This window comes from Nocardiopsis sp. NPDC055551, assembly GCF_053619415.1.
In genome coordinates this window covers 115344-226636 of record NZ_JBSHJJ010000009.1, presented here as the reverse complement: position 1 = coordinate 226636, position 111293 = coordinate 115344, and the positions used below count along the sequence as shown (strand labels likewise).

The window sequence follows — 111293 nt, the reverse complement described above, 5'->3', positions numbered from 1 at the left end:
CCGGCTCGGGTCGCCCTGCCACTTGTTCGGGGTTCGGGGGCATCAACGGGGTTCACCCCTTCTGGAGGAGGATGGAGGTCCACGCGCCGACGTAGATCCGGTCGCTGTCGTTCAGGGGGACCTCCACGTTGCGCGCTATGGGGTTGGCGGTCCCGTTGATCGTGGTCCCGTTGGTCGAGCCCGGGTCCACCAACGACCAGGTGTCGCCGGGGCGGGCCAACAGAACCGCGTGGATGTGGGAGATGGCGGGGTCTCCCCCGGGCCCGCCCAGGTCGATCTCGGGGAAGAACTCGCGCGAGCGACTCCCCCGACCGATGTGCACGCGATCGCCCTTGAGGGTCACCCGACGTTGCCTTTGGCCGGTGGGGAAGTCGATCCGGTCGGGATCGAGCATCCCCTGGTCGACCATGTACTGGTAGTAGGCCGGATCGGCGGCGACGATCGCCCGCCAGCGCACTCCCCTCGACGCGCTCCCAGGATCCGACATCCGGCGTTGGTGGCTGCCGGACTGTGACGCGAAGTCGTAGCCGCACTCCTCGCAGAAACGACCGGCCCGGGACGTGCCGCACTCCGGGCAGGGGCCACCGCGTTGCGCCGGTACGGGTCTGGGCGGTGGTGGAGGTGGCGGGTCGGGGGCGGGGGTGGGGGGTCGGGGCGGTTCCGGACGACGCCGTCCGGAGGCGACCCGTGTGGCGGACCACGCTTGGAGTCGCAGCCCGCAGATGTCGCAGAAGTCGTCGGCCGTGGAGTGGTGCCCTGAAGGGCAACTCGGCATGGGTCCCTCCTACCCGGGTCCGGGGGCACCGCCGGTTCCCGGCCCGTGCTGGCGGGGGCGGGTCCGTACGGTCCGGGTCGAGTTGGTGTCGAGGGTCATCTCGTCGATCTTGTCGACGCCGGGCTTGAGTCGGACGGTTCCGGTGACCGGGTCGATCACGTCGACGACCCGGTCGAGCAGCCTCGCCGTCTCCTCATCGCCCGACTCGTGTGCGAGCGCGACGGCCCGACCCAATCGTGTGGTGGCGGTGGCCTCGTCGCCCCCTCGACGGGCCGTGAGCCCGTCCTGGATCGCCCGGGCCAGTTCCACCTGACCCGTGTAGTGGGCCACCCGGGGGTTGATCTCGGTGGCCCTGGCCTCGTCCGGTGTCCACTCGGCGAGGATGTTCCCCGAGGCCAGGACCTCGTCCCGGTCCGGGGTCCGGCCGGGCATCACCACGCGCACCCATCCGGCGCGCAGTTGTCGTCCGGGGTCGCCCGCGGGCACCTCGACGCACACGTGGTAGTCGCGGCCCTCGGTGCCCCAGGACCCGGTCGGGTAGTCGTTGGCCTGCGGTACCCGTTGGACGGCGCGGTCGGTGAGGTCCTGGACCGTGGGCGCGACCTGTTTGACGAAACGCACCACGGAGTTCTGCGGGGCCCACAGGCGCAACGCCACGTCGGCCACGGTCTTGCCCATGGACGCCTGGGCCATGGCCCGGAAGTCGGCGGTCATGTCGGCGGGGTCGGCGATGATGCCGGGGCCGCCGCCCAGGAGCGCCGCGTCGACGCGGCGCAGTTCCTCGACCTTCCAGTCGGTGCCGACCCCGCGACAGTCGCAGACGAACCTGCCCGCGATCCGTCGGAGCACCTCCTCGAAGACATCGGACATCTCGTTGTTCTGACCGTCGGTGAGAAGGATGGCGTGCTTGATGCCCTCGCCACCGGATTCGAACAACTCCGCGGCCTTGAGCAGCCAGGCACCCATCCGGGTGCCGCCGTCGGCGCGCAACCGGCCCACGGCTTCCAGGGCCTGCGCGCGGGTCCGGTCGTCCACCTCGGCCAACCGATCGGCGGCGGGGTAGATCATCTCGGCCTCGCGGTGTCCGGCGACGATCGCGAAGCGCACACCCTCGCGCAGGGTCTCGATCGCCGCGCGGGCCGCCTGCTTGGCCGCGTTGATCTTCTCGCCGTACATGGACCCGGAGGTGTCGATGATGATCACCTCGGAGGCGCGTACCGAGGTCCCCACCAGGACGGGGCTGTGGGAGGTCACGCTCACCACGGCGTGCACCTCCGTACCGCCCAGCGGCAGGTAGGGGTTCTGGTCCACCTGGATCCGGAACTCGGGCCCCCCGGCCCGGTCAGACGTGTTCGGCACGGCGACCCCCTGTGGGTACGGGTATGACGACGACGGTGATGTTGTCCTTACCGCCGGCTCTCAGCGCCAGCCCGACGTAGGTTCTGGCCGCTTCCAAGGGCGCGGTGCCGGTGCCCGGTACGGCGTCGGCCAGGGCCTCGGCCTCCGGGTAGTAGTTCCACAGGCCGTCGCTGCACAGCACGACGGCGCCGGGTCCGGTGGGGGTCACGGTGGAGATGTGCGCGTCGATCTCGCCGGAGTCCGCGCCCATCCAGGCGATGAGCGCGTGGGCGTTGGCCGAGCGCATGGCCTCCTCCCGGGTCAGCGCGCCCATCTGCACCATCGCCTCGCTCCAGGAGTCGTCCCTGGTGAGCAGGGTGGAGGTACTGGAGGTGGGCCCACCGGAGAGCCAGTAGGCACGGCTGTCGCCGACCCACCCGACGGTCACCGCCCCCGTCTTCGGGCAGGTCACGGCCGACACGAAGGTGCAGGCGGGCGCGAATTCGGGTGATTCGGCGATGGCCGCGACGGCCCGGGCGGCCTGGGTCATCGCCTCCCCGGTGGCCTCACGGGGGTCTGCGCCCTGGCGCAGACGTTCGGCGAGCACGGTCGCGCCCGTCTCCGCGGTGACCCTGGAGGCCTCGTCCGAGCGGGGCGAGCTGGACACTCCGTCGCAGACCACCGCGACGACGGCGCCCGCCGCGTGCGGGGCGTCGTCCTCGATCACCCGGATGGCCATGGCGTCCTCGTTGCGCTTGTGGCGCAGCCCGCGATCGCTGACCCCGAAGACCGTCCCGGCGCGTACCTCGACGTGGTCGCGGCCGGTGGGCTGGAGGAATCCGCACTTCTCGCAGTAGCCGTCCACCACCCGCCCGGGGCACCACACGCACTGGCCGGGGTCGGCGGCCACGACCGGTTCACCGCCGGGGGTGGGAGGGCGCCACTCGGGGGCCACCTTCGGCGAGACCGGTGCCGGACCGGTCCGCGGGATCACCGCGTCGCGGCGGATGGGTTGCGTGGCCTGCGCGTCGACCTCGTCCACGTCGGTGCCCGGGGAGACCCCGGCCATGCTCTCCTGGGGCGCGGTCGGTACCGAGTCGGGTGCCGTGGCCTCCGGGTTCGGCACGGGGGTGTGCGCCTCCACGGGCAGGTTCCGGCCGCAACCCTCACAGAAGGCGTCGCTCGTCGACACCGTTTCGGCGCAGGTGGGGCAGGTCCGGACCATCGTCATCGCCGTTCCTTCTATCCTCACAGCAGGGTCACGGGACGTAGGGAGTTCGCCTTGTCGATGAGCTCGTAACGCTCCATGACGTGACCGGTCCGTTGGGCCAGGGACCGGTAGCGGCGTTCCAGGTTGGCGCGCACCCCGTCCTCGGTGAGCTCGTCTTCGAGAAGTAGGCTCCCCCGTGGTGGGGCCCCGCCGCCCCGGAGCCATTCCAGGGCGGACTCCAGGACCCGTACGGCCAGTCGGTCGACGGACTCGCTGTCCAGACCGATCCGGCCGAGCCTCTCCCCCGCCCTGACCAGGCCCATGCCGTCGCCGGTGCCCCCGGCCAGCACGGAGATCAGCGCGGTCTGGGCGTGGACGTACATGCTGGACAGTTCGGGGACGGTGTCCAGCACCTCGATGGCGCCGGTCCGGTCGTCCTGGGCGAGCCGGATCCTGGCCAGGCCGAACGCGGCGCTCACGTAGGAGTGGTCGGTGGTCCACACCGTGGCGTACCGGCGGGCGGCGACGTCGTGTTCACCGGTGCGCTCGCAGGCCAGGGCGAGCCCGAGCTTGGGCGCGGCCTCCCCGGGCAGGTGGGCGTACAGCTCGGCGAAGTGGTCTCGGGCCTCGTGGAACCGGCCGGTGCTCAGCTCGGCGACCGCGAGGTACCACATGGTGCGCCAGTCACCGGGGACCGCGAGGCTGAACCGTTCCAGTACGTCCAGCGACTCCTTGTAGCGGCCGACCGTCATCAGCGACCGGGACAGCATGAGCAGGGTCTCCGGCGAGGGTGCCCTGGCCGACCGCAGGATCGGGATGAGTTCGTTCGGGGCCATGCCCACGTGGTTGCGCAGGTGTTGGGCCGCGGGGTCGAGCTGGTCGATGAGCGGTGAGGGCAACAGCGCCGCGGCCTCGATGGGGCCGGGCGGGGACAGCATCCGGTCGGCGTCGTGTGCGCCGGACTCGGGCAGCCCGGTGAAGGTCTCTCCGCCGAAGAGCGCGGAGGCCGCCGGGTGGGGCGTCCCCTCGATCTCCGCGAGCACCTCGCGCAACACACCGGTGAGCTGGTCGGCCATGTCACCGGCGTCGTGGAAGCGCGCCTCCGGGTCGTGGTGGGTCGCCCTGCGCAGTAAGCGGTCGTAGGACTCGAACCTCCGCAGCAACGGCACCTCGTGCCGGGGCGGAAGGTCGTGCGGGTGTTTGCGGATGAAGCCGAAGTGGAAGCTGAGCACCGCCAGGGCCCGCCCCACCGAGTACAGGTCGGCGCTGACACTGGGGCCGGGGCCGCGCAGCTCTTCCTCGGGAACCCGGTACCCGGGTGTGGTGTAGACGGGGCTGAGTCCGTCGTCCATGCGTCGGACGCCGCCCAGGTCGATGAGCTTGATCTGCTCCTCGCTCTGGATGACGTTGTCCGGTTTGAAGTCGCAGTACAGCAGCCCCTTGGAGTGCAGGTAGCCGAGGGCCCTCAGGCACTCCAGCCCGTAGGCGATGACCTGTTCCAGGGGCAGGACGTCCTCGCTCGTCCCCTGCTCCCGGCGCTCGATGAGCAGCTCCCGCAGCGACTTGCCGCCCACGTACTCCATGACGATGTGGCCGCCGGGGATCCCGGTGCGCGGGTCGGGATGCTGAGAGAAGTTGATGATCTTGACGATGTTGGGGTGCTCGACCTCGGAGAGGAAGGCGCGTTCGGCCGCGGCCGCCTTGTGCGCCTCGGCGTCACCCGCGTTGAGCAGGCCCTTCAGCACCACCCAGCGGTTGTTGACGTTGCGGTCCCTGGCCAGGTAGATCCAGCCCAGCCCGCCGTGGGCCAGACAGCCGAGCACCTCGTACTGGTCGCCGACCACCTCGCGTTCGACCAGTTTGGGGGTGAAGGAGAACTGGGTGCCGCACTGGCGGCAGAAACCCTCGGTGCGGCCCGGTTGGTCGCCTCTGGTCCGACCGACCCTCTCCGAGCAGTTGCCGCAGAAGCGGTTCTTCTCCGACACGACCGGGGCGGTCATGATCGCCTCGGAGGGGTCCTTCGCCGGCACCAGCGGCACCTGGACCATGCCCAACCCGAGCATGCCGCGTCGGGAGCCGGCGCTGGAGGTGCGTCCGCTGCGCGAACCACCGCTGGAACCCGAGATGCTGCCCGGGCCGGAGCGCCCCGAGATGCGGACGTTGCCGGAGCTGATCGGGTGTGAGTGGACGGCCCCCTCGATGTCCGCGGGGCTCCCGCCCGAGGGGCCGTTCCACGGGGGAACGGAGGGCCCCGGTCCCGGGGTGCGGGTGGTCGGCGCGTCCATGGGCGCCAGACCGCACACACCGCAGAAGCCGTCCTCGATCAGCCCCGAGCAGCCGGGGGAGGCGCACTCGTTCATCTGTTCACACCGCCGTCCTGGGTTCCGACCGAGGGGGTCTCGGTCCCCACGAGTTCCTGAAGCGCCCTCTGGTAGGCGGACAGCGCCACCGTGGCGGCCCGCAGGTCGCAGGGGGCCTTCCACAACTCCCAGTGCGCACGCCCATGGGGTTCGACAAGTCGTTCGTGTTCGGCCAGGCCCAGGCGCACCGCCCGGGCGCGGAAGGCGTCCAGGCGCCCTCTCAGTTCGGCCCTGCGTTGGAGGAGGCCGCCGAGGTTGCGTTCCCGGTCGCGCGCGTCGTCCCCGGACTCGTGCACGGAGCGCTGTAGTTCCCCCAGGCGCGCGCCCAGGGCCCGCCACCGTCGCCGGGACCGCAGTTCGTCCATCTCGGCGATGGCCGCGCGCAGCTCCGGGACCGGGTCGGGGACGTCGATGGCCGCCGGGGAGGAGATCTTCGCGACCACACGGACACGCAGGTCACGGGAGCGCAGCACCACCTTCTCGACGTCGTCGATGGCCGAATCGAGCCGGCTCACGCTCTCGTCGTAGGCGTCGCGCATGCGCAGGGCGTCCCGGAGTTCACCCCGGGTCCGGTCCAGGATCGAACGCATACGGTCCAGGTCGAGGGTGTCCACGCCACCGTCGGCGACCAGCGACAACGGGTCGCGGCGCACGGTGTTCCCGACCCGTTCCAGTTCGGCGCGCAGGTCCTCGTACTCGTCGTCGGGAACCTCGACCATGTCCGCGAGCGTGCCGACCTCCCGCCACATCGCGTCGAGTTCGTCGAGCCGCGGGTGGAGGGCGTCCCAGGCGGTCTCCACCGCGGAGACGACCTCCGTGATCGCCTCGTAGTCGGCGGTCATCCGGGCGATGGCCTCGGCCAGGGTGATGTTCTCGGTGCCCGGGTCGAGCAGGCCGCGTTCGCGCAGGGGGACCTCGGCCAGGGGCAGGGTCACGGACTCGCCCATGAGCAGTCGGGTGAGCTCGGCCTGGGAGTCGGCGACTCCGGACTCGCGCAGGCGCGCGGCGTGTTCGACCACCGATTCGAAGGCGGCGTGGGTCGGCCACAACCGGTGGGCGTGTACGTCCGCGGCCTCCCAGCGACCGCGGGTCCCACCGTTCAGTTCGGCGCCACGGAGCAGGCGGTACACCGTGTGCCGGTCGAGATCGGCCAGGTTGAGGGAGATCCGATCGACCTCACCACGGACACGATTGAGCGCGTGGTCGATCCCTTCCCAGCTCATCGGCGGCATGCCGAACCCCGACGCGTGCGCCACCTGCCGAATCACCCCCACCCTGTGTATAGAAAGAGTGTGGCGGCGACCACCCCGATCCACAAGGGACTTCGCGTTATACGGCCACGTACGGCCACAACCACGGCACGGACGTCCTCACGAGCATCACAGCGGCCGACTCGCCGCGTCCGTTTCGAGGGTCTCCAGGACGAAACGGGCACGATCGACGACCGACGCGCGGGGCAACAGAACCGTCTCGTACCCGCACGAGGGGTAACCCTCCCGCATCGCGGCGAAGGTGCGTTCGGCCTCCTCCGGCGACTGGTGTCGTTCGGTGTCCCCGGCGTAGATCTCCGGCCAGGGCGGGGCGAGGAAGACGCGGTGGTGGTAGCGGAACAGTCGGGCCGCCTCACGCACGTGTTCGGGGACGCGCCGACCCCGTTGGAGGAAGTAGCCGACCATGTCGGGCACTCCCCGGTCACAGAAGACCAGGCCCTCCCGGCCGGCCGCCTCCCGGTGCGAACGCATGTCCCACGAGAGCATCAGCTCGACGAACAGGTCCTCGTCACGCCAGGACAGGCCTGGACCACCGATCGCCCGCTGGTCGCGGATGATCGCCCGCCCGGCCTCCACGGTGCGTCCGTGGCCGAGCCCGGCGAGGTGGTCGATCAGCGTCGTCTTGCCCGAACCCGGTCCTCCTGTGACGACGACGAGGTGGTCCATGGGCACTGCCCCTTTCGATGGGTACGGACACGGCCGGTGCGCCGCCCGCGAGGACGGCGCACCGGTCGGTGTGGGGTCGGGTCCGATCAGGTCGGACCTAAGGAATCGCGGCTTCGATGAGGTCGGCCGCGTAGGGGCTACCGCTGCGCTGGAGTCGGCCGCTGATGTCGGCCAGTCGGCGCGCGACCTCGGGATCGCGGGTGAGGTCGAGCAGCGCGTCGCGCAGTACCTCGGCGGTGGCCGCCTCGGTGTCGATCCGGCGGGCCACCCCCAGTTCCTGGAGGCGGTCGGCGTTGTCGAACTGGTCCACCGCCTGCGGCACCGCGATCATCGGGGTACCGGTGTGGAGACCCTCACTAGAGCCTCCCATACCCGCGTGGGTGACGAAGGCGTCCGCCTGCCGCAGGATGTCCAGTTGCGGAACCCATCGGCGGACCTCGACGGTGTCGGGGACCTCCCCCAACACGGACGGGTCGACGTACTCACCGATCTGGAGGACGGTGCGCCACCCGGGCAGGTCGCCGAAGGCCCGCACGCATTCGCGGTAGAAGTCCGGTCGTTCCGTGTAGGCCGAACCCAGCGACACCAGGACGACCTTCTCCGCGTCGGCCGGTCGGGTCCAGGTTCCCTGGTCCGCACGCTCGCCCAGGCAGGGCCCGACGAAGGTGACCGTGTCGGCCACCGTGTCGGCGAAGGGCTGCATCTCGCGTGGGATCATCGCCAACGCCCGATCGGGTTCGCCCGCGAAGCCGGCGTGGTCCAGCCCCTCCACCCCGTTCTCGACCAGCCAGGCGTCGAACTTGGCGAAGTGTTCCTCGGCCCCCGGTTGTTCGCGCAGCCAGACCATGACGGTGTCGGCGTGGTCGGCCCAGCCGACGTAGGTCGGAGACAGCTGGATGGTGGGGATCCCCCACTCGATCCCCATGACGCGGGCGGTGTACCCACCGATGTCGTAGAGGAACAGGTCGGGACGGTCCTCCTCATAGGCCTTCCGAAGCACGGGCAGGCTGTTGATGGCGTCGTCGAGGAAGATGTCCATCCCCTCGATCGGATCGTCGCTCCACTCCTCGTCCCCCGTGGGCAGGGTGGTGGTGAAGGGGACGAGCTCGGCGCCGGTGGACTCGATGAGCTCACCGATCCGACCGACGGGGTCGTTGGCGTAGGTGACGCGGTGGCCCCTACGGACCAGTTCGCGGATGATCTCCAGGCTTGGCAGGACGTGGCTCACCGCGGGGACGCCGACCATGGCGATATGGGCACGACGGGTCATGGTTCTCTCCTGAGACTGTCTACGGGTAGGACTATGAGGCGCCGGTCCTCGGAAGGGGCGGCGCGGAGGCGTCGAGGACGCGGGGTCCTACTGGTAGAACAGCTGCTGGAAGGCCATGGCCCCACTGTAGGGGACTCCCCTCCGTCCCGTCCTCCCGTTTTTCCGGGCCCGCGTGGAACTGGTCGGCGGCGCGAAGGGGCCGAGTCGGTCGTCCCCGAGAATCAGGTCGGCCGACTCGGCCCTCTCCCGGCCGGCGCGGACCGACCTGGGATCCTTCACGTTACGGAGTACCGGTGTCCTCCGGCGGGTCCTTGGGCGCGCGGTGTTTGCCCACTCGCGGGGCGGCGGTCTCGTCCTCGTACACGGAGGCCTCGGTGGCGCCGGCCGGATCACCCCGGTAACCGTCGCGGTAGCCGTCCGTGTAACCGTCGTCGAAGGCGCTGACATCGTGCTCGTCCCCCTCTGCGGTGGGGCCGTCGGCGAGCAGGTCACCGCCCTCGGGCTCCCCGGCGTGCCGCGGCCCGGACTCGTAGGTGGTGTCCCCCTCGGCGAACGCCTCATCCTCCTCCGACGAAGCGGTCGCGGTGCCCGCGCCCCTGAGCCGCAGGCCCGCGATCACCAGGGCGATCCCGAACACGATCGCGTAGACGCCGACCACGGCGACCATCGCCAACGCGCCCAGCCCGGGCCAGAGCCACAGCAGCAGACCGAAGATCACCGACAGCGCCCCGGCGAAGATCAGCAGCCACTCAGAGGTCATCTGCGCGCGCAGTCGTATCGCGGTGATGATCTCGGCGATACCGGTGACGATCGCCCATGCCCCGATGACGAAGACCAGGGCGACCACCGCGACGGTCGGCCAGATCAGGGCGGCCACACCCAGCAGGATGCCGAGCACCGACTGGATCACCAACGGAAGACGGGTGCCGGAGGCCGCCCGGAAGGCTGCGAACCCCAGAACGACCCCGTCCACCAGCGCGAAGGCACCGAAGACGAAGGCCAGGGCCACCGTGGTGACCCCGGGCCAGATGAGCGCCACCAAGCCGAAGATCACGGCGGCGGCACCGCGAACGACCACGACCCACCAGCTTCGGCTCAGCTCACCGAGCATGTCACCGGCCGACTCGTACCGGACCATAGCCGGGCCCCCTCCCTCGCGCGGCCCGCGCCGTCCGGGGCCGCTTCGTTGCCACTTCTCTCAACGTCGCATACCGATGACAGAAGGTACGCAAAGCGCAAGGAAAGGGAGGTTCTACACCGTTCCTTCTTCGTGGCGCGCACATGGGAACGCCCGCCCTCGTCGGTGACGTGGGCGGGCGGTCGAGGTGCTCTCGGGCGGGTGTCAGCCCTGGCCGGGGTATCGGCGCTCGTTCGAGCCGATGTAGTGCTGGCGCGGGCGCGCGATCCGGAAGGCCGGGTCGTGCAGCTGCTCGCGGTAGTGGGCGATCCAGCCGGGCAGGCGGCCGAGGGCGAACAACACGGTGAACATGTTGGTCGGGAAGCCCATGGTGCGGTAGATGACGCCGGTGTAGAAGTCGACGTTCGGGTACAGCTTGCGCTCGGTGAAGTACGGGTCCTGCAGCGCGGCGGCCTCAAGCTTGAGGGCGAGTGCGAAGAGCTCGTCCGGGCTGTCGTGCCGGTCCAGGATCTGGCTCGCCAGAACCTTGATCTCCTTGCTGCGCGGGTCGAAGTTCTTGTAGACCCGGTGCCCGAAGCCCATGAGACGCATCTCGCGGGCCTTGACCTTCTCCAGGAAGTCCTCGATGGAGATGCCCGAGTCGCGGATCTCCTCCAGCATCTCCAGCACGGCCTGGTTGGCACCGCCGTGGGACGGGCCGGACAGGGCGTTGATGCCGGAGGCGACGCTGGCGAAGATGTCGGCCTTGGCGGAACCGACCACGCGCACGGTGGCGGTGGAGCAGTTCAGCTCGTGGTCGGCGTGCAGCACCAGCAGCATGCCGACGGCCTTGTTGAACAGGTCGCCCAGCTCACCGGTGGGGGCCTTGTCACCGAAGGTCATCCGGATGAAGTTGTCGACGTAGTCGAGCGAGTCGTCCGGGGCGATCGGGGTCTCACCGATCGAGTTGCGGTAGATGCGGGCCGCGATCGTCGGCAGCTTGGCCAACAGCCGGATCGTGGCGAGCTCTACCTGGTTCTCGTCCTCAGGGTCCGCGCTGTCCTCGTAGTACGCGGCCAGAGTGTTCACGGCGCCGGCGATCAGTGCCATGGGGTGGCCGTTGCGGGGCATCGCGTCGATGAGCGTGCCCATGTCGGCCGGGATGTCGGCGTTGTCGCGCAGCTTGTCCGAGAACTCCTTGAGCTGTCCGGGCTCCGGAAGCTCCCCGTAGATCACGAGGTAGGCGGTCTCAAGGAAGGTGCTGTGGACGGCGAGGTCCTCGATCGGGTATCCGCGGTAACGCAGGATCCCGGCGGCCCCGTCGATGTAGGTGATCTTCGAGCTACACGAAGCGGTGTTGCCGAACCCCGGGTCCAGGGTCGTCATACCGGTCGACCCCAGCAGGGTCTTCAGCTCGATGGTGCTCTCACCCTCGGTACCGGTGAAAACCGGCAGCTTCAGCACGCCGCCCTCGTAGTGGAGCTCCACCGTGCGCTCTTTGTCATCGCTCATGCCCGAGGTCAACCTTTCCAGGCGGGGGATACGTGAGGTACGTCGAACGCAGGGCGATCCGCCGCCGCGTTCTTGATTCACTCGTTATTGTTCTGTTTTGTTAAACGCCAGTTAAGCAAAATCATATAAGTTTCACCGATTCACGAACAGGTGACATGCAACACATACCCAGACGTGCACAGAATTATCAGAGAGTGAAGATTTACAGACTTTGCCGAATGTCGTTAACAGCGTGATCGCCCTGAGACCTCTACGGGAGACGGCGGGGTTCTCCCATCCGTCTTCCGTCGGCCTCCTGGACAGGTCCCCTGGGCACTCCGAAACCCACCCGAACCGGTCCAACGGGGGTGCCCTTCACAGATCCGGACAGACCCGAACAGAACTCGGTGCGGCCAGGTGTTCGAACGCGCCCTAGTGGCCTGAGATCAGGGTACCTTCGCCCTGATCACAGGGGTTGACGCGGGGTGCCTCCGACTCGGTGATCTTGGCCTCTGTCACCGACTCCGGCGGCACCGACCACCCTCCAGGGTCTGTGTCCCTACCCCTGAAGGGGTCGGAGTATGTGCCCCGGGAACGAGACTTCACAGACAGTCCGCGGCGCCCGCTCCCGACCGGGACGAACGCCCCTCGGAGAAGCCCGCCGAGGGCCCGATACGGAAAGCCGATGGAGCCGGAACACGGGACCGAAGTCAACAAAGGGTGACCAAGATTAACCCGGGGTAAACGAAACAAACGCTCTTTGTGGGAAAAGCGGCCTCCTGTTGGAAACCGGTACTCCGGCGATCGACGGTGGTCCTAACCTTCGTCGACGCCGCCGGCCAGCAAAGGCTCCATGAACAGCGACGGGTGGTCGCGCTCGATGACCTTCAATCGCCACTTGTTGTGCACCAGCACCAACAGCTCACCATCGGAGCGGCGACGCAGCACCTCGGCCCCGGAGAGCCCGTGCAGGGTCGGCCCGGACACGGCGTCGGTGCGTCGAGCCACGGAGTACTCCAGCGGCGAGGCCTCGATGGGGCTGCGGAACTCCTGCTCCATGCGGTGCTTGACCACGTCGAACTGCAGTGGTCCGACCGCCGCCAGCACCGGGGCCTGCTCACCGCGCACGTCCGAGGTGAGCACCTGCACCACGCCCTCGGCGTCGAGCTGGGCGATCCCCCGCTGGAACTGCTTGTACTTGCTCGCGTCCAAGGCCCGCGCCACCACGAAGTGCTCCGGCGCGAAGCTGGGGATCGGCGGGTAGGACACCTTGGGACCGTCGTAGAGGGTGTCCCCCACCGCCAACGCCTGGGCGTTGACCAGGGCGATCACGTCGCCCGGGTAGGCCGTGTCGATGGTGGAGCGATCCGAACCGAAGACCGCCTGGGTGTACTTGGTGGCGAAGGGACGGCCGGTGGAAGCGTGGGTGAGCACCATGCCGCGCTCGAACCGACCCGAGCTGACCCGGACGAACGCCATCCGGTCGCGGTGGTTCTTGTCCATGTTGGCCTGCATCTTGAAGACCTGGCCGGAGAAGGGACGCTCCACCTGGCGGGGCCGATCCTGGTCGTCGACCTTGGCCGACGGCGCCGGGGCCAGGCCCACGACCGCCTCCAGCAACTGACCGACACCGAAGTTGGACAGCGCCGCGCCGAACAGCACCGGGGAGGACTCGCCCGCCATGAAGGACTCGTGGTCGAAGTCGGCGCCCAGCGCCTCCAACAACTCGATCTCCTCCTTGGCCTGGACCCAGGCGTCCTGTTCGACCTCGGCGGCCCGGTCGTCGTCCATGACCTCCTCGATGGCCTTCTGAGCACCACCGGGGGTCCGGGTCAACTTGGTGTAGGTACCCGAGGCGCGGTCGATCAGGCCACGGAAGTCACCGGCGATGCCGACCGGCCAGTTCAGCGGGGTGGGGCGCAGTCCGATGCGCTGCTCGATCTCGTCGAGGAGTTCGAGGGGTTCGCGCCCGGGCCGGTCCCACTTGTTGACGAACGTGAGGACCGGCATCTTGCGGGCCCGGCACACGTCGAAGAGCTTGAGGGTCTGCGGCTCCAGGCCCTTGGCCGAGTCCAGCAGCATGATGGCGCAGTCGACGGCGGAGAGCACCCGGTAGGTGTCCTCGGAGAAGTCTGCGTGGCCGGGGGTGTCCAACAGGTTGAGGACGTGGTCCCGGTAGTCGATGCGCAGGGCGGCCGAGGTGATGGAGATCCCGCGGTCCTGCTCCATCGACATCCAGTCGGAGGTGACGCCCTTGCGGTCGCCCTTGCCGTGCACGGCTCCGGCGGACGAGATGGCCGCGGCGTGCAGCGCCAGGGCCTCGGTGGTCGTCGACTTACCGGCGTCGGGGTGGGAGATGACCGCGAAGGTCCGCCGACGTTCCGCCTCGTGTGCGACCTCGGACCCCTGTTTGTCCGTGCCCGCCGTGTCCACGCTCATTCCCGTCGTCGCCTCGCCTCGTCTGATCTCCCGTTTTTCGGCCCCATACAGCCTATGCCCGCATGGGCGTGCCGAGGACAGCGGTCGAGGTGCCCCGGGTTCCTACCCGCGCTCTCGGACCGCCTCCGTCACCCGGCGCGCCAGTTCGGCGGGATCGGTGCCCCCCGGGTAGACGGCCACCACGATCCGGTCCCGATCGGAGGTGACCTCGCCCGGCTCCTCGAAGAGGGGGGCTGCCAGGGCGCGGACCCGTTCCATGGCCTCGTCGAACCGCCGCCACGCACCCTCGTCGTCCGGATCGCGAAGCCAGCCGCGCAGGACGTGGTTGTGCGCCGCGATGACGGCGGAGGCCACCACCTCCACCTCCAACGAGGGGCGTCCGCCGCCGGTGGCCTCGGCCAGGTGACGGCTGAAGGCCGCCTGGTAGCGGGCCGTCATGGCCACCTCCCGGTCGCGCAGCCGCGGGTGGGCGCGCACCAGTCGGTAGCGGGGCACGGTGATCTCGGGGTCGCGCACGTACCCCTGGAAGACCAGGCGCGCGGCGGCCAGCACGGAGTCCGTCGGCGACTCCGGGGAGGCCTCCATGTAGCGCACCACCGTCTCGAACAGTTCGTCGTGTTCGGCGAAGAGGACGTCCTCCTTGGAGCCGAAGCGGCGGAAGAGGCTACGTCGGCTCACCCCGGTCGCCTCGGCTATCCCCGCCATCGTGGTGGCGTCGTATCCGGCTTCGGTGAACAGGCGTACCGCCGCCAGCACCACGGCCCGGGTACCGCCACCATTGCGTTCGACCATCATCCGTCTCCTCTTCGCCGAGGACGACCCCCTTCCGGAGGATCACCGCCACCGGTCGGTGTACTTCATCGCCTCTACCCCCTACTCTGGCACTGAATGCCAGACATCGGCACCTAGTGCCGCGTCGGCCAAGGTTCACCCCGTCACGGCGTTCAGCACGGCACCTCGCCGCGTTGGCGAAAAGCCCACATAGGAACCACTATGAGGGCTTCCCGCCGCCTTGCGATGCACCATCCTGAACGCCGCTCCGTAACGGGCGAACCCCGACCGACGCGGCACTGGTGCCAGACACCGGGGAAGATCATGAGCGACTTCGACCTTTTCAAGACCAGCGAGGAGCACGAGGAGCTGCGTGAGGCGGTGCGCTCCGTCGCGGAGGACAAGATCGCTCCGCACGCCGCCGAGGTGGACGAGAAGTCGGCCTTCCCGCAGGACGCCCTCGACGCCCTCACCGCGACGGACTTCCACGCCGCGCACATCTCCGAGGACTACGAGGGCATGGGCGCCGACGCGCTGGCGACCTGCGTCATCATCGAGGAGGTCGCCCGTGTGTGCGCCTCCTCCTCGCTGATCCCCGCGGTGAACAAGCTCGGCACCATGCCGCTGATCCTGGGTGCCTCCGAGGACGTCAAGCGTCGCTACCTGACCCCCGTGGCCCGTGGCGAGGCGATGTTCTCCTACGGCCTGTCCGAGCGCGAGGCCGGTTCCGACACCGCCTCCATGCGCACCCAGGCCACCCCCAAGGGCGACGACTGGATCCTCAACGGCCAGAAGTCGTGGATCACCAACGCCGGGGTGAGCGAGTACTACACGGTGCTCGCCGTCACCGACCCCGAGGGCAAGCGCGGCAGCAACATCTCCGCGTTCGTCGTCCACGCCGACGACGCCGGCTTCACCCTGGGCGAGCCCGAGCGCAAGCTCGGCATCAAGGGCTCCCCCACCCGCGAGCTGTTCTTCGACGACGTGCACATCCCCGGTGACCGCATCGTCGGCGCGCCGGGCGAGGGCCTCAAGATCGCGCTGCGCACCCTGGACCACACCCGCGTCACCATCGGCGCACAGGCCGTCGGCATCGCCCAGGGCGCTCTGGACCACGCCGTGGCCTACGTCAAGGAGCGCAAGCAGTTCGGCAAGTCCATCGCCGACTTCCAGGGCATCCAGTTCATGCTGGCCGACATGGCCATGAAGCTGGAGACCGCCCGCCAGATGGTCTACGTGGCCGCCGCCAAGTCCGAGCGGGGCGACGAGGACCTGCCGTTCTACGGCGCGGCCGCCAAGTGCTACGCCTCCGACGCCGCCATGGAGATCACCACCGACGCCGTGCAGCTGCTGGGCGGCGCCGGCTACGTGAAGGACTTCCCGCTGGAGCGCATGATGCGCGACGCCAAGATCACCCAGATCTACGAGGGCACCAACCAGATCCAGCGCATGGTCATGGCCCGCCAGCTCCTGAAGTAGGCAGGACCCGAACCCTCGGAGCCCCGGACGGCCGACCGTCCGGGGCTCCGGTGTCAGTTGACCGCCTCGCGGACGAACTTGGCCATGGGGACGGCGTCGCGGCCCAGGGCCCGACGGACGTCCTCGGTCACCTTGGCGGCCCGGCCGTCGGCGATGGCGCGGAAGCGCTCGTTGAGGGTGTCCACGTACCGCTCCGACCAGCCCATGTCCGTCGCGCGGAAGTAGAAGCCGGCCTCGTCGACCTTCTTGTACCGCCACACCGGGCTCTCGGTTCCCTTCGTCCCCTTCACCACCTCGCGGAAGGTGACCGGGACGGGACCGGTGAGCGTGTACTCGCGCTCGTGGTGCGCGTCGTCGGTGAGGGCGGCCACGACGGTGTCGGCGACGTCCCGGGCGTCCACGAAGCTGACGGCGGCGCGCTTGGACACCGGCAGTTCCAGCCGGCCGTTACGGGAGCGTGCCAGACGGGCGAACACGCCCTCGGTGAAGTCCTGGTCCAGCCAGTTGGGACGCACGATGGTCCATCGACCGAACAGTTCGCGGACCTTGGACTCCAGGCGACGCTGCTCGGAGTCGGGCGGACCGTCCTCCACGCCCATGGCGGTGACCAGGACGGCGGTGCCCACCCCCGACTCGGACGCCTGCTGAAGGAAGGCCTCCGCCCGCTCGGTCAACCCACTGGCCATGGGCACGGACACGAACAGGCTCTCCACGTCCTCCAGTGCCGGTTTCCAGCTACCGGTGTCCGTCCAGTCCAGACGGACCTCCCCGTCCCTGGAGGCTCCCACGGCGGGCAGGCCGCGTCTGCGAAGCTCGGTCAGGACACGTCGGCCCACCTGTCCGGTGGCTCCGGTGACCAAAGTGCTCATCGGGTGTTCTCCCAGCTTCACGCGCGGGTGCTCCGCCTGTTGACGCTACCTAGTCGCGCGCGTGAAACGAGCGTGAAACCACGTGATCGATGGGATTCACGTGGCTCTTCGGGGCCGGGAGAGCGCTTCGGTCACCACGATGAGCAGGATCCCGACGGCGGACAGCCCCAGGTTGGCCAGGATCGCGTTCTCTTGGAACCCGGGAACCTGTTCCACGACGAACCGGTTGAACGCGTTGAGCACGATGCCCAGGATCGGTTGGGTCCAGAGGTGGTCGATCACCCCGCTGATCCCCATGACGGTGAGCAGGAGGCCGACGCCCTGCAGTGACTTGCGCATGGTCCGAATCTAGGCGCGGTGTCCCCGCCGGAGGATCGGGCACGGGCATGGAACCGGGGAACCAAGGTCTTGGCCGTGGCCCGAGGCGTTCGACCAAAGTATCGCTCGGCCGATCTTCGGTACCGAGTCCGCTCGGCGACGCCCGACCCGCGCTCGCGCGCTCGTAGACTCCGGAGGCGATGAACGACACGACCCCGTCCCGGCAGCGGCACCGGCGCAGCGCGCGCGACTGGATCGTGGACTCCCTGATGTTCCTGATCGCCCTGGGCTTCGGGCTGCTCGGCGCGGTGACCCTCCCCGAGGACCCGACACCGCCTTCGGTCCCGGAGCCGTTCCGGGTGGCCGACCAACTCATCGCCCTGGCGTCCTGTACGGCCCTGTGGTGGCGACGCCGGTGGCCGATCCGGCTCGCGGTGGTCCTCGTGGTGCTGTCGGCCATCTTCCCCCTGGTGGGCGGGGCCATGCTCGCGGCCCTGTTCTCCCTGTGCGTGCATCGGCCGCCCAAGGTGGGCCTGTGCGTGCTGGGCCTGAGCTTCGTGGCCTCCTTCGTCAACGTGTCCCTGCACCCCGAGCCCCACGCCCCGTTCCTGTTGATGTTCCTGCTCAGCGCGGTCTTCCAGGGAGCCGTCGCCGGGTGGGGGCTCTCCGTGCAACACCGACGTCAACTCTTCGAATCGCTGCGGGAGCGAGCCGTGCACGCCGAGGCGGAGGCGGAGCTTCGGGCCGAACACGCCCAGCACCGGGTCCGTGAGTCCATGGCCCGCGAGATCCACGACGTGCTCGGGCACCGACTGTCCCTGCTGAGCGTGCACGCCGGCGCCCTGGAGTACCGGCCGGACGCCCCCGCCGAGGAGGTCGCTCGTTCGGCCAAGGTCATCCGAGAGAGCGCCCACCAGGCCCTCCAGGACCTGCGCGAGGTGATCGGGGTGCTGCGCGCACCGGTGGGCGAGCTGCCCCAGCCCACCCTGGCGGACCTGGCGCAGCTGGTGGAGGAGGCCCGCGACGCCGGGGTCGTGGTGGAGTTCGTCGACGAGCACACCGGCCAGGTACCGGAGCGCACCGGGCGCACGGCCTACCGGATCGTCCAGGAGGCGCTCACCAACGCCCGCAAGCACGCTCCGGGGGCCGACACCTCCGTGCGGATCTCCGGGGCACCGGGAGAAGGCCTGAGCGTGTCGGTGACCAATGGACCATCCGCCCCGGCCTCCGAGGACGGAGCGTCCACCGCGGCGGGCTCCGGCCAGGGGTTGATCGGTCTGTCCGAACGGGTCTCGTTGGCGTTGGGAGACCTGGAGTACGGAACCACCGAGAACGGCGGTTGGAACCTCACCGCCTGGCTACCGTGGACGGTATGAGCGAACGGGACGAACAGCGACGGATCGGCGTGGTGATCGTCGACGACGACGCCCTGGTGCGGGTCGGACTGGTGATGATGATGGGCGGCGCCCCCGACGTGCGGGTGCTGGCCGAGGCCGAGGACGGCGGTCAGGTGGAGGAGCTGGTCCGCGAGCACTCTCCCGACGTGGTGCTCATGGACATCCGGATGCCCACCGTGGACGGGCTCACCGCCACCGAACGGCTCCGGGCCGTGCCGGACGCGCCGGAGGTGCTGGTGCTCACCACCTTCGACGCCGACGAACACGTGCTGCGGGCCCTGCGCGCGGGTGCTGCCGGGTTCCTGCTCAAGGACACCCCACCGGAGGAGATCGTGGAGTCGGTCCGTCGGGTGGCCCGTGGTATTCCGGTGCTCTCCCCCGCCGTGACGCGACGGCTCATACACCGGGTGGCGCACGGCGACCACAGCGAACGGGCGGACCGGGCCCGACGCCGCCTGGCCCTGCTGAACGCCCGCGAGACCGACGTGGCGGTGGCGGTCGGCGAGGGCCGCTCCAACGCCGACATCGCCGCGCGCCTGTTCCTGAGCGTGCCGACGGTCAAGACCCACGTGTCGAGCGTCCTCACCAAGCTGAAACTCAACAACCGGGTGCAGATCGCGCTGTTGGTGCACGAGGCGGAACTGCTGGACTCCGACGGCGAGCGAGACCGGGACTGAGGCTCGGGTTCAGCCGGCGGGTTCGAAGGTCTCGGACACGCGGTCCAAGAGCGCGTGGTTGATCGCCGGGTCCTCCGGGCTCACCAGGAACAGCGCGTAGCCCTTGTCCTCGGTGTGGAAGCCCCGGTTGATGGCGTGCATCTCCCCGTTGCGCCCCTGAAAGGTGAACTCCCAGTCGGCGGCGCTGACGTAGTCGTCGACCCAGCCGCCTTCCAGGTCCTCGATCCCGATCAGCGAGTAACCGGAGAAGTTCCGGCTACCGGTCGGCTCGAAGTCGCGCCAGTCGTCGCCGGCGTCCGGGTTGGGGTTGTCGGTCTGGTCGACCAGCAGGTACCCGCCGTCGGGGTTGCGGAAGTAGACCATGTGCCCGTCGCGGTCGATCTCCCAGTCCTCGGGGACGTCGACGGCGAATCCGCTGGAGTCCTCGTGCCGGGTGAGGAAGTCCCAATCGTCCTCTTCCCCCTCTTCGGCTTCCCCTTCCTCCGAGGCCTCCGCGTCGGCCGCCGAGGGTTCCTCCTCCGGCTCGCCCTCCTCGTCGCCCCCGGCGGCGGCCCCATCGGCCTGGTCGGAACCCGGGTCCTCCCCGGCCTCCGATCCCCCGGTGGTCGCGGCGACGTCGCCGGGCCGGTTCGCGCTGACGTAGACGGTGGTGATCGCCGCTCCGACCAGCAGGACGAACGCGAGCGCCGCGGCCACCAGCACTCCGGCGCGGGAGCGTTTCCTCCCGTCACCACGCGGCCTGTTCGACACCGCACCCGACGCGGCCGGGGCCGCGGGCTCCTTCGTGGGGGTGGACGCGGCGGCGTTGACCGTCCGGTCGACCGTGCCCGAGCTCGTCACCGGGTTCCACTCCGGCTCCTCCTCGTTGGCGGTCTCGGAGGGAGCGTCGTCCGCCGGCACGGGCGCGACCAGGGCGGTGGCGGCGAGCGAGGGAGAGGCCCTCTCTCCGTCGCGGACGCCGAGCAGCAGGGAACGGACCTCGGTGACCGTCGGGCGGTCCTCGGGTCGCTTCTCGCACAGGGCCTCCAGGATCGGCCGCAGCGCCCCCGCGTTGGGGGTCTCCGGGAGGTCCTGGGTGACGATGGCCGTCAGGGTGGCCATCGGGGTGGGCCGGTCGAAGGGCAGGGTTCCCTCCACCGCCTGGTAGAGGGTGATGCCCAGGGCCCACATGTCCGAGGCGGGGGTGGCGGAGCGACCGTGCGCGATCTCCGGCGCGAGGTAGCTCGGCGAACCGATGAGCAGGCCCGTGCTGGTCAGGTGGGTGGAGCCGTCCAGGTGCGCGATACCGAAGTCGGTCAGGACGGCCCGGTCGTTGCCCGCGATGAGCACGTTTCCGGGCTTGATGTCGCGGTGCACGATGCCGTGGCCGTGCGCCTCGGCCAGGCCGGCGGCCATCTGCTCGCCGATGCTCGCGGCCCGCTCGATCGAGATCGGCCCCCGGTCCCGGATGACGTCACCCAGGGACGGGCCGTCGACGAGTTCCATGACGATCCACGGGCGGCCGTCCTCCTCGGCCACGTCGAACACCGTGATGATGGTCGGGTGGCTGAGCTGGGCGGCGCTGCGCGCCTCGCGGAGCATGCGGGTGCGCAGGACCTCCACCTCGTGCGCGGGGAGGTTGGGCGGGGTGGTCAGCTCCTTGACCGCGACCGGTCGGTCGAGCAGGGTGTCCGTCCCACGCCAGACGCGTCCCATTCCACCCTCGCCGATGACCTCGTCCAGACGGTAGCGGTTGACCAGGACACGGCCGGGGTCGGCTTCCGAACTGTTCATGTTTCGCATTCCTCGGGAGGGTCCGTGCGGGACGGGCAGGAGCGTGAGCGGGGGTGGGGCGCGGGTGTGGGGGACCAAGACGAGTGTAGGAGCCGCAGGGCCCGTTCGTGTGCTTCCCCGAAGGTGCGAACAGTGTCCCCACCAGGCGACAGATCCGGCCAAATCACCCTTGACGTGCGAAGGACCCGCCGGGATCCACTTGGCCGAATCCCGGCGGACGAGGAGTCCTCGGACGTGTTATCGCAGGTCGTGAGCCGCCCCGGGGCGGCGGCGAAGCCGTACCGGCAGGGCCTCGACCCCGGCGCCGATGATGGACGGCGACGCGGTCAGCTCCGCCTCGTCGACCGCGAGGTCGAGTTCGGGGAAACGCTCGAACAGGCGCGGCAGGACCTCGTTGACCTCCACGCGGGCCAGGTTCGCGCCCAGGCAGTAGTGCCTCCCATGGGAAAAGGTCAGGTGCGAGGAATCCTCGCGTGTGATGTCGAACTCCCCGGCGGTGGCGCCGTAGCGTTCCTCGTCCCTACCGGCCGAGGCGTAGCCGATCAGCAGCGGTTCCCCCGCGGGGACCTGGACGCCCGCCAGGTCGATGTCCTCGGTGGTGTAGCGCATCGGCACGAACTCGCCCGGTCCGTCCCAGCGCAGGACCTCCTCGATCGCCTTGGGCCACTCGACCTCACCCCTGCGCAGTAGTTCGAGTTGGCCGCGGTGGGTGGTCAGGGCCCGCACGGCGTTGGTGATGAGGTTCATCGTGGTCTCGTAACCGGCGCTGATGAACAGCACCAGGTTCCAGATGAGCTCGTCCTCGGTGAGACGGTCCTCCTCGTCCCGGGCCGCGATCAGGGCCGTGGTGAGGTCGTCCCCGGGTTCGGTGCGCTTGGCCGCGACCAGGTCGGTGAGGACCCCCCACATCTCGAAGAAGACGCCCATCGCCTCTTCGGGGGTGACGCTCTGGTCGAAGAACACCCCGGCCAGCCGGTGCAGCTTGGGCCGGGTCTCCTCGTCCACCCCGAACAGGTCGCTGATCACGGTCAGCGGCAGGGGCCGGGAAACCAGGGACTTGAGGTCGACGGTCCCGTCCTCGGACTCGGCCGCCGCGCGTTCGAGGTCGTCGAGCAGGGACTCGACGATGCCCACGATCGCCGGTCGCAACCTCTCGACCCGGCGCGGGGTGAACGCCTTCGACACCAACCTGCGCAGCCGGGTGTGGTCCTCCCCGTCCTTGGACAGCATGTTCTCGTTGATGATCCAGGAGATCAGCGGCCAGTCGGTGGGGATCTCACCGGCGTTGAACGCCTTCCAGTACTCCTTGTTCTTCTGGACGCGCGGGTCGGCCAGTGCTTCACCGACCGCCTTGTGGGTGGTCACGACCCACGCGTCAACCTCACCAGGAAGCTCGACAGGGACGACAGGGGCGACCTTCCGGAGGTGGGCCGCCTGGGCTCGGAGGTTTCCGGGGGCGAGTCGGACTCGTTCCAAGGTGTTCCTTCCACTCGGGGGGTGAGAGGGGCTTTCGGAGGGAAACTCACGGGAAGTCGGACGGGCGCCCAGGACAGGGCGGACAGTCGCCAACGCAGATCCTCCGAGGGCACGGCCTGGCGCAGCCCGGGGAGTCGGTCGAAGAGGGTGCGCAGGGCGATCATCGTCATGGTGATCGCCTCCTCGCGGGCCGGACAGCGATGGGCGCCGGCACCCCAGGCCACGTGGGCCCGGTTGCTCGTGTCCACCATCTCCGCCGCGTTCTCCTCCACGTAGAAGCGGTTGGCGGCCGCGAAGCCCAACAGGATCGGCGATCCCTCCTCGATCACACGGCCGGCGCCCAGCGGAACGTCCACCCGTGGATAGATGACCGGGTAGTTGGTGATCGGGGGGTCCTGCCACAGGACACGGTCGATGGTGTCGGTCAGGACGGTGGGTGAGGGGGCGCGGTCGCCCGCCAGGTTGGGGTCGGCCAGGAGGGCGCGCACACCCGAGTCGATGAGGTCGGCGGTCGGCTCGTTGGCCGCGGCCACCACCAGGAGGAGCTGCATGATCACCTCCTCGTCGCTGAGCGCGGCGCGGTGCTGGATCAGCCTCGTGGTGAAGTCGTCGCCTGGTTCGCGGTGCTTGGCGGTGACCACCTCGGACAGGGCGCGCTCGGCCTCGGCGTTGGACCTCTCGGCGTCGACGCCCAGCCAGAGGTTGCGCATGGCCTCGACGAAACGCACCCCTTGGTCGTGGTCGAAGCCGAAGAGGTCGTTGATGACCAGGAGCGGCAGCATCCGCGCGTACTCGTTGAGGACGTCGGCCTCACCGCGTTCGCAGAACTCGTCGATGAGTCCGTTCGCGTACCGTTCGGTGGCCTCGGCGAACCGCCGGGAGGTGATGGCGCCGAGCCCGTCGGTGATGGCTCTCCGGTAGCGCTGGTGCTCACTGCCGTCGACGAAGAGGGCGTTGGGCCGCGGGGCCATCATGGGCAGCACCGAGGCGTCGACGCCGACGCGGCCCTCCTTGAAGTCCTTCCACAGGCGGGCGTCGTGCCCGAACCTGGTCTCGTCCCTGGACCAGGAGATGAGGGTGGCGTAGTCGGTGACCAACCACCCGTGCACACCGGGTTCCAGTTCCACCGGGACGACGGGTCCGTGGTCGTCCCGCATCGCCGCGTACACGGAGTACGGGTCCGGGTGGGGTTCGTCTTGGTACAGCTTGGCTCGTGGGCATCCGGAAGACACGGCGGACCTCTGCTGGGGGGTAGACAGCGGAGCACGACCGCGTCGTCACGCTCCAGGGTTCCGCGTGAACACTAACCTCTCTCCTCACGGGTGACGAGGAGGTGGGTGCGCCCGCCTCGGGCGCACCCCACGTCATCAGCCGTTACGCGGTCGGCTCTCGTCCGGGTCGAGCGTGTCGTCGCTCAGCGGACGGAAGCGGCGCAGCCTTCCGCTGTTGCTCACCACGAACACGCTGGACAGGGCCATCGCCGCGCCCGCGAGCATCGGGTTGAGCAGACCCGCGGCGGCCAGCGGCAGCGCGGCGGTGTTGTAGGCGAACGCCCAGAACAGGTTGCCCTTGATGATCCCGAGCGTGCGGCGGGACAACCGGACCGCGTCGGCGGCGGCCCGAAGGTCGCCACGGACCAGGGTCAGGTCACCGGCCTCGATCGCCACGTCCGTGCCGGTGCCCATCGACAGTCCCAGGTCGGCCTGGGCGAGGGCGGCGGCGTCGTTGATCCCGTCGCCGACCATCGCCACGACGCGTCCCTCCGACTGGAGTCGGCGGACCTCCGCGACCTTGTCCTCGGGCATCACCTCGGAGATGACCTCCTGGATGCCGACCTCGGCGGCGACGGTGCGGGCCACGGCCGCGTTGTCACCGGTGAGGAGGATCGGGTCCAAACCCAGGTCACGGAAGCGTCGGACCGCCTCGGCGCTGGTGGGCTTGACCGTGTCGGTCACGGTGAGGACCCCCCGTGCCCTGCCGTCCCAACCCACGGCGACGGCGGTGCGCCCCTGCGACTCGGCCTCCTTGAAGGCCTGTTCCAGCTCGTCGGGCAGCTCTTGGGACCACTCGGCCAGCAGGGCGGCCCTGCCCACCAGGACGGCGTGGCCGTCCACGGTCCCCTGGACGCCCCGGCCCTCGATGTTGGCGAAGTCCTCGGGGGTGGGCAGGTCGCCCACGCGCACGGTGGCGCCGGTGGCGATGGCCCGGGCGATGGGGTGTTCGGAGGCCGATTCCAGGGCTCCGGCCAGTCGCAGCACCTCGGCCTCGTCCTCGCCGTCGCCGACGGTGACGTCGGTCAGGGCCATCTTCCCGGTGGTGACGGTGCCGGTCTTGTCCAGCACCACGGTGTCGACCCGTCGGGTGCTCTCCAGTACCTCCGGGCCCTTGATGAGGATGCCCAGTTGGGCGCCGCGACCGGTGCCCACCATGAGGGCCATCGGGGTGGCCAGGCCCAGCGCGCACGGGCAGGCGATGATGAGCACGGCGACGGCGGCGGTGAAGGCGGCGCCCACGGAACCCCCGGTACCGAGCCAGAAGCCCAGGGTGGCGACCGCGATCATGATGGCCACCGGAACGAACACCCCGGAGACCCGGTCGGCGAGGCGCTGCACCTCGGCCTTGCCGTTCTGTGCGTCCTCGACCAGACGCGCCATCTGCGCGAGCCGGGTGTCCGAACCGACCCGCGAGGCGCGCACGACCAGTCGGCCGCCGGCGTTGACGGTGGCGCCCACGACGGCGGACCCGGGCGAGACCTCCATCGGCACGGACTCGCCGGTGAGCATGCTCATGTCGACGGCCGAGGTGCCCTCTTCGACCTCGCCGTCGGTGGCGATCTTCTCGCCGGGACGGACCACGAAGCGGTCGCCGACGGCGAGCCGGTCGACCGGGACGAGTTCCTCACGTGCCGCGGCGCCCTGGCCGCGCAGCACGGTGACCTCCTTGGCGCCCAGTTCCATCAGGGCGCGCAGGGCGGCGCCGGCGCGGCGCTTGGAGCGCGCCTCGAAGTACTTCCCGAGAAGGATGAAGGAGGTGACGCCCGCCGCGACCTCCAGATAGATGTTGGCCGCTCCGTCGGTACGGGCGATGGTGAACTCGAAGGGGTGTGTCATCCCCGGGACCCCGGCGGTACCGAGGAAGAGTGCGTACAGGGACCACAGGAAGGCGGCGGCCACACCCAGGGAGACAAGGGTGTCCATGGTCGCGGTGCCCAGCCTGAGGTTCTTCCAGGCGGCCACGTGGAAGGGCAGGGCGCCCCACACCACCACCGGGGCGGCCAGCGCGAGGGAGGCCCACTGCCAGTACGTGAACTGGAGCGCGGGGATCATCGCCATGAGGATGACCGGGACGGAGAGCAGCATGGAGACCAGCGCGCGATCGCGCAGGGCGCGCGTGGGGTCGTCCGGTTCGGCCGCTTCCCGTCCCGGTTCCGCGGTGGGCGCCGTGGCGGTGTAGCCGGCCTTCTCGACCTGGGCGACCAGGTCGTCCAGCGAGGTCGGCTCGCCCTCGAAGGTCACCCGGGCCTTCTCGGTGGCGAAGTTGACGGTGGCGGTGACGCCCTCCATCTTGTTGAGCCGCTTCTCCACCCGGTTGGCGCAGGCCGCACAGGTCATCCCACCGATGGCCAGTTCGACCGGCGCGGATCCGGTGGACGTCGTTCCACCCTTGTTCATGTCCCGCTCCAGGTCATCTCTGCTGTTCCTCGTCGACGTGGTCCCGTGCGTCGTCGGGCGCGTGCTCCACGCTCTGGCTCGGAGGGCCCTCGCCCTCGGGCAGCACGGGACCGACGATGGAGCCGGCCCCGAAGGCCGCCGCGAACACGACCACGAGGCCCACGGTGTAGAGCCCGAGTTTCGTGGTCACGCCCATGTCAGCTCGCCACCTCGTAGCCGGCCTCGTCGATCGCGGCGCGCACGGCGGCGTCGTCGATCGGCCCCTCTCCCGTGACGGTCACCTTCTTGCTCTCCAGGTCGACCTCGACACCGGTGACGCCGGGGACGGCGCCGACCTCCTCGGTGACCGAGCCGACGCAGTGTCCGCAGCTCATTCCCTCGACGGTGTAGACGGCGGTGCCGGCCATGTGTGCCTCCTCGTGTGTTCGTACGTGAGTCGCTCCAACTGAGACCAAGATACCCCCCTGGGGTATACGATTGTCAAACGTCCATGACGTCCCCGCCGGCACGCGGTCGCCAGGTTACCCCAGGGGGGTACCAAGAAAAGGCAAAGCCCCACCTCGAAAAGGACAGGCCCCCCGGGTGGCCGGACGACACATCATCCGACACCCGAGGGGCCCGTCGCACTCGCTCGGCGCATACCCTCCCCCGGTTCCCCGAGGCGGGTCGCCGGAGCTAATCGGCCTTCAGCTCCAGGCGGGCCACCACCCGCTCGCTCAGGTGATGTGGGGCCAACGTGAACCCGGATCGACGGAACATCTCCACGGTGCCGGTGTAGACCTCGGCGCTGGGGGCGCGGCCGCCGGCGGTGTCGACCGGATAGGCCTCCAGCACTCGGGCGCCGTTGGCGCGCGCGTACTCGATGGCCCCGTCCAGAAGACGACTGCCCTGCCCACGTCTACGGCGGCGCGGCGGCAGCCAGAAGCAGACCAGGGACCACACCCCCGGCTCCTCCGGGTCGGCGGGGCGCAGGGTCCGGGAACGAGACAGTCGGATGAAGTCCTCCCGCGGGGCCACGGACACCCAGCCGCAGGGGCCGTCCTCGTCGTAGGCCAGCAGCCCGGGCACCCGCCCGTCCAAGGTGAGCCGCTGCAACTCTTCCTTGTTGTCGCGACCACGCATGGACCGCTCACAGGAGACGCTCGCCGTGTGATCCTTGGCCCGCCTCCGAAAGAACGTGCACCAGCAGTGCCCGTAGGCTCCCGTCGGACCGAACAGGTTCTCCAGGTCGTTCCACCGCTCGGCGGTGGCGGGCTCGATTGAGACGATGGACATCGGACTCCCTCGCGAGACACAACTCTGACCGCCACATGTGATGAAGCACACTAGCGGTGATCCGCTGTGACCGAAAGAACACAGATGCCCGATAACGCCTACTGTTAGGGGTTTATGCGCATTTTCAACAGAATCGAATGGCAACCAGAACGCCGTGGGGCGCATCCAAGACATCTCGGATGCGCCCCACGGAACGTCGCACCGGCGTTTCGAGGTCCGGTGGGCGTCAGGAGTCGACGGGCTCCTGTTCGCGCCGAGCCGTTCCCTCCTCGGGTGCCCAGCACTCCACGCCCCGCACGTCCGGCAACCGGTCCCGAGTGAAGACCGGGTCGATCCCCTGGCGACGCTGCTCGTTGTAGTCCTTGAGCAGGCGGCAGGCGATCACCGTCAGCGGGGTGATCGCGATCAGGTTGACCAGCGCCATCAGACCCATGGTCGTGTCCGCCAGGGTCCAGATCAGGTCGATCGAGCCCAGGCAGCCCAGGAAGGTGGCGACCAGGAAGACCACCTTGTACACGAACAGGACGGTCCTGTTCTCGCTGAGGTACTCGATGTTGGACTCGCCGTAGTAGTAGTTGCCGAGCACCGAGGTGAACGCCACCAGGAAGATGATGAGCGTCATCAGGTGCAGCGCCCACGGGCCCAGCATCGACATCAGGGCCATCTGGGTCATGTCACCCTCCAGCACACCGTCGAAGGTGCCCTGGTAGCCCAGCAGGACGATGAAGGCGGTCACCGAGCAGACCACCAGGGTGTCCACGTAGACGCCGAGGGTCTGCACCAGGCCCTGCTTGACCGGGTGGGTGACCGAGGCGCTGGCCGCGGCGTTGGGCGCCGAACCCAGACCGGCCTCGTTGGAGAACATTCCTCGCCGCACGCCTTGGATGATGACCACGCCCAGCGCCGCCGCCGCGAACTCGCCCAAGCCGAAGGCGTTCTCGATGATCGACATGAACATGCCCGGCACCAGCTGCCAGTTCATCACCATGATGATCAGGCCGATGACGACGTAGATGGCGGCGAAGACCGGGATGAGGGCCTGCGCGGTGTTCGCGATGCGGCGGACGCCACCGAAGATCACCAGGCCGGTGAGGAACACCAGCAGCACACCGATGATGGCGGAGAGGACCGGACCGGTCGCCACACCCAGTTCCCCGGCCGAGTTGGCGACAGTGTTGGTGATGGTGTTGCTCTGCACCGCGTTGAACACCATCGGGAAGGTGATGATGAGGATGACCGCGAACACGATGGCCAGCCAACGCTGTCCGAGGCCGCGTTCGATGTAGTAGGCGGGGCCACCTCGGTACCCCGCGGGGTGGCGGACCTTGTACAGCTGCGCGAGCGTGGACTCCACGAAACTGGCGCCGCACACCACGATGGCCATCGCCCACATCCAGAAGACGGCGCCGGGACCGCCCAGGGAGATGGCGATGGAGACGCCGATGATGTTGCCCGTACCGATCCGGGCGGCGGCGGAGATGAAGAAGGCCTGGAGTGAGGAGACCGCCTTCTTCCCGTCCGGCGCGACCTCGGGCTTGCTCTTCAGTACCCGGAACATCTCCGGGAACATACGGAACTGCACGAGGCCGGACCGGATGGTGATGTAGAGGCTCACCAGGATCAGGAGCGGGATGAGGATCCACGCCCAGAGGAAGTCGTCGTTGAAAACGCCGACCATCTCGGTGAGCCGAGCGTCCAGGGCGGGCGCTGCGTCTGCGAGTATCACGAGGGTGGGGCTCCTTTGCTCCAAAGAACGGACAACCGAAACCCCATGCCCGCACAGTGGGACAGAACACCGCACCACGCGCAATGACGCACGATGGTGACCGTTCCGTTACCGACGTCGGGAACCCCGGGTTCAGCCCTCGTGCACCAGGTCCGCGTAGTCCGGGTTGCGCTCGAAGAAGGTCTGAGCGAACGGGCAGATCGGCACGACCTTCAGGTGGCGCCCACGGATGTGGTCCAAGGACTCCCTCATCAGCGTGCTGGCCACGCCCCGCCCCTCGAACGCGGACTCCACCTCCACGTGCGGCAGGGCCAGCACCCCTTCGGCGATCAGGTGGTAGGCGGAGAACCCGACCACCTCGCCGTCCGCGCTCACCTCGTACCGCGAGCGCTCCGGCACGTCGACGACGGTCAGTTCCATTGCCACTACCCCAAGTTCGCGCGTTCGTCGCGCACCTGTCGTGCGCGTGATGGGTCCCACAGGAGAACACGTTCCCATACCCACCACACGCCCACACATCGGGTCACCGAACGGGTCGGTGACCTCCCGGGCCCGCCTCGGTGCCCCCACCGGGGCGGGCCGGAGCGTCGGTGCGCGCCCGTGGCGACCCTGCCCGATCACCAACCGCGTCGGGTGGCCCGCTCGGCCTGACCGGCGGCGGCCGGGTGCGGGTCCCGCGTGCGGTAGACGACGTAGGGACGGAACAGGTAGCCCACGGGTGCGCTGAAGGCGTGCACCAGGCGGGTGAAGGGCAACAGCGCGAAGAGCCCCAGCCCCACGAGCGCGTGCAACTTGTAGGGAGCGTCGGCGGCGGCCATGGCGTCCACGTTCGGCCGCAGGATCCAGATCGACCGGAACCACGGCGACACCGTTTGTCGGTAGTCACCGGTGTGCCCGCCCGAGAGCTCCACGCCCGCGAAGTACAGGGTCATCCCCAGACCGGTCACGATCGCCGACACCAGCACCACGTACATGAGCTTGTCGTTGCGGGTGGTCGCGCTGAACACCGGCCCGCTGGTGCGCCTGCGCCAGATCAACAGGGCGATCCCGGAGAGCGTGCAGAACCCGGCGATCGCCCCGAGCGACAGCGCGCTCACGTGGTAGAGCCCGTCGGAGATGCCGATCGCCCGGGTCCAGGACTCCGGGATCACCAGCCCGACCACGTGCCCGACGATCACCACCAGCAGCCCGAAGTGGAACAACGGGCTGCCGATCCGCAGCAACCGGGACTCGTACAGTTCCGAGGAGCGCGTGGTCCAGCCGAACCGGTCGTAGCGGTAGCGCCAGATCAGTCCACCCACGACGAGCACCAGCACCACGTAGGGCAGCACGCCCCACAGCAACAGGTCCACGGAATCGTTCACCGCTTCCTCCCGCTCACGTCCGTCAACGGAAGCGGGACCCGTGGCCGCGCGCCGTAGGGCTCCATGCCCACGTCCTCCGCGGGCGGCCCCTCCATGGCCAACCGGCGGGCCCGTTCGGCGTCGGCCCGGCGGGGCGCCGGGAGCGTGTGCCGGATCGCCTCCACCACACGTACGTAGGGCGTTCCGTGTTCGCGCAACGCCTCGAACAACAGGTCGAGACCGGCCCGGTGGTTCACCAACAGTTCCTGTCCCACGTCGGAGTCGCCCCTGGCCGTGAACTCCAGCATCACGGCGAGGTGGTCGGGCAGCTCACGGGCGTGCACCCGCCAGCCGCACTCCGCGTAAGCCCGTTTGATCTCCGCCAGGGCGTGGCCGCGGCGTCGGGTGTCCCCGTCGGTGTAGTAGGTCATGTGCAGGGCCCTGCGGCGGCGCAGGTCGAACACGTCCACGTAGTGCGCGCACAGGTCGAGTTCCGGCGTGCTGGAGGCGTGTTCGCAGAACTCCAGCAGTTCGGTCCGGGCGGGGCCCTTGGGCAACTCGGCGACGGCGCGCGCCACCAGCGGAAGCCGTTCGAAGAATTCCTGGTCCGGGTAGCCGAGCAGGACCGAGGCGGACTGGTGGGTCACCGCCCGCCTGTGGGTCCGGCGCGCCTCACGTCCCGCGCCCAGCCAGCCGGCCCGCGCCCCGTCGTCGTTGTTCGTACCGTCGGTGGTGGTGCTCATGATCGACCCCTTACACGGGACCGGGGTTCCCGCCCCGCCCGTTGTCGGTACCGTCGTCCTTCTGGGGTGGAAAGAGTCCGTCGGGGCGGCCGTTGCCGTCCCAGTTCAGCAGGTTGACGCGTCCGTCGGTGACGGAGTGGTGTTCCCCGGTCTGCCGGTCCCGGAGCGCGTGGAAGGTCTCCACCGTCGCCTCGTTCGGACGTCCCGACGCCTCGCCGAAGGGCACCTCGCCCATCCCGCCCATGCCGGGGCCGCCGTCGAAGTCCAGACTGCAACCGACCTCGTCGATGACTCCGCGGTCGGCCTCGTTCACCCCGTAGGCGGTAGGGATGACATAGCGCTCGTCGTACTTGGCCAGGGCCAGTAGTCGGTACATGTCCTCGATCTCGGTGCCGGTCATCCCGACCGCGGTGGCGATGGACTCGTCGCGTTCCTGACCGAGGTTGATCCTGCGCATGTAGGAACGCATGGCGGCGAGCCTGCGCAGGACCAGGTCGACCGGGGCCGTGTCTCCGGCGGTGAACAGTTCGGCGAGGTACTCGACGGGGATGCGCAACGCGTCGATGGCGCCGAACAGGTTGCCGTGCTCCTCCGCGTCGTGCCCGGTCCGGGTGAGGGTGTCCACCACCGGCGACAACGGCGGGATGTACCAGACCATCGGCATCGTGCGGTACTCCGGATGCAGCGGCAGCGCCACCCGGAACCGCTTGGCCAGCGCGTAGATGGGCGAGCGGGCCGCGGAGTCCATCCAGCGGTCCGGGATGCCGTCGCGGCGGGCCGCGGAGCGCACGGCCGGGTCGTTCGGGTCGAGGAAGACCCCCAGTTGTGCCTCGTAGAGGTCCTTCTCGTCCTCGACCGCGGCGGCCTCACCGACCCGGTCGGCGTCGTAGAGGACGACCCCCAGGTAGCGCAGCCGGCCCACACAGGTCTCGGAGCAGATGGTGGGCATACCCACCTCCACGCGCGGGTAGCAGAAGGTGCACTTCTCGGCCTTGCCCGTCTTGTGGTTGAAGTAGATCTTCTTGTACGGGCAGCCGGTCACGCACATGCGCCAGCCCCGGCAGCGGTCCTGGTCGACGAGGACGATGCCGTCCTCGGCCCGCTTGTACAGGGCGCCGCTCGGGCAGGTGGCCACGCACGTCGGGTTGAGGCAGTGCTCGCAGATGCGCGGCAGGTAGAACATGAAGGTGTCCTCGAAGGACAGCTTCACCTTGTCGCCGAGTCTGCGCACGATCGGGTCCTGCGCGGCGAGTTCGGGACCACCGCCCAGGTCGTCGTCCCAGTTGGCGCTCCACTCCACCTTCATCGGTCTGCCGGTGAGCGCCGAACGCGGGGACGCCACCGGGAAGTCGTCGCCCAGGGGCGCGTTGATCAGGGTTTCGTAGTCGTAGGTCCAGGGCTCGTAGTAGTCCTGGATCGACGGCATCAGCGGGTTGGCGAAGATCGTCGCCAGGCGCTTGATGCGCCCACCGGAGCGCGGGACCAGTTTGCCGTTGGGCCTCCGTTCCCAGCCGCCCTTCCACCGTTCCTGGTCCTGGTAGGTGCGCGGGTATCCCTGCCCGGGTCGGGTCTCGACGTTGTTGAACCACGCGTACTCGACCCCGCTCCGGTTGGTCCACGCCTGCTTGCAGGTGACCGAGCAGGTGTGACAGCCGATGCACTTGTCGAGGTTCATCACCATGGCGACCTGCGCCATGACCCGGCCGATCGGCCGCTTCCCCTCGTGTCCCGTCTCCGCCCGGGCAGAGACCCCCGCCGGTCGGGGTGGTCGGGTGTCCGCCATCAGTAACGCACCTCCGTCGTCCGTTTCCGCACGACCGTGACCTCGTCGCGCTGGTTGCCCGTCGGGCCGAGGTAGTTGAAGGCGTAGGTGAACTGCGCGTACCCGCCGATGAGGTGTGTCGGCTTCACGAGCAGTCGGGTGAGCGAGTTGTGGATGCCACCGCGCCTACCGGTGGTCTCCGTCTTGGGCACGTCGATGGTGCGTTCCTGGGCGTGGTACATGTACACCGTCCCGGTCGGCATCCGGTGCGAGACCACCAGACGTGCGGCCACCACACCGTTGCGGTTGATCGCCTCGACCCAGTCGTTGTCGACGGCCTCGATGGCCTTGGCGTCGGCCACGCTCATCCAGATGGTGGGACCACCCCGGGACAGGGTCTGCATGAGCAGGTTGTCCTGGTACTCGGAGTGGATCGACCACTTGGAGTGCGGCGTCAGGTAACGCACCACCACCCCCAACCGCCCGGTCGGGCCGATCCGTGGTTCCCCGAAGAGACGGCCGACGTCGAGCGGCGGCCGGTAGACCGGCAGGGCCTCGCCGAACTCGTGCATCCAGTCGTGGTCGAGGTAGAAGTGCTGGCGCCCGGTGAAGGTGTGCCAGGGCTTGTCGTGTTCGAGGTTGATGGTGAAGGGCGAGTAGCGGCGGTCCGACGACTCCTTGCCCGACCACTCCGGGCTGGTGCCCACCGACGTGGGCCCGCGCTTGGCGTCGTCGAAGACGACCCGGCGACCGGCGGCGTGGTCGATCAACTCGTCCATGTCGGTGCCGGTGCGCGCCGCCAGACGCTCGAAGCCCTGGGCGGCCAGACGACCGTTGCTGGTGCCCGACAGCGCCAGGATCATCTCGCAGACCTTGACGTCGGTGTCCAGGGAGGGCCGCCCGTCGGCGACACCGCCGCGCACGACGCCGTTGCGTTCTCGCAGCCACTCCACCTCCTTGTCGGGGGTGAAGGACACCCCCTTGACCGGGAGCCCCTTGCCCTCGGCGAGTGGTCCGAGCGAGGCGAGCTTCTGCGCGATCGCCGAGTAGTTGCGGCGGACCGGCACGATCCCCGGCATCGTGCTCCCCGGGACCGGGCGCTCCCCCGTGACCTTCCAGTCCCTGGGCACCCCGTGCGCCTGGGCCAGCTCGCCCGGGGTGTCGTGCTGGTGGGGCACGGCCACCAGGTCGGTGACCTCACCGAGGTGGTCGGCGGCCATCGCGCTGAAGACCTTCGCCAGGGCGTGGAAGGTGTCGAAGTCGGTGCGCGTCTCCCACGGTGGGTCGATCGCCGGGTTGAAGGCGTGCACGTAGGGGTGCATGTCCGTGGTGGACAGGTCGTGCTTCTCGTACCAGGTGGCGGCCGGCAACACGAGGTCCGACAACAGGGTGGAGCTGGTCATCCGGAAGTCCAAGGTGAGCAGCAGGTCCAGCTTGCCCTCGGGGATCTCCTCCCGCCAGGTGACGTCCGCGGGCCGGTGTTCGGGACCGGCCGGTTCCGCCTGAAGGTTGGAATGGGTACCGAGCAGGTGCTTGAGGAAGTACTCGTCGCCCTTGGCCGACGAACCGAACAGGTTGGAGCGCCACAGGGTGAGGGTGCGCGGCCAGTTCGCCGGGTCGTCCGGGTCTTCGACGGCGAACCGGAGGGTGCCGTCGACGAGCTGGTCGGCGACGTACTCCGCGGGGTCCCTGCCCAGTTCGACGGCCTCCTTGCCGAGCTGGATCGGGTTGCGGTCGAACGTCGGGAAGGACGGCATCCACCCCATTCGGGCCGAAGCCGCCACGAGGTCCGCGGTGTGCTGTCCGCGCACCCTGCCCGGACCGAGCGGCGACATGAGCGCGTCGGCCCGGTAGGTGTCGTAACGCCACTGGTCGGTGTGCGAGTACCAGTAGGAGGTTCCGGCCATGAACCTCGGCGGGCGCGCCCAGTCGTTCCCGGACGCGTACGTCGCCCAGCCGGTGGCGGTGCGGCACTTCTCCTGACCCACGTAGTGCGCCCAACCACCGCCGTTGACCCCCTGGCAGCCGGTGAACAGCAACAACGCCAGGAAGGCGCGGTAGGAGTTCTCACCGTGGAACCACTGGTTGGTGCCGGCGCCCAGCACGATCATGGCGCGGCCACCGCTGGCCTCGGCGGTGTCGGCGAACTCGCGTGCGATGCGCACCGCGCGGTCCGCGGGCACCGAGGTCAGTGTCTCCTGCCAGGCCGGGGTGTAGGCGGCGTCGGGATCGTCGTAGCCGGTGGGCCAGGTGCCGGGCAGCCCCGGGCGGGACACCCCGTACTGGGCCAGGACCAGGTCGAACACGGTGGTGACCAGGCGTCCGGCGACCCGACGGATCGGAACGCCCCGGATGTCGACCTCGGCCGAACCGTCCGGGGTGTCGAACCGGGGCAGCGCCAACTCGGCCACCTCCCCGCCCTCGCCGTAGAAGGTGAGTTCGGGGATCCGGCCCTCCAGGTCCAGGTTCCACCTGCCCTCGCCGTCCTCGCCCCAGCGATCGCCGATCGTGCCGTTGGGGACCACCGGGGCGTCCTCGCCCTCGGGCCACAGGAGCGGCTTCCAGTCCGCGTTCGTGGTGGCGTCGCCACCCGGTAGGTCAGCGGCGGTGAGGAACTTGCCGGGCACCCGGCGACCGTCGCGTTGTTCCAGGGCCACCAGGAAGGGCAGGTCCGTGTAGGCGCGCGCGTAGTCCAGGAAGCCCGGCGTGGTCCGCTCCACGAAGCGTTCGCGCAGGATGACGTGGCCCATCGCCATGGCGAGGGCGCCGTCGGTGCCGGGGTGCGGGGCCAACCACTCGTCGGCGAACTTCGCCGCGTCGTTGTAGTCCGGGGAGACCACGACGACCTTCTGCCCTCGGTAGCGGGCCTCGGCCATCCAGTGGGCGTCCGGGGTGCGGGTGACCGGGACGTTGGAACCCCACAGCATCAGGTAGGCGGCGTCCCACCAGTCCCCCGACTCGGGCACGTCGGTCTGGTCGCCGAACACCTGGGGAGAGGCGACGGGAAGGTCGGCGTACCAGTCATAGAAGGACAGCATGGAGCCGCCCAGCAGGTTCACGAAGCGCGCGCCGACACCATGGGAGACCATCGACATCGCCGGGATGGGCGAGAAGCCGGCGATGCGGTCCGGGCCGTACTTCTTGATGGTGAGCACGTGGGCGGCGGCCGCGATCTCCAGGGCCTCTTCCCAGGTGACGCGGATCAATCCGCCCTTGCCACGCGCCCGCTGGTAGCGGCGGCGTTTCTCCGGGTCGGTGGTGATCTCCTCCCACGCGAGCACGGGATCGCCTAGGCGTCGCTTCGCCTCGCGGAACATCTCGACCAGGACACCGCGCGCGTACGGATAACGGACCCGGGTCGGCGAATAGGTGTACCAGGAGAACGCGGCGCCGCGCGGACAACCCCGGGGTTCGTACTCGGGCCGGTCCGGACCCACCGAGGGATAATCGGTCGCCTGGGTTTCCCAAGTGATGATTCCGTCTTTGACGTACACGTCCCAAGAACAAGAACCGGTGCAGTTCACACCGTGCGTGGAACGGACCACCTTGTCGTGGCTCCAACGATCGCGGTAGAACACATCGCCTTCGCGTCCACCATGCCTGACCTGCGCACGATTGCCGTCGAGAGGCTCGGAACGGGTCAGATAGTTCCCCATCCGCAGGAGCGCGTCACCCGCCCCGCCATTTTTGCCCTGCGTCGCCATAAGGAAGACACTCCATTTGCCGGCCCGTTACCGCAGCGATGAGGAAATCCCGGAAAATCACTTCCAGCATCGACCACATTCCGTTAATAAATATGCCTGCCACGGGAGTGAAGTCACGTTTCCCACACCGATTCGGGCGACAATCGCAGAATCCGATACTTGGAGGGGCCGCAATGCGCGCGGAAGCCGATGAGACGACCGCCCGTTCCGGGACAGCGGGTACCAACCTCGCGCTGGCGACGGCGGCGTTCGCCCTGACGTTCTGGGCCTGGAACCTGATCGGCCCGCTGTCGCGGACCTACAGCGAGGAGCTGGGACTCTCACCGACCCAGACGTCGATCCTGGTCGCCTTCCCCGTGCTGGTGGGTTCGCTCGGGCGTATCCCGGTCGGCACCCTGACCGACCGCTACGGCGGTCGGCTGATGTTCACGATCCTCTGTTTCCTGAGCATCGTTCCGACGTTCCTCGTCGGGCTCTCCTCCCACTCCTACGGCATGCTGTTGGTGTGGGGATTCTTCCTCGGTATCGCGGGAACCTCGTTCGCGGCCGGCATCCCGTTCGTCAACGCCTGGTACCGGCCGAACCGGCGCGGGTTCGCCACCGGTGTGTTCGGGGCGGGCATGGGTGGCACGGCGCTGTCCGCCTTCCTGACGCCCCGCCTGGTGGAGGCCCTGGGGCTGTTCACCACCCACCTGCTGATGTGCGTGGCTCTCGCGGCCATGGGCGTCGTGATGTGGGTCTTCGTCCGTGACGCGCCGGAATGGCGACCGCAGACCGCGCCGGCGCTACCGCGCATGCGCGAGGCCCTGAGACTGAAGGCGACCTGGCAGGCGTCCGGCCTGTACGCACTGGTCTTCGGTGGTTTCGTGGCCTTCTCCACCTACCTGCCGACCCTGCTCACCACCGCCTACGACTACGCGCAGACCGACGCGGGCATGCGCACCGCCGGATTCGCGTTGGCGGCGGTGATCGCCCGTCCCGTCGGCGGCATTCTGTCGGACCGGATCGGCCCGGTGAAGGTCTGCCTGATCTCGTTCTTCGGCACCTGCGTGTTCGCCGTGGCGCTGGCCCTGCACCCGCCCGCGGAGTTCCCGGCCGGGTTCACGTTCGTGCTGATCGCCGTGTCGTTGGGGCTGGGTACCGGTTCGGTGTTCGCCCTGGTCGCCAAACTGGTGGAGCCCACCCGGGTGGGCACGGTCACCGGCCTGGTCGGCGCGGCCGGCGGGCTGGGAGGTTACTTCCCGCCATTGCTCATGGGCGTGGTCTTCCAGGCCACCGGCGCCTACACGCTGGGTTTCGTCCTCCTGGCCGTGGTCGCGCTCCTGGTCGCCCTGTACACCACACGCGCCTTTCGCGACGTGTCTTGACGGGCCCCGCGTCATCGGGGCGGGTTCAGATCCCGGTGAGGTCGCGGGCACGGACCAGGACCGCCGAACGGTTGCCGACCTTGACCCGTTCCAGCGCGCGCACGCCCTCGGGCAACCGCACCCGGCGCGTGCGCGCGGTCAGCACTACCACGGAGCGTTCCGGCAGTACCCGCCCCATCGAGGAGAGCAGCCCGTGGACCGGGTCCTGCGGGATGTCGCCCTCCCACCGGGTCATCTCGCCGTAGGGGACGTCGGTGACCACGAGGTCGGCGTCCACCGGCTCGGTGAGGGTGAACACGTCGGCCACGGCCGACTCGTGCGGGAGGTCGCCCCCGGTGACGGCCAGCCCCGCGGCGAGGTCGCGGGCGGCCTCGGCGCGTTCCACGTAGGCGACACGGCCGAAGTCGAGGGCCGAACGGCGTAGCTCGCGCTCGCGTTCGGCCATCCCTTCGGCGGTGAGGAGTTCGAGATTGCGCGCGGCGATGGCGACGGCGTCGGGGTCCACGTCCGAGGCTCGTACGTGGACCAGCAGGTCGCGGTGGAGTAGGCCCAGGACCGTGACCAGGTAACCGCTGCCACAGCAGGGGTCCCACAGGCGGGCCCGCTCGTGGCCGAGGTGCACCATCGCGCGTTGGAGGAGTTCGCTGGCCAATCGGACGGGGAAGCCGGGGAAACCCGGCGCCGACCGCAGAACCTGTCCACTCGCCAGCGCGGAGTGGTCCGTACGCTCGGTGGCGTACCGGTAACTCACAAACGTCCCCCGTCCAGACGACAACGTCCCCACAACGCCGAAGGCCCGGTGTCTGAGGGACACCGGGCCTTCGATGATGCGGTCCTGACGGGATTTGAACCCGCGGCCTCCACCTTGACAGGGTGGCGAGCACTCCTAACTGCTCCACAGGACCTCGTTGCGTTCACAACTCTAGCGCGACTTCGGAGTACTTCGTACCGCCGTCGCCCTAAAGTGGTTCGAAAGTACCCGCGACCGACGAGAGGACCTTGCGTGAGCGAGCAGTCCGCCCCCCTTCCCACCGGCCCCGACTCCACTCGGGTGGACCGTTGGCTGTGGACGGTGCGCCTCACCAAGACCCGCTCCGATTCGGCGCAGGCCTGCCGTGGCGGGCACGTTCGTGTCAACGACCGGCCGGCCAAACCGTCCACGATGGTCAAGGCCGGCGATGAGGTGCGGGTACGCCTGCACGGCACCACCCGGATCGTCGATGTGACACACGTCATCGTCAAGCGGGTCGGGGCGTCCGTCGCGGTCCGCTGCTACGAGGACCGCACCCCCGCCCCGCCGCCGGAGGCCCGAGGGCCGGTGATCCGGCGCGATCGCGGCGCCGGTCGACCCACCAAGAAGGACCGTCGCATGCTGGACCGGTTGCGGTCCGACTTCCCCCCGCCCGCCTGAGCCCTCAGGAGCCCCCTTGTCCGGTATCTCCCCCGCCCTCTTGGCGTCCGGACGCGACGCCGCCCTGCCCCGCGCCCTCACCCTGGTCCGCTCTCTCCGTTGAGCCCGGGGAGCGGGTGTTCGGCGAGGAAGTCGCGGACGGCATCGGTCGCCTTGGGCGCCGCCTCGTGCAGGTAGCCGTGGCGGACGCCGGGCAGGACCAACAGCCGGGCGTTCGGGACGCGTTCGGCGAGCAGTTCGGCGTTGGCCACGGGGGTGAGCTCGTCGTCCTCACCGTGCACGACCAGGGTGGGCGCCTGGATACGCGGCAGCAACTCCCCACCGTCGTGCCTCATGCTCGCCTCGTAGTGCCGGCGCTGGGCGCGCAGCGGGTTGCGCGGCACGATCCTGGCCACCGTCTCGGGGTTCGCGTCGGCCCACGAGGGTGAGTAGAACAGGTACGCGATGAGGTCGCGCCCCTCCTCGGTGTTGGCCTTGCGCAGGGCGATCGACGCGTGGTGCGGGCGCTCGACCTCGTTGCTCCCGCCCGGCGCGGTCGCGCCCAGGATCAGGGCGCCGATCCGATCGGGGGCCATCGCGGCGAGTGTCTGGGCGATCTTGCCGCCCATGGAGAAGCCGTACACGTGGGCGCGTTCCACGCCCTCCTCGTCCAGGACGGCCAAGGCGTCATGGGCCAGCAGTTCCATGCTGTAGGGACGGTCGAGGGGAACGTCGCTGCCGCCGCTGCCGCGCATGTCCATCCGGATCACCCGGTGGCTCTCGGCCAGGTCGGCGTACACCCCTTCCCACATGGTGCGGTCGAGGGACTGTCCGTGGATGAGCAGCAGCGGCTCACCCGCTCCGTGGACGTCGTATCCGATACGGGTTCCGTCAGCGGCGGTCGCGTGGTTCACGCCAACGGACACTACCCGACAAAGCACGCCTCACGGGCGACGCGAGGACCGCGAGACCACGTGGTCCTCGTGCCAGGAACGGTAGGCCGCCCAGCCGAGTACGGCACTGGCCACCAGCATGACGAACACCCCGGACGCCGGCGCCACATCCTCCCCCGGGACGCCCGCCCAGAACCAGGCCACGAAGGACAGGAACGGGACCAGGCCGCACAGCACCATCAGCGTCACGAGCCGGAAGCCGTTCTGCTCGAAGTGACAGCCCACCGCGAACCCGATCTGGAGCAGGAGGAGGGCGAGGCTCAGGAAGAAGAGGCCGTGCCCCTCGGCGAGCGCTCCCCACAACACGTCCCAGCCCGTCGCGTAGCCGGACGGATCCAGCGCGCCAACTCCTGCGTCGTTGTAGACGCGAAACCCCCCTCCCTCACGGATCCAGGGCAGGGCCGGCGACAGGAACAGGGCGACGGTGCCACCGAGGAGCGCGGCGGCCGTCGTCCGATCCGACGGGGCGTCACCGTTCAGCCTCTGCAAACGCATCTCCAAGCGGTTGACCCGAACGCGCAGGCGCTCGGTCTCGCTCGGCTGATCCTGGCCGTTGGATCTCACGGAGGGGTCTCCTCGAATCGTCGGAAATGGTCCGTCCACGATCTCGTGTCCGGTGACCGCGAACCAAACCACCCCGGACGAGCATCTCCCCGGATCCCACCATCGGGAGAGGAGCGCGAATGCACACACCCGTCATCGCCGCCGACTCCGACCAGGGGCCTCGGGAACACCAACAGGACGCGTACGCGCACCAGGTAGCCGACGCCTCCGGCGGCTGGCGCGCGTCCCTGGCCGACGGCTTCGGCGAACACCCTCGCACCCGTGAGGCCGCCGTACTCGCCGCCGTCACCGCCACAGAGGCCGGCGGCGAGGCACTGGACGCCGTTCTCGCCGCCACGAGTGCGATCTCCGACGCCCATCCCGGAGCCGACTGTGTGATGGTGCACGCGCGCCAGGACGCCCCCGACGACCCCATCGACGTCGCCTGGGTCGGCGACTGCAGACTCTGGACCTGGTCCCCCGGCGACGGGTTGCGCCGGCACACCCACGACCACACCTTCGGGCAGCGGTTGCGGGACCGGTGGGTGGCGGACGACCTGGCGCGGGCCGGCGACAACGCGCTCACCACCTCGGTCGCCACCGCGGCCCTCGCCGACATCGGCACCTCGACCGCTCCCCCCGCGGAACTGGTGCTGTTCACCACCGACGGGGTCCATGACTACGTCGACGAACTCCTGCTGGCCGAACTGGTCACCGACCACGCACACACCCCGGACGTCCTGGCCCAGGTGTTGGTGGACGCCGCCCGGGAGGCCGAGAGCGGCGACAACGCCACCGCCATGGTCATCCGACTGCCGCTCCCGGAGTCGCCCTACCTGTCCCGACAAGAGGTGCTGCTGGACGGCCTGGCCCACGTCGACGGGTTCGACGACGACCAACCCGTCCTGCGCCGGCTCGCCGAGGACCGCGCCGTGGGCATCGCCTGCGACCGGTTTCTGCTGCGCGACGGCAGCACCTACTGGTGCACGAAGGACTCCGACCACACCGACCACCACGTCAGCTGGCACGGAGTCACCTGGACCTAGTCGTCCGGTTTGGCCAAGGCCGCGCCCGTTCCGACCATCAGGCAGGCCAGGAAGGCCACCACCGCGCCCGGCCCGGTGACGACCGAGCTCTCGGAGTCGGTCGGCCAGAAGATCAGCAGCAGGAACGGCGTCGGGAACGCGCACACCTGAACGACGACGTGGAGGCGTCCGTCGTCCATGACCAACGCGTACAGGGTCAGCGCCAGGATCAGCACGACCGCGACGAAGACGGCGAGGATCGCCCTGGTGTCGGTGATGGCGGACCCGAACATCTCCCATCCGGTCATCAGGCCCCGGGGCTCCAGCCGCAAGGGAAGATCCTCAGAGCCCAGGGTCGGTGAAACGTCGAACCCGGACCCGTCCTTGCGCGGACCGCGCAGCCACGGCAACGCGAGCGAAACGAACAGCACCACGGCACCGACCGCCATGGCGACCGTGCCCAAGCGGAGTCTGCGTTCGTCCGCGTCGAGCCGCCACGTCAGTCGTTCCAACCGATCCAGCCGCTCGCGGAGCTCTCGGAGTTCGTCGGGGCCTTCCCGTTTCGCCATGGGACCTCCCGAGGTCAAGGGTCTTCGATCAGGAGATCCCCCATCGGAGCATTTGGTTCCCGGCCGTGGGTTTTCGACCTCACGCCTCCCAGCGCTCGCCGGTGATCCGCTCGTAGACCTCGATGTACCGGGCCCGGGTCGCTTCCACGACCTCGTCCGGGATCTCGGGGCCGGGCGGCGTGCGATCCCAATCGGTCACCGTGCTCGACCAGTCCCGCACGAACTGCTTGTCGAAAGCGTGCTGGGGCCCGCCCGGCGCCCAGTCGTCGGCGGGCCAGAACCGCGAGGAGTCGGAGGTCAGCACCTCGTCGGCGAGCACGAGGGTGCCGTCCGCCGCGCGACCGAACTCCAGCTTGGTGTCGGCGATGATGATCCCGCGCTCGGCGGCGATCTCGGCACCACGCTTGTACACGTCCAGGGTCACCGCGCGTAGGCGATCGGCGGTCTCCTGTCCGATCTCCTCGACGACGTCCGCGAACGTGATGAACTCGTCGTGTCCTTCGGTCGCCTTGGTCGTGGGGGTGAAGATCGGTTCGGGGAGCTTGGACGCCTCCACCAGGCCCTCGGGAAGCTTGATCCCCGAGACCGTGCCCTGCTTCTCGTACTCCTTGAGCCCTAGGCCCGCGAGGTAGCCGCGAGCGATCCACTCCACGGGAAGCATGGTGAGCCTCTGGCAGCGCACCGCGCGGCCCGCCCACTCGGCGGGCACGTCGGTGGCGGAGATGACGTGGTTGGGCACCACGTCGGCGAGCTGCTCGAACCACCACAGCGAGAGTCGAGTGAGGATCTTGCCCTTGTCGGGGACGGGGGTGGGCAACACGACGTCGTAGACGCTGACGCGGTCCGAGGCCACCAGGATGAGGTCGTCACCGTCGGCGTAGACGTCGCGCACCTTGCCCGAGTGCAGCAGTTCCATGTGTTCCTACCTGGAGATCTCGTAGTTGTAGGTGGTCCAGCGGCGGGCCACGGAGACGGACCGGCCGAACTCGATCACGTCGCCCTCGGCGTCGAGCACCCAGTTCTGTTTACGCAGCACCGGGGAACCCAGCGGGATGTTCAGGGCCGCGGAATCCTCTTCCGAGGCGATGTCGGCACGGAGTTGGTCCTTGCCGGCGACGGGAGTGAGTCCCACGTTCTCCTCCACGTACTTCGGGGTGCCCTGGGGCAGTCGCTCGGCCTCCAACAGCAGCGGGGCCGATTCGGCCAGCTCGCCCTTGAACCAGGACGTGCTCGCCGAGGAGGGCCGGTCGTCTCGAAGGGTGACCCGCCTGCGTCGGATGACGTTGGTCCCGACAGGAACGCCCATGGCGTTCGCGATGTCCTCGGGTGCCGGCACCAGTTCGGCCGCCCGGATCTCGGCGCGCTCGTCGGCCGCGTAGATCCTGCCCTCAAGACTGCGCACCACGCGATCCTTGGCGCTGGCCGCCGACTGGTCGCGAGTGACGATGCTGCCCCTGCCCGGCTCACTGCGCACCAGGCCTTCGGCCTTGAGCACCCCGACGACCTTGGTCGCGGTCGCGAGCGAGATCGTCCACTTCGCGGCGATGGTGCGCACCGAGTCGATCCTTTCCCCCTCGGGGAGGGCCCCGGACTCGATCTCGGCCTTGATGTGCTTGGCGACCTGCAAGTAGGGCGGGTCGGTGCGCTGGACCTGAGGTGACACGGGTGACTCCTTCGCGGTGAACAAGACCAGCGTACTGGAACGCATACTGATTGCGTACTAGAACGGATACACGATCTCGGGCCTCGACATGGAGGGGATGCCGGGCGGCCGACCCGTTGATCGAGCGGCGCTCCGATCTGAAAACCCTCGCCCACCGGTCCAAGGTGGGGAAGAACCGGCGAACCCGCCACGTGGCGACCCCGGACGCCAAAAAAGCCCGGAGCCAAAGGACTTCCGGGCTTTGATGCTGGTCGTGATGTGTGGCTAGGGGCGGGGTCGAACCGCCGACCTTCCGCTTTTCAGGCGGACGCTCGTACCAACTGAGCTACCTAGCCGCGGCGCCGATCGGCGACGCTTGCGGTCCTGACGGGATTTGAACCCGCGGCCTCCACCTTGACAGGGTGGCGAGCACTCCTAACTGCTCCACAGGACCTTGTTCAGTTGTCACACCGAGCTGATCGGGCCCGGTGTCTCGCTGCGGTTTCCATTCTGCCAGATGCCCGGCAGTGGTCTGACCGCTTCGTACCCCCAACGGGATTCGAACCCGCGCTACCGCCTTGAAAGGGCGGCGTCCTGGGCCGCTAGACGATGGGGGCCCGTGTAGACGTCCCAAGCATAGGGGAGAATTCCACCAACGCCAAAGTGAATGTCCCGGCCGGTCGACACCATCGCCGCCCGGGGCTTCCGGGTCAGGGTGTGGCCTCCTCCTCTTCGGCTTCCTCCTCCTCACCGACGACCCGGTCGGGGTCCTCCTCGATGTGCCGCTCGACCTGCGCGGAAGTGAGTCCGACACCGCCGAGGTCGATGTCGTCGCGCGCCTGGAGGCGGCCGGTCTCGGCGTCGAAGTACAGCACGGACGCCTGGTAGGGCGTGGGCCGGTCCGTGCCGTGATCGAGCCCACTCAACCCGGCACCACCCGTCGAACCCTGGACCAGGAACCTGGTGCCCTCCTGTGTGAGCTCGGTGGACCGCATGTGCTCGTTGCCCGCCAGGGCGAGGGGCACCACCCCGTCGAACGGCCGCGCTTGGACCTGGGTGTGCAGGACCGCGACGTCGACGTCGGTGTCGCCGCCCTCGACCGAGGCCGCCTGCTTCTCCCCGAGCTCCCTCACGTCGGCGTCGTCGGGGTTGAGCCGGGTGGCGTCCGGAACGAACCTGGGGTCGCCGGCGCCGAAGAAGGTGAGTCCGCCGACCTCCTCGGTGTCCCCGTCCAGGACCACCGCGTTGGGCTGGGCCTCCACCGCCCGTTGGGTGCCCACCGAGTCGTGCTGGCCGCGCACCCACACGTAGGGCACGTCGAGCCTGCCGATCTCGTCGGCGAAGACGTCCTCCGCCGCGCTGCCGCGTTCGGTGAGGTCGCCGGAGTCCACGATCACGTCCACCCCGTACTGCTCCCGCAGGGTGCCGATGATGCTCCACGAGGCCGGGTTCAGCTGGATGTCGGACACGTGCAGCACCCGGATGACCGATTCGTCCTCCTCATAGACCGGCAGTGACGAGGTGGCCTGGTAGATCATCGCCACGTTGCCGACGAGTCCGGCGAGCTGTTCCTGGTACTCGGTGAACTGCCCGACGACGTCGTCGACGCTGCCGACCACGGCCGGGGCCTCCCCGATGAGGCCCGTGAATCGCGGTTGGACGATGGCGCTGGGGTTGAACGTCAGAGCCGCCACGCCCCCGAGCCCCGCCAGGACGACGACGGAGGTCACGGTGCTCGCCAGGGCCCGCCAGGCGTTACGGAACAGCAGCAACCCCATCAAGGCCGCGCCGAGGGCCGCCGCGAGGAGCGAGCGCAACACCAGGGCGGTCACGCCGCTGGTGAGGTCGGCTCCGATGCCCGCGGCCATCCTGTCGATGGCCTCCGGGTCGGTGAACATCTCCTGGGCCGCGGAGCTGCGGATCTCGGTGATGGCCGCCTCGATCCGCAGCGGAGCGGCGTGGGTGTCGAAGGCCAACTGCCCGAGGGGGGCGACGTTGACCACCGTCTCCCCGTGCCACTGGGGGCTCAGCGAGAACGTGACGTCCGCGGGGCCGATGGGGGTGACCACCTGTCCGCCCAGCGCCAGGCCGAGCCAACCGCCGAGGAGGCCCGCCACGACGACGCAGCCCCAGCGCCACAGACGCCCGGTGCGCCATCGCGCGAAGGCGGCGCGTGAACGTCCGAGGCTCGCACGGGAGCGGTCGAGGGCACCACGGAGGTCGAATGCGCGGATCTGTGACAACACACCCCCATCATGCCGTCGTCACGGGCCGTTCCCAATGCTTCATCCCGACCAGAGTGTTATGTCTCTTCCTCGCGGCCACCCGAAGGCGCCACAATGACGTGTGTGGTTGAACTGACGCGCAGGGACTTCGAGGAACTGGTGGCCGACGCCCTGGACCAGATCCCGCCCGAGCTCTCCCGACTGATGGACAACGTGGTCATCACGGTCGAGGACGAGTCTCCGGAGGGGCTGCTCGGGTTGTACGAGGGGATCCCGCTCACCGAGCGGGGCGACTCCTACTTCGGGGTGTTGCCGGATCAGATCTTCATCTACCGACGCAACATCTGCGCGATCGCCGAGACACCGGACGAGGTGGTCCACGAGGTGCTGGTGACAGTGGTCCACGAGATCGCGCACCACTTCGGCATCGACGACTCGCGTCTGACCGACCTCGGCTGGGGGTGATCGGTCGGCGCTACGTCGGAACGCCGTTCCAGGGGGACCACAGACCGTCGACGGAAAGGCCCCCGGGAAAACTCCACTCGCCTCCGAATCGGCGTTCCAGCACACCCTTTCCCACCCCATTTCACATGGAGCGACCTGGGAGAACAATCCGCGCGTAGACTCGCCGGCACATCGCCGAATCCCATTCGGTGGCATTACCCGGAGCAACGAATCAGATACGAATTTCCCCGAACGACTTGCCAGGCCGCCCACCATCCGGAACCGTTGGTCATTGGGACACGACACAGCGTGATTTCAACCCTGTAACAGTAGGGAGTGCCCCGTGGGCAATCCGAGCATCGACGATGCCCCCGACAACGAGGACCACGAGTCCTCGGCGGCTCAGGAAGCCCGGGAAGACGACTGGCGGAGCAGTTACCGCGACGTCATGGCCATCGGTGAGTTCCGCTCCATGTGGCTCGCCCATGCCCTGTCCGTGGTCGGCACCAACCTGCTGAACATCGCCACCTCGCTGCTGGTCTACCACGTGACCGAGTCCGCGTTCGCGGCCGGAATCACCCTCGCGCTGAACTTCCTGCCACCGCTGATCGGCGGCCCGCTGCTGTCCGGACTCGCCGACATCCTGCCCCGTCGCCGGGTGATGATCGCCTGCGACGTCCTCAGGGCGGCGGTCATCGTCCTCATCGGTGTCCCGGGCATGCCGGTCTGGGCGATCTGGGCACTGATGTTCTTCGTGGTGCTGCCGGGGATCCCCTTCGCCGCCGCACGCGCAGCGCTGCTCACCCAGATCATCCAGGGCGAGCGCTACGTCGCCAGCACCACGATCATCCAGCTGACCGCCCAGCTCGGTATGCTCCTCGGCCTCATCGCGGGCGGCGTGATCGTCTCGTTCATCGGCCCCAACATCACCGTGATGGGCACCGGCCTGTTGTTCGCGCTGTCCGCGCTCATCGTGCTGTTCGGCGTCCGGGCCCGTTCCCTGCCCGAACCGGAGGGGGACGCCGGTGGCGCGGAGGCGCCCAAGCGTCCCGGCCTGCTGTCGATGTTCAGGGACGGCGCGAAGCTGGTCTTCACCGACGCCAAGTTGCGCACACTCGTCCTGCTCGCCTGGCTCGCCGGACTGTACGGAATCCCCTACGGTCTGGCCACACCCATGGCCGACGAGGCGGGTGCCGGCGCGACGGCGACCGGGTTCATCATGGCCGGCGCGTCGATCGGCGCCCTGTTCGGTGGTCTGATCCTCACCCGTCTGGTGCCACCACCGACGCGGATGAGGCTGCTCGGACCGCTCGCCGTATTGACGTCGGTGCCGCTACTGCTGTGGTTCTTCGAGGCGCCACTGTGGCTGATGGTGGTCGCCCTGGCCGTGTGCGGAGCGGCGGGTTCCTACCAGTTCGTCGCCAACGCCGCGTTCGTGCTGTGCGTGCCGCAGGAGGGGCGCGCACAGGCGTTCGGGCTCGCCGCCTCCGGACTTCAGGTGGTCCAGGGGATCGGCATCCTGCTCGCCAGCTACTTCGTGGAGTCCTTCGGCACCGGTCCGGTCATCGCCTGGGCGGGTGTGCTCGGTGTTCTGAGCGCCGCGGTCCTGGCGGCCCGGTGGTCCCGGATGGCCGGGCAGACGATCGCCCGCATGGAGGCGACCGAGTCGGAACGCTCCCCCTAGGAGGAGCGCCCGCCTCCGTCGTCCCCGGCCGTGTCGATCACTGTTCCCCCGAACCGTGGTCCGAGGCGTGGTCACGAACCTCCTCGGTCTCGTGCTCCTCGCGCGGGCACCGGGGGTCCCTCCGGTGCCAGTCCGGGTGTGCCCTCAAGGTCCACATCATCAGTTCTGGCTCTCCTTTCCCTGGAAGTTACGGACGATCTGCTCCAGCAGCGAACGCTGCTCGCTCTGCGACGGCATGATCAGCCAGGCCACGATGTAGACGAACACACCGCTGAAGCCGAGCAGGGTGAAGACGGCGAAGAGGACGCGGATCAGGGTGGAGTCGATCCCCGTGTAGGCGGCGATACCGCCACAGACGCCGGTCAGGAAACGGTCGGATTCGCTGCGTTGGAGTCGCTTGCTCCCGAAGTTCTCGCTCATGGTTCCAGCGTGCCCGTTCCTTGCGACAGTTCCCATCGGGGACAGCCCTGGGCGTCCCCTGACTTCCACCCCCGGCCCTCAGGGGGAGGGTCCTCACCGGAGCGAAAACCCCATAAATGGGACGAAACGTGACGCAAGGGCGTTCCATGACTTGAGCCACACCCCCGGAAAAGAGGGGGCCGGGATCAGTCCGTCGGCCCGAAGGCCTCGCCCAGGTTCACGAACGCCTTCCGGAACAGGTCGCGCGCCGCCTCGATGTCCCCGGCGTCCCCGTAGGGGACCCGCTTCACGGTGTGCCGGGTGACGGACATGGCCGCGCCGGCGATCACCTGGGAACGGAAGTCGTCCTCGGGCGCCCCGGTGCGCTGGGCGACCGCGGTGGCCAGCCCCTGTTCGGCGCTATGGAGGCGACCGAGGAAGACGGGCAGCAGTTGGGGCTCCCGGTCCAGGAGTTCCTTGCGCTGGGTCGCCTCGGCCCGGTGGGCGGCGAGGCCGCCGGGGCCGGCCAGGGAGTTGATGAGGAGGTGGACGAGGTCCTCGGAGAAGTCGCCCGTGGGGCCGCCCGCGATGAACTCCTCCCGGTCCGCCTCGTCCGGGCTGATGGGGGCGTCGCCGATGAGGGCGTCCTCTTTGGTGGCGAAGTAGTTGAAGAAGGTACGGGCGGAGACGTCGGCCGCGGCCGCGATCTCCTCGACCGTCACCTTCTCCAGTCCGCGCTCCAGGGTGAGCCGGACCGCGGCGCCCTGGAGGGCACGCCTCGTGGCCTGCTTCTTTCGCTCCCGCAGCCCCATCGGACCTCCTTGCACACTGCTGATTTTTTCAGGACGCGCAAATATTCTCAACGTGTATTTTTTCACTCGGTCCGACACACGTCGATGAACGTACACGACCCCGCCACCACCCCACCGTCACCGACGCCGACGTGGTCCACCCTGATCGCCCTGGACCGGGCGATCCACGTCGACGAGGACGCCACCGTCCACGGCCGCGCCCACCCCGACGTCCCCTCCCTGGGCTCCGATCGAGGTCAGTCGTCCGACACGTCGAGCAGACCTCGGCGGAAGCCCGCGGCGACCGCGGCCGCGCGGTCGTTGACCCCGAGCTTGGCGTAGATGTGGAGCACGTGCGTCTTTACGGTGGCCTCGCTGACGAACAGGCGGGCCGCGGCCTCCCGGTTGGTGGACCCATCGGCGATGAGCCGGAGGATCTCCAACTCACGGTCGCTCAGGGACACCGAAGGCGAGCGGACCCGACCGACGAGTCGGGTCGCCACCGATGGGGAGAGGACCGTCTCCCCACGCGCGGCCGAACGGACGGCGCGGGTCAGTTCCTCGGGCAGCGCGTCCTTGAGGAGGTAGCCGGTGGCCCCGGCCTCGATGGCCGGGCCGACGTCGCCGTCGGTGGCATAGGTGGTCAGCACCAGCACACGGGACGGAACGCCCAGTCGGGCCAGTTCCCGGATGGCCTCGACACCGCTCGTGCCGGGCATGCGCAGGTCCATGAGGATCACGTCGGGCTCCAGCGACCGGGCCAGTTCGACCGCCCGCGCCCCGTCGGAGGCCTCTCCGACCACGTCGAACCCCGGGTCCGCGGCGAACATCCCCCGGATGCCATCGCGGACCACGGGATGGTCGTCGGTGATGAGAAGGCGGATGGGTCGGTCGGTCACCAGGGTTCTCCTTCGGAAGCGGCCGGAACGACCACGGAGATCGCCGTCCCGACACCGGATTCGGACTCGACCTCCAGGATCCCGGACAGGCCGGACACGCGCTGCCGCATGGACGTCAGACCGAACCCGCCGCGCGCGTGGTCGGACGCGCCGTCGAGACGCGGCGAAGGACACCGCTCGGGATCGAAGCCCACGCCGTCGTCGCGCACGTCCAAGGCGACCACGTCCTCCATGTACGACAGGGTCACCCCGACGCGTTCGGCGTCGGCGTGCTTGGCCACGTTGGCCAGTGCCTCCTGCACCATGCGGAGCAGGGCGGCCTCCACCTCGTCACGCAGGGGCCGGGTCTCCCCGGTGGCGGTGAAGTCCGCGCGCACCCCGTACAGGCGCGACCAGCGGGCGGTGAGGTCGGACAGGGCCTCGGGCAACGCCGCCGACTCCAGGGGCGCGGGGCCGAGCGCGTCCACGGACCTGCGCGCCTCCGTCAGGTTCTCGCGGGCCAGCCGCAGGGCGTTGTCGACGCGGGGCCGCCACTCCCCCGGTTCCCCCGCCCGCTCGGCGGACTGGAGCTGGGTGATGATCCCGACGAACCCTTGGGCGAGGGTGTCGTGGATCTCCCGGGCGATGCGTCGGCGTTCGTCGAGCACACCGGCCTCGCGCGCCTGGACCACCAGTTGAGCGTGCAGCCCCTCGTTCTCCCGGATGGTCTCGCGCAGTCGTCGCACCATCTGCTCGCGTTCGGCGCTGCGTTGCTCGGTGACCTCGCCCAGGTGGCTGAACACCACGACCATCACGACGATGGTCACCACGAACGACAGGCGCAGGAGGAGCGGGCCAGGGGCGAGGGTCAGGGGCCCGCCCATGTACGCGTCGACGGTCACCAGAGCGGTGGCGAGCACCCCCAGGTACCGCCAGGCGTCCTTGAGGAGCCACCAGGAGTACACGTAACCGATGAAGCCGAAGAACCCCGCGAACCAGACGCTGACCACACCGAGCACCGCGATCATCACGATCAGCGCGGCGACGAAGGCGGTCACCACACCCGGTCGGTCGACCCACCCGTGCCGGCGACCGCTCAGCATCCACACCAGCAGGGCGGCGAGCGCCACCAGAGCGAGTGTCCGCGGGCTCGGCCACCGTACGTCGCCGGTGGTGAACGCCAGCACCGTGGAGGCGGTCAACAGGGCGAACGGAGCGACGGCGATGAGCCGCCCCAACCGACGCTCCCGCAGGTCGAGATCGCGCTCCGAGGTGTTCTCCATGCTCACTCCCAGCGGAAGTACCTGGCCGCGAGGGCGCTGAGGACCACCGCGTACGCCGCCATGGTGATCAGGGGCAGCGGTTCGAGGGTCCCATTCGACCAGGCCGAGTGGAAACTCTCCCGCATCGCGCCCAACGGGGTGAACCGTCCGGCGACCGCCAACGGTTCCGGCATGTACTCGGGGGGCTGCATGAGGCCGGCGAGGTAGGTCATGGGGAAGAAGAGCAGCACGCCGAACCCGTTGGCCGACCGCCCGTTCGGGGCGAGCGCCGCGAGGAGCAGACCGATGGCGAAGGTCGACGCCACACCCAGGGCGAACGCCACGGTGAAGGCGGTGCCCGAGGGAGCGACCGCCCCCAGGAACCCCGTTCCCACCACCAGCAGGAGCACGACCGCCAGCACCGTGAGGACGAGCTGGAGCAGGATCTGCACGATGAGCAGGTTCCCCGGGCGCACCGGGGTGACCGAGAGCCGGCGCAGGATCCCGTGTTCGCGGTAGGTGGCCAGGGTGGTGGGCAGCAGGTACACGCCCACCATGGCGATCGCCATGGTGACCGCCATCGGCAGCAGGACCGTGTCCCCCTCGGTGATGGAACCGCCGAACGCCAACAGGATGAACAGGGGGATGAGCAGGCTGAACACGGCGCCGGGTTCGCGGACCAACAGCTTGGTCTCGACGGTGGTGAGCTTGGTGAGGCTCTTCATGATCCGTCCCCGTTCTCCGCGTTCTCCGCGACGCGGAAGGAGTGCCCGGTCAGGGCGATGAAGGCGTCGTCGAGGCTGCGGCCGTCGATGCGCAGATCGGCGACGAGGAAGCGTTCGCGGGCCAGGGTGGCGGTGACCTCGGTGGCGAAGTCGCCGCGGCCCACCAGTTCGACCCGGTCACCGGAACGGGAGACCGAGCCCACCCCCGGCAGGTTCCCGAGCAGGGCCTCCGGTTCCGAGGCCCGTGAAGCTCCCACGTCCATCAGCCGGAACCCCATCCGGTACTCGGGGTCGACCCCCTCGATCAGCCCCGCGAGGGTGTCGAGGGCGACGACGCGGCCACGGTCGAAGACCGCCACCCGGTCGCACAGTTCCTCCACCTCGTCCATGAAGTGGCTGACGAGTACGACCGTCACCCCCTCGGCACGCACCCGTTTGACCAGCTCCCAGGTGGTGCGGCGGGCCTGCGGGTCGAGTCCGGTGGTGAGTTCGTCCAGGAACGCGACCTCGGGGTCACCGACCAACGCCAGGGCGATGAACAAGCGCTGCTTCTGGCCACCGGAGAGTCTGCCGAAGCGTGTGTGGCGCTGCTCGACGAGTCCCCACCGTTCCAGCAGCTCCCGCCAGTCCCTGGGGCGGGAGTAGAAGGAGGCGTACAGATCCAGCGCCTCCCACACCTTGATGGTCTCCGGGAGTCGAGTGTGCTGCAGCTGCACACCGATGCGTTCGCGCAGCTCCCGACTCTGTTCGAAGGGGTCGGATCCGAGCAGCCGGATCGTGCCGGAGTCGGGGCGGCGCAGGCCTTCCACACACTCCACGGCGGTGGTCTTGCCCGCGCCGTTGGGGCCGAGGATCCCGAACACCTCTCCTTCCTCCACGGAGAAGGAGACCCGGTCCAGGACCACGTGATCTTCGTACTTCTTGACGAGTTCGTCGACTTCGATGACTGCCATGCCCACAAGCCTGGTCGGCGCGGGCCTCTCGTGGATCGCCCGCGCGGCCCCTGTTCGGCGCCGATACGGCGGATCCCCGGCATCCACCGTTCGGTGGATGCCCACGAACACGATCGAATGTCGTGGCCCCGCCGTACCCTGGCCCCAGGCAGTGGCTCAGCGATCGGGTCGGGGTGTTCGATGGCAGGCAAGACCGACTTCAAGAAGACCTTCGACGGTTACCGCGCGCGACGGGACCGGTTCAGGATCCTCGACCTTCCGGACCTGAGCTACCTCATGGTCGACGGCCATGGTGATCCGAACACCTCCCCCGCCTTCGCCGAAGCGATCGAGGCTCTCTACCCGGTGGCGTACAAACTGAAGTTCGCGAGCAAGCGCGACCTCGAACGCGACTACGTAGTCCCGCCCTTGGAGGGCCTGTGGTGGGCGGAGGACATGGACGCGTTCACCACCGAACGGGACAAGTCACGCTGGAGCTGGACCCTGATGATCATGGTCCCGGACTGGCTCGACTCGGACGCCTTCACCACCGCCGTCGCACTGGCCGGGGCCAAGACCCCGCCGGCACGCCTCGACGACGTCCGGTTGGAGCCCCTCTCCGAGGGCCGCTGCGTCCAGACCCTGCACGTCGGCCCCTTCGACGACGAGGCGGAGGTGCTCCACCGGATGCACCACGAGTTCGTCCCCGAACAGGGCCTGCGCATGGTGGGCAGGCACCACGAGGTCTACCTGGGTGATTTCCGTCGGGTCGCTCCGGAGAAACGGCGCACCATCCTTCGACAGCCGGTGACCACCTCAGCACCAGGAGCCACCGGAGAATAGGGCTTCGCTGGAGCCCTCAGCGGATCCTTCGGGCCTCGCTACAACATCCGAGGAAATTCGGCCATGGGGGCAACCGGTGAATTCTCTGACCGGAACCGGTCACCGGAATTCACGGCTCGACCCTTTGCGCGTCAAGCTTCTCCATGTTCTTTTATGAACTGGTAAGTAATTAACGACGATCGCGAAGGACACCCATGACCAACATCCCCCGGTCCGGTCTGAACAGGCGTTCCCTCCTGCGCGGGGCCGCCCTCACCTCGGGCGCGGCCATCCTCGGAGGCTCCCTCGGCACACTGGGCGCCACCGCCGCCTCCGCTCAACCGGGCAACCCCATCCAGGCCGCCGCCCCGGAGCTCTACTGGCGCGGCGCCTGGAACGCCCGCGCACCTCGCTCACCCATCCAGGTGCTGGCCAACGCGCCGACCTACATCGTGGTCCACCACACCGCCACGCCCAACAGCACGGACTACTCGCTCGACCACGGACTGAACCTGTCCAAGTCGATTCAGAACTACCACATGGACTCCAACGGCTGGATCGACGCCGGCCAGCAGCTCACCATCAGCCGCGGTGGGTACGTGATGGAAGGACGCGACCGCACCCCGGAGGCCATCGCGGCCGGTCAGCACGTCGTGGGCACCCACGTGGCCAACTACAACAGCTCGGCCATCGGCATCGAGAACGAGGGCACCTACACGAGCGCGAGCCCGACCCAGGCCCTGACCGACTCCCTGGTGGAGACCCTGGCCTGGCTGTGCGGCGCCTACGGGCTCAACCCGAGCGCGATCGTCGGCCACCGGGACTTCAACGCCACCGCCTGCCCCGGTGACGTGCTGTACGCCATGCTCCCCGACCTGCGCAACCGGGTCACCCAGACCATGGGGGCGCTCGACATCCCCATCGCCGCCGCTCGTGCCCCGGGCGAGGACGGCCCCACCTACCCGACGGTGCCCGACGACGAGCCGAGCCACGAGTTCTACCACGGTCCCCTCCGAGGCGCGGACGACATCTCCCACTAGCCGACACCCCATGTCGGGGACGTAGAGGACATCACCCCGTTCGGTGTCGCTCTCGCCCATCCCACGGTGCCCACCGTCCCCCGGTGGGCACCGTTTCCCTTCCCACCCGGTTCCGCTGTACGCACGGACTCTGCGCGGCGCCCCGCGCCCACCGACCGCCTGTCCCCCATGAGAGCCACACGCAAGTGTCCACCGCGTGGTGACGACCCCGAAAGCCCGCATCCGTAGCGTTTTCCCCACAGCCGCGGTGATCCGTCCGTGGACTCGGTGAAGGGGAAGAACATGAAGCTGTTCCTACAGCTACTGGCCGTCATGGTGGCCGGTGTCGTCGGTGGTCAGGCCGTCATGCTGGTCGAGGGCGACCCATGGCTCACCCTCGGGCTGGGCCTGCTGACAGCGGTGCTCACGCTGGCCCTCTACCGGTGGGTGCTCCGCCTGACCAAGGATGTGACCGTCACGGACGTGACCCGCGAGGGTGTCTTCGCGGGTCTTGGCGGGGGGACGCTGGTCGGTGTCCTGCTGTTCGCGTGCGTCATCGTCAACATCGCCTTCCTCGGCCACTACAAGGTCGACGGCATGGGGTCACCGACCGGCGCGGTGGGCTTGTTCGGTTTCATGGCCGCCGCCGCGGTGACCGAGGAGGTGCTGTTCCGCGGCGTCCTGTTCCGGTTCATCGAGAGGGGCGCCGGAACGTGGATCGCGGTGGTGGCGTCCTCGGTGTTGTTCGGCCTGTGGCACCTGCCCAACCCGAACGCGAGCCTGTTGGGCATCGCCATCATCACGGTCGGGGCCGGTGGCCTGCTCGCCGTCGCGTACGTGGCCACCCGCAGCCTGTGGCTGCCCATCGGCATCCACTTCGGCTGGAACTTCGCGGCCTCGGCGATCTTCAGCACCGAGGTCTCCGGAAACGGCACCCCCGCGGGCCTGCTGGACGCCACCACCTCGGGGCCACTGCTCATCACCGGCGGCGACTTCGGGCCGGAGGCGAGCCTGTACTCGCTGGTGTTCCTCGTACTCGCGACGGTGGTGTACCTGTGGGTCGCCCGTCGGCGCCGGAACCTGGTGCCCATGCGTCGTTCCGATCGCGTGGCCGCCGCTACACTCACCGGATGAGCGCTCTTCTGCGCGTCCCCGAGCTGTGGCGCCGGCTCGACGTCACCATCCGGGACCTCCCCCTGGTCCTCCTTCTCTTCGTCCCCTCGTTCATGCCGATGTTCTTCAACTACGGCACGCAGGTCGGAGGGGTGCCGGACCGGCCCTTCGACGCCATCGCCGTCGTGGTGATCGCCCTACAGAGCTTCCCGCTCGCCCTTCGTCGGCGGTGGCCCACGCTCTGTCTGACACTGATCGCGGTCGGCTTCGCCGTCGACCAGCTCCTCGGCTACCACACGGTCGCCGGCACCGGCCTGGCCATCGCCGTGCTGAGCGCGGGGGTGCACCTGGAGCGGCGGCGACGCCTCACCGCGCTGCTGTTCTCCCTGGCGTACCTGCCGTTGGCGGTCGTGCTGTACCAGATCGGCACCGGTGAGCCGGTGAGCGAGTTCGTGGTGTTCTACCTGGCGGTGGCCCTGGTGTGGGGCATCGGTTCGTGGGTGCGCTCCACCCGGATCGCCGAGGCCGAGCGCCGTCGCCGGGTCGCCCAGGACGCCTTGGCCGCCGAGCGGGCCCGCATCGCCCGCGAACTGCATGACGTGGTGACCCACCACGTGACGGCCATGGTGGTGCAGACGGAGGCGGCCCGGTACCTGACCGCCGCTCCCGACCGTCTCGACCAGGCTCTCTCCTCGGTCACCGACACCGGCCGTCGAGCCACCTCCGACCTGCGGCGCCTGCTCGAACTGATCGACCCCGACCACGGCACCGATCAGGGCGCCGAGACTCGCATGCCGCATACCGGTGTTCTGTCGGAGCTCGTGGAGCACACCCGCGAGGCAGGTCAGCCGGTGGAGTTCTCCGAGGAGGGCACCCCCGCCGAGTCGTCGGGCAGCGCCGACTTCGTGGCCTTCAGGGTCGTGCAGGAGGCCCTGACCAACGCGCTCAAGTACGCACACGGCACCCCCACCTCGGTTCGGGTGCGCCACGGAAAGAAGGAGATCACGGTGCGGATCGACACGGACGGGTCCGGGACTCAGGTCTCGTCCACGGGTGGGAGCGGACGGGGTCTGACCGGCCTGCGCGAACGCGTCGAGGTGCTGGGCGGCGACTTCAGCGCGGGTGAACGTGACGGTGGCGGTTTCGCCGTGGAGGCTCGCGTGCCCGTGGGAGGCCGCTCATGAGCGAGACCATCCGGGTCCTGGTCTGCGACGACCAGATGCTGATCCGTACCGGTCTGACCACCGTCATCGACGCCCAGCCGGACATGGAGGTGGTCGCCGAGTGCGGTAACGGCAAGGAGGCGGTCGACCTCTGTGCCAGGTCGAAGCCGGACGTGGTCGTGATGGACGTGCGCATGCCGGTGCTCGACGGCATCGAGGCCACCCGTCTGTTGGCCGGGGTCGGGGTGGCCGAGCCGACCAAGGTGCTCGTGGTGACCACGTTCAACCTGGACGAGTACGTGTACGAGGCACTGCGCGCGGGGGCCAGCGGTTTCCTGCTGAAGGAGGCGCCACCGGCGCAGCTGCTGCACGGGATCCGGACCGTGTCCACCGGCGCGGCGCTGCTGGACCCCGAAGTGACCCGGAGGCTCGTGGGCACGTACGCCGCCCGAGTCCGACCGGTCGATCGGGATCAGAAGGACACCCCGTTGACCCCCCGCGAGCTGGAGGTGCTGCGCCTGATGGCGGAGGGTCTGTCCAATCGGGAGGTCGCCTCCGCGCTCACCCTGAGCCAGGAGACGGTGAAGACCTTCGTGTCACGGATCCTCACCAAGCTGAACCTTCGTGATCGTGTGCAGGCGGTCATCTACGCCTACCGTCAGGGTCTGGTGGCCTGACCCGTTCGGGCACGGTGACCGCTCCCCGAGAAAAACGACGGGGGCGCGACTGTACGCGTGCGGCACCGGGTAGTCGAACAGGCCCGGAGCGCAGGAGGTCACCCGTGAAGATCGGCATGGTCACCGACGGCGTCCACGTCGTCTCCCACGCACACGTCAACTGCTACCTCGTGGAGGACGACGACGGGGTCACCCTCGTCGACGCGGGTCTTCCCTCCATGTGGCCCATGGTCCTGCGGACCCTGGAGCGATGCGGCCGCACACCGAAAGACGTGCGCGCCCTGGTCCTCACCCACGGCCACTTCGACCACGTGGGGTTCGCCGACCGGGTACGGCGGGAGTTGAGGGTGCCCGTGTTCGTCCACACCCGGGACGAACGTCTGGCCGCCCACCCGTACAGGTACACACCTCAGCGGAATCGCTTTCTCTACCCCCTCACCCATCCCCGGTCCCTGCCGGTGTTGGCGCGGATGAGCCTGGCGGGAGCCCTGAACGTGCGAGGGGTGGAACGGGTCGAGCCGATGACGACCGGCACCGCCCTGCCGGTACCCGGGCGGCCGGTGCCCATCCACACCCCCGGCCACACCGACGGTCACTGCTCGCTGCACCTTCCGGGTCGCGGCACCGTCATCAGTGGCGACGCCCTGGTCACGCTCGACCCCTACACCGGTCGTTCGGGCCCCCAGATCGTGGCGTCCGCGGCGACCAAGGACACCCACCAGGCGCTGGCGTCCCTGGACGCTTTGGTCGCCACGGACGCGACCCTCGTCCTGCCGGGCCACGGCCTTCCCTGGGCCCGGGGGATCAGGGCGGCGGTGAGCCGAGCCGTGGACGTGGGCGAGCACTGATCAGGAGGGATCGGCACCGAGCCGGCGCAGGAAGTCGAGGTTGTCGTACTGGACCCATTCCTCGGCCAGCAGACCGTCCTCGTCGTAGCGGAAGAAGTTGATCAGTTCGAGCCGCATCGGCTTTCCCGTCGGCTCGATGGGTCCGATGGGCGAAGCGTCGAAGCGGGCGGTGAACACGCCCGACATCGACGTGCGAGCGGCGATGAACGCGCCTTCGGCGACGAGTTCCCTGCGCTCACAGGCGAACCCCTCGAAGGCGCCCCGCATCGCCGCGAAGAACGACCTGAGCTCCACGTACCCCATGTCGCCGTCCGGTCCGTGGAAGACGAAGTCCTCGGCGAAGTACCGGTCGAGCTTCTCGTCGTCGGCCACCGCGATGGCCTCGCGACCGATGCGGACCAACGCCCGAGAGCGGGCGTCGTACCTGGTGTCGTCGGGCGAGATGAATTCACTCATGGCGGGTGTCCCTGTCTCTGGTGCTTCTACCGTCGATGGTTCCAACACCTCCCCGCCATAGGGCTAGTCCCTAACGGATATGCAGGTCTTCGCCGATATCCATAACCTTTCCGCATGGCTAGGCTGGGACGATGCCCGACATCTCGATGAGTTCACTCCGTGTCGTACGCGCCGTGGCGACGCACAAGTCCCTGAGCGAGGCCGCCCGGGTCCTCGGGTACTCCCAACCGGCGGTCTCTCGACAGGTGGCCGCGGCGGAGGCCGCCGTGGGCAAACGGCTCTTCGTCCGCCACCCGCGCGGTGTGTCCCTGACCCGTGCGGGCACCGTGGTCGCTCGATTCGCCACCGAGACCCTCACCCGACTCGAACACCTCGAACAGAGCATCGACGAACCGGCCTCCGACCGGGAACTGCGGTTGCGGGCGGGGGCCTTCCCGGCCGCGAACGCCGCCCTGCTCCCACAGGCCCTGGCCCGTCTGACGGAACAGCATCCGAGGGTGGCCTTCACGTTGGCCGAGGCGTCGTCCCCGGCCCTCGTTCAACAGGTCTCCGCCGGGCGCCTCGACGTCGCGGTCGTCGCCATGGGACAGGGCCTGCCTCAGGCGGCCTTGGAAGGCCTGCGGACGACCCCTTTGGAGACCGGCGAACTCTGCGTCGGTGTACCGACCGGGCACCGACTCCATGGCACGGCCCGCGTCCCCCTCGCAGAGATCGCGAACGAGCCGTGGATCGTCGGGCGGGGATCCCGCGACGAACCACGCTTCGGAGCCTGGCCGACACTCGCGGACCCCGTCGTCCGATGCCGTGCCCGCAGCTGGACCGCCCGGCTCGGCCTGGTCTCCGCGGGGCTCGGGATCTGTCTCCTGCCGGAGATGCTCGCGCCCTCGGTACCCGCGGGCGTCGGCGTCGTGCGGGTCGAGGACCCCACGTGGCTGGGTCGGTCGGTGTTCGCCGTCACCCCGTGGGAGACCACCGAACTCCACGAGCTGGTCACCGGCTCACTTCGCGAGGCGGCCTCGGCCATACGCGAGGAGACGCCCTGACCCGCCCCCATGCGTGGTGGCGTGGATCAGTGGTCGGCGCGGCCCTTCGCGGCGGTGGTGACCAGGTCGCCCTTGGGGAGCTCCTGCCCACCGGAGACGGCCTCGGCCCACGCCTCGGTGTCGGCGACCGCGGCCCAGTTCGAGTGCAGCAGGACCATGAGGGTCTCGTGCACCTGCCGGGCGTTGACGCTACCGGCCTCGTTGGACATGTGGATGGCGCCGGTCGCGTCGGAGAGGACCTCGATCGCGAACCCGAGCCGTTCGGCGTCGGCGGCGCTGCCGAGGACGCAGTTGTTGGTCATGTAACCGACCAGGGTGACCGTGTCGATGTCCTTCGTGCGCAGCCAGTCCGTCAGGTCGGTGTCGGCGAAGACGCTGGAGAGGTTCTTGGTGATGTGTTTGGCCGCGTTGCCGGTGCGGGCCTTCACCTCGGGCTGGAGTTCGTATCCGGGGGTACCGGCCACGAACGCCGGGGCGCCCTCGGGGTACTGGTGACGGACGACGACCACCGGCACGTCGGCCCGCTCTGCCACGTCCAGGCTCTGGAGGATCCGGGCGAAGGACTCCTCACGGGGCGGGTACTCGATGTTCAGCGGGCCGTCGAAGTACTCCTGCTGGACGTCGATGAGGACGAGGGCTCGGCGCGGAGCGGACATGGTGCTCTCCTTCACGTTCGGGTCGAGGCGAGGTGGACGACGCCTCCGATTCCGATCCTCGCCCTCCATGACGGGGTAGCGTGAGTGGCATAGATGCACATCTTCGATGGAATCAGGACAACCCATGCGGATCGCCATTCGCGTCTTCGACGGGATCACCACGTTCCACCTCGCCGCGCCGCTGCTGGTGTTCGGGGAGCTGTCCCGTCGGTACCCGGACACGGGCTGGAGCATGGAGGTGTGGAGCGACGACGGGCGCCCCGTTCGCTCCGAGGAGGGGGTCGGCGTGGGCGACCTGCACGGACCGGCCGTCGCCGAGCACGCCGACCTGCTCGTCTTCCCCTCCTGGCCGGTCCACCTCCCAGAACCCGAGCCCGGGTTGAGAGATCTGATCCGCGCCGCGCACTCACGTGGAGCCGGGATCGTCGGGCTGTGCCTGGGGTCCTTTCCGGTGGTGGGCAGCGGGATCCTCGACGGACGTACCGCGGCCACGCACTGGACGGCGGCGGAGGAACTGGCCGCGCGTCATCCCGCCGTCCGGGTGAGCCCGAACGCGCTGTACCTGGACCACGGGGACGTGCTCACCTCGGCGGGCACGGCCTCCGCCCTGGACGCCTGCCTGCACATCGTCCGTTCCCGGCTCGGTTCTGAGGTCGCCGCCACCGTCGCCCGACACCTCGTGATCGCGCCTCATCGAGAGGGTGACCAGGCCCAGTACATCGATCGTCCGGTCCTCGACGATCCCGAGGAGGGGGCGATCGGCGAAACCATGGCGTGGGCGTTGGAGAACCTGGACGAGCGTCTGTCCGTGGAGGTGTTGGCCGGGCGCGCGAGCATGAGTCCCCGCAACTTCTCGCGCCGCTTCCGCGAGACCACGGGGGTGAGTCCGGCCCGCTGGGTCCTGACCCGTCGGCTGGACGAGGCCCGCAGGTTGTTGGAGACGACCGACCGGCCCATCGCCCAGATCGCCGCCGCGTGCGGGTTCGCCAGCCCCGTCACCTTCCGGCAGAACTTCATCGCGCGCTACGCGACCACGCCCACGTCCTACCGGAACCGCTTCACCGACCACGCCGAAGCCCTCGTCGAGCATTCCGTGTAGTCGATGCCCCGGCCTCCGAGGTGGGGCTCGCACGTGTCCCTCCTCATTGTCGCGCCCCCGCGCACATGTCGAACGCGCCGGGTTTCCGGACGCTAGGGAGCCCCCTCACCCCAAAATGGGAGGAAACCCTACATTCTGGGACATTATGAGGAAAATGGTCCTTGCTTTTGCCGAAGTCGCGCCAGGAGAAAAACAGGAAAAAGGGGGAAACCCTCTGGTCAGGTCGAGATCAGGTGCCTACCATCCCAACCCAGAAGGAAATTTTCCCTGAGTTCCCCCTCACAAGTAGATAGCTTTCCTTTCGGAGGTCCCCCATGTGCGACTCCTGCTCGGCTTCAACCCCCGCTCCGAGCGGAGCCGAGAAGTCCCCCAACCCTCTGAGCCGCCGCGCCCTGTTCGGCACCGGTGTGGGTGCCGCGATCGCGGTCGCCGGTATCGCCGGTGCCACGCCGGCACACGCCTCGGCAATGAACGGCGCCTGGTGCAACCCCGCCCTCGGCTACTTCCCCAACGGAGGCCACTACGGCGCGCCGCGCGGCAATGTCACCCACGCCGGGCAAGACGTCACCAACTCCAGTGGCACGGCCGTCTACGCGGCGGCGGCCGGAACCGTGATCCGCCGTTCCTGGGGCGGTGGCCTTCCCGGCCGCACCGGCAACGGCATCGTCATCTCCCACGGCGGCAACGTCTACACCTACTACGGTCACTTCGACGCCTACCGGGTCGCGCTCAACGCCTCGGTCTCGGCCGGGCAGCGCATCGGCGACATGGGCACCACCGGCAACGTCACCGGACCCCACCTGCACTTCGAGACCCACACGGGTGGGTTGGGGCCGACGACCAACCCGGTGCCGTTCATGACCGCGCGAGGCGTCGACCTGGGTGGTGGCTGGCCGAAGATCGACCCGGAGTCCAACGGGGCTCGGGTCCGGGCCATTCAGTACCTGATGAACCAGCGGGGAAGCTCGCTGGAGATCGACGGCTACTACGGGCCCGTGTCGGTCAACGAGGTCAAGGCCTTCCAACGTGGCCAAGGGTTGGTCGACGACGGTCAGGTGGGCCCCCTCACCTGGCCTCACCTGATCTACACGCTCGACCAGAGCTCGGCCGATGGATCCCACGTGCGCGGGCTCCAGCAGGTGATGAACAAGCGAAGCGCCGGGTTGTTGGTCGATGGCAACTTCGGCCCGGTCATGCACTCCGCGGTGCGCACCTACCAGAGCCTGAACCGTCTGGTCGTCGATGGTGAGGGCGGACCCATCACCTGGAGAGCGTTGGTGGGCTGACCGGCTCTTGCCAAGCGTCGGTCGATTCCGTGAGTGATCGGGCCGGCGGCACCTCGAACACGTTCGAGGTGCCGCCGGCCGCGGTTCTGGTGCCCGTGGTCAGAGCAAGAACCCGACCGCCTCGACTACCGCTTGGCCTATTGCCGCCACAACCGCCGCTCCCGGGAGCAAAACCACGTTGATGGCCAGAGCGGGCACGCTCCGCCTCCGGCGCGGGGCCCGATGACGGCCCCGGGGCTTGGCTGAGGCCATGCCGGGGAGATCGGTGAGGAATGCCTCGTCGGCGGCCCTTGCCTCCCTGCTCTCGCGGGCTTCCCTCTCGGCTTGTCCCCTCCGTTCACGAGCCACGATCATCCAGTGCGGGAGCGGGCCGTGTTCAAGCATGTAGGCGACCCGGGGGTTGTCGGGCATCTGCCGGAGCAGCCGTTCCTGCCGGGCCTGGTGCGATTCCGGCCGGGGGTTCACGGGGCGGAAGGGGCCAGGTCGTGGGGTGGTCGGGCGGGCAGATCCCGGCCGGGAGAATCGCTGCCCCCGAGGTGCGGCCAGGACGGAGCGCACCCTGTTATTCGCCGCTGTCATGCCCGGCCCGTCGCGTAAGGGGGCCGAAGATGTGGTGAAGGTGTGACTCTGAGTCCGGGCATGCGGCACAATGGCCATGTCGGCAACTTTCTCTTCGAATCCGGGTTGGTTGACGGCCTGCTCTGGGGGTGTTCATGCACCCGCCAGAGCTTTTTCGTTGGGGGCCTCAGGCCGCGTCCGGCGGCTCGGGGTCGAACCGGGTGGAGGTGCCCAGGTGGCGGTGGGCGAGCCGACGCAGGAGTTCGGTGCGGCTAGGAGCGGTGATGCTTTCGAAGCGGTCACCCTCCCCGGCCCAAGTGAGCGGGCGGCGGGCCACGTATTTCTCCTGGGGCGGCCGGCCCTCGATGGTCAGGTCCCAATGCCGGTAGATCAGGGCGCAGAGAACTCGTTCGGGGATGGGCAGTTCGCCGTCCGTTGAGTCCTGGGCCGGTGCTGGACGTGGAACGACCATCCGAGGGCCGGCCGTGTCGACGCGGCCGGGCGTGGGGTGGTCGGCGACGGCCTGGTCGATCAACCGCGTGGCCAGCTCGGCATCCCCTTCCTGGTGGGCGATGCGCAGCGCGTCGCCAATGAGCGGAAGCCGGTTGCGCAGGGTGTGGGAGTACCAGTCACCGAGCTGCCCGGGGGTCAGGTGCGGCGGCGGGCGCAAGGCGTCTTCGACGGTGGACAGCAGGTTTCCGGTGTGGGCGTCGAGCATCAGATCGCCACCTCCAGCCGGTGGAGTCCGACGAGCGCGGCGGGAAGGACTTCCGAGGGCACGGCCTCCAGCGGCCGACGAGGAGCCGGGATCAGTGGCGGACGAGGCGAACGCGGTTGGTTTGTCTCGGCAAGGGTTCGAGGAGACGAGGCGTAGATACGCACCCGTCCGGCCTTACGGGGGCAACGGTGGTGGATCGGCTCGGCGGCACGATGGCGTACGTACGTCGGCTCGGACAGGTTCAGGTAACGCGACATGGCGCGGCTCCTGGCGCTCAGGGTTCCGGGCGGTTGGTCCGACCGGGATTTCAAGTTAGCCTCATCATGGAACCTGAATTTCCGATTTTCGAGACTAAGCTGAAATCCGGTCCGGGAAATCCCGGAATGTCTAGTTCAAGACAACCAGGATCTAGGATTCGAATCGCGACCAGCTACTTGGAGAGAGATGACGACGCAGCGCTACAGCCCTACTGTCCGCCGCCGACGCCTATCCGATGAGCTTCGACGCCGTCGCGACGCCGCGAGGATGACCCTTGACGAGGCTGCTCCAGCTGCTGAGATGTCACGGACCACGATCAGCAACATCGAATCGGGTGTGAAGAAGCGCCCTCAAGTTCACGAAGTCAGGGCCTTGTTGGACGCCTACAAGGTGACCGAGCAGCAGGAACGTGAGGAGATCCTGAACCTGGTCAGGCAGTCGCGCGAGAGTGGCTGGTGGTCCAGGTACCGGGACGTTCTCAGTGGAAAGTTCATCGGGTTCGAGGCTGAGGCACACGTGATCAGTACTTGGGAACCATTGGTGATCCCTGGCCTGCTTCAAGTCCCCGAGTACTCCCGCGTCCTGGCCAGAGCGGCGAGAGTCGGAGACGAACACAGCATTCAGCGCGCTGTTGATGCCCGACTCGAACGGCAGCGCATCCTCAACAGCGACCCACCAGAGTTGTGGTCGGTGTTTTCCGAGGCGTCACTACTCGCGTTGTCAGACCACCCTGAGGTACTGGAAAGACAAGTCTCCTACCTGCTGGATGCGGCGCAGGCTCCGACGACCACCATCCAGATGACTCCTGCTTACCGGCTGACACCAGGACTCGGCGGACCCTTCGTCATCATGGATTTCCCCGAGGCAGTCGACCCGACGATCGTCTTTCTGGAGACTGACACCGACGGGTTGTACCTGGAGGAACCGGACGAGGTGGCGCGTTACCGCAACACCTTCGGCCATCTGCGCATCGCGGCCCTCACCCCGGATGAGACCGTGGCACGCCTGACAGAAATGATCACCTAGGGACGATGATGAACTCGACTATCCCCGCCTCCGCTTTCCGTAAGTCTTCCTACAGTCAGCCCCAGGGGCAGAACTGCGTTGAGGTCGCAGACCTGCCAGGTGCCTCAGCGATGCGGGATACCCAGAACCGGCAACTTGGCCACTTGGCGTTCTCTTCCTCGGAGTGGGCTGCGCTTTTGAGCGCTACGGTCAAGGAGTAGCAGGGCAGCCGAATCCCCGGAGAGGGCACCCATGAGCCTAATTCCCACCCTCGACACCCTCGACTTCCGCACCTCCAGCTACAGCGACCGCAGTGACTGTGTCTCCGTTGCCGACGTCCCCGGAGGCGCTGTGGTCCGCGACTCCAAGCACCCTGAGCGCGGCCACCTTCCGTTCCCAGGGACGGAGTGGATCGCGCTGCTGCGCATCACTCGACCCTAGAAAAGAGGGAGCCCCACAAGAGTGAGGGCTCCCTTCGCTTGTTCCCGCGAACACTACGCCCTGCCTATAACTCGTTCTTCGACGAGTGCGAGCTCTTCCGTGCAGAGTGGCAGGGAGCAGGATTCGCCGACTCTTTGGTGGCCACAGCTGGTCAGGGGTTCGGGACGTTGTCCTTCTGAACCTGGGACGTAAGCGCGAGCAAGGTTGGGTACGAGCCGAAAGGCGCCCCTACCTCCAGCGAAGGACTCACACGTGCGCACCCACACCGAAGAACTCACGTTCCACAAGAGCATCTACAGCACTACTGCGCAGGAGTGTGTCGAGGTCGCTTGCTTCCGGAAGTCGTCCTACGGCGGCTCAGGCGACAACTGTGTAGAGGTCGCCGATCTCCCGGTCGGCGCAGCCGTGCGCGATACCCAGAACAGGCATCTCGGACACCTCTACTTCGGGAACAGCCACGAGTGGCAGGCCCTCTTGGCCGTGGCCCGCTCCAGCGGGCAGTAGGGCTGAACAGCACCTGACCGACCGCACCTTGGATCGGATCGCCTGTTCGGCCCCGATCCACCACGGAGACGACGAACACCGCGCCACCCACCGTTCGATGGATGGCGCGGTGTTCGTCAGGTCGGCCCTGCGCGCTGGTCTATGCACTGGTCGGTGCGGTGGCGGTCTCGGCGGTGTCGTTCTTGCGCAGACGCTTGGTGGAGCGACGGAACGCCCACACGATCACCACCGCGCCCACCGCCGTCAACGGAAAGCCCGTCACCGTGTCGGCGACCGCGAGCCAGGTCGTGGAATCAGCCATGTAGAGCCACTGCCGCACGACGAACCGGCCGGCGAGCATCACCATCACCGCGAAGGTCGCCAGATCGTGCACCAGAAGCACGCCCCGCTCCTCACGCCAGGGGTTCTCACCACCATGGACGGCGTTCCAGATGACCCCGGTCAACGGCCGACGAACCACCAACGTCACCAGCAGGATCACCGCCCCCACCAGCGACGCCCAGATCCCGATCAGGAAGAAGTCGTTGGCCGACCCGGTCGCGGCCGACACACCACCGGCCACAGCCACACCGAAGACCCCGCCCAACGCGGCCATCACCTGCTCACCACGCCACAGCCGATACACGGCCAACAGCAGGGCCACAGCGATCGCGGCCCCGATCGCGGCCAACAGTGAAAGGAAGGGGACTGCCATCGCGAAGACCACGACCGGCAGAACGGAGTAGATCATCCCCGAGGTACCACCCAGGCCCTTGAGCACTTCCTGCTTGATGTCCACCGGCTGCTCGGAGTGCGCGTCCCGCACCTCCTGCGCGTTCCGGTCTTCCTGCTCGAAGTTCGTGATCGCGGTCTGGTGACTCATGGGGGCTTCTCCTGCCTTCGAAAGTTTTGAAAGGGGCGGTTCGGCCTTTAAGCGGTTGCTCCTCTGTTCTCCTTCTCTTGTATTCAAGCCGTTGGGGCGTTGGCCCGGCAGTGCCCTCACGTCAACACCCGCGCATGACATTCCTGGGGGCGCACCCATGACGTGGTGTCACTGGTCTTGGCTCCGCCCCTGGTCATCACGCTCCGCCCACACGCGAACACCCGGACGGGTGGAGCCGTCCGGGTGTTCGGTTCTTCGCGGGCGCTCAGCCCTGATCGGCTAGCCCTGTTCGGTCCGTCCTCCCAGGTGCTCGGCGAGGAAGCGCTCCGCGGAGTCGAACATGGTGATCAGGTTCTTCGGGTGCACGAACCCGTGCCCCTCGTCGTCGAAGACGATGTACTCGATGTCCACCCCGCGAGCGCGCAGCCCTTCGGCGATCTGGTCGGACTCGGCCCGCACGACGCGGGAGTCGTTCGCGCCCTGGACCAGCATCAGCGGTGTGCGGATCTCGTCGATCCGGCTGATCGGCGAGCGGGCGAGCATGTCCGCCTCCTGCTCCGGGACGTCGGGGTCGCCGACGTAGCGGTACCAGTTGTTGGCCAGCGCGGGACGGACGAACTCGGGCTGGGTCCGCATGTAGTTCGCCAGGTTCGAGACGCCGACGTAACCGACGGCCGCGGCGAAGCGGTCCGGAGTGAAGGTGACCCCCACCAGCGTCGCGTAGCCGCCGTAGGAACCACCGAAGATCGCCACCCGCTCCGGGTCGGCGTAGCCCTGCGCCACCGCCCAGTCCACGCCGTCGATCAGGTCGTCGTGCATCTTGCCCGCGAACTCGCCGATCGCGGCCTCCATGTGGGCCTTGCCGAACCCGGTCGATCCACGGAAGTTGACCTGGAGCACCGCGTAGCCACGGTTGGCGAGCAGTTGCACGGAGTGGTCGAACCCCCAGCTGTCCCGGGCCCACGGCCCGCCATGGACCAGCAGCACCATGGGCAGCCCTACGGGGTCCAGCCCTACGGGAAGTGTGAGGTAGGACGGCAACTCCAGTCCGTCGCGCGCGGTGATCGTGACCGGCCGCATCGGTGCCAACGCCTCGGGGTCCAGGTGCGGGTAGGGCCGGAACAGCAGCCGGCTCTCACCGGTGGCGTGGTCGTAGAACCAGGTCACCCCGGGGTCGCGGTCGTGCGTGAAGGTGACGACCCACCGCTGTCCGCTCTCGTCGGTGGACACGGCGGAGAGGTCTCCCTCGGACAGCTTCTCCAGGTTCTCCAGGACCTCGGCGAAGTGCGGGTCCAGTGCGTGGATCACCTGCCGTTCCCCGAGGTAGCGCACCCCGAGCAACTCTCCCCGCCGGCCCTTGATCAGCGGTGGGGGGAGTGTGGGGAAGACCAGGGACCGGGTGTCGATGTCGAGGGTGGGGTGGCTGTCGACCTCGGTCCCCTCTCCGGTGGCCAAGTCGACCCGCACCAGCCGGGTACGGTCGGTGCCCAGGTGGGAACCGATCCACATCCCGGTGCCGTCCGGCGTGATCGTGGTCGGGAAGACGCCCAGGGGGTAGTCGGTGCCGTCGAGCCACTCGCTCTCCTCGGCCATTTTGAGGGCCGCCAGGTGCTCGGGGTCCTCCTCCATCGACACGATCTCCCCGGAGGCGATGTCCAGCTCGTGGGTCTCGATGCCCCCGGCCGCCCTGCCGATCACCAGCTTCCTCTTACCGGGGCGCCCGGCGACGGGCTCGAAACCGATAACCCTGTCTCCGGGGAACGGTGTGAGGTCGACCGTGTCAACATCCGGAGAATCCAGGTCCACGCGGTACAGGTGCCAGTTCTCGTCACCGCCGACGTCCTGGAGGTAGAGCAGCCAACGGGGGTCGTCGGCCCACTCGTAGCGGATCACGCTGCGGGTCTCGTCGTTGGTCACGCAGCGCGGCTCGGTGTCGGTGTCCAGGTCCTGGAGCCAGACGTTGAGTTGGTTCCTCCACGGGGCCAGAAAGGCGACCTGGGTGCCGTCCGGCGAGATCAGGGGCCGGGTGCGCTCCGGTGAGCCGAACATGTCCTCGACCGAGATCAGGGTCGGCAGTGCCATGTCGTTCCTCTCGTTGGTGTCTGGAAGTCGCGGTCCGGAGCCGGCGGCGCCGGGCCGACCTCGGGCCCGGGACGCTCCGGCTCGACCACCGCGTCCACGACACAGTCTTTTGCGCGTCGCGTGTGTCCAAAAGTGATGCCGCGTCATGACTTGGACTCCACGAATGTCACGGGCGGGAGATGACACACCGCTACTGGGCGACGCACGGGTCGAGACGGGAGAATCGTGGGGGCGGGGCACCACCGCGGGCACCCTTGGTTCGCGGTCGGTCTGATCTGGACAGGCCCTCCGTGCCAGGACCATGCCGTCCCCTGCGGGAGTACCGCTTCGGCGCCGACTCGGGAGATGCTTCAGCGCCGCTATGTGTACGGCTCCGCGACCACCGACGCCCTGCTCGGTGAACCCGACCATGTATCCATAGGCCCGCTAGGAGCACGCATAGAGGTGCGGCGAAGCCCCTGGCACGCGAAAACCCCAGGTCGAGAGCGCGTTGAACACGCACTGACCTGGGGTTTTTCTGGCGCCCCCGGGGAGCGAACCCTGAACCCACGGACGAGAAGTCCACGGGACCGGGGGATTTCGCGCCGCTATGTGGCGGTTTGTTCCAGCCTGGCCGGGCCCTGTCGTGTTACCGGAGACCCACCGGCGAGGGCCGGTCTCCACTGAGCCCGGCCCCGTCCGCGGACGCGCACGGCTACGCTCCCGCGTTCCGTTCGACGGCGTCCATGTGGTGCCCGTATCGGGAGAGCCCTCTGTTGCACACCGCTCCCAGAACACACATGGCCACCAGGTAGCCCACGACCGACCACGCCGAACCGGTCAGGGCCAGCAGACCCGTGGCGACCAGCGCCGACATGGAACCGAAGATCATGGCGCACAGCTGGTAGGTCAGCGAGATACCCGTGTAGCGGGTGCGGGCGGGGAAGGATTCGGCCAGGACCGAGCCCACGAGACCGTAGGAGCCCGCCATGCCGATGCGGACGACGCACATCACGCCCCAGATGAGCACGACGCTACCGGTGGCCATGAGTCCGAACAGAGGAATCGACGCGACCGCCACCAGAAGCATGCTCCAGCCGATCACCCGGCGCGCGCCCACCCGATCTCCCAGCAGAGCCAGGACGGGGACGGAGAGGAACTCCGCGAGCGAGGCCACGGTGATGGCGTTGAGGAGCATGCTCTCGGACAGGCCGAGGTCCACGGTGCCGTAGGTGATCACGAAACTGGTGACCACGTAGTAGCCCCCCACGCCGACCGAGAGAAGGCCGATACCCATCAGGATCTGGCGCCAGGAACCACGGACGGCCTCGACCGCGGGACGCTGTGAGACGCCCTCGGTGCGCTGGAGTTCGGTCATGACCGGTGACTCGTCGACCTTCATCCGGATGGCCAGGCCGATGACGACCATCACCGCGCTCAAGAGGAAGGGGATGCGCCAGCCACCGTTGATCAGGAAGTCCTGCCCGATCAGGCTCAGCAGGGCGAACGAACCGGTCGCCAACAGGGAGCCGGCGGAGGAACCGAGCTGGGCGAACGAGCCCAGGAAGGTGCGACGTCGCGCGGGGGCGTGCTCGACGGCCACCAGCACCGCGCCACCCCACTCGCCGCCGACGGCGAACCCCTGGAGCAGTCGCAGGAGCACCAGGATCACGGGCGCGGCAATGCCGATCTGCTCGTAGGTGGGCAGCAGACCGATGAAGAAGGTGGCCACACCCATCAGGAGCAGCGTGGTGACCAGGATCTTCTTGCGTCCGACCCGGTCACCCATGTGCCCGAAGACCAGAGCGCCCAGGGGCCGGACGAAGAACCCGACCGCGTGCGTGGCGAAGGCCGCCATGACCCCGATGAACGGGTTCTCGCTGAGGGGAAAGAAGAGGGGGCCCATCAGGAAGGCCGCGGCGATGGTGAAGACGTAGAAGTCGTACCACTCGACCGTGCTGCCGATGAAGGACCCGATGGCGGCCCGGCGCGAGGAGCCGGTGACCTTGGCGGAGGATGTGGTGGCGGTCATCGACTCTGCACCGTCCGTCCGTGGTCGTCGGTCTCGAAGGAGACCGCGGGGGACCAGGCACCGGTACCGCTGTCGTAGTCGGGCCAAGGCAGCTCGGTGGGCGGGAGGAAGTCCGCGGGCAGCAGGGCCGGGGTGTCGCCGCGCTCGGCGCAACGCTGGTCGAACTCCTCCTTGGCCCGGGCCAGGGTCTCGGGGTCGCGCATCAGATCCAGCAGGGTGCCGGCCACGGTACGGCCGGCGGTGTCGATGGTGGGGTCGATGGCCTCGGGCATGCCGCCCAGGGCGTTCATCACCCAGGACGGGTATCCGGGCGACCCCTGGGGCACCTTGAGCGCGGGGCGGGCCACGTAGAAGCGCACCGTGGGGGCGTACCAGGTCATCTCGACGTAGTCGTCGCTGGTCCAGTTGGTCTGCCAGGACGGCATGTGCTCACGCAGCGCCCGCTCGGCCTCCCTCGGCTCGATCAGGCTCTGGCACTCGTCCAGGAAGGGGTCTTCCATGGGTTCGAAGCCCAGGCTCTTCTGGATCATGCGCGCCGCCTCGACGGCCTCGGGGCCGTAGGTCGGGGCGCCGACCTCCGCCAGGTTGCGGTACGTGGCCTCCGCGAGGGTGTGGTTGGTGATGCCCGGACGGTTGCGGGCCACCCAGCGCGTGGCCAGGCGTGCGTGGGAGGCCTGGGCGGCGTGCTCGGCGTTGCGGTCCAAAACGGTGAGCACGCGTTCGGCCATGTCCAGGTCCGGGCAGCGCCACGAGTACTGGATGGAGGCCACTCGTGCGGGGAGGTTGTCGGCGGTGGCCTGGCCTCCGGGGAGCAGAGCCTCGGTCAGGGACCAGCCGCCGTGCGAGGGCAGCATGGACTCCTGGGTGGTCTTGGTCAGTGAGTACATCGTGAACAGGGCGGCGTTGGCGCCCGGAGCGCGTGCGGAGGAGTGCGAGGCCGGGATGGGACTGGCTTCGTCGGCCGCCAGCCAGGTCTCGGGTTCATCGCAGATGAAGGTGTACACGCGGCTGTAGTAGGAGCCGCACTGGGTGTCCCACCGCGTGGTGTTGCACAGGGGGAGCATGTAGAAGGGGTGGAAACTGATGATCGCGTCGACGTCGTCGTAGTAGCCGCGTAGACCGTGGACGACCTTGGATCCCTGCACCTTCTCCGCGGGCTCGCCGGTGTAGCGCAGGGTGCCGCCGATTCCGTTGCGCTTCATCGCGTCCTGGGCCGCGAGCAGCCCCGCCAGGGTCGACATGCCCAGGGCGGAGTGGGGGTCGGTGTGCCCCGGCGCGAACTCGCTCTGCCCCTCGCGCGGCTCACGGTTGGCCACCGGCGCCTGGGAGTTACCGGGAACCGCGTCGTACTCGGCGTAGGTCAGCAGGGTGGGGCCGGGGCCGTTGCTCCAGGTGGCGGAGAAGGCCGTCGGCATGCCGCCGCTGCCCTCCTCGACCTCGAAGCCGTGTTCGCGCAGGGTCCGCACGTACCAGGCGCTCGAACGGTACTCACGCCAGGCGGGTTCGGCGTAGTCCCAGATGGTGCGGTGCCACTGTGACAGGTGGTCCTTGTGGGCATCCATCCAGGCATGCGCGTCGCGTTTGGCGGTGTCCATAGGTGTTCTCCTCCGATGTGTCGAGCAGCACAAATAACGCGTCGACACATTGGAAGGTATCTAGTGGATGAAAAGTTTGGCAAGACCTATCTCTACAAAGTTTTCAGCTACCAAAGTCGGTTTCATAGGTTTCTTTGGCCAGGTGTAGGTGCATCCACGACTCGATCAGCCTCACTCCGGGCGTCGATCGGAGCCGATCCAACTCTTGGAGCACCTGATCCAGGGAGGCGCCCACCACGGTGCCCACCGCGTCTCCGCGCCCCATGCACCGCGCCAGGAACACCGTCGACTCCGACCTGGCGATACCCGAAAGGGCCTCGCCCTCGGGATCGTCGACCGCCAGCAGGAAACCGCAGAGGAACTCCACGCCCAGGGCGCCGGGCACGACCATGGCGCCCACGTGCACAACGCCCGCCTCCACGAGCCTGAGCACACGAGCACGCGCGGCGGGCGCGGACAGACCGGCGCGCACGGCCAGTTCGGAGAAGGGCATCCTGCCGTCCTGCTGGAGTTCCCTCAGCAGTACGTGGTCGGTCGTGTCCAGCTCCGTGGGCGTGTAGGGGCGTTCCGCCTGGAAGCGGTCACGCAGGATCGCGCTGTAGACCAGGGTGTCGACGTCACGCACCATCGGTAGCGCACGTATCCGCCCCACCACGTCGGCGAGCCGTTCCATCCCCGTGGTGCGCAGTTCCGCGGTCAGGGGATACCGGCCCGCCGCCACCGCCAGGTAGACCACGTCCGGGACCTGCGACAGGGCGCTCGCGGCCTTTTCGGCGGAGCCCTCGATGGCCACCGACACATGTCCGACCGTGGTGATGTCGGTGACCTCGGGCCTGACGACTCCGCGGACCCGGATCCGGCCACTGTCGAGCAGCTTGTTCGTGCGCATCCGGGCCGCGGTGCGGGAGAGTCCGACCTCCCGCGCCAGGGCCTCGTAGCTGGCGCGTCCGTCGCGCTGGAGCAGGCGCAGCAATCTCAGGTCCGTGTCGTCGAGCACCATGGTGTCCCATCCAGCCTCATGTCGGTCTTACGGGCTCCACAGTGCCGGCCCGAAGCGTTCACCGCGTGCCCTCGACCTCCCTCGAACCCGTATACGGGCCGCCATCACCGGCGAGACGGCCACGAAAACGCTCTGGCCCCACCTCCTCGCGATCGTTCTCACGTTCGCGGTGCTCTTGGTCGGCCGGCCGATCGGTTCCTCCCAGAGCGAGGAGCAAGGGGCCGTCGATGTGGTCCTCTACGCGGGTGGGGCCGTGGCCCTGGGCCTCGTCTGTGCCGCGAGCAGGGCGGAGCGATAGGAGGCGGTCGCCGAACGAGCCGAAGAGGAGCGCTGAGCCGGATCTCTCTCCGATCTCCGGCCGAAGCATCCGCCGACCGGGCACCCCGTTGGCGCGTTATCGGAGACATCTCGCGCTTCCTACGGGTTCCCACCGGCCGAGTAACAACGAAGGGCGTCCCTCGAAGATGAGGAACGCCCGGTTCGGGAAGAGTGAGCCCCCGGGGGATCGAACCCCGAACCCACGGATTAAAAGTCCGTTGCTCTGCCGATTGAGCTAGAGGCCCGTGACCGTGGTCCTGGATCCTTGGCCAGACCACAACCGCAGACAACTGTACCGCAGCGCGGAGGGTTCCCGATGTCCTGCCAACGCCGACGGAGCAACGGATTCGCTCCGGCTCGGAACCCGAGCGCCATCGCCTTCGCCTTCCCTGGCCCGCCTGACGTCGACCTCTCGTACGTACGACCCCCGCGGGACCGAGGCCCCGCGCCCCGCCGAGGGAAGAGCGTGTACGGGGCCGGTGATCCGGGCGGGTGGCCGCGGTGCCTTTGGGGGTCGGCCTCCAGGAGTTCGGGGGTCGATTCCTCCCGTCCCCTGACCGGCACCAATACCCTTGAGGCATGCCCGAAGACCGGCGACGGGCACCCCTGAGCAGCGAGCTCGCCCAGCGGGTGGTCGACCTCATCGCACCCACGATCAGCCACAACATCAACGTGATGGACGAGCACGGGACGATCATCGCCTGCCTCGACCCCTCCCGCGTGGGCAGCCTGCATCGGGGCGCCCAACGTGCCATCTCCGAGCGGCGCAGGGTCCTGGTCACCACGCCCGAACCCGACACCTCCGACCGTCCCGGCGCCAACGAACCCCTCTTCATCAACGGAGAGCTACGCGGCGTGGTGGGGGTGACCGGCAGCCCGCACGAAGTCGAACCCCTGGCCCGGGTGGTCGCGCTGACCGTCCAACTCCTCATCGCCCAGGAGCTCGAACAGGACGCGGTGAGCCGGCGGCACACCGAGGCCCGGGACCTCATCGCGTCCTTGAGCTCCGGCACCACCCGCGGCGAAGACGCCCTGGCCCGCCTCATGGCCGCCGGGCTCAAACCACCGTGGTCGCTGGCCCTGTGGACGGCGCACACCCCACGGCAGGACGGCGGCGCCTCCCCACCATCACCGGCCGAGACCGCCGTGACCAGGGTGAACGGCAAAGGATCCCGACGAGCCGCGGTACTGCACGGCGCCCTGTGGGTGATCGGTTCGGGCCGCACGCCGGCACCGAACGGTCTGGGACTGTCCTCCAACAGCCGCCACACACAGACCCCGTTGACCGACGACGTCGAGACCCTCCTGTCCTACGCCGAGGAATCCCGGGCACTGTGCCGGTACGCCGCCCTACTCCCGAGCCTGGAGGAGCCCGAAAGCTGGTCCCGGGAGGTCGCGGTGGCGGTGGCCCACCTGCCCCGCCGTTCCCTGACCCGGATGGCCGCGACGGCCACCCCACTGACGAAGGGCCAGCGCCGCACGGTCGAGGCCATGGCGTCCTCCGCCTCCATGCGCGAGGCCGCCGACACGATGTACGTCCACCGCAACACCCTGCTGCAACGAGTGGAGCGGATCCGGACCACGACGGGGTTGGACATCCGTCGCCCGGATCACCTGACCACACTGCACATGTGTCTCTACGCGGAGACGGCACTGGGCATTTAGCACATAGACCCCGAACAAAGGCGCAGGAAGACTGGGCGCTACGCCGTCGAAATGCACCGAACGGGATTCTATGATCTGCGTCATGTCCAAGGAGTTGCACGAACATGACGAGTCGGCCGTCGCACGCGTCGCGGTGATCCCCGACTCGTTCAAGGGCAGTGCGTCCGCCGTCGAGGTGGCCGAGGCCATGGCCCAAGGTGCCCGTGAGGCGTTCGCCGAGCAGGACCTGGCCGTGACCGTCCACACCCTGCCCTTCGCCGACGGCGGCGAAGGCACCCTCGACGCCCTGCTCGGCGCCTGGGGCACCGACGCCCTCACGGTGGAGACCACCGACGCGCTCGGTCGCCCCACCCGCGCCCGATTCGGCGTCTCCGACGACGGCCGGACCGGCGTGATCGAGGCGGCGGAGGCCAACGGCCTGCCCGGTGTCTCCGACGTCGAGCTCCGACCGCGCGAGGCGAGCAGCCGGGGCGTGGGCCGCCTGGCCACCGAACTCCTCGACCGCGAGGTCGAGGAGATCCTGCTGTGCATCGGCGGTTCCGCGTCCACCGACGGCGGCACCGGCATGCTCGGCGCACTCGGGGCGCGCTTCCTGGACGCTGAGGGCTCTGAACTCCCCGACGGGGGCGGCCACCTCCAGAACCTGGCCGACGTGGACCTGTCCGGGCTCGACCCGCGCGCCCGCGAGGTCCGGTGGCGGATCGCCTGCGACGTCACCAACCCGCTGGTCGGAGAACGGGGCGCCGCCGCCGTCTTCGGACCGCAGAAGGGCGCCGGCCTGGAGGACGTCGAGGTGCTCGACGCCGGGCTCGGCCGGCTGGCCGACGTGCTGGCCGATGTCACCGGCTCGTGCCTGCGAGACGTGGAAGGCATGGGCGCCGCCGGCGGTATGCCCGCGACCCTTTCCTCGATCCTGGGCGCCGAACTCCTCCCGGGTTCTCGGATGGTGGCCGAGGTGCTCGACGCCGAACGGCTGCTGGGCGCGGCCGACCTGGTCCTGACCGGTGAGGGCCGGTTCGACAGTCAGTCCCTCGGCGGGAAGGTGGTCGACGCGGTGCGCCGACTCACCCCCGCCCACGTGCCCGTCGTGGTGATCGCGGGCAGCGTGTCGGTCACGGCGGACGAGCTCCGCCGTTCAGGGGTCACCGCGGCCCTCTCCATCGCTCCGGGCCCCCGGACGCTGGAGGAAATGCGGGACGAGGCCCTCCCGGAGATCACCTCGACGGCCTACCAGTGCTGTCGTCTCCTCACCCACCCCGGACCCCCGAGCACCGTGCGACCCGTGCCGGGCACCACTAAGGAACCACGACCGTGACCGATCTCCTCATCCTCGTTCTCCTGGTGGCGGGCATCGTGCTCGTCACCGCTCGTTGGAAGGTCAGCCCCTTCCTCGCCCTGATGGGCGCCGCCATCCTCGGTGCCTTCGCCTTCCGTCTGCCGCTGGCGGACATCGTCACGACGGTGACGGAGGCGTTCGGCGGCACGCTCGGCAACATCGGCCTGGTCATCCTGTTCGGCACCATGATCGGTGTGATCCTGGAGCGCTCCGGCGCCGCGATCGCGATGGCCGAGGCGTTGATCAAGGTGATCGGCACCCGGTTCCCGAACCTGACGATGTCCCTGATCGGTTACATCGTCTCCATCCCGGTGTTCTGCGACTCCGGTTACGTCATCCTGAACTCGCTGCGCAAGGCCATCACCGTGCGCACCGGGGTCTCCGCGCTGGCCACCTCGATCGCGCTGATGACCGGTCTGTACGCCACGCACACGCTGGTGCCGCCGACCCCGGGTCCGCTGGCCGCCGCGGAGAACATCGGCGTCACCGACAGTCTCGGGCTGATCATCGCCCTCGGTCTTCCGGTGGCGGCCGTGGCCGCGATCGCCGGTCTGATCTACGCGAGCACCTTCGCCCGCAAGGAGTTCACCCCGATCCCCGCCTCCAGCGAGGAGGAGATCGACACCCGCTCCTACGACGAGCTGCGTGAGAGCTACGGCAAGCTGCCGAACGCCTTCCTCGCGTTCCTGCCGATCCTGCTGCCGCTGCTCCTGATCTGCTTCGGTTCGTTCGTCAAGCTCCCCTCGCAGCCGCTCGGCGGCGGCACCCTGTTCGAGGTGGCCTCCTTCCTGAGCACCCCGGTGATCGCGCTGATCATCGGCTTGGCCGCCGCGTTGACGCTACTGCGCGGCAACGGGAAGCTGACGAGCTTCAACGAGCAGATCAACGACTCGGTGACCATCGCCGCCCCGATCCTGCTGATCACCGGTGCCGGCGCGGCCTTCGGTGCGGTGCTGGCCGCCTCCCCGCTGACCGACTTCCTCGCGGACAACCTCAGTGGCCTGGGCATCGGCCTGGCCGTGCCGTTCCTGATCGCTGCGGCGCTCAAGACCGCACAGGGTTCGTCCACGGTGGCGATCGTCAGCACCTCGGCGCTGCTCGCCCCCATGCTCGGTTCGCTGGGCCTGGACTCCACGATGGGCATGGTGCTGTCCGTGCTCGCGGTGGGCGCGGGCGCGATGGTGGTCTCGCACGCCAACGACTCCTACTTCTGGGTCGTCTCGCAGCTCAGCCGCATCCCGGTGGCGACCGCCTACCGGACCCTCACGGTGGCGACGGCCATCGAGGGCCTGGCGGCCTTCGCGACGATCATGCTCCTGAGCGTCTTCCTGTTGTAGGAGAGAGGACCGTGGGGCCCGGGTGGTGATCCACCCGGGCCCCTTTCGCTTGTCCGCATGCGGTCACGCCGATGGTCTTGAAGGTGTTCCATCCACCGACCTATAATCCTGAACAGCGTTCAAAGATACATGCGAGAGTCGGGGGACCGGGATGACAGTGGGTAGCGCGGCAGGAACCGCCACCAAGAAACGACTACTGGCGCCGGACTTCGCCCGGGGCTCGATGCTGCTGATGATCGTGCTGTCGAACACGGCGCTCTTCCTCTACGGGGGCACCCACGAAGGATCCGTCAACTTCCCCGACCCCACCACGGCGGCGGACAGCGTCACCCAGTTCCTGATGATCGCGCTGCTGGACGTGCGCTCCTACCCGCTCTTCGCCTTCCTCGTCGGGTACGGGCTCGTGCAGGCCCTCAACGGCCGCTTGGCCCGCGGCGCCTCGAACTCGGAGGCGCACGCCGTCATCCGGAGCCGCAACCGGTGGCTGCTCCTGTTCGGGTTCGTGCACGCGTCCCTGTTCCTGGGCTCGGAGGTGCTGGCCGCCTACGGGATCATCGGCCTGGTCCTGTGCTCCCTGTTCCTCGGCGGAAGCGAACGGCGGCTGCGCGGCGGGATCATCGTCGGCGTCACCCTGCTGTCGTCGGTGTTCGTCCTGGCGGTCGCCACCCTGGTCACGCTCCTGGTGGTGGACCCGTCCGGTCCCACCATGGCGACGCCACCGGACGAGTTCGGCGGGCTCAACGGCAGCGGCGAGGAGAACTACCTGGCCTCGATGGTGGTCCGGCTGATGTCGTGGGTGTCGCTGCTCTTCATCAACTCGTTCGGCGTGGTGCTGCCCACCGCGATGCTCATCGGGTTCTGGGCGGCTCGGAACCGCGTCATCGAGGAACCCGAGCGCCACCACCGGCTGCTGCGCAACACCGCCCTCTTCGGTATCACCCTGGGTCTGTCCGGGTCGCTCCCGGCGGCCCTGCACCACGTGGGCGCCTTCGAGGTCGCACCCTTCTACGGGCTCTCCAGCGCCGTCTTCGGCGGGATGGTCTGGACCAGCGGTCTGGCTCAGGGCCTGGGCTACGCCGCGCTGTTCGTCCTGATCTCCACCCGGTTGGAGCGCCGGGGCCGGCCCCCGGTGGTCATCACCTCCGTGGCGGCCCTGGGCAAGCGTTCGCTGAGCGGCTACCTGACCCACTCGATCATCATGGCGCCGATGCTGTCCGCCTGGGGTCTGGGGCTGGGCGGCTGGTTCACCAACTCCACGATGGCGCTGTACGCCATCGCGTTGTGGCTGTTCACGGTGGTGATCGCCACGCTGATGGAGCGCCGGGGAGTGCAGGGACCCTTCGAGCGGCTGCTGCGCCACCTCACCTCCCGAAAGGCGCCGACGCGGGTCACCGTCGGGGGGTGACCGGTGCCGCGTCGGTCGGGGTCCACCCGTGACGAGGCGGTCCTTGGCCGACGCGGCGCTAGATTGGGCTGATGGTCATGACACCTGGAACGGAACCGGCCCGGGGGCCCGAGGGCCCGGGTCGACGCACCCCCGGGCCCCGTCGACGCTTGTCCACCGAGCTCATCGTGGACACCTCCATCGAGTTGGTGAAGGCCGACGGACTGAGCGCGCTCACCATGCGCGCCCTCGGCGAACGTCTGGGGGTGGCTCCCGGGACCCTGTACACCTACGTCAAGGGGCGCCAGGCCCTGGAGTCCCTGATCCTGGACACGGTGGTGGCCCGGGACGGACTCCCCCACGAACACCCCGGCACCTGGTTCGAGAAGCTTCAGGCGTGGGCCCGAAAGGACTGGGTGACCTTCCGGGAGGATCCGTGGGTGCTGGAGTTGCGCCTGTCCGTGCGCGAGTACGGCCCGTCCATGCTGACCTGGCTGGACTCGGCACTGCGGATCTTCGATGGCACCGACCTGGGCGCGCAGGCCCGGCTGGACATGATCGACGCCTTGGACGCCTACGTGCGCGGGGCGGCCACCGTCGCCGTGCAGTCCGCCTTCGCGGAGGGGGTGGGCGACCCGATGAGCGACCGGGGTCAGGAGATCGAGGCGGCCTACCGGAACTCCGAGACCCTTCAGTGGGCCCTGGCCGAAGGGGGGATCCTGTTCGGTGGAACGGGGTTCGAGTTCGGACTGCGTTCCCTGATCGCCGGGTTCCGGGCCATCGCCGAGGAGGAACCGGCCGCCCGAGAGGACCGGTGAGTCTCAGGGCCGCCAGTCCCGGTTGATCCGGTGGAAGAGGTGGTGGTCGCGCCACTTCCCGGCGATGCGCAGGTAATCCGGGGCGACACCGAACCGGGTGAAGCCGTTGCGCTCCAGCACGCGTTGGGACGCGGTGTTCTCCGGGAGCGTCTCGGCCTGGAGTCGGTGCAGGTTCAGCTCGCCGAAGGCCCGTTCGACCGCTTCGGTGACCGCCTTGGTGGCGATGCCGCGCCCGTTGCTGTCGGCCGCCACCCAGTAGCCGATGGCGGCCGATTGCAGTCCCCCGCGGGTGATCCCGCTCAGGTTGAGCCTGCCGACGATACGCCCATCGTCGACGATCACGAGCGGTAGGCGCCGTCCGTTCCCATGGTCGGCGAGGGCGCTCCCCAAGAGTGCGCGCTGCACGGGAAGGGTGAAGTGGTCGTCGTCGTGCAACGGCTCCCAGGGAGCGAGGAACCTCCGGTTGCGGACCAGCAACGCGGTCAGTTCCTCCGCGTCGTTCACCGTCACCAGCCGGGTCGTCTCCACGGGCGCTCCTAGGTCAGATCGCCGGCCCCTGGGTTCCGATGATCTTGCTCGTAGCGCCCATTTGGGCGCCCAACATGGCGCTGCGAGCAAGATCATCGGTAGGGAGCCCGGCGCTTGTCGGAACACCGGACTCTAGCGCTCGCTTGCCTGGACCGCCGGCTCCGATGGCTCCCCGCCCGGAGACGCGTAGAGTTCGGCGACCTCGGCCATGGCCGCCCACGCCTGCCCGGTGGGTCTTCCGTCGACTCCCAACGCCAACGCGTCCAGCATCACGTGCCAACCGGTGGCGAAGTCGGCCGCGGGTTCGGGCCGGAGCTCGCGGTGCGTGAGTGTGAGGTGGGTGCCCCCGTCCACGCCCTCCAGGGTCCAGCGGACCACGGACTCGGGAACGCCCTCCCAATACCAGCCGTGTTCCAAGAACCCGTCCGGCCCGTTCCGTCCAGGCACATGGAAGGCGGCGACCACCCCGGTGGCCACACCCTCCGCACCGAAGTCGAAGCGGACCGCACCGCCCACCCGCGCCTCGATGACACACCCGGGCAACCAACGTTCCCGCAGGTCTTCCTCGGTGAGCCAAGCCCAGACACGATCTGGGGCATGACCCAGGAACCGTTCGAAACGGATACCGAACGTACCGTCGTCGCCGACGCCGAGCGTGCCGCGCAGGGGGTGCGGAATGGTCATGTCTCTCCCTCGTCCATCGCCCGTTCCAAGGCGTCCAGAGCCCGGTTCCAGCGCCCGCGCTGTGCTTCGAGCCAGTCGCCCACCTCGTCCAGGGCGGGTCCGTTGACCGAGTAGAGCCGTCTCCTGCCCTGCTCACGGACGCGCAATACCCCGGCGCCCACGAGAACGGCGAGGTGCTGCGAGACCGCGGGTCGGCTGATGTCGAAATGGGCCGCGACCTCACCGGCGGGGCGTTCACCCTCCACCAGGAGCTCGACCATTCGACGGCGGTTCGGCTCTCCGATCGCCTCCATCACATCCACACCTTCATGTAAGCAATGACTTACGCTTTTGGCAAGACCCAGGCGGTCATTCATCCGAAAGGAGGGCGCGCAGGCCGGCGACGAGATCGGCCCCGCCGGGAGCCGCCCCGGGGGTCACCAGGTGAACCGCCATCGTTCCCGGGATCAACGAGAGCAGCAGTCCGCCCAACCCGGACTCCTGTTCCTCGGTGACCGACTCCGTCGGCACGTCCAACACCAGGGCCACCAATTCACGCCGGGCCTCGGCGTGCGCGGCCACCAGGCGTTCACGGAATCCGGGCTCCTCCATGTGGAGGATGGCCTCGAAGTTGGCCGACAGCAGCGCGTGCGATTCGGGATAGGTGCGGACGATCTGGCTCATCGCCTCCTCGAAGCGTCCCAACGGGTCGGCCCGCTCGATGTGCACCGACCCCAGGGCCCGCTCGGACCACTCGACCACGGACGCGATCAGGGCCTCGGCGAGCAGGGCCTCCTTCGATCCGTAGTGGTAACCGATGGAGGCCAGGTTCGTTCCGGACGCGGCGACGATGTCGCGGGCGGTGGTCTTGGCGTAACCCTTGCCGTAGAGGCATTCCTTGGCGCCTTCGAGCAACTGCTCCTTGTGTCCCATGCGTCGATCCTAGCCACGATCTATACAAACGTCTTGAACGATCGTTCTATACATACGTATGATTACCGACATGGAGATCACACGACTCGCTCCCGAAAACGAGACCGAGGCCGCGGCCCTACTCGCCCACGCCATGCACCACGACCCCTTGTTCGTCTGGCTCTTCCCCGATAGCGACGCCCGTGCGTCGCTGCTCGGGCACGTCATGGCCGGGCTGGTGGCCCAGGGCATGGCCGACGACCGTGTGCTCGTCGACCGCTCCGGCCACTCCGTCTCCGTCTGGACCCTCAGGGCACCGGACGACGAGCTTCCGACCGATGAGCTTCCGGCCGAAGAGGGCTCCACCGAAGACCCACCCGCCGATCGCGACCACGACCATGGCATCGCCGAGGAGCTGTTCGCCCCCTACGCGGAACGACTCGACCTGCTCAAGAAGGAGATCGACGCGCGCACGCCCACCGATCCACACCTGTACCTGTCGGTCGTCGCGACCCTGCCCGTGGCCCGTGGCCGAGGTCTGGGCGGCGCCATGCTCGCCCACCGACTGGCCGACGCCCGCCTGCCCGCGTACCTGGAGGCGAGCACGGAACGGAGCCGGGCCCTGTACCTGCGCCACGGCTTCGAGGACACCGCCGACGCCATCCGACTGCCCGACGGGCCGACCCTGCACCCGATGCTCCGCCCGGCCTGAGGCGCCGACCTCGCGCGACCGTCACCGACCCACCACAGCCTGACCCCAGCGTCGCACCCCTCCCCGACCCGAGGGCCACGTCCACACACCACCAGGGAGCCGACATGAGGGCCTACGTCCACGCCACCGTCATCGACGTCACCGGAACCGCACCGCTGCCCGACCACACCGTGCTGGTCGACGGCGACCGAATCGCCGCGGTGGGACCCACCACCGCGATCACCGTCCCGGAAGGGGTCGAGGTCGTCGACCTCACCGGCCGCTTCCTCCTCCCCGGCCTCACCGACGCGCACACCCACAGCGACGGCGACGAACACGTCGTCCAACCCTCCTACGTCGTCCATGGCGTCACCGCGGTGCGCGAGATGTGGGGCTCCGACGACATCCGCGACGTCCGCGACCGTGTGGAGGCGGGGAAGCTGCTGGGGCCGCGCTCGGTCGGCTCGGGGAACCTGATCGACGGTTCTCCTTCCCTGTGGGAGGACTTCGCCGTCCCGAAACCACCCACCATCGTCGCCGACTCCGCCGAGGCCCGCCGGGCCGTGGCCGAGACCCAGGACGCCGGCGCGGACTTCGTGAAGGTCTACTCCCGGCTGAACCGGGAGAGCCACCGCGCGATCCTCGACGAGGCCCGCCGACGCGACATCCCCGTGGCCGGACACCGCTCCGACCACGTGCCGTTCTCCGAGCAGATCGAATCCGGCCAACGCTCCTTCGAACACGTCCACGGCCTGTGGCCGGCGCTGTGCCAGGACCCGGAGACCCTGGAGGCCGCGTGGGCGCGGATCCGCATCGAACCGGACACGTACTACGCGAGCTGGTTCCGCCAGGTCAACGAGGTGGAGTGGGAGGCGGCCAATACCTACAGTCCCGTCCGGGCCACCGAGGTGTTCCGGCGGCTCGTCGCCAACGACGTCGCCTACTGCCCCACCTTGGTGATGCACCGATACCTCGACCTACCCGAACGGCTCCGCCTGGACGACCGACGCCTGTGCCATACCGAGCCGGACACGGCCCGGATGTGGGAGTTCGTGCTGGAGAACCTGTACCTGAAGGGCCGCACCCACGACGAGTCGGCCAAGCGCCGCGTGCTGTTCGACCTGCGCCGGGCCGTGGTCGGCGCGATGGCCGACGCCGGGGTGCGCATGATCGCCGGGACCGACGTGCACACCCCCGGGGTGCTGCCCGGGTACTCCCTCCACGAGGAGTTGGAGCTGTACGTCGACTCCGGACTCTCGCCACTTCACGCCCTGCGCACCGCCACCATCGAGCCCGCCCGTTTCCTGGGCCGGGAGTCCTGGTCGGGGTCGGTGGAACAGGGCAAGGTCGCCGACCTGCTCGTCCTGGACGCAGACCCGCTGGCCGACATCCGCAACACCACCCGGATCCACGCGGTGGTCGCGCGCGGCCGGCACATCGGTCCGCGCGAGCGCGCCGACCTGTTGACGGAGATCGCGAGCCGCGCCAAGGCTTGAGCACCGCCACTCCACACCCCGAGGGTCCTCCTTGAGGACGACGGTGGTCTCCTCCCACGGGTAGACGACTTCGACCCGGTCGGAGAACCACACTGCGACCGTGTCCAACGCGATCATCACCCATGACCTGAAGAAGACCTACGGAAAGCGGACGGTCGTCCACGATCTGCACCTGCGTGTGCCGCAGGGTTGTGTCTACGGCTTCCTGGGACCCAACGGTTCCGGGAAGTCGACCACGATGAAGATGCTGCTGTCGCTGGTACGCCCCACCGCCGGCGAGGTCCACGTCCTGGGCCGCCCGATGCGACGTTCGACCCGCCGTGAACTCCTGGGCGAGATCGGTTCGCTGATCGAGGCCCCACCGGCCTACGGCCACCTCACAGGCGCCGAGAACATGCGGCTGGTGCGACACCTGCTGGACCTGGACCAGGGACAGGTCCAGCGAGCAGTACAAACCGTCCGCCTACAGGACCACCTCGACAAGCGTGTGCGCGAGTACTCCCTCGGGATGCGACAGCGCCTGGGCATCGCCATGGCGTTGGCCCGAGAGCCGCGCGTGCTGATCCTCGACGAACCCACCAACGGTCTCGACCCCGCCGGGATCGAGGAGGTGCGGGACCTGCTCACCCGGCTGACCGAACGGGGGATCACCGTGATGGTCTCCAGCCACCTCCTGGGCGAGATCGATCGGACCGCGAGCGTCCTGGGGATCCTGGCCGGCGGACGCATGCTCTTCCAAGGGACCCGGGAGCAACTGTTCTCCCGTTCCACCCCCGACGTACTCGTCGACACCCCGGAACCAGAGCGCGCGACCACCCTGGCCGGCCGATGGAACGCGGTCCGAGACGGAGACCGCGTGCGCGTCCCCGGACTCGACCACGCCGCCACCGCATATTTGGTGGATCGGCTGGTCCACGAACGGATCCCCGTCCACGGAGTGCGGCGGGAGGAACAGTCCCTGGAGGACGTGTTCATGGATCTGACCGGGGGGCGGGGTCTGTGACCGGTCGAGTCGTGGTGGCCGAGTTCGCCAAGATGCGACGCCTGCGCACCCTGCCCGTACTCGCCGTCATGGTCGTCGGCGTGGTCGCTTTCTCCTCGTTGACGTTCACCGCCCCCGGTTTCCTGGACGCGATCGACGATCCCCACGCGCGCCCCTGGCAGTGGCTGCTCGGAGGGCCGGCGTTGGCGGTGGCCCTGATCTCTCCCCTCCTCTTGGCGATCGTGGCCGGACGGCAGGTCGACATCGAGCACCAGGGCAACGGCTGGTTCCTCTCCCAGACCTCGGGGGTGACCGCGGGCGGGTTGTGGCGCGCCAAGTTCGTCGCCACGGGTTCACTGGTGGCCGGAGCGACACTGACACAGAGCGCGCTGGTGGCCGCCCTCGGTTGGTCGGTCGGTATCTCCGTCGACTTCCCCACGGGGCAGTGGCTGGGCCACACCGCCTCGGTCCTGGTGATCAACCTGGTGCTGCTCGCCTTGCACATCCTGCTGTCGGCACGCGTCCTCAACCAGCTCGTGAGCCTGGGTGTCGGTGTCCTGGGCACGTTCGTGGCCCTGACCGGAACCGGACTGCCCCCGTGGATCGGCCACCTGCTGCCCCCGTGGAGCTACTACGGGCTGGTCATACCCGTGGACCTGACCGAAGTCGGTGTGGTCGATCTCGACCCGCACCATCCGAGCGTGATCGTCCTGGGTGTGGTGGGCGGGGCCGGGTTTCTCGCCCTCACCCGGCTGTTCGACCGACAGGAGGCCCGATGACGAGAACGATCCGTGCCGAACTCGTCAAACTGCGACGCTCGCTGAGCTGGGCCGTGGTGGTGTTCCTGCCACTGATGGCCGTGGTCACGGGCGTGGTCAACACCCTCGTCTCCGGGCAGCCGCCGGGCGACGGTTGGCACACCCTGTGGATGCGGATCGTGGTCTTCTACGGTCTGTTTCCGTTGGCCGCGGGGGTGGCCGTGCTCGCCGCCCTGGTGTGGCGGGTCGAACACCAGGGCGGCAACTGGAACGCGCTGATGGGGCGCGTCACCTCCAGCCTGGACATCGTGGTCGCCAAGACGGCAGTGACGGCCGCGTTGACGGCGGCCCTTCAGATGGTCCTGGTGATCGGCGTGATCGTGGCCGGGAAGCTGGTGTTCGACCTGCCCGGGGGCCTACCGCCCCGATACCTCGCGGTCAGTGTGGTGATCGTCGTGGCCTGTCTCCCACTGGCCGCCCTACAGTCCGGCCTGTCCATGCTGATGCGGTCCTTCGCGGCCCCCGTCGCCGTGGCGCTGGCGGGGGCGACCGTCGGCACGCTCCTGCTACTGACCCGGTTGGAGACCCCGGCGCTGCTCCTGCCGTACGGCCTGGTGAGCCGGGTGACCCAGGTGGGGACCGGCGCCTTCGTCGACGATGGCTCGGTCGCCCTTCCCACGTTGGGCGTCCTTGTGGCCGTGGCCCTCGCGCTCACGGTCGCGCTGGTGGCCGGTGCGGCGGTTCTCCTGGACCGACGCGACGTCCACTGACCCGTCCCCCTCCACCAGGCTCGATCAGACCGACTTCGTAGGCCAGGACCACGCTCTGGACGCGGTCACGCAGGTCGAGTTTGGTCAGGATCCGGCGCACGTGGGTCTTGACCGTCGTCTCGGACACGTACAGTCGGCCGGCGATCTCGGAGTTGGAGTACCCACGGGCCATCAGCACCAGAACCTCCCGCTCGCGGGGCGTGAGGGAGTCCAGGGACCCGTGACGGTCCTCCTCTCCCCCGGGCAGGTGGTCGGCGAACCGATCGAGGAGCCGTCGCGTGGCGCTGGGGGCGACCACGGCGTCGCCGGAGTGAACGGAGCGGATCGCCGACAACAAGGCGGAGGACGGCGCGTCCTTGAGCAGGAATCCGCTCGCCCCGGCCCGCAGCGCCGCGTAGACGTACTCGTCCAGGTCGAAGGTGGTCAGCATCAGCACCCGCGGGCCGCCGGCCGTGGCACGGAGCCGGCGGGTGGCCTCCACCCCGTCCATGCGGGGCATCCGCACGTCCATGACGACGACGTCGGCCGCGACGGTCTCCAACAGACGCAGGGTCTGAGCCCCGTCCCCGGCCTGGCCCACGACCCGCATGTCGGGTTGGGAATCCAGGACCATCTGGAAACCCGTCCGCACCAACTCCTGGTCATCGACCAGGACGACGCGGATCGTCTCCCGGGGCTGCTCGTCCGGTGCGTTCACTGCTCTCCTTCTCTGCCTCTCGGCTCACCCGGTGTCGGAACGCAGCGGCAGTGACGCCACCACCTCGAAACCTCCGTCGGCGCGGGGCCCCGCGCGCACGCTACCGCCGTACACCGAGACCCGCTCGCCCATACCGATCAGACCGTGACCACCGTCGCCGTCCACCGCCGCGACGGCGGGCTCACCACCCCCTCCGTCGTCGCGGACGCTCAACTCCAGGGCGTCCTCGCCATAGCGCACACGCACCAGGACCCGGCCCACGTCGGGGCCGGCGTGCCTGAGCGTGTTGGTCAGGGCCTCCTGGACCACGCGGTATGCGGCGAGTTCCATCCCGGTCGACAGTTCGCATCTGCGTCCGTCGACGGTGTACTCCACCGGCAGGCCCGCTTCGCGTACCCGTTCGACCGCCTGTGCCACCTGCTCCAGGCCGGGCCGCGGTACGTACTCCTCCTCGTCGTCCTCTCGGAGGACGCCGAGTATCCCGCGGACCTCCGCTAGAGCCGACCTTCCGGTCGCCGCGACGGCCCCCAGGGCGTTCTTGGCACGCGCGGGGTCCTGGTCGATCGCGTACGTCGCGCCCTCGGCCTGGACCACCATCACGCTCAGGTTGTGCGCCACGACGTCGTGCATCTCGCGGGCGATGCGCTCGCGTTCCTCGGCCACCGCGACCCGCGCGCGAGCGTCCCGCTCCCGCTCCAGCCACCGCGCCCGTTCCTCCAGCCCTGCGAAGTGGCGCCGCCGCACCTTCGTGTAGAGCCCCACCACCCAGAAGAGCAGGATGAGACAGGAGTACAGGGCGAAGGCGTCCCAGTCGTCCCAACCGACGTACTCGGACCGCAGGAGGGCCACGAGGAGACCGGCTTCGACCACCACCAGCGCGACGGTCGCCCGGACCGGATCACTGAGTGACGCGACGGTGTACAGGGCCACCAGGAGCGCGAGGTCGGCGACGATCAACCCGACCGGCGAGAGCATCTGCACCGCGGCGACGACGGCGATGACCGTGAACACCGTCATGGGGAGGGTCCGCCGCAGCACCAAGGGCAGCAGGAGCGCGAACGCGAGGGCCGCGTAGACGGACGAGGGATCCGCGTCGCCGGCACCGAGATGGGCGCTCGCGGTCAGCAACAGAAGGGGAGCGACGCTGATCGTGTCGACCAGCACCACGTGTTCTCCCAGCCACTTCCTCACTCTGTCGAACACCCTCGACATTGTAGGTCCCGGTGCTTCGGCCGCCCCGGGGAAAAGGGCTTTCTCGGACCGGTACCGCGTGAGAGGTTGGGCGCATGCCTGATCCTCGACGTGACCTGCTGCGCGACCAGTACGACATGACCTGGGCGCTGTTCGAATACCACCTGGAACGCCTGGATCCGCAGGACCACCTCTGGGAGCCCGCTCCGCTCCGCTGGACCGTGCACCGACAAGCCGACGGCCGGTGGCACCCGGACTGGGCCGAGACCGAACCCGACCCGGTCCCGGTACCGACCATCGCCTGGATCACCTGGCACATCGGCTGGTGGTGGTCGGTCACCCTCGACCACGTCCTGGAACGCCCGGTACGGGAACGCACCGAGGTGACCTGGCCGGGCGAGGAGCGTGCCGTGCCCTGGCTGCGCGAGTTGGGGGCGGAGTGGCGCGAGGCCCTCGAAGGGATCGACCTGGACGCTCCCACGGCCTTCCCCTGGCCGGAGGGACGGACCCGGGCGGACACGGCCTGGTGGGTCAACGCCGAACTCATGAAGAACGCCGCCGAGATCGGGCAGCTGCGGATGCTGCGGGCCGCCCGGGGGTGACTCGTCGGACCCTCGATCCACCTCGGCCCGGGATGGTCGAACACGGCCACGTCGGCCGGGCGACCTCCGGTTTCGCACCCCGCCGCCCCAGGTGAACAAGGGCACAGCGGCGGTACGGAAGAAAACGCGGTGAACTATCGTCACTCAAGTGGGGACCTACCGGCGGGTATGAGGGGCCCTACGGCCCGTCCGTACCCGCCGAGGACGAACACCTGGAGAGTGCACAGTGCGACACCACACCCGGGCCGGGGGCGCCCGGCCGACCGCCGTGGAGCCACGGTGACCGCCGGGATCGAGGTGCGCGGCCTCACCAAGAGTCACCCGGGCGCACGCCCGGATCGCCCCGCGCTCCAGAACATCGACCTGGAGATCCCCCACCGCCAGTTCGTCAGCCTCATCGGCCCCAGCGGCTGCGGCAAGTCCACCCTGTTGCGCATCCTCGCCGGGTTGGATCACCCCGACACCGGACAGGTCTCCCTGCTCGGCCGGAGCCCGAAGCAGGCGAGCCGACGCAAGGCCATCGGCCTGGTCTCCCAGACCCCGGCCCTGCTGCCCTGGCTCACCGTCCGTCAGAACATCGCCCTGCCGGGGAAGGTCAACCGCCGCGCCGGTTCGGAGATCGACTCCCCCGACGAGCTGCTGCGCGCCGTCGGGCTGGAGGAGGCCGCCGGCCAGTACCCGCACGAACTCTCCGGCGGCATGCTCCAACGCGTCGCCGTGGCCCGGGCCCTGGGCCTGCGCCCTGACGTGCTGCTGATGGACGAACCCTTCTCCGCCCTCGACGAGTTCACCCGCGAGGCCCTGCAGTACCAACTCCTGGGCCTGTGGCAGCAGCGGGCCACCACGGTCGTGTTCGTGACGCACTCCGTCCGCGAGGCGGTCGTGCTCTCCGACCGGATCGTCGTGATGTCGGCCCGCCCCGGTCGTATCCACGAGGTCCTCGACGTCGACCTGCCCCGCCCCCGTGACCGGAAGGTCGTGAAGGGGCCGCACATGCACGATCTGGAGGACCGGGTCCGCGCCTCGTTGCAGAGCGCGTGGAAGGCCGGCGCCGCCCCCGACGACCTCGTTCCGCTGTGAGAGAGGAGGCGGGCATCGCCACCCGCGTCACCGACGAGGCCGACGGCACCGGGGACCTCGGTTCGACACCTCCGACCCCGGTTCCGAACGCCACGGTCCCACCCGTCCCGGAGGGCACGCCCGCCGCGCCCGCGCGCGGCGCCCGTCGACGTTCGGTCCTGCACCCCGCCACGTGGCTGCCCGCCACCGTGGTCCTGGTCGTGCTCGGCCTGGCCTGGTCCGCGGTGGCCGAGGCGCACCCCTACATCCTGCCGGGGCTGGGCGAGGTCGGATCCGCCCTGGTCGGCGACCCTCCGCTGTTCCTGGAGAATGCCTGGGCGACGCTGAGCATCGCCCTGGTGGGCGTGGGCGTGGGCGCGGGCAGCGCGTTCGTGCTGGCCCTGCTGATGTCGGAGATCCCGATGGTGCGCCGGGCCGTGATGCCGTTCGCGGTGGTCCTGAACGTGACCCCGGTCGTGGCGATCACGCCGGCGCTGGTGGTCGCGTTCGGGTTCGGAATGGCGCCGAAGGTCATCGTCACCGCGATCATCACGTTCTTCCCCGTGCTGATCAACGTGGCCACCGGCCTGCGTTCGGTGCCCCTCCCGGTCCTGCACGTCTTTCGCACCCTGAACGCCTCCCGCTGGGAGGTGCTGTTGCGACTGCGCGTCCCGAGCAGCCTGCCCTACACGCTGGCCGCGCTGCGCGTGGTGGTTCCGTTGTCCCTGGTGGGAGCGGTGGTCGCCGAGTTCGTGGCCGCCGGTTCCTCGGGCGGCCTCGGCACCATGATCCGCAACTCCGCCTCCACCGCGCGCCTGGACCACGTCTACGCCGGGGTCGCCTGCCTGGCGGCCATGGGCGTGCTCCTGCTCACCCTGGTCACCCTGGTGGAGAAGCGCCTGCTGTTCTGGCACGACTCCCGACGCCCCACCCGTGGATGAAACGAAAGAGAACCAGCCGATGCCCGTCCCCGCTCAGCAGCGGTTCCGCCTCCTCGGACCCGCCGCGGTCCTGACCGCCGCCGCCCTCCTCGCCACGGCCTGCGGCGAGGACGCCGACACCCCCGAGGTGGCCGTCGCCATCGACCAGGAGCGGTGCGACGTCAACCGGGAGTCCGGGCCGATCACCTTCGTCACCGGCTACCACTACCAGGCCTCCGTCACCCAGCTGGAGGTCATCGCCGCCGATGCCCTCGGGTACTTCGACGCCCTGTGCCTGGACGTGGAGATCCAGCCCGGCAACGGCGACCTGATGGGCAACGCCCAACTGGTGTCCGCCGGGACCGCTCGGTTCACCGCGATGAGCAACGAGGCCGAGGTCCTGCAGGCGGACACGCGCGACCACGAGGTCATCGGCGTCGCCACCTACGGGCACGTGCCGATCTCCACGCTGCTCACGGGGACCGGCGTCGACGACCTCACCGAACTGGAGGGGCGGACCCTGGGCCACCAGAGCATGCTGCCCGCACCCGTGGAGGCCATGCTGGTCGAGGCCGGCGTGGATCTCGAAACCATCGAACAGGTCGAGGCCGGATACGACCCCTCCGTGCTCCCGCGCGACCAGGTCCAGGCCCTCACGGGTTTCCGTTCCAACGAACCGCATCGACTCGACGCCCTGGGTAAGGAGTACACCCAGTGGATGCCCGAGGACTTCGGGGTGGTCGGCTCCTTCGGGGTGATGGTGACCGACCCCGTCTGGGCGGAGGAGAACCCCACCGCCACCGAGGACTTCCTCCGGGCCGTCGGCCACGCGTTCGACCACTGTCAGGACGCCGCCGGGGCATGCGTGGGGTACGCGGCCGAACTGGACCGGGCGAGCTACGACACCGAGCACAACCTCAAGGTGTGGGACACCGAGCGCGAACTCGTGGCCTCCTCCACCCCCGATGGTGAGCCTCGGGGCTTCGTGGACCTCGAACTGACCGAACGGGAGGCGCAGACCCTGCTGGCCAACGGCGAACTCGACGAGGTCCCCGATCTGGGACCCCTCTTCGACACCCGTTACCTGGAGGCGGTCCACGAGGGATCCGAGTTGGTCTGGCCCGGGGCGAACTGAGGGTCCGGGCGGCGACGACCCTTACCGGCATACCCCGGGCACCGGCGATTCACATGAACACAAGGGCGACACGGCAAGCTTTCCGTGCACTACCGTCCCACTCATGACAGAACCGACGCAGACCCCCTCCGGCCACCCCACACCGCCCGTCCTGAACATGATCGAGGCGCTCTCCGCCAAGTGTGGAACGCCCCTGACCCCACACCGCTTCACCCTGCCCGACGGCGTCCGGGTCGGCGTCGACGGGGCCGACCGAGACCCGCCCAGGGTGCTGGTCCAGGCCACCCGCGCCGGCGGGCGCGTCAAGTCCGCGCATCGCAACAAGGTCATCGCGGACGCCTTCAAACTCATCTGGTTACGGGACGCCCACTTCCCCGACGCGACGTTGATCCTCGCGCTGAGTCCGGATCTCTCCCACCTCCTCAGCCAGGGAAGCTGGTTGTCCGCGGCCCTCGAACAGAGAAGGATCCATACGGTTCTGGTCGGCGATGATGAAGGAAACTTTCCGCGCGATATCAGTCCGTGATCATCCGTTCACCGAACGGCAATGAAGTACTCCTACCTTTGACGGGTCAACGACCCCGCGGGCCGCTGACGTCCCATGCGCTTCCGCCCGCACTCCCCTTGACGTCCTTGGGACCCCCTACCCGAGCACGCCCCGGAGGGTGCATGGAAACGCATGCCCAGATGAAGAACGCTCCGCCCACCCGGGTGGACGCACTGTGACCAGCGATGACATCGAGATACGCCACCTCACCAAGCGTTACCGGGGTGGAGCGTCCGACCGGCCCGCGCTCCAGGACATCGATCTGGAGATCCCGCACCGCCGCTTCGTCAGCCTCATCGGCCCCAGCGGTTGCGGCAAATCCACCCTGCTGCGGGTGATCGCCGGGCTCACCGTCCCCGACCACGGCCACGTGTCCCTCTTCGGCCGTACGCCCCGCGAGATGTGTCGACGCAAGGCGATCGGCCTGGTCCCCCAGACCCCGGCGCTGCTGCCCTGGCTGAACGTCCGCCAGAACATCGCCCTGCCCACCATGGTCAACCGCCGACGCGGAACACCACCCGAGTCCACCGACGACCTGCTGCGCGCGGTCGGGCTGGAGGACTCCGCCCGCCGCTATCCGCACCAGCTCTCCGGCGGTATGAGCCAGCGGGTGGCCATCGCCCGCGCCCTGGGCCTGCGCCCGGACGTGCTGCTGATGGACGAACCCTTCTCCGCCCTCGACGAGTTCACCCGTGAGGCCCTGCGCATGCAGCTCCTGGAGTTGTGGCAGCGGCGGGCCACCACGGTCGTGTTCGTGACGCACTCCGTGCACGAGGCGGTCGTGCTCTCCGACCGGGTCATCGTGATGTCGGCGCGACCCGGCCGCGTCCACGAGGTCCTCGACGTCGACCTGCCCCGCCCCCGAGACCGGGAGGTCGTCTCGGCCTCGCGCACGCGTGAGGTGGAGGGCCGGGTCCGGGCCTCCTTGCACGGAGCCTGGAGCTCCGGGATCACCGCCACGGAGTCGGTGGCGTCATGAGCACCGAGGTGATCGGCCCCTCCGCCATTTCCCCGTCCCCGGAACCCGCACGGGACACGACCGAACGGCGTCCCCGCGCCCGTTCCGTGTTCCACCCCTTCGTGTGGCTGCCCACGACCGTCCTCCTGCTGATCCTCGGTGCGGTGTGGGCGGCGGTGGCCGAGGCGCACCCCTACATCCTGCCGGGGCTGGGCGAGGTCGGAACGGCCCTGGTGGAGAACCCGGCACTGTTCCTCGGGAACGCCTGGTCCACCCTGGGCATCGCGCTGACCGGTGTGGCCGCGGGCGCGATCTCGGCCTTCGTCCTCGCGGTCGTCATGTCCGAGGTCCCGGTGGTCCGCCGCGCCCTCATGCCGATCGCGGTGGTCCTGAACGTGACCCCGGTCGTGGCGATCACGCCGGCGCTGGTGGTCGCGTTCGGCTTCGGGATGGCCCCCAAGGTCATCGTCACCGCGATCATCACGTTCTTCCCGGTCCTGATCAACGTGACGACCGGCCTGCGTTCGGTCTCCCCGACCGTGTTGCAGGTCTTTCAGACACTGAACGCCTCCCGTTGGGAGGTCCTGCTCCGGCTACGGCTCCCCGGCAGCCTGCCCTACACGCTGGCCGCCCTACGAGTCGTCCTGCCGCTGTCCGTGGTCGGCGCGGTGGTCGCCGAGTTCGTGGCCGCCGGTTCCTCCGGAGGCCTCGGCACCATGATCCGCAACTCCGCCTCCACCGCACGCCTGGACTTCGTCTACGCCGCCGTCACCTGCCTGGCGGCGATGGGACTCACCATGCTCGCGCTGGTCACGGTGATCGAAAGCCGGGTGCTGTTCTGGCACGAGTCCCGACGACATCCCTCCGGATGACCCCCCACAGAGAACGGAAAACCCCCTACATGACCCTCCCGAGCCATCCGATCCGCCCCGGACGTCTCACGGCGGCCCTCCTCACCGGCGCACTCCTGACCTCGGCCTGCGGCCAGGAAGCACCCGAACAGGACGCGGCCGCGGCCGTCATCGACGACGACCGCTGCATGGACAACCAGCGGGCCGGGACGATCACCTTCGTCACCGGATACCACTACCAGGCTTCCGTCAGTCAGCTGGAGGTCATCGCGGCCGACGCCCTGGGACTGTTCGAGACGCTCTGCCTGGACGTGGAGATCCAACCCGGCAACGGCGACGTGATGGGCAACGCCCAGCTGGTGTCGGCCGGAACCGCGCAGTTCACCCCCGCCAGCAACGAGGCCGAGATCGTCCAGGCCAACGAGCGCGACCACGAGGTGGTGGGCATCGCCACCTATGGGCACGTGCCCATCTCCACCCTGCTCACCCAACAGGGCGTGGACGACCTGACCGAGTTGGAGGGACAGACCCTGGGCCACCAGAGCATGCTGCCCGCACCCGTGGAGGCCATGCTGGTCGAGGCCGGGGTCGACGTCGACACCATCGAACAGGTCGAGGCCGGATACGACCCCTCCGTGCTGCCGCGCGACCAGGTCCAGGCGCTCACCGGCTTCCGTTCCAACGAACCGCACCAGCTCGACGCCATGGACGAGAAGTACACCGAGTGGTTGCCCGAGGACTTCGGGGTGGTCGGTTCCTTCGGGGTGATGGCCACGAACCCCGAGTGGGCCGAGGAACACCCCACCGTCGTCGAGGACTTCCTGCGCGCCGTCGCCCGGGCCTTCGACCACTGCTCGGAGAACGGCGAGGAGTGCGTGGGATACGCCGCCGAACTCGACGAGGCCGGATACGACACCGAGCACAACCTCAAGGTGTGGGACACCGAACGCGAACTCGTGGGCGGCTCCACCCCGGACGACCAGGTCAACGGTTACATCGACCTCAGCATGACCGAGGACGAGGTGGAGATCCTCAAGGACAGCGGCGAACTGGACTCGGTCCCGGACCTGGAGCCCATGTTCGACCCCCGTTACCTGGAAGCGGTCCACGTGGCCACCGAGGTCGTCTGGCCCGGCGACGAGTGAACCCGAGAGGAACCGAGGTACCACGATGACGAATCTCAGGGCTCCCGGAACCGAGTACGGGATCTTCCTGCCCATCGGCAGCGGCGGCTGGATCGTGTCCGAGACGGCGCCCCATCCGGAGGCGACCTACGCCTACAACCGCCGCTCCGCGACCCTCGCCGAGGAGCACGGCTTCGACTTCGTCATGTCCATGGGCAAGTGGCGCGGCTACGGCGGCGCCACCGGGCACTGGGACCACACCCTGGAGTCGATGACGATGATGGCGGGGCTGGCCGAGGCCACCGAACGGGTCGGGGTGTGGGCGACCGTCCACACCAACCTCTTCCACCCCGCCCTGGCCGCCAAGATGTTCACCACCCTCCAGGAGATCAGCGGCGGACGCGCCGGCATGAACATCGTCGTCGGTTCCTACGCCGACGAGTTCCGGCAGATGGGGCTGTGGCGTGAGGACCTGGAGCACGCCGACCGCTATCGGTACACCGAGGAGTGGGCCACGGCGCTGCGCCGGCTGTGGACCGAGGACTCGGTGACCCTGGACGGCGAGTTCTTCGACCTGCGGGACTGCCGTTCCCTGCCGCACCCCACCGCGCCGCCGACCATCATCGCCGCCGGTCGGTCCCCGGCCGGGCTGGACTTCCAGGCCCGGCACTGCGACGGGTCGTTCCTCACCGCCCACGACCTGACCGGGCTCCGGGACGCGTGTCGGCGGGTCCGTGCCGGGGCGGCCCGCCTGGGTCGCACCATCCGTACCTACTCGATGCTCACCGTGATCATGGACGACACCGACGCCGCCGCGGAGGCCCGTCGCCGGGAGTACGGCCGAGGCGCCGACATCGAGGCGATCGTCAACATGAAGCGCTCCTGGGGGCTGCCCGCGGACAAGGCACTGTCGCTGACGGCCGAGCGCCCGGAGGACGAGGCCTTCCAGACCCCCTTCGTGACGGGGTCGCCCGGCACGGTGGCCAAGAGGATCAACGAGATGGTCGAGGAGGCCGAGCTGGACGGTCTGATGCTGATCTTCCCCGACTACCACGCGGACCTCGCGGCGTTCGGCGAACGCGTGATGCCGATGCTGCGGTCCACGGCGGGGGCGCCGGCGTGAGTCTCGACGTCGTCGACGTGTCCGGGCGCTCTCGCCCGGTCCCGTCGGCGCGGGAGGAGGCGGCGTTGGTGGTCGTGGACGTCCAGCGGGACTTCGGCGACCCCGAACATCTCCCCTGGTTGGACGAGGAGGCACGGTCCCGGGTGTGGGACGCCGTCACCCGGATCTCCTGGCTGGTCGAACGGGCTCGCGCGGCCGACGTGCGGGTGGTCTGGGTGCGACTGGAACAGGATCCCGAGTCCCCTTGGTGGTCCTCGCTCTGGCTCCGAGGTCTGCTCGACGCGTCCACCGCCACGCGGCTTCCGTTGGAGCCCTGCGTGGCCGGGACCCCCGGCGCGGACTGGTTCCGGGTCTCCCCCGCCGGCGGGGAGGACGTGGTGGTCAAGCGACGCTATTCGGCCTTCCACGGAACCGGCCTGGACGCGCTACTGCGTTCACGGGGGATCACCTGGTTGGCGGTGTGCGGGCTGACCACCGACTGCTGCGTGGACGCCACCGTGCGCGACGGTTTCCAGTCGGGTTACCGCACCTTCCTGGTCGCCGACGCCACCGCCTCCTACCTGCGCGAATCCCAGGAGAGCACCTTCTCCGTACTCGCGAAACACGCGGCGTCGGTGGTCACGGCCGACACCATGGCTCAGGTCTGGGAACGCGCGCGATTGAGCGAAGGTGGCACAGGGTAGCCCCACCCTGCCAGTGCGGGTCCGGTCGATTCCGCTCCTCGGGGCGGCGCGTCCGGGCCCTTCTACCGTTGGGGGCAGTGATGGGTGTCGAACGCGGCCTTGCGGGGCTCCGGAACGTTCTGGAAGGCGTACGGTTCCCGGTGACACGGGACACGGTGGTGAACGCCGCCCTGGACGCGGGAGCGGACGAGGAGATGGTGAGCGCCCTGCGGGCCATGCCGGCCGCCGAGTTCAACGAGGCGAACGAGATCCTGCGCGCGGTGCCGCTGCCGGACGCCGAACCGGACTCGCACACCGAGTCGGCCCGCGCCCGAGAGCGCGACCGACACGATTGAACCGGGTTCCTCGACTTCAGGCGGGGGCGCTCCCGCGCAGGGGGGCGCCCACTCGGTACAGGTGGGTGATCGCCTCCGCGTGCGAGCGGACGAACCCCGTCTCGTGGTACGGGATCCCGATCTCCGCGCAGTAGTCGCGCACGATCGGCTGTGCCTTCGCCAGGTGCGGGCTGGGCATGTTCGGGAACAGGTGGTGCTCGATCTGGTAGTTGAGCCCACCGAGCGCCAGGTCGGTGAAGGCCCCGCCCCGGATGTTGCGCGAGGTCAGCACCTGCTTGCGCAGGAAGTCGAGTTTCTCGCCCTTCTTCAGGGTCGGCATCCCCTTGTGGTTGGGCGCGAAGATGCAGCCGAGGTAGACCCCGAACAGGCCCTGTTGGATCGCGATGAACGCGACCGCCTGTAGCGGGTCGAGGACCACGAAGACCACTCCGAGATAGATCACGAAGTGGGCGCCCAGCAGCACACCCTCCAGAACGCGGTGCTTGGTGGAGGGGCGCAGCAACGCGCGCACGCTCCCGTAGTGGAGGTTGAGCGCCTCCAGCAGCAGGACCGGGTAGAAGAGGAAGGCCTGGTAGCGGCCGAAGAACGCCGGGAGACCCCGGGCCTGTTCCGCCTGGTCCTCGGACCACACGAACAGGTCCGCTTGCACATCGGGGTCGAATTCCTCGTGGTTGGGGTTGGCGTGGTGTCGGGTGTGCTTGTCCTGCCACCACCCGTAGCCCAACCCGATCCCGAGGTTGCCCACGAGTCGGCCCACGCCCTCGCTGAGGCGACGACCGTTGAAGATCTGTCGGTGCGCGAGTTCGTGGGAGACCAGCCCCACCTGGCCGAACACCACCGCCAGGGCGACGGCGGTGACCAGTTGCCACCATGAGGGCCCGATGAGGACGAAGGCCGTCCAACCACCGACGTAGGCCAGGAGGATGAGCGTCAACCGGATCGCGAAGTAGGCGGGCGTGCGTTCCATGAGTCCGGCTTCCCGAACCCGCAGGGAGAGCCGCGAGAAGTCGCTGCCCCTCCGGCTCTTCGTCGGTGCCGTGGTGCCTTCTTGCATGGGACCGCTCTTTTCCTGGTGGAGCCGGAGTCGACCGGTGCCCTCCGACGGTAATCGGTGTGAGGGCGCGAATCCATGGCACCCGTACGTCACACAAGAGGGGTACCTGCACCCCTGATTCTTGGTGGATCGTACTTTGCTACCCGCGAGTTACCCGAACTTCTCCGACGAAGGCACAGGTCAAAGCGGTGCAAAGTGAGGAGAAGGTCTCAAAACTGCACTCCGTTGAGCATTCGATACTGAAGTTAGGTTAGGCTCCCCTACATCAAGAACTCGTAAGGAGACCTCCATGAAGTCCGTCCCCCGTCCGTTCGCGGCGCTCTCCCTCACCCTGGCGTCCGCCCTGGCCCTGACCTCCTGTTCCACCGGTCAGGAAGAGACCGAGGACACCGCCGCCGCGAGCGACACCGTCGAGGTCGAGGACAACAACGGCACGCAGACGGTCGCCGTCCCGCCCGCGTCGGTGGTGGCGCTCGACAACCGCACCTTCGAGACCCTCTCGGACTGGGGCGTGGAGCTCTCCGCCGGTGCCGTGTCCCTCATGCCCGACACCATCGACTACACGCGGAACGACTCGATCATCGACCTCGGCTCGCACCGGGAGCCCGACCTCGAAGCGATCGTCGCCGCCGAACCCGACCTGGTCGTCAACGGGCAGCGCTTCGCCCAGTACCACGACGACATCGCCTCCCTGGTGCCAGACGCGACCATCCTCGAACTGGACCCGCGTGAGGGCGAGCCCTTCGACGCCGAACTCAAGCGCCAGGTCGAGGTCCTGGGCGAGGTCTTCGGCAAGCAGGACGAGGCCGAGCAGACCATCGCCGACTTCGACGCTTCGGTCGAGCGGGTCAACGAGGCCTACGACGGGGGCGACAGCGTCATGGCCGTCACCACCTCCGGCGGCGAGATCGGCTACCTGGCCCCGGGCGTCGGTCGCACCCTCGGCCCGGCCTTCGACATCTTCGAGCTGACCCCGGCACTGGAGGTCGAGGGCTCCAGCGAAGACCACCAGGGCGACGACATCTCCGTCGAGGCGATCGCCGACTCCGACCCCGACTGGATCCTCGTGATGGACCGCGACGCCGCCGTCGCCGCCGACGAGGAGGGCTACGAGACCGCCGAGAACATCCTGGCGAGCTCCGAGGCGCTCTCGAAGGTGACCGCCGTGGAGGACGAGCAGATCGTCCACATGCCCGTCGACACCTACACCAACGAGGGCATCCAGACCTACACCGAGTTCTTCAACGCCTTCGCCGACTCCCTGGAGGCTCAGGCTTGATCCGGCCCACCCGAATGTCTCGCGCCCGCGGTGATGCCTGGAGCACCACCGCCGGCGCGAGCCGCCGCGCGGAGGTCACCGGAACATGACGAACACCGCGACCCCGGCCCCGTCGCGCACACGGGACAAGGGCCGGCTCCTCGACTGGAAGCTGCTCATCGGTGTCGCCGTCGTGGGCGCACTGCTCGTGCTGTCGCTGTTCACCGGCGTGTACGACGTCTTCGGCGCCGACGACGGTGACGAGATGTTCGCGATCACCCGCATCCCGCGCACGATCGCCCTCGTACTGGCCGGCGCCGCCATGGCGATGTCCGGCCTGGTCATGCAGTTGCTGACGCAGAACCGCTTCGTCGAACCGACGACCACCGGCACCACCGAGTGGGCCGGGCTCGGCCTGCTCACCGTGATGATCCTGCTGCCGGGCGCGAGCATCGCCACCCGCATGTTCGGCGCGGTGCTGGCGGCCTTCATCGGCACGATGGTGTTCTTCCTCTTCCTGCGCCGCGTCACCCTGCGGTCCTCGCTCATCGTGCCGATCGTGGGCATCATGTTGGGCGCCGTCGTCAGCGCGGTTTCCACCTTCATCGCGTTGCAGACCGACATGCTGCAGAACCTCGGCGTGTGGTTCGCCGGCAGCTTCACCTCGGTGCTGCGGGGCCAGTACGAGATGCTGTGGATCGTGGCCCTGGTGGCCGTGGCGGTGTTCGTCGTCGCCGACCGGTTCACGGTCGCCGGCCTGGGCGAGGAGATCTCCACCAACGTCGGCCTGAACTACAACCGGGTCATCCTGCTCGGCACCGGGCTGATCGCGGTGGCGACCGGAGTCGTGACCGTGGTGGTGGGCAACCTGCCCTTCCTCGGCCTCATCGTCCCCAACGTCGTCTCGATGTTCCGCGGCGACGACCTGCGCGGCAACCTGCCGTGGGTGTGTCTGTTGGGCGTCGGAATCGTCACGGTCTGCGACCTGATCGGCCGGACCATCATCATGCCCTTCGAGGTACCGGTGTCCCTCATCCTCGGGATCGTCGGTGCCGTCGTGTTCATCCTTCTCCTGTTGAGGCAGCGTCGCCGTGGCTGAGACGACCGTTTCCCGTGTGACCGAACGTCCGCTCACCGCGCCGCCCTCGGAGCGTTCCTCGCGCACCCTGTCCACCCCGCGCGCCCGTCGCCGCTACCTGGTCATCATCGCGGTGCTCTCGGTGCTCGCGGTCGGATTCGCCTTCGGCCAGCTGGCCTGGGACAACCCGATGCCGATCGGCTCGGACGGCTTCTGGCGCATCGCCGAGTTGCGCGCCACGAACCTGGTGATCATGGCCGTGGTCGCGATCTGCCAGGCCGTCGCCACGGTCAGCTTCCAGACCGTCACCAACAACCGCATCATCACCCCGTCGATCATGGGGTTCGAGGCGCTCTACACCGCCATCCAGACCGCCGCCGTGTACTTCCTGGGCGTCGCCGGGATCATGGCGGTCCAGGGCGTCTCGCAGTTCCTGCTGCAGATCACGCTCATGGTCGGCTTCTCGATGCTGTTGTACGGATGGCTGCTGTCCGGCAGGTACGGAAACCTGCAGATCATGCTGCTGATCGGCATCATCATCGGCGGTGGCCTCGCCTCGGTCTCCACGTTCATGCAGCGGCTGCTCACGCCCAGCGAGTTCGACGTGCTGGCCGCGCGGCTGTTCGGCAACATCGCCAACGCCGACGCGTCCTACCTGCCGGTCGCGGTACCGCTGTGCCTGATCGCCACCGTCCTGCTGTGGGCGAGTTCGCGGCGGCTGAACATCGTGGCGCTGGGGCGTGACGCGAGCACGGGACTGGGCCTGAACCACCGCCGCGAGACGATGCGCGTGCTGTTCCTGGTGTCGATCCTGATGGCGGTCTCCACCGCGCTCATCGGCCCGATGACCTTCCTGGGCTTCCTCGTGGCGACGCTGGCCTACCAGTTCGCCGACACCCACGACCACCGGTACGTCTTCCCGGTCGCGGTGCTGACCTGCTTCGTCGTGCTCAGCGGCGCCTACTTCGTCATGCGGAACATCTTCTACGCCAACGGCGTGGTCTCGATCATCATCGAACTCGTCGGTGGACTGGTGTTCCTGTTCGTCATCCTCAGAAAGGGCCGACTGTGATCACCCTGACCGGTGTGCGCAAGGAGTACAGCAGCGAGGTCGCGATCGGCCCCGTCGACCTGCGGATCCCCAAGGGCGGCGTGACCGCGCTGGTCGGTCCGAACGGCGCCGGCAAGTCGACGCTGCTGACGATGATCGGTCGGCTGCTCGGCCTGGACCAGGGCACCATCGATATCGCCGGTCACGACGTGTCGAAGACGGCGTCCAAGGACCTGGCCAGGGTCGTCTCGATCCTGCGCCAGGAGAACCACTTCGTCACCCGGCTGACGGTGCGCCAACTCGTCGCGTTCGGCCGTTTCCCCTACTCCAAGGGGCGGCTGACCGTGACCGACGAGGAGCTCGTCAGCCGGGCCATCGACTTCCTGGCCCTGACCGACCTGGAACACCGCTACCTCGACCAACTGTCGGGCGGGCAGCGTCAGCGCGCCTACGTCGCGATGGTGCTCTGCCAGGACACCGAGTACGTGCTGCTCGACGAGCCGCTCAACAACCTCGACATGCGCCATTCGGTGCAGATGATGAAGCACCTGCGACGCGCGGCGGAGGAACTGGAGCGCACGATCGTGATCGTGCTGCACGACATCAACTTCGCGGGCCACTACGCCGACCACATCTGCGCCGTCAAGGACGGTTCGGTCGTCGAGTTCGGCACACCGGACGAGATCATGACCGACGAGGTGCTCACCCGGGTGTTCGAGACCCCGGTGACCGTCATCGACGGACCCAACGGACCGCTCGCGGTCTACTACTGAGCCCCCGTTCCGGGCACGGGAGGGCGCGCCTCCCGTGCCCCATACTGGAACGATGCGCACCCCCCGAGCCGAAGTCGACGTCACCCCCGACCTCGTCCGCGCGCTCCTGCGCGAGCAGCGCCCCGAGTTGGCCGGGCTCCCCATCGAACCCGTCGCCAACGGGTGGGACAACGCGCTGTTCTCCCTGGGCGATGACCTGTGCGTGCGCATGCCCCGCCGCTCGGTCGCCGCTCACCTGGTCCTCAAGGAACAACGGTGGCTGCCCGAGATCGCCACGCGCGTCGGCGTTCCCGTGCCCGCGCCGATCCACGTGGGCCGCCCCGGCCACGGTTACCCCTGGAGTTGGTCGGTCAACCCGTGGTTCGAGGGCCGTACCGCGGCCGAGGTCCCGCCCGCCGAACGCGGCCCCCTCGTCGAACCCCTGGCGCTCTTCCTCTCCCGGTTGCACGTACCCGCGCCACCGGAGGCCCCGCGCAACCCGGTCCGCGGGGTGCCCCTGCGCGAACGCCACGAGCGCGTCGTCCAACGCCTCGACGACTCCGACCACCCCCGCGCCGCCGACCTCCTCGACCTGTGGCACGAACTGGTCGACACCCCGGCCCGGGAGGGCCCGCCCCTGTGGCTGCACGGTGACCCGCACCCCGCCAACATCGTGGTCGACGACGCGAACGGACTCGCGGCCGTCCTGGACTTCGGCGACCTCACGTGCGGCGACCCGGCCACCGATCTCGGTACCGCCTGGATGACCTTCGTGGCCCCCGACCGCGCCCGCTTCCGGGAGCGCCTCGACGGGCTGGTCTGCGTCGACGAGCCCACCTGGGCCCGCTCCCGCGCCTGGGCCGTCGTCTACGCGTCGGTGCTCGTCACCAGCACCGCCGACAACCCCCTGCTGGCCGGGATCGGCGAACACACCACCGCCCAGGTCCTCAAGGACGACTGAAACCGCGCGACGTGCCGACTCGGCGGGAACGGGTTCTCCGGGAATGTCGTAGGCGGGTGCGAGTATCGGGCCACGAAATCCTCCCCGAAGGAGAAGCCCATGTCGTTCCAGGCCTATTTGGACACCATCGAGGACAAGACCGGTCTGGTCCCGCGTGAGCTGGTCGACCTCGCCAAGGAGAAGGGGTTCGCCGACCCCTCGGTCAAGGCCGGCACCATCATCCAGTGGTTGAGCGACGACTACGGGCTCGGTCGCGGCCACGCGATGGCCTTGGTCCACGTCATCAAGAAGGGGCCGACGATCGACGCCAAGCACGTGGGCACCTCGGGCGGCCACCGTGACGGATCCGCGGAGCTCTGGCTCGACGGCAAGGCGACCGACCCGAACAGGACCTGAACCCGTCAGTCGGTGACGGTGATCGCCCCCGAAGGACAAACGTCGGCCGCCTCGTCCACCCGGTCGAATGATTCGGGCGGGGGCACGGGCTCGGACAGCACGACCCGCCCGTCCTCCGGGTCCTGGTCGAAGACCTCGGGTTCGGTCAACGCGCACATCCCGGCGCCCACGCACACCTCCCGATCCACCCGGACCCTCATGTCGATCCACTCCCCCAGGTGACCGGAAGCCGATGGACGCCGTAGATGGCCATGTCCTCTCGCGTGGGAACCTCGCTCTGGGGCACCGCCATGCGGAGTGTGGGAAACCGGGTGAACAGCGCCGGCAGGGCCACCCGCATCTCGACCCGGGCGAGCTGTTGCCCCAGACACTGGTGGATCCCATGGCCGAAGGCGAGGTGCCCGCCGGTCGATCGGTGCGGATCGAAGGTGTCCGGCTCGGGGAACACCTTCGGGTCGCGGTCGGCCGCGGTGATCGAGACCGTGACGGTCTCCCCCGCCCGGATCCGGTGTCCGCCCAGGTCCAGGTCCTCCAGCGCCGTCCGCAGCGTGTAGGGAACGATGCTCAGGTACCGCAGCAGTTCCTCGACGACTCGGGGGCCGCTGTCCGGTTCCTCGCGCAGGACCGCCGCCTGCTCGGGGTGGGTCAGCAGGTGGAAGGCGCCCAGGCCGATCATGTTGGCCGTGGTGTCCAGCCCGGCCCCGAGAAGCATGAAGGCGATGTTGGTGAGTTCGTCCTCTTCCAGTTCGCCCACCTCGACCAACCCGCCGAGGAGGTCGTCGGTGGGCTCTTCGCGTTTGTCGTCCACCAGTCGCTTCAGGAAACCCCGCATCGCGACGAAGGCGGCCATCTTGTCCTCCCTGGAGGAGTCCACCCGGGACACCGCCGCCACGGTCCGTTGGAACCGGTCCACGTCCGCTTTGGGTACACCGAGGAGCTCGCCGATGACCAGGGCGGGTACCGGTGAGGCGTACGCCTCCACCAGGTCCACCGGCGGGCCCCGGTGTTCCATCCGATCGAGGTGTTCTTCGGCGATCTCCTCCACGCGCGCGGTCAGCCGGCGCATCCGTCGGACGGTGAACTGCCCGGTGAGCAGCCGACGGTAGCGGGTGTGCTCGGGCGGGTCGTGGCTGAGGAAGATCCCACGTGGCGCCGGTCGGGGCGGTGCGGTGACGTCGGCACCCGGTGAGGGGTCGTGCCGGATCTCGTTGCGGGTACTGAACCGGGAGTCGGCCAGGACCTGTCGGACCTGGGCGTGCCCGGTCACCAGCCAACCGGTGTGGCCGTCCGGGTAGGCCAGTCGGCTGACCGGATCCTCGTGGCGCAGCCCGGCCAGCTCCACGGGAGGGTCGAAGGGTGTCGGACGCCGCGTGGGCAGTGGGTCGGCGTCGGTCGTGTTCTCGGTCATCTTCGGATCTCCCCTGGAACTCATCGGTCACCGACTCGGGTCGCGGTCACGACCCGCGGGTTCATGGGCGGAACCTCGTCTCGTGGAGCACGGCGAGGAAGAACTCCTCGGCCTCGCGCACCGTGCCGCCCTTGGGGTGGGTGTTCAGGTGGGTCACGACCGCACCGGCGAGGATCTGCCGAACGATCTCCAGATCGGTGTCCTGCGGGAACCGGCCGCGCTCCTTCTCCTTGTGCAACACCTCGCGGATCACGGCGTTGCGCGGCTCGACGCTGACCTCCCGGAACACCGCGGCGAACTCCGGGTGATCGTGGCCCGCGGGCATCAGGCGCAACGTCAGACTGCGGATCCGCTCGTTCTCGGGCGCCTCCAACGACCGGGCCCACCAACCGAGCAGTTCCTCGATGTCCCGCGGCTGGGGTATCTCCTTCGGTCGGAACCCGAAGGTCCAGTGGATCGCCGCGATGTGCAGTTCGGTCCGATCGCCGTAGCGCCGATAGACCGTCGGCCGGCTCACCCCGGCACGTTTGGCGACCTGGTCGATGCCCGCGCCGTCGATACCCGCCTCGATCAGCAGGTCCGAGGCGGCCTTGAGGATGGCCTCGTCGGCCGCACCGCTTCGGGGACGGCCGACTCTGGATGGGCTCGACTGTGTCATATCAAATAAGTTACATGACACATCTGTAATGGATCAAGGCCGGAAGTCGACCGTGAATGCCTCCCCCACCCCGGTCAGTCGGCCGGGTCGGCTTCCTCCACCGGCGCGTCGGCTCGGGTGACCAGGTCGCGGATCCGCTCGGAGAACTCGTAGGGAGCCAAGTGGCCCGCACCCTCCAACACGTCCACGTCGGCGTCCAGGAACCGTCGGGCCGGACCGTGCAGACGCGCCGGCGAGAAGAACACGTCCTCCGAACCGGTCGCCACGATGACGTTCTTCCTCTGCCAGGCCAGCAGCGACTCGGCCGGCAACGGACCCGGCGCCAGACTGGTCTTGCAGCATTTGCCCACCATCGTCATCCAGGACGCGAACGGGTGGACCGGGTACCGGAAGTCGGGTCCGCTCATGAAGTTCAACAGCCGGGTGCTCTTGTCCTCCCTGGGGCCGATCATCCACGGCAGGGTGACCCGCATGAGTTCGGGGGAGGTCGCCGGTGGGGTCAGCCCCGCCGCACCCACCAAAACCATCCCCTTGACCAGGGAGCTCGGCTCGCCCGCCAGGGCCACGGCGGCACCGAGGGAGTGCCCCAGGATGATCGCGGGCCGGTCCACGAGCCGGGGCAGCACCTCGTCGAGCCAGTCCCCGTAGGCCTGGGCGCGGTGGCCGCGAGGGCGCTTGCCACAGCTCAGACCCGGTTGTCCGGGCAGGTCCACCAGGATCACGTCCCGCTCGGCGGACATGTCGGAGGCTGGCGAGGCGCTCAGGGCGCTGTTGAAGTTGGTCCCGCTGAGCACCACCACCGGAGCACCGGGGCCACCCTCGAAACGGAAGGCCCGGGTGGGTCCGATGGACGTGGAGAGTTCGGGAAGTGACCGGAGCCCGGGCAGTTCGGTGAGTCGTTCCTCACACCAATCGCGCACGGCCCGCTCCGCGAGGTCCGAGCGGTAGATGCGGGCACCGTGGACGGTGGTCTCGGTCATCGGGCACCTGGTTTCGGGTAGGGGTCGGCCATCGCCGACCAGACTTCCCGGCACACCTGATGAGGGACTCTACGCCCACACGCGAACACCGGCCACCACAGTGGCGATCCGAGACCGACTCGTTGGCAAAGGGTTATTTTGCCTGATCAGGGGCTATATTGGCACCTGCACTCATCGGGCACTTCGGTCCACGTTCAGCGAGGGAAAAGCGGCCGGAACTGGACATACTCGTTCGCATCAACGACCATGGGCGCGGCGTCACATGACGCAATAGGTGTGCCGGGAAGACTGGTCGGCGTCCTTACCGACTCATGTCCCCGGAGCCCGACGCCATGACGCCACACCACCCTGAGCTGTCACGCAGCCTGCGCAGAGACCGATTCGCGGAGCGGTCCGAACTACCGGACGAACATGGTCTCCCCCTCGGCACCAACGGTTACACCACCTCTTGGGGCACCAACGCGCACGGTGAACTCAGTGCCTGCCCACCTGGGCCCATTTGACGACACCCCCGTGACCCATCTTCCGCTCCGTCACACCGTGTTCGTCTCCCGGGTCTCTCCGGCCACGCGCACGGTGATCAGCCGTGAAAGGACAGTGGCGTGGTGCTGCTGCTTCTCCTCATCGTGCTCGCCGTGACCGTCGCGAGCACACCTTTACTGAACCGCTTGCTGGGCCGAAACGCGGGTTGGCCCATCGCCACCGTGTTCCTCGCCCTGACCGTGGTGGTCGCCCTACAGGCACCTCAGGTGTTGGGTGAGAGCGCCCCCTTGGAGTACACCCGGCCTTGGATGCCGAGCCTGGGAGTCGACCTGCACCTGCGCATGGACGGCCTGAGCTGGCTGTTCACCATGCTAGTGACCGGTATCGGAACCCTGATCATGGCCTACTCCACCCGGTACTTCCCCCCTGGGCGCAGACTCGGCTTCTACTGCCTGATGAGCGTGTTCGCGTTCGCGATGACCGGTCTGGTCCTGGCCGACGACGTCGTGTTGCTCTTCGTCTTCTGGGAGCTCACCACGATCGCGTCGTTCTACCTGATCGGTCTCTCCGGACTCACCGCCGATCGACCGGCGATCCGCACCTTCCTTCTCACCGCGATGGGTGGGATGGCCCTGTTGGGCGCCGTCGCTCTCCTGGTCATACGTACAGGGACGACCCAGCTGAGCGCGATCCTGGCCGATCCCTCCTGGACCCAGGACAAGGTGTTCGTCTCCGTGGTGGCGCTGCTGGTGATGGTGGCGGTGTTCACCAAGTCGGCCCAGTTCCCGTTCCATTACTGGCTGCCGGACGCCATGGCCGCGAGCACCCCGGTCAGCGCCTACCTGCACGCCGCCGCCATGGTCAAGGCCGGCATCTACCTGGCGATGCGGTTCACCCCGGCGTTCGCGGACGTGTTCCTGTGGAACGCGCTGCTCATCACCGCCGGGCTGACCACCGCCCTGATCGGCGCGTTCTTCGCGATCCAGCAGAACGACCTCAAGCGCCTGGCCGCCTTCTCCACGGTCAGCCAACTGGGGCTGCTGGTCGCGGTGATCGGGGTGGGCACCCCGGAGGCCTTGGTCGCCGCGTCGGTGCACACCGTGGCCCACGCCCTGTTCAAATCGGCCCTGTTCATGGTGGTCGGCCTGGTCGACCATCAGACCGGCACACGCGACATTCGCAGGCTGGGGGGCCTACGCCACCGGATGCCGGTCACGGCGACGATCGCCACGCTGTCCGCCCTGTCCATGGCGGGCATCCCGCCCCTGCTCGGTTTCATCAGCAAGGAGAACCTGTTCGAAGCGTTCCTGCACGCCCCCGGTCCGGGCTGGTTCGGCCCGCTCGCCGGAGTGGTCGCTGTGGGCG

At 68.8% G+C, this 111293-nt stretch carries 109 protein-coding genes and 5 tRNA genes (1 of these 114 only partly in view); 49 read left to right on the top strand and 65 right to left on the bottom strand.

What is annotated here, in order from left to right:
• Positions 1-52: 52 nt before the first annotated feature.
• The 11 genes from ACWGSK_RS17970 to ACWGSK_RS17920 all read right to left on the bottom strand — a co-directional run bounded on the left by ACWGSK_RS17970 (position 53) and on the right by ACWGSK_RS17920 (position 14732).
• The gene (locus ACWGSK_RS17970; protein WP_358507118.1) at positions 53-775 is read right to left on the bottom strand and encodes an FHA domain-containing protein; all 723 of its coding nucleotides are present in this window, start codon (positions 773-775) and stop codon (positions 53-55) included.
• 9 nt (positions 776-784) lie between these two features.
• Positions 785-2134 carry a vWA domain-containing protein gene (locus ACWGSK_RS17965; protein ID WP_452456293.1) on the bottom strand — a complete coding sequence of 450 codons (1350 nt, stop codon included), beginning with the start codon at positions 2132-2134 and terminating at the stop codon, positions 785-787.
• The gene (locus ACWGSK_RS17960) at positions 2118-3344 is read right to left on the bottom strand and encodes a PP2C family protein-serine/threonine phosphatase (RefSeq protein WP_358507122.1); all 1227 of its coding nucleotides are present in this window, start codon (positions 3342-3344) and stop codon (positions 2118-2120) included. The genes ACWGSK_RS17965 and ACWGSK_RS17960 overlap by 17 nt, the downstream gene beginning before the upstream one ends.
• Positions 3345-3361: 17 nt before the next feature.
• Positions 3362-5683, bottom strand: coding sequence for a serine/threonine-protein kinase (locus ACWGSK_RS17955; RefSeq protein ID WP_358507124.1), 2322 nt, complete (start codon positions 5681-5683; stop codon positions 3362-3364).
• The gene (locus ACWGSK_RS17950; RefSeq protein WP_358507265.1) at positions 5680-6906 is read right to left on the bottom strand and encodes a hypothetical protein; all 1227 of its coding nucleotides are present in this window, start codon (positions 6904-6906) and stop codon (positions 5680-5682) included. Before ACWGSK_RS17950 ends, ACWGSK_RS17955 begins: the two co-directional genes overlap by 4 nt.
• Positions 6907-7062: 156 nt before the next feature.
• Complete coding sequence (locus tag ACWGSK_RS17945; RefSeq protein ID WP_358507126.1) at positions 7063-7620, bottom strand: AAA family ATPase; 558 nt, start codon at positions 7618-7620, stop codon at positions 7063-7065.
• Between the two features lie 97 nt (positions 7621-7717).
• Positions 7718-8890 (bottom strand): macrolide family glycosyltransferase, encoded by a 1173-nt coding sequence (locus tag ACWGSK_RS17940; RefSeq protein ID WP_358507128.1) that lies wholly within the window; start codon positions 8888-8890, stop codon positions 7718-7720.
• Positions 8891-9170: 280 nt separating this feature from the next.
• Positions 9171-10028, bottom strand: a complete 858-nt coding sequence (locus tag ACWGSK_RS17935) for an HdeD family acid-resistance protein (RefSeq protein ID WP_358507130.1) — start codon at positions 10026-10028, stop codon at positions 9171-9173.
• Positions 10029-10232: 204 nt separating this feature from the next.
• Entirely contained in the window at positions 10233-11519 is a 1287-nt protein-coding gene (locus ACWGSK_RS17930; RefSeq protein ID WP_358507132.1) for a citrate synthase, read from the bottom strand.
• Positions 11520-12314: 795 nt separating this feature from the next.
• Positions 12315-13937, bottom strand: coding sequence for a peptide chain release factor 3 (locus ACWGSK_RS17925; protein WP_358507134.1), 1623 nt, complete (start codon positions 13935-13937; stop codon positions 12315-12317).
• A gap of 102 nt (positions 13938-14039) precedes the next feature.
• Complete coding sequence (locus tag ACWGSK_RS17920; protein WP_358507136.1) at positions 14040-14732, bottom strand: TetR/AcrR family transcriptional regulator; 693 nt, start codon at positions 14730-14732, stop codon at positions 14040-14042.
• A gap of 300 nt (positions 14733-15032) precedes the next feature.
• Here ACWGSK_RS17920 and ACWGSK_RS17915 point away from each other — a divergent pair, with 300 nt between their 5' ends.
• The gene (locus tag ACWGSK_RS17915) at positions 15033-16187 is read left to right on the top strand and encodes an acyl-CoA dehydrogenase family protein (RefSeq protein ID WP_358507138.1); all 1155 of its coding nucleotides are present in this window, start codon (positions 15033-15035) and stop codon (positions 16185-16187) included.
• A gap of 53 nt (positions 16188-16240) precedes the next feature.
• Here ACWGSK_RS17915 and ACWGSK_RS17910 read toward each other — a convergent pair whose 3' ends face one another.
• The gene (locus ACWGSK_RS17910) at positions 16241-17056 is read right to left on the bottom strand and encodes an SDR family oxidoreductase (protein ID WP_358507140.1); all 816 of its coding nucleotides are present in this window, start codon (positions 17054-17056) and stop codon (positions 16241-16243) included.
• Positions 17057-17152: 96 nt separating this feature from the next.
• Complete coding sequence (locus ACWGSK_RS17905; protein ID WP_358507142.1) at positions 17153-17395, bottom strand: hypothetical protein; 243 nt, start codon at positions 17393-17395, stop codon at positions 17153-17155.
• Between the two features lie 179 nt (positions 17396-17574).
• On the opposite strand from ACWGSK_RS17905, the gene ACWGSK_RS17900 reads away from it, so the two are divergent.
• Complete coding sequence (locus tag ACWGSK_RS17900) at positions 17575-18750, top strand: sensor histidine kinase (RefSeq protein WP_358507144.1); 1176 nt, start codon at positions 17575-17577, stop codon at positions 18748-18750.
• Positions 18747-19448: a response regulator transcription factor gene (locus tag ACWGSK_RS17895; RefSeq protein WP_358507146.1), complete on the top strand. Its 702-nt coding sequence runs from the start codon at positions 18747-18749 to the stop codon at positions 19446-19448. Before ACWGSK_RS17900 ends, ACWGSK_RS17895 begins: the two co-directional genes overlap by 4 nt.
• A 9-nt stretch (positions 19449-19457) precedes the next feature.
• On the opposite strand, the gene ACWGSK_RS17890 is transcribed toward ACWGSK_RS17895, so the two are convergent.
• From ACWGSK_RS17890 to ACWGSK_RS17830, 13 genes are all read right to left on the bottom strand, one after another.
• Positions 19458-21221 (bottom strand): serine/threonine-protein kinase, encoded by a 1764-nt coding sequence (locus ACWGSK_RS17890; RefSeq protein WP_358507148.1) that lies wholly within the window; start codon positions 21219-21221, stop codon positions 19458-19460.
• A 237-nt stretch (positions 21222-21458) separates the two neighbouring features.
• Positions 21459-22586 (bottom strand): cytochrome P450 family protein, encoded by a 1128-nt coding sequence (locus ACWGSK_RS17885; protein ID WP_452456292.1) that lies wholly within the window; start codon positions 22584-22586, stop codon positions 21459-21461.
• Positions 22583-23866 carry a cytochrome P450 family protein gene (locus ACWGSK_RS17880; protein WP_358507267.1) on the bottom strand — a complete coding sequence of 428 codons (1284 nt, stop codon included), beginning with the start codon at positions 23864-23866 and terminating at the stop codon, positions 22583-22585. The genes ACWGSK_RS17885 and ACWGSK_RS17880 overlap by 4 nt, the downstream gene beginning before the upstream one ends.
• A 198-nt stretch (positions 23867-24064) precedes the next feature.
• Entirely contained in the window at positions 24065-26368 is a 2304-nt protein-coding gene (locus tag ACWGSK_RS17875; protein ID WP_358507151.1) for a heavy metal translocating P-type ATPase, read from the bottom strand.
• Positions 26369-26381: 13 nt separating this feature from the next.
• A complete protein-coding gene (locus tag ACWGSK_RS17870; RefSeq protein WP_358507153.1) occupies positions 26382-26564 on the bottom strand; it encodes a hypothetical protein in 183 nt (60 codons plus the stop codon).
• 1 nt (position 26565) lies between these two features.
• Positions 26566-26775 (bottom strand): heavy-metal-associated domain-containing protein, encoded by a 210-nt coding sequence (locus tag ACWGSK_RS17865; RefSeq protein ID WP_358507155.1) that lies wholly within the window; start codon positions 26773-26775, stop codon positions 26566-26568.
• 268 nt (positions 26776-27043) lie between these two features.
• Positions 27044-27643, bottom strand: coding sequence for a GNAT family N-acetyltransferase (locus ACWGSK_RS17860; protein WP_358507157.1), 600 nt, complete (start codon positions 27641-27643; stop codon positions 27044-27046).
• A 226-nt stretch (positions 27644-27869) separates the two neighbouring features.
• The gene (locus ACWGSK_RS17855; protein WP_358507159.1) at positions 27870-29369 is read right to left on the bottom strand and encodes an alanine/glycine:cation symporter family protein; all 1500 of its coding nucleotides are present in this window, start codon (positions 29367-29369) and stop codon (positions 27870-27872) included.
• Between the two features lie 132 nt (positions 29370-29501).
• Entirely contained in the window at positions 29502-29789 is a 288-nt protein-coding gene (locus tag ACWGSK_RS17850; RefSeq protein ID WP_358507269.1) for a GNAT family N-acetyltransferase, read from the bottom strand.
• 197 nt (positions 29790-29986) lie between these two features.
• Positions 29987-30733, bottom strand: a complete 747-nt coding sequence (gene narI / locus ACWGSK_RS17845; RefSeq protein ID WP_358507161.1) for a respiratory nitrate reductase subunit gamma — start codon at positions 30731-30733, stop codon at positions 29987-29989.
• Positions 30730-31455 carry a nitrate reductase molybdenum cofactor assembly chaperone gene (narJ, locus tag ACWGSK_RS17840; RefSeq protein ID WP_452456291.1) on the bottom strand — a complete coding sequence of 242 codons (726 nt, stop codon included), beginning with the start codon at positions 31453-31455 and terminating at the stop codon, positions 30730-30732. The genes narI and narJ overlap by 4 nt, the downstream gene beginning before the upstream one ends.
• Positions 31456-31465: 10 nt before the next feature.
• Complete coding sequence (narH, locus tag ACWGSK_RS17835; protein ID WP_452456329.1) at positions 31466-33151, bottom strand: nitrate reductase subunit beta; 1686 nt, start codon at positions 33149-33151, stop codon at positions 31466-31468.
• Positions 33152-33237: 86 nt separating this feature from the next.
• Positions 33238-36921 (bottom strand): nitrate reductase subunit alpha, encoded by a 3684-nt coding sequence (locus tag ACWGSK_RS17830; RefSeq protein ID WP_452456290.1) that lies wholly within the window; start codon positions 36919-36921, stop codon positions 33238-33240.
• A 173-nt stretch (positions 36922-37094) separates the two neighbouring features.
• Between ACWGSK_RS17830 and ACWGSK_RS17825 the strand changes: the two genes are divergently transcribed.
• On the top strand, positions 37095-38288 hold the full coding sequence (locus tag ACWGSK_RS17825; protein WP_358507167.1) for an MFS transporter: 1194 nt from the start codon (positions 37095-37097) through the stop codon (positions 38286-38288).
• A 25-nt stretch (positions 38289-38313) separates the two neighbouring features.
• Here ACWGSK_RS17825 and ACWGSK_RS17820 read toward each other — a convergent pair whose 3' ends face one another.
• Together ACWGSK_RS17820 and ACWGSK_RS17815 are read right to left on the bottom strand one after the other, a co-directional pair.
• Entirely contained in the window at positions 38314-39039 is a 726-nt protein-coding gene (locus tag ACWGSK_RS17820) for an rRNA methyltransferase (protein WP_452456289.1), read from the bottom strand.
• 79 nt (positions 39040-39118) lie between these two features.
• A tRNA-Asp gene (locus tag ACWGSK_RS17815) sits at positions 39119-39193 on the bottom strand.
• A gap of 98 nt (positions 39194-39291) precedes the next feature.
• On the opposite strand from ACWGSK_RS17815, the gene ACWGSK_RS17810 reads away from it, so the two are divergent.
• Positions 39292-39699 carry an RNA-binding S4 domain-containing protein gene (locus ACWGSK_RS17810; protein ID WP_452456288.1) on the top strand — a complete coding sequence of 136 codons (408 nt, stop codon included), beginning with the start codon at positions 39292-39294 and terminating at the stop codon, positions 39697-39699.
• 77 nt (positions 39700-39776) lie between these two features.
• Here the strand turns inward: ACWGSK_RS17810 and ACWGSK_RS17805 are convergent, their stop codons facing one another.
• The gene (locus tag ACWGSK_RS17805; protein ID WP_452456287.1) at positions 39777-40592 is read right to left on the bottom strand and encodes an alpha/beta fold hydrolase; all 816 of its coding nucleotides are present in this window, start codon (positions 40590-40592) and stop codon (positions 39777-39779) included.
• Positions 40593-40622: 30 nt separating this feature from the next.
• A complete protein-coding gene (locus tag ACWGSK_RS17800) occupies positions 40623-41195 on the bottom strand; it encodes a hypothetical protein (RefSeq protein WP_452456286.1) in 573 nt (190 codons plus the stop codon).
• A 119-nt stretch (positions 41196-41314) separates the two neighbouring features.
• On the opposite strand from ACWGSK_RS17800, the gene ACWGSK_RS17795 reads away from it, so the two are divergent.
• Positions 41315-42220 (top strand): PP2C family protein-serine/threonine phosphatase, encoded by a 906-nt coding sequence (locus tag ACWGSK_RS17795; protein ID WP_452456285.1) that lies wholly within the window; start codon positions 41315-41317, stop codon positions 42218-42220.
• On the opposite strand, the gene ACWGSK_RS17790 is transcribed toward ACWGSK_RS17795, so the two are convergent.
• The 7 genes from ACWGSK_RS17790 to ACWGSK_RS17760 all read right to left on the bottom strand — a co-directional run bounded on the left by ACWGSK_RS17790 (position 42217) and on the right by ACWGSK_RS17760 (position 46656).
• Positions 42217-42768, bottom strand: coding sequence for a hypothetical protein (locus ACWGSK_RS17790; protein WP_452456284.1), 552 nt, complete (start codon positions 42766-42768; stop codon positions 42217-42219). The two genes, ACWGSK_RS17795 and ACWGSK_RS17790, sit on opposite strands and share 4 nt — an antisense overlap.
• 79 nt (positions 42769-42847) lie before the next feature.
• Positions 42848-43684, bottom strand: a complete 837-nt coding sequence (locus ACWGSK_RS17785) for a phosphoribosylaminoimidazolesuccinocarboxamide synthase (protein ID WP_452456283.1) — start codon at positions 43682-43684, stop codon at positions 42848-42850.
• A gap of 6 nt (positions 43685-43690) precedes the next feature.
• Positions 43691-44431, bottom strand: coding sequence for a GntR family transcriptional regulator (locus ACWGSK_RS17780; protein WP_452456282.1), 741 nt, complete (start codon positions 44429-44431; stop codon positions 43691-43693).
• Positions 44432-44692: 261 nt separating this feature from the next.
• Positions 44693-44766 (bottom strand) — tRNA-Phe (locus ACWGSK_RS17775).
• 23 nt (positions 44767-44789) lie between these two features.
• Positions 44790-44864, bottom strand: a tRNA-Asp gene (locus ACWGSK_RS17770).
• A 90-nt stretch (positions 44865-44954) separates the two neighbouring features.
• Positions 44955-45027, bottom strand: a tRNA-Glu gene (locus tag ACWGSK_RS17765).
• Between the two features lie 93 nt (positions 45028-45120).
• Positions 45121-46656, bottom strand: a complete 1536-nt coding sequence (locus ACWGSK_RS17760) for a metallophosphoesterase family protein (RefSeq protein WP_452456281.1) — start codon at positions 46654-46656, stop codon at positions 45121-45123.
• 93 nt (positions 46657-46749) lie between these two features.
• Between ACWGSK_RS17760 and ACWGSK_RS17755 the strand changes: the two genes are divergently transcribed.
• Together ACWGSK_RS17755 and ACWGSK_RS17750 are read left to right on the top strand one after the other, a co-directional pair.
• Positions 46750-47100 (top strand): metallopeptidase family protein, encoded by a 351-nt coding sequence (locus ACWGSK_RS17755; protein WP_358507184.1) that lies wholly within the window; start codon positions 46750-46752, stop codon positions 47098-47100.
• A gap of 322 nt (positions 47101-47422) precedes the next feature.
• A complete protein-coding gene (locus ACWGSK_RS17750; RefSeq protein ID WP_358507186.1) occupies positions 47423-48763 on the top strand; it encodes an MFS transporter in 1341 nt (446 codons plus the stop codon).
• Between the two features lie 37 nt (positions 48764-48800).
• Here the strand turns inward: ACWGSK_RS17750 and ACWGSK_RS17745 are convergent, their stop codons facing one another.
• From ACWGSK_RS17745 to ACWGSK_RS17715, 7 genes are all read right to left on the bottom strand, one after another.
• A complete protein-coding gene (locus ACWGSK_RS17745; protein WP_263363335.1) occupies positions 48801-48923 on the bottom strand; it encodes a hypothetical protein in 123 nt (40 codons plus the stop codon).
• Entirely contained in the window at positions 48923-49183 is a 261-nt protein-coding gene (locus ACWGSK_RS17740; protein WP_358507188.1) for a PspC domain-containing protein, read from the bottom strand. The genes ACWGSK_RS17745 and ACWGSK_RS17740 overlap by 1 nt, the downstream gene beginning before the upstream one ends.
• A 185-nt stretch (positions 49184-49368) precedes the next feature.
• Entirely contained in the window at positions 49369-49974 is a 606-nt protein-coding gene (locus tag ACWGSK_RS17735) for a TetR/AcrR family transcriptional regulator (protein WP_358507190.1), read from the bottom strand.
• A 236-nt stretch (positions 49975-50210) separates the two neighbouring features.
• Positions 50211-50852, bottom strand: a complete 642-nt coding sequence (locus ACWGSK_RS17730; RefSeq protein ID WP_358507192.1) for a response regulator transcription factor — start codon at positions 50850-50852, stop codon at positions 50211-50213.
• Positions 50849-52114, bottom strand: coding sequence for a sensor histidine kinase (locus ACWGSK_RS17725; protein ID WP_358507194.1), 1266 nt, complete (start codon positions 52112-52114; stop codon positions 50849-50851). The genes ACWGSK_RS17730 and ACWGSK_RS17725 overlap by 4 nt, the downstream gene beginning before the upstream one ends.
• Positions 52115-52116: 2 nt before the next feature.
• Positions 52117-52818, bottom strand: coding sequence for an ABC transporter permease (locus ACWGSK_RS17720; protein ID WP_358507195.1), 702 nt, complete (start codon positions 52816-52818; stop codon positions 52117-52119).
• Complete coding sequence (locus tag ACWGSK_RS17715) at positions 52815-53771, bottom strand: ABC transporter ATP-binding protein (protein WP_452456280.1); 957 nt, start codon at positions 53769-53771, stop codon at positions 52815-52817. The genes ACWGSK_RS17720 and ACWGSK_RS17715 overlap by 4 nt, the downstream gene beginning before the upstream one ends.
• A 180-nt stretch (positions 53772-53951) precedes the next feature.
• Between ACWGSK_RS17715 and ACWGSK_RS17710 the strand changes: the two genes are divergently transcribed.
• The 6 genes from ACWGSK_RS17710 to ACWGSK_RS17685 all read left to right on the top strand — a co-directional run bounded on the left by ACWGSK_RS17710 (position 53952) and on the right by ACWGSK_RS17685 (position 59392).
• Positions 53952-54593 (top strand): GyrI-like domain-containing protein, encoded by a 642-nt coding sequence (locus ACWGSK_RS17710; protein ID WP_452456279.1) that lies wholly within the window; start codon positions 53952-53954, stop codon positions 54591-54593.
• 194 nt (positions 54594-54787) lie between these two features.
• Complete coding sequence (locus tag ACWGSK_RS17705; protein ID WP_358507199.1) at positions 54788-55612, top strand: peptidoglycan recognition protein family protein; 825 nt, start codon at positions 54788-54790, stop codon at positions 55610-55612.
• Positions 55613-55894: 282 nt separating this feature from the next.
• Positions 55895-56725: a CPBP family intramembrane glutamic endopeptidase gene (locus ACWGSK_RS17700; protein WP_452456278.1), complete on the top strand. Its 831-nt coding sequence runs from the start codon at positions 55895-55897 to the stop codon at positions 56723-56725.
• On the top strand, positions 56722-57888 hold the full coding sequence (locus ACWGSK_RS17695) for a sensor histidine kinase (RefSeq protein ID WP_358507205.1): 1167 nt from the start codon (positions 56722-56724) through the stop codon (positions 57886-57888). Before ACWGSK_RS17700 ends, ACWGSK_RS17695 begins: the two co-directional genes overlap by 4 nt.
• Complete coding sequence (locus tag ACWGSK_RS17690; RefSeq protein ID WP_358507207.1) at positions 57885-58544, top strand: response regulator transcription factor; 660 nt, start codon at positions 57885-57887, stop codon at positions 58542-58544. The genes ACWGSK_RS17695 and ACWGSK_RS17690 overlap by 4 nt, the downstream gene beginning before the upstream one ends.
• Before the next feature lie 104 nt (positions 58545-58648).
• Complete coding sequence (locus tag ACWGSK_RS17685; RefSeq protein WP_358507208.1) at positions 58649-59392, top strand: MBL fold metallo-hydrolase; 744 nt, start codon at positions 58649-58651, stop codon at positions 59390-59392.
• On the opposite strand, the gene ACWGSK_RS17680 is transcribed toward ACWGSK_RS17685, so the two are convergent.
• Positions 59393-59848 (bottom strand): ester cyclase, encoded by a 456-nt coding sequence (locus ACWGSK_RS17680; protein ID WP_452456277.1) that lies wholly within the window; start codon positions 59846-59848, stop codon positions 59393-59395.
• A 131-nt stretch (positions 59849-59979) separates the two neighbouring features.
• Here ACWGSK_RS17680 and ACWGSK_RS17675 point away from each other — a divergent pair, with 131 nt between their 5' ends.
• Entirely contained in the window at positions 59980-60891 is a 912-nt protein-coding gene (locus ACWGSK_RS17675) for a LysR family transcriptional regulator (protein WP_452456276.1), read from the top strand.
• A gap of 26 nt (positions 60892-60917) precedes the next feature.
• Here the strand turns inward: ACWGSK_RS17675 and ACWGSK_RS17670 are convergent, their stop codons facing one another.
• Complete coding sequence (locus ACWGSK_RS17670; RefSeq protein ID WP_452456275.1) at positions 60918-61547, bottom strand: isochorismatase family protein; 630 nt, start codon at positions 61545-61547, stop codon at positions 60918-60920.
• A gap of 124 nt (positions 61548-61671) precedes the next feature.
• Here ACWGSK_RS17670 and ACWGSK_RS17665 point away from each other — a divergent pair, with 124 nt between their 5' ends.
• Together ACWGSK_RS17665 and ACWGSK_RS17660 are read left to right on the top strand one after the other, a co-directional pair.
• A complete protein-coding gene (locus ACWGSK_RS17665) occupies positions 61672-62646 on the top strand; it encodes a GlxA family transcriptional regulator (protein ID WP_452456274.1) in 975 nt (324 codons plus the stop codon).
• Positions 62647-62960: 314 nt separating this feature from the next.
• On the top strand, positions 62961-63932 hold the full coding sequence (locus tag ACWGSK_RS17660) for a peptidoglycan DD-metalloendopeptidase family protein (RefSeq protein ID WP_358507218.1): 972 nt from the start codon (positions 62961-62963) through the stop codon (positions 63930-63932).
• A gap of 99 nt (positions 63933-64031) precedes the next feature.
• On the opposite strand, the gene ACWGSK_RS17655 is transcribed toward ACWGSK_RS17660, so the two are convergent.
• Both ACWGSK_RS17655 and ACWGSK_RS17650 read right to left on the bottom strand, forming a co-directional pair.
• The gene (locus ACWGSK_RS17655) at positions 64032-64343 is read right to left on the bottom strand and encodes a hypothetical protein (protein ID WP_358507220.1); all 312 of its coding nucleotides are present in this window, start codon (positions 64341-64343) and stop codon (positions 64032-64034) included.
• Positions 64344-64677: 334 nt separating this feature from the next.
• Positions 64678-65208 carry a hypothetical protein gene (locus ACWGSK_RS17650; protein ID WP_358507222.1) on the bottom strand — a complete coding sequence of 177 codons (531 nt, stop codon included), beginning with the start codon at positions 65206-65208 and terminating at the stop codon, positions 64678-64680.
• 444 nt (positions 65209-65652) lie between these two features.
• Between ACWGSK_RS17650 and ACWGSK_RS17645 the strand changes: the two genes are divergently transcribed.
• The 4 genes from ACWGSK_RS17645 (at position 65653) to ACWGSK_RS17630 (ending at position 67416) form a co-directional block, all read left to right on the top strand.
• Positions 65653-66492, top strand: a complete 840-nt coding sequence (locus ACWGSK_RS17645; protein ID WP_358507226.1) for a helix-turn-helix domain-containing protein — start codon at positions 65653-65655, stop codon at positions 66490-66492.
• Positions 66493-66500: 8 nt separating this feature from the next.
• Complete coding sequence (locus ACWGSK_RS17640; RefSeq protein WP_358507273.1) at positions 66501-66692, top strand: DUF397 domain-containing protein; 192 nt, start codon at positions 66501-66503, stop codon at positions 66690-66692.
• Positions 66693-66723: 31 nt separating this feature from the next.
• A complete protein-coding gene (locus ACWGSK_RS17635) occupies positions 66724-66912 on the top strand; it encodes a DUF397 domain-containing protein (protein WP_358507228.1) in 189 nt (62 codons plus the stop codon).
• A gap of 252 nt (positions 66913-67164) precedes the next feature.
• Complete coding sequence (locus ACWGSK_RS17630; RefSeq protein ID WP_452456273.1) at positions 67165-67416, top strand: DUF397 domain-containing protein; 252 nt, start codon at positions 67165-67167, stop codon at positions 67414-67416.
• A gap of 139 nt (positions 67417-67555) precedes the next feature.
• On the opposite strand, the gene ACWGSK_RS17625 is transcribed toward ACWGSK_RS17630, so the two are convergent.
• The 6 genes from ACWGSK_RS17625 to ACWGSK_RS17600 all read right to left on the bottom strand — a co-directional run bounded on the left by ACWGSK_RS17625 (position 67556) and on the right by ACWGSK_RS17600 (position 75529).
• A complete protein-coding gene (locus tag ACWGSK_RS17625) occupies positions 67556-68278 on the bottom strand; it encodes a DUF3159 domain-containing protein (RefSeq protein ID WP_358507232.1) in 723 nt (240 codons plus the stop codon).
• Positions 68279-68557: 279 nt separating this feature from the next.
• The gene (locus tag ACWGSK_RS17620) at positions 68558-70360 is read right to left on the bottom strand and encodes a S9 family peptidase (RefSeq protein WP_452456272.1); all 1803 of its coding nucleotides are present in this window, start codon (positions 70358-70360) and stop codon (positions 68558-68560) included.
• Between the two features lie 694 nt (positions 70361-71054).
• Positions 71055-72371, bottom strand: a complete 1317-nt coding sequence (locus ACWGSK_RS17615) for an MFS transporter (RefSeq protein ID WP_452456271.1) — start codon at positions 72369-72371, stop codon at positions 71055-71057.
• Positions 72368-73966, bottom strand: a complete 1599-nt coding sequence (locus ACWGSK_RS17610) for a hypothetical protein (RefSeq protein WP_452456270.1) — start codon at positions 73964-73966, stop codon at positions 72368-72370. Before ACWGSK_RS17610 ends, ACWGSK_RS17615 begins: the two co-directional genes overlap by 4 nt.
• Positions 73967-74069: 103 nt before the next feature.
• A complete protein-coding gene (locus ACWGSK_RS17605) occupies positions 74070-74966 on the bottom strand; it encodes an Lrp/AsnC family transcriptional regulator (protein WP_358507238.1) in 897 nt (298 codons plus the stop codon).
• Positions 74967-75456: 490 nt separating this feature from the next.
• Positions 75457-75529: transfer RNA gene (locus ACWGSK_RS17600), tRNA-Lys, on the bottom strand.
• 334 nt (positions 75530-75863) lie between these two features.
• Here ACWGSK_RS17600 and ACWGSK_RS17595 point away from each other — a divergent pair.
• From ACWGSK_RS17595 to ACWGSK_RS17575, 5 genes are all read left to right on the top strand, one after another.
• On the top strand, positions 75864-76949 hold the full coding sequence (locus ACWGSK_RS17595; protein ID WP_358507240.1) for a CdaR family transcriptional regulator: 1086 nt from the start codon (positions 75864-75866) through the stop codon (positions 76947-76949).
• Between the two features lie 70 nt (positions 76950-77019).
• Complete coding sequence (locus ACWGSK_RS17590) at positions 77020-78264, top strand: glycerate kinase (RefSeq protein ID WP_452456269.1); 1245 nt, start codon at positions 77020-77022, stop codon at positions 78262-78264.
• Positions 78261-79622, top strand: coding sequence for a GntP family permease (locus tag ACWGSK_RS17585; RefSeq protein WP_358507245.1), 1362 nt, complete (start codon positions 78261-78263; stop codon positions 79620-79622). Before ACWGSK_RS17590 ends, ACWGSK_RS17585 begins: the two co-directional genes overlap by 4 nt.
• A gap of 151 nt (positions 79623-79773) precedes the next feature.
• The gene (locus ACWGSK_RS17580) at positions 79774-81027 is read left to right on the top strand and encodes a DUF418 domain-containing protein (RefSeq protein ID WP_358507246.1); all 1254 of its coding nucleotides are present in this window, start codon (positions 79774-79776) and stop codon (positions 81025-81027) included.
• Positions 81028-81098: 71 nt separating this feature from the next.
• Entirely contained in the window at positions 81099-81824 is a 726-nt protein-coding gene (locus ACWGSK_RS17575; protein WP_358507247.1) for a TetR/AcrR family transcriptional regulator, read from the top strand.
• A gap of 3 nt (positions 81825-81827) precedes the next feature.
• Here the strand turns inward: ACWGSK_RS17575 and ACWGSK_RS17570 are convergent, their stop codons facing one another.
• The 4 genes from ACWGSK_RS17570 to ACWGSK_RS17555 form a co-directional block, all read right to left on the bottom strand.
• Positions 81828-82352, bottom strand: coding sequence for a GNAT family N-acetyltransferase (locus tag ACWGSK_RS17570; RefSeq protein ID WP_358507249.1), 525 nt, complete (start codon positions 82350-82352; stop codon positions 81828-81830).
• A gap of 132 nt (positions 82353-82484) precedes the next feature.
• Positions 82485-83036, bottom strand: coding sequence for an SRPBCC domain-containing protein (locus tag ACWGSK_RS17565; protein ID WP_452456268.1), 552 nt, complete (start codon positions 83034-83036; stop codon positions 82485-82487).
• A complete protein-coding gene (locus ACWGSK_RS17560; protein ID WP_452456267.1) occupies positions 83033-83329 on the bottom strand; it encodes an ArsR/SmtB family transcription factor in 297 nt (98 codons plus the stop codon). The genes ACWGSK_RS17565 and ACWGSK_RS17560 overlap by 4 nt, the downstream gene beginning before the upstream one ends.
• 55 nt (positions 83330-83384) lie before the next feature.
• On the bottom strand, positions 83385-83948 hold the full coding sequence (locus ACWGSK_RS17555) for a TetR/AcrR family transcriptional regulator (RefSeq protein WP_452456266.1): 564 nt from the start codon (positions 83946-83948) through the stop codon (positions 83385-83387).
• Positions 83949-84018: 70 nt separating this feature from the next.
• Here ACWGSK_RS17555 and ACWGSK_RS17550 point away from each other — a divergent pair, with 70 nt between their 5' ends.
• The 5 genes from ACWGSK_RS17550 to ACWGSK_RS17530 all read left to right on the top strand — a co-directional run bounded on the left by ACWGSK_RS17550 (position 84019) and on the right by ACWGSK_RS17530 (position 88624).
• Complete coding sequence (locus ACWGSK_RS17550; protein ID WP_452456265.1) at positions 84019-84639, top strand: GNAT family N-acetyltransferase; 621 nt, start codon at positions 84019-84021, stop codon at positions 84637-84639.
• A 104-nt stretch (positions 84640-84743) separates the two neighbouring features.
• Positions 84744-86114 carry an amidohydrolase family protein gene (locus ACWGSK_RS17545; protein ID WP_452456264.1) on the top strand — a complete coding sequence of 457 codons (1371 nt, stop codon included), beginning with the start codon at positions 84744-84746 and terminating at the stop codon, positions 86112-86114.
• Between the two features lie 100 nt (positions 86115-86214).
• Entirely contained in the window at positions 86215-87117 is a 903-nt protein-coding gene (locus ACWGSK_RS17540; RefSeq protein WP_358507251.1) for an ABC transporter ATP-binding protein, read from the top strand.
• Positions 87114-87875: an ABC transporter permease gene (locus tag ACWGSK_RS17535; RefSeq protein ID WP_358507253.1), complete on the top strand. Its 762-nt coding sequence runs from the start codon at positions 87114-87116 to the stop codon at positions 87873-87875. Before ACWGSK_RS17540 ends, ACWGSK_RS17535 begins: the two co-directional genes overlap by 4 nt.
• Positions 87872-88624, top strand: coding sequence for an ABC transporter permease (locus ACWGSK_RS17530; RefSeq protein ID WP_358507255.1), 753 nt, complete (start codon positions 87872-87874; stop codon positions 88622-88624). Before ACWGSK_RS17535 ends, ACWGSK_RS17530 begins: the two co-directional genes overlap by 4 nt.
• On the opposite strand, the gene ACWGSK_RS17525 is transcribed toward ACWGSK_RS17530, so the two are convergent.
• Together ACWGSK_RS17525 and ACWGSK_RS17520 are read right to left on the bottom strand one after the other, a co-directional pair.
• Positions 88566-89321 carry a response regulator transcription factor gene (locus ACWGSK_RS17525; RefSeq protein ID WP_358507257.1) on the bottom strand — a complete coding sequence of 252 codons (756 nt, stop codon included), beginning with the start codon at positions 89319-89321 and terminating at the stop codon, positions 88566-88568. The two genes, ACWGSK_RS17530 and ACWGSK_RS17525, sit on opposite strands and share 59 nt — an antisense overlap.
• 24 nt (positions 89322-89345) lie before the next feature.
• Entirely contained in the window at positions 89346-90524 is a 1179-nt protein-coding gene (locus ACWGSK_RS17520; RefSeq protein ID WP_452456263.1) for a sensor histidine kinase, read from the bottom strand.
• Positions 90525-90607: 83 nt separating this feature from the next.
• Between ACWGSK_RS17520 and ACWGSK_RS17515 the strand changes: the two genes are divergently transcribed.
• The 11 genes from ACWGSK_RS17515 to ACWGSK_RS17465 all read left to right on the top strand — a co-directional run bounded on the left by ACWGSK_RS17515 (position 90608) and on the right by ACWGSK_RS17465 (position 99849).
• The gene (locus ACWGSK_RS17515) at positions 90608-91114 is read left to right on the top strand and encodes a DinB family protein (protein WP_452456262.1); all 507 of its coding nucleotides are present in this window, start codon (positions 90608-90610) and stop codon (positions 91112-91114) included.
• Between the two features lie 279 nt (positions 91115-91393).
• The gene (locus ACWGSK_RS17510; protein WP_358509727.1) at positions 91394-92194 is read left to right on the top strand and encodes an ABC transporter ATP-binding protein; all 801 of its coding nucleotides are present in this window, start codon (positions 91394-91396) and stop codon (positions 92192-92194) included.
• Positions 92191-93114, top strand: coding sequence for an ABC transporter permease (locus tag ACWGSK_RS17505; RefSeq protein WP_358509730.1), 924 nt, complete (start codon positions 92191-92193; stop codon positions 93112-93114). Before ACWGSK_RS17510 ends, ACWGSK_RS17505 begins: the two co-directional genes overlap by 4 nt.
• 19 nt (positions 93115-93133) lie before the next feature.
• Positions 93134-94228 carry an ABC transporter substrate-binding protein gene (locus ACWGSK_RS17500; RefSeq protein WP_452456261.1) on the top strand — a complete coding sequence of 365 codons (1095 nt, stop codon included), beginning with the start codon at positions 93134-93136 and terminating at the stop codon, positions 94226-94228.
• Between the two features lie 103 nt (positions 94229-94331).
• Positions 94332-94754 carry a hypothetical protein gene (locus ACWGSK_RS17495; RefSeq protein WP_452456260.1) on the top strand — a complete coding sequence of 141 codons (423 nt, stop codon included), beginning with the start codon at positions 94332-94334 and terminating at the stop codon, positions 94752-94754.
• 196 nt (positions 94755-94950) lie between these two features.
• A complete protein-coding gene (locus ACWGSK_RS17490; protein ID WP_452456259.1) occupies positions 94951-95754 on the top strand; it encodes an ABC transporter ATP-binding protein in 804 nt (267 codons plus the stop codon).
• Positions 95751-96605 (top strand): ABC transporter permease, encoded by an 855-nt coding sequence (locus ACWGSK_RS17485; RefSeq protein WP_452456258.1) that lies wholly within the window; start codon positions 95751-95753, stop codon positions 96603-96605. The genes ACWGSK_RS17490 and ACWGSK_RS17485 overlap by 4 nt, the downstream gene beginning before the upstream one ends.
• 29 nt (positions 96606-96634) lie before the next feature.
• Positions 96635-97729: an ABC transporter substrate-binding protein gene (locus ACWGSK_RS17480; RefSeq protein WP_358509743.1), complete on the top strand. Its 1095-nt coding sequence runs from the start codon at positions 96635-96637 to the stop codon at positions 97727-97729.
• A gap of 25 nt (positions 97730-97754) precedes the next feature.
• Positions 97755-98831: an LLM class flavin-dependent oxidoreductase gene (locus tag ACWGSK_RS17475; protein ID WP_358509745.1), complete on the top strand. Its 1077-nt coding sequence runs from the start codon at positions 97755-97757 to the stop codon at positions 98829-98831.
• Complete coding sequence (locus ACWGSK_RS17470; RefSeq protein WP_452456257.1) at positions 98828-99514, top strand: cysteine hydrolase family protein; 687 nt, start codon at positions 98828-98830, stop codon at positions 99512-99514. The genes ACWGSK_RS17475 and ACWGSK_RS17470 overlap by 4 nt, the downstream gene beginning before the upstream one ends.
• 80 nt (positions 99515-99594) lie before the next feature.
• Complete coding sequence (locus ACWGSK_RS17465) at positions 99595-99849, top strand: DUF2795 domain-containing protein (RefSeq protein ID WP_358509904.1); 255 nt, start codon at positions 99595-99597, stop codon at positions 99847-99849.
• 16 nt (positions 99850-99865) lie between these two features.
• Here ACWGSK_RS17465 and ACWGSK_RS17460 read toward each other — a convergent pair whose 3' ends face one another.
• Positions 99866-100816 carry a fatty acid desaturase family protein gene (locus ACWGSK_RS17460; protein ID WP_452456328.1) on the bottom strand — a complete coding sequence of 317 codons (951 nt, stop codon included), beginning with the start codon at positions 100814-100816 and terminating at the stop codon, positions 99866-99868.
• A 376-nt stretch (positions 100817-101192) separates the two neighbouring features.
• Between ACWGSK_RS17460 and ACWGSK_RS17455 the strand changes: the two genes are divergently transcribed.
• The 6 genes from ACWGSK_RS17455 to ACWGSK_RS17430 all read left to right on the top strand — a co-directional run bounded on the left by ACWGSK_RS17455 (position 101193) and on the right by ACWGSK_RS17430 (position 106399).
• The gene (locus ACWGSK_RS17455; protein ID WP_452456256.1) at positions 101193-102182 is read left to right on the top strand and encodes a siderophore ABC transporter substrate-binding protein; all 990 of its coding nucleotides are present in this window, start codon (positions 101193-101195) and stop codon (positions 102180-102182) included.
• An 85-nt stretch (positions 102183-102267) separates the two neighbouring features.
• A complete protein-coding gene (locus ACWGSK_RS17450; protein ID WP_452456255.1) occupies positions 102268-103260 on the top strand; it encodes an ABC transporter permease in 993 nt (330 codons plus the stop codon).
• A 16-nt stretch (positions 103261-103276) separates the two neighbouring features.
• A complete protein-coding gene (locus ACWGSK_RS17445) occupies positions 103277-104311 on the top strand; it encodes an iron chelate uptake ABC transporter family permease subunit (RefSeq protein WP_452456254.1) in 1035 nt (344 codons plus the stop codon).
• Positions 104308-105063: an iron ABC transporter ATP-binding protein gene (locus tag ACWGSK_RS17440; RefSeq protein WP_452456253.1), complete on the top strand. Its 756-nt coding sequence runs from the start codon at positions 104308-104310 to the stop codon at positions 105061-105063. The genes ACWGSK_RS17445 and ACWGSK_RS17440 overlap by 4 nt, the downstream gene beginning before the upstream one ends.
• A gap of 52 nt (positions 105064-105115) precedes the next feature.
• A complete protein-coding gene (locus ACWGSK_RS17435; RefSeq protein ID WP_452456252.1) occupies positions 105116-106003 on the top strand; it encodes an aminoglycoside phosphotransferase family protein in 888 nt (295 codons plus the stop codon).
• 99 nt (positions 106004-106102) lie between these two features.
• Positions 106103-106399 carry a DUF4287 domain-containing protein gene (locus ACWGSK_RS17430; protein WP_452456251.1) on the top strand — a complete coding sequence of 99 codons (297 nt, stop codon included), beginning with the start codon at positions 106103-106105 and terminating at the stop codon, positions 106397-106399.
• Between the two features lie 5 nt (positions 106400-106404).
• On the opposite strand, the gene ACWGSK_RS17425 is transcribed toward ACWGSK_RS17430, so the two are convergent.
• The 4 genes from ACWGSK_RS17425 to ACWGSK_RS17410 form a co-directional block, all read right to left on the bottom strand.
• Complete coding sequence (locus tag ACWGSK_RS17425) at positions 106405-106599, bottom strand: ferredoxin (protein ID WP_452456250.1); 195 nt, start codon at positions 106597-106599, stop codon at positions 106405-106407.
• Positions 106596-107807: a cytochrome P450 gene (locus ACWGSK_RS17420; protein WP_452456249.1), complete on the bottom strand. Its 1212-nt coding sequence runs from the start codon at positions 107805-107807 to the stop codon at positions 106596-106598. Before ACWGSK_RS17420 ends, ACWGSK_RS17425 begins: the two co-directional genes overlap by 4 nt.
• Positions 107808-107868: 61 nt before the next feature.
• Entirely contained in the window at positions 107869-108465 is a 597-nt protein-coding gene (locus ACWGSK_RS17415) for a TetR/AcrR family transcriptional regulator (protein ID WP_358509799.1), read from the bottom strand.
• A 74-nt stretch (positions 108466-108539) separates the two neighbouring features.
• Complete coding sequence (locus tag ACWGSK_RS17410; RefSeq protein WP_358509801.1) at positions 108540-109445, bottom strand: alpha/beta fold hydrolase; 906 nt, start codon at positions 109443-109445, stop codon at positions 108540-108542.
• A 602-nt stretch (positions 109446-110047) separates the two neighbouring features.
• Here ACWGSK_RS17410 and ACWGSK_RS17405 point away from each other — a divergent pair.
• On the top strand, positions 110048-111293 hold the start of the coding sequence (locus ACWGSK_RS17405) for a DUF4040 family protein (protein ID WP_358509803.1). The gene runs 1640 nt beyond the window's last position; the window shows 1246 of its 2886 coding nt (coding positions 1-1246); it begins with the start codon at positions 110048-110050; the stop codon falls past the right edge of the window.

What these genes read in the sequence shown, in the direction of transcription:
- ACWGSK_RS17970 (WP_358507118.1), bottom strand. Translation starts at nt 775, where the DNA reads ATGCCGAGTTGCCCTTCAGGGCACCACTCCACGGCCGACGACTTCTGC.
- ACWGSK_RS17960 (WP_358507122.1), bottom strand. Translation starts at nt 3,344, where the DNA reads ATGACGATGGTCCGGACCTGCCCCACCTGCGCCGAAACGGTGTCGACG.
- ACWGSK_RS17955 (WP_358507124.1), bottom strand. Translation starts at nt 5,683, where the DNA reads ATGAACGAGTGCGCCTCCCCCGGCTGCTCGGGGCTGATCGAGGACGGC.
- ACWGSK_RS17950 (WP_358507265.1), bottom strand. Translation starts at nt 6,906, where the DNA reads ATGAGCTGGGAAGGGATCGACCACGCGCTCAATCGTGTCCGTGGTGAG.
- ACWGSK_RS17945 (WP_358507126.1), bottom strand. Translation starts at nt 7,620, where the DNA reads ATGGACCACCTCGTCGTCGTCACAGGAGGACCGGGTTCGGGCAAGACG.
- ACWGSK_RS17940 (WP_358507128.1), bottom strand. Translation starts at nt 8,890, where the DNA reads ATGACCCGTCGTGCCCATATCGCCATGGTCGGCGTCCCCGCGGTGAGC.
- ACWGSK_RS17935 (WP_358507130.1), bottom strand. Translation starts at nt 10,028, where the DNA reads ATGGTCCGGTACGAGTCGGCCGGTGACATGCTCGGTGAGCTGAGCCGA.
- ACWGSK_RS17930 (WP_358507132.1), bottom strand. Translation starts at nt 11,519, where the DNA reads ATGAGCGATGACAAAGAGCGCACGGTGGAGCTCCACTACGAGGGCGGC.
- ACWGSK_RS17925 (WP_358507134.1), bottom strand. Translation starts at nt 13,937, where the DNA reads ATGAGCGTGGACACGGCGGGCACGGACAAACAGGGGTCCGAGGTCGCA.
- ACWGSK_RS17920 (WP_358507136.1), bottom strand. Translation starts at nt 14,732, where the DNA reads ATGATGGTCGAACGCAATGGTGGCGGTACCCGGGCCGTGGTGCTGGCG.
- ACWGSK_RS17915 (WP_358507138.1), top strand. Translation starts at nt 15,033, where the DNA reads ATGAGCGACTTCGACCTTTTCAAGACCAGCGAGGAGCACGAGGAGCTG.
- ACWGSK_RS17910 (WP_358507140.1), bottom strand. Translation starts at nt 17,056, where the DNA reads ATGAGCACTTTGGTCACCGGAGCCACCGGACAGGTGGGCCGACGTGTC.
- ACWGSK_RS17905 (WP_358507142.1), bottom strand. Translation starts at nt 17,395, where the DNA reads ATGCGCAAGTCACTGCAGGGCGTCGGCCTCCTGCTCACCGTCATGGGG.
- ACWGSK_RS17900 (WP_358507144.1), top strand. Translation starts at nt 17,575, where the DNA reads ATGAACGACACGACCCCGTCCCGGCAGCGGCACCGGCGCAGCGCGCGC.
- ACWGSK_RS17895 (WP_358507146.1), top strand. Translation starts at nt 18,747, where the DNA reads ATGAGCGAACGGGACGAACAGCGACGGATCGGCGTGGTGATCGTCGAC.
- ACWGSK_RS17890 (WP_358507148.1), bottom strand. Translation starts at nt 21,221, where the DNA reads ATGAACAGTTCGGAAGCCGACCCCGGCCGTGTCCTGGTCAACCGCTAC.
- ACWGSK_RS17875 (WP_358507151.1), bottom strand. Translation starts at nt 26,368, where the DNA reads ATGAACAAGGGTGGAACGACGTCCACCGGATCCGCGCCGGTCGAACTG.
- ACWGSK_RS17870 (WP_358507153.1), bottom strand. Translation starts at nt 26,564, where the DNA reads ATGGGCGTGACCACGAAACTCGGGCTCTACACCGTGGGCCTCGTGGTC.
- ACWGSK_RS17865 (WP_358507155.1), bottom strand. Translation starts at nt 26,775, where the DNA reads ATGGCCGGCACCGCCGTCTACACCGTCGAGGGAATGAGCTGCGGACAC.
- ACWGSK_RS17860 (WP_358507157.1), bottom strand. Translation starts at nt 27,643, where the DNA reads ATGTCCATCGTCTCAATCGAGCCCGCCACCGCCGAGCGGTGGAACGAC.
- ACWGSK_RS17850 (WP_358507269.1), bottom strand. Translation starts at nt 29,789, where the DNA reads ATGGAACTGACCGTCGTCGACGTGCCGGAGCGCTCGCGGTACGAGGTG.
- narJ (WP_452456291.1), bottom strand. Translation starts at nt 31,455, where the DNA reads ATGAGCACCACCACCGACGGTACGAACAACGACGACGGGGCGCGGGCC.
- narH (WP_452456329.1), bottom strand. Translation starts at nt 33,151, where the DNA reads ATGGCGCAGGTCGCCATGGTGATGAACCTCGACAAGTGCATCGGCTGT.
- ACWGSK_RS17830 (WP_452456290.1), bottom strand. Translation starts at nt 36,921, where the DNA reads ATGGCGACGCAGGGCAAAAATGGCGGGGCGGGTGACGCGCTCCTGCGG.
- ACWGSK_RS17825 (WP_358507167.1), top strand. Translation starts at nt 37,095, where the DNA reads ATGCGCGCGGAAGCCGATGAGACGACCGCCCGTTCCGGGACAGCGGGT.
- ACWGSK_RS17795 (WP_452456285.1), top strand. Translation starts at nt 41,315, where the DNA reads ATGCACACACCCGTCATCGCCGCCGACTCCGACCAGGGGCCTCGGGAA.
- ACWGSK_RS17790 (WP_452456284.1), bottom strand. Translation starts at nt 42,768, where the DNA reads ATGGCGAAACGGGAAGGCCCCGACGAACTCCGAGAGCTCCGCGAGCGG.
- ACWGSK_RS17785 (WP_452456283.1), bottom strand. Translation starts at nt 43,684, where the DNA reads ATGGAACTGCTGCACTCGGGCAAGGTGCGCGACGTCTACGCCGACGGT.
- ACWGSK_RS17755 (WP_358507184.1), top strand. Translation starts at nt 46,750, where the DNA reads ATGACGTGTGTGGTTGAACTGACGCGCAGGGACTTCGAGGAACTGGTG.
- ACWGSK_RS17745 (WP_263363335.1), bottom strand. Translation starts at nt 48,923, where the DNA reads ATGATGTGGACCTTGAGGGCACACCCGGACTGGCACCGGAGGGACCCC.
- ACWGSK_RS17740 (WP_358507188.1), bottom strand. Translation starts at nt 49,183, where the DNA reads ATGAGCGAGAACTTCGGGAGCAAGCGACTCCAACGCAGCGAATCCGAC.
- ACWGSK_RS17735 (WP_358507190.1), bottom strand. Translation starts at nt 49,974, where the DNA reads ATGGGGCTGCGGGAGCGAAAGAAGCAGGCCACGAGGCGTGCCCTCCAG.
- ACWGSK_RS17725 (WP_358507194.1), bottom strand. Translation starts at nt 52,114, where the DNA reads ATGGAGAACACCTCGGAGCGCGATCTCGACCTGCGGGAGCGTCGGTTG.
- ACWGSK_RS17720 (WP_358507195.1), bottom strand. Translation starts at nt 52,818, where the DNA reads ATGAAGAGCCTCACCAAGCTCACCACCGTCGAGACCAAGCTGTTGGTC.
- ACWGSK_RS17715 (WP_452456280.1), bottom strand. Translation starts at nt 53,771, where the DNA reads ATGGCAGTCATCGAAGTCGACGAACTCGTCAAGAAGTACGAAGATCAC.
- ACWGSK_RS17710 (WP_452456279.1), top strand. Translation starts at nt 53,952, where the DNA reads ATGGCAGGCAAGACCGACTTCAAGAAGACCTTCGACGGTTACCGCGCG.
- ACWGSK_RS17705 (WP_358507199.1), top strand. Translation starts at nt 54,788, where the DNA reads ATGACCAACATCCCCCGGTCCGGTCTGAACAGGCGTTCCCTCCTGCGC.
- ACWGSK_RS17700 (WP_452456278.1), top strand. Translation starts at nt 55,895, where the DNA reads ATGAAGCTGTTCCTACAGCTACTGGCCGTCATGGTGGCCGGTGTCGTC.
- ACWGSK_RS17695 (WP_358507205.1), top strand. Translation starts at nt 56,722, where the DNA reads ATGAGCGCTCTTCTGCGCGTCCCCGAGCTGTGGCGCCGGCTCGACGTC.
- ACWGSK_RS17690 (WP_358507207.1), top strand. Translation starts at nt 57,885, where the DNA reads ATGAGCGAGACCATCCGGGTCCTGGTCTGCGACGACCAGATGCTGATC.
- ACWGSK_RS17680 (WP_452456277.1), bottom strand. Translation starts at nt 59,848, where the DNA reads ATGAGTGAATTCATCTCGCCCGACGACACCAGGTACGACGCCCGCTCT.
- ACWGSK_RS17675 (WP_452456276.1), top strand. Translation starts at nt 59,980, where the DNA reads ATGCCCGACATCTCGATGAGTTCACTCCGTGTCGTACGCGCCGTGGCG.
- ACWGSK_RS17670 (WP_452456275.1), bottom strand. Translation starts at nt 61,547, where the DNA reads ATGTCCGCTCCGCGCCGAGCCCTCGTCCTCATCGACGTCCAGCAGGAG.
- ACWGSK_RS17665 (WP_452456274.1), top strand. Translation starts at nt 61,672, where the DNA reads ATGCGGATCGCCATTCGCGTCTTCGACGGGATCACCACGTTCCACCTC.
- ACWGSK_RS17660 (WP_358507218.1), top strand. Translation starts at nt 62,961, where the DNA reads ATGTGCGACTCCTGCTCGGCTTCAACCCCCGCTCCGAGCGGAGCCGAG.
- ACWGSK_RS17655 (WP_358507220.1), bottom strand. Translation starts at nt 64,343, where the DNA reads ATGCCCGACAACCCCCGGGTCGCCTACATGCTTGAACACGGCCCGCTC.
- ACWGSK_RS17650 (WP_358507222.1), bottom strand. Translation starts at nt 65,208, where the DNA reads ATGCTCGACGCCCACACCGGAAACCTGCTGTCCACCGTCGAAGACGCC.
- ACWGSK_RS17645 (WP_358507226.1), top strand. Translation starts at nt 65,653, where the DNA reads ATGACGACGCAGCGCTACAGCCCTACTGTCCGCCGCCGACGCCTATCC.
- ACWGSK_RS17640 (WP_358507273.1), top strand. Translation starts at nt 66,501, where the DNA reads ATGAACTCGACTATCCCCGCCTCCGCTTTCCGTAAGTCTTCCTACAGT.
- ACWGSK_RS17635 (WP_358507228.1), top strand. Translation starts at nt 66,724, where the DNA reads ATGAGCCTAATTCCCACCCTCGACACCCTCGACTTCCGCACCTCCAGC.
- ACWGSK_RS17625 (WP_358507232.1), bottom strand. Translation starts at nt 68,278, where the DNA reads ATGAGTCACCAGACCGCGATCACGAACTTCGAGCAGGAAGACCGGAAC.
- ACWGSK_RS17620 (WP_452456272.1), bottom strand. Translation starts at nt 70,360, where the DNA reads ATGGCACTGCCGACCCTGATCTCGGTCGAGGACATGTTCGGCTCACCG.
- ACWGSK_RS17615 (WP_452456271.1), bottom strand. Translation starts at nt 72,371, where the DNA reads ATGACCGCCACCACATCCTCCGCCAAGGTCACCGGCTCCTCGCGCCGG.
- ACWGSK_RS17610 (WP_452456270.1), bottom strand. Translation starts at nt 73,966, where the DNA reads ATGGACACCGCCAAACGCGACGCGCATGCCTGGATGGATGCCCACAAG.
- ACWGSK_RS17605 (WP_358507238.1), bottom strand. Translation starts at nt 74,966, where the DNA reads ATGGTGCTCGACGACACGGACCTGAGATTGCTGCGCCTGCTCCAGCGC.
- ACWGSK_RS17595 (WP_358507240.1), top strand. Translation starts at nt 75,864, where the DNA reads ATGCCCGAAGACCGGCGACGGGCACCCCTGAGCAGCGAGCTCGCCCAG.
- ACWGSK_RS17590 (WP_452456269.1), top strand. Translation starts at nt 77,020, where the DNA reads ATGATCTGCGTCATGTCCAAGGAGTTGCACGAACATGACGAGTCGGCC.
- ACWGSK_RS17580 (WP_358507246.1), top strand. Translation starts at nt 79,774, where the DNA reads ATGACAGTGGGTAGCGCGGCAGGAACCGCCACCAAGAAACGACTACTG.
- ACWGSK_RS17575 (WP_358507247.1), top strand. Translation starts at nt 81,099, where the DNA reads ATGGTCATGACACCTGGAACGGAACCGGCCCGGGGGCCCGAGGGCCCG.
- ACWGSK_RS17565 (WP_452456268.1), bottom strand. Translation starts at nt 83,036, where the DNA reads ATGACCATTCCGCACCCCCTGCGCGGCACGCTCGGCGTCGGCGACGAC.
- ACWGSK_RS17560 (WP_452456267.1), bottom strand. Translation starts at nt 83,329, where the DNA reads ATGGAGGCGATCGGAGAGCCGAACCGCCGTCGAATGGTCGAGCTCCTG.
- ACWGSK_RS17555 (WP_452456266.1), bottom strand. Translation starts at nt 83,948, where the DNA reads ATGGGACACAAGGAGCAGTTGCTCGAAGGCGCCAAGGAATGCCTCTAC.
- ACWGSK_RS17550 (WP_452456265.1), top strand. Translation starts at nt 84,019, where the DNA reads ATGGAGATCACACGACTCGCTCCCGAAAACGAGACCGAGGCCGCGGCC.
- ACWGSK_RS17545 (WP_452456264.1), top strand. Translation starts at nt 84,744, where the DNA reads ATGAGGGCCTACGTCCACGCCACCGTCATCGACGTCACCGGAACCGCA.
- ACWGSK_RS17530 (WP_358507255.1), top strand. Translation starts at nt 87,872, where the DNA reads ATGACGAGAACGATCCGTGCCGAACTCGTCAAACTGCGACGCTCGCTG.
- ACWGSK_RS17515 (WP_452456262.1), top strand. Translation starts at nt 90,608, where the DNA reads ATGCCTGATCCTCGACGTGACCTGCTGCGCGACCAGTACGACATGACC.
- ACWGSK_RS17500 (WP_452456261.1), top strand. Translation starts at nt 93,134, where the DNA reads ATGCCCGTCCCCGCTCAGCAGCGGTTCCGCCTCCTCGGACCCGCCGCG.
- ACWGSK_RS17495 (WP_452456260.1), top strand. Translation starts at nt 94,332, where the DNA reads ATGACAGAACCGACGCAGACCCCCTCCGGCCACCCCACACCGCCCGTC.
- ACWGSK_RS17485 (WP_452456258.1), top strand. Translation starts at nt 95,751, where the DNA reads ATGAGCACCGAGGTGATCGGCCCCTCCGCCATTTCCCCGTCCCCGGAA.
- ACWGSK_RS17480 (WP_358509743.1), top strand. Translation starts at nt 96,635, where the DNA reads ATGACCCTCCCGAGCCATCCGATCCGCCCCGGACGTCTCACGGCGGCC.
- ACWGSK_RS17475 (WP_358509745.1), top strand. Translation starts at nt 97,755, where the DNA reads ATGACGAATCTCAGGGCTCCCGGAACCGAGTACGGGATCTTCCTGCCC.
- ACWGSK_RS17465 (WP_358509904.1), top strand. Translation starts at nt 99,595, where the DNA reads ATGGGTGTCGAACGCGGCCTTGCGGGGCTCCGGAACGTTCTGGAAGGC.
- ACWGSK_RS17460 (WP_452456328.1), bottom strand. Translation starts at nt 100,816, where the DNA reads ATGGAACGCACGCCCGCCTACTTCGCGATCCGGTTGACGCTCATCCTC.
- ACWGSK_RS17455 (WP_452456256.1), top strand. Translation starts at nt 101,193, where the DNA reads ATGAAGTCCGTCCCCCGTCCGTTCGCGGCGCTCTCCCTCACCCTGGCG.
- ACWGSK_RS17450 (WP_452456255.1), top strand. Translation starts at nt 102,268, where the DNA reads ATGACGAACACCGCGACCCCGGCCCCGTCGCGCACACGGGACAAGGGC.
- ACWGSK_RS17435 (WP_452456252.1), top strand. Translation starts at nt 105,116, where the DNA reads ATGCGCACCCCCCGAGCCGAAGTCGACGTCACCCCCGACCTCGTCCGC.
- ACWGSK_RS17430 (WP_452456251.1), top strand. Translation starts at nt 106,103, where the DNA reads ATGTCGTTCCAGGCCTATTTGGACACCATCGAGGACAAGACCGGTCTG.
- ACWGSK_RS17425 (WP_452456250.1), bottom strand. Translation starts at nt 106,599, where the DNA reads ATGAGGGTCCGGGTGGATCGGGAGGTGTGCGTGGGCGCCGGGATGTGC.
- ACWGSK_RS17420 (WP_452456249.1), bottom strand. Translation starts at nt 107,807, where the DNA reads ATGACCGAGAACACGACCGACGCCGACCCACTGCCCACGCGGCGTCCG.
- ACWGSK_RS17415 (WP_358509799.1), bottom strand. Translation starts at nt 108,465, where the DNA reads ATGACACAGTCGAGCCCATCCAGAGTCGGCCGTCCCCGAAGCGGTGCG.
- ACWGSK_RS17410 (WP_358509801.1), bottom strand. Translation starts at nt 109,445, where the DNA reads ATGACCGAGACCACCGTCCACGGTGCCCGCATCTACCGCTCGGACCTC.